We start from the raw sequence: 108,671 nt of genomic DNA on the forward strand, positions 1-108,671 counted from the left end.
ATCGGCTTGCCGACATTGGCGCTGGTGAAGTCGAACATGCGCTGGCCACCAACGTTGTTCAACTTGACGCTGACCGCCGGCAGGCCGTTCTGGTCGGTCGAGGCGGTGGCGGTGACCATCTGGTCACCCGAGGTGATGATGCGCTTGTTCAGCAGCACCGGCACCGGCTTGCCATCCGGACCCAGTTCGCGACGGTAGTAGACCCGTGCTTCTGGCGGCACGTTGCCGCTGGACACGGCGTCGTAGGCATTGCCATCGACCACCGCACGGTATTCCAGGGTCGCGGTGGCACCGATCATGCGCTTGGCTTCGGCGGTGTCCTGTACACCCGGCAACTGGACCACGATGCGGTCGCTACCCTGGCGCTGGATGATCGGTTCGGCCACGCCCAGCTGGTTGATGCGGTTGCGCAGGGTGGTGATGTTCTGCTCGATGGCATCGCCGGCGATCTGGTTGAGTTCGCTTTCCGGCAGGCCGATGGTCAGCTGCTTGCCTTCCAGGCTGTAGCTCAGGCCGGCACCGCCGACCAGCGCGGCACTGCCACTGGCATTGGACGCGCTCAGGTTCTTGGCCAGCAGATCCCGGGCCTTGCCGCCTTCGTCGGCCGAGGCCAGGGTCACCACGATGCTGTTGTCGGGCCGGCGTTCGACCGACTCGTAGCGCACGCGGTTGTCACGCAGGGTCACCCGGGTGTCTTCGACATAGGCGTCGACACGCTTGTCCAGCGCCGCCTTCTGGTCGACCTGTAGCACGAAATGCACGCCGCCCTGCAAATCCAGGCCACGCACCATCGGCCGCGCGCCGAGGTCACTGAGCCAGGAGGGCACGGTCGAAGCCAGGTTCAATGCCAGCGTGTAGTCCTCGCCCAGTACCGGACGCAGGGTGTCATTGGCCTTGGTCTGGTCTTCCAGGCTGGACAACCGCACCAGCAGGCTCTTGTCGTCCTGATCCAGTGACTTGGCGGTGACGCCAGCGCCTTTCAACGCCGTTTCCACCCGCTTGGTCAGGTTGGCGTCGATTTCGAAGCCACGGTTGGCGGTGATCTGCACCGAAGGATCCTGCGGGTAGATATTGGGCAGCGCGTAGAACGCACTGAACAACACGACCAACAGGATGAGCACGTATTTCCAGCGTGGGAATTCAAGCATACCGGCTACCCGCGCCAACCCGGACGGGCCAGCGCTCAGGAGAAAAAGAAAGAAATCAGGCGGACTTCAGGGTGCCCTTGGGCAGCACGTTGCCGACCGCGGCCTTCTGCACGCGGACCTGCACGCCATTGGCGATTTCGACGGTGACGAAGTTGTCACCCAGGCCGACCACGGTGCCAGCGATGCCGCCGGAGGTGATGACCTCGTCGCCCTTGGACAGCTTGTCCAGCATGGCCCGGTGTTCCTTCTGGCGCTTCATCTGCGGCCGGATCATCAGGAAGTACATCACCGCAATCAGGGCCACCGGCATCACCAGCATGCTCAGGCCACCGCCCGCGGGGGCCGCACCGACCAGCGGCATCTGCGCCGTGGCCACAACAATATCGAGCAGATTCATGTATTTATCCGTCCAAGTACGAAAATAGCCGGGAATTATGCCACGCAAGGGCCATCCCCGTCGCTGCAAGCGCTCCCCGCCCCGCCGGGTCTGCCGGCCGGTGGCGGATTAAAGACCGCGTGGCGCCGGTTTGGTTCCCGCGGATGGCGCCACCGGCATGCCCTGGCCCGGTAGCGCCGCGCCGCGCGCGGCATAGAAATGCTCGCGGAACGAGGCAAAGCCGCCTTGCTCGATGGCGCTACGCATGTCGGCCATCAGCTTCTGGTAGTACCACAGGTTGTGCAGCGTCCCCAGCATCGGTGCCAGCATTTCGTTGCAGCGGTCCAGGTGGCGCAGATACGCACGCGTGTAACCATGGCTGCAGGCATAGCAGCCGCAGCCGGGCTCAATCGGGTCCAGATCCTGCTCGTATCTGGCGTTGCGGATGCGTACGGTGCCGAATGAGGTGAAATAGTGGCCATTGCGGGCGTTGCGGGTCGGCATCACGCAGTCGAACATGTCGACCCCGCGCGCCACCGCCTCGACCAGATCCTCGGGCCGGCCCACGCCCATCAGGTAACGCGGCTGGTCGTCCGGCAGCAGTGGATGCACATGGTCGAGCATGCGATTGCGTTCGGCCTCCGGCTCACCCACTGCCAGTCCGCCAATGGCATAACCGTCAAAGCCGATCTCGCGCAGCCTGGCCGCCGAACGCTCACGCAGGCGCTCATGCACGCCGCCCTGGACGATGCCGAACAGCGCCGCGTCGTTGCCTTCGTGGGCGCGCTTGCTGCGTTCGGCCCAGCGCAGGCTGAGTTCCATCGACTTGCCAGCCACCTCCTCGGTCGCCGGATACGGCGTGCACTCATCGAAAATCATCACGATGTCCGAATCCAGGACCTTCTGGATATGCATGCTCTCTTCCGGCCCCAGGAACACCTTGCTGCCGTCCACCGGCGAGGCGAAGGTCACGCCCTGTTCGGTGATTTTGCGGCTGTGGGCCAGCGAGAACACCTGGAACCCACCGGAATCGGTGAGGATTGGCTTGTCCCAGCGCGCGAAGCGGTGCAGGCCCTGGTGTTTTTCGATCACCTCCAGACCCGGCCGCAGGTACAGGTGGAAGGTATTGCCGAGGATGATTTCCGCGCCCAGCGCTTCGATATGTTCCGGCAGGATGCCCTTGACCGAGCCATAGGTGCCGACCGGCATGAAGGCCGGCGTTTCGACCGTGCCACGCGGGAAGGTCAGACGGCCGCGGCGGGCGACGCCGTCATTGCCGAGCAGTTGGAAATTCATTCGTGACATGGTGGTTTTCAGCTTCGCCCGGAGGGCATGAAGTTCAGTGAACAGGTAGGGACGGCATCGCGAGCGACCCGCGGTGGTCAGTCCGTGTGGCTGCCTGCCGGGGTTGGTTCTGGATGTTGCGCCGGGAACAGCAGCATCGCATCGCCGTAGGAAAAGAACCGGTAGCGCTCACGCACCGCGTGGTCATAGGCATCGAAGATGCGCTGCTTGCCGGCAAACGCCGACACCAGCATCAGCAGCGTGCTTTCCGGTAGATGGAAATTGGTCAGCAACGCGTCGACACTGCGGATGCGATAGCCGGGAAAGATGAAGATGCGGGTTTCACCGGCGAACGGCTGCAACTCGCCCCCGGGCGAGGCATCGCTGCTGCGCCAGGCGCTTTCCAGCGCGCGGACCACGGTGGTGCCGACCGCCACCACCCGCCCGCCACGCGCACGGGTGGCGCGGACCTGTTCGACCAGGCTGGCGCCGACATTCAACCATTCGCTGTGCATGTGATGCTGGCGTACGTCATCCACCCGCACCGGCTGGAAAGTGCCGGCACCCACATGCAGGGTGACATGGCCGAACTCCACCCCTTTGCCGCGCAATGCCGCCAGCAACGCATCGTCGAAATGCAGCCCGGCGGTCGGTGCGGCGACCGCGCCCAGGTTGCGCGCGAACACCGTTTGATAGCGCTCATCGTCATCGACCCCGGCTTCGCGCTGGATGTACGGCGGCAACGGCAGTCGACCGGCTTTCAGCAGCCAGCTTTCCAGTGAATCCGGCACATCGAAGCGCAACTGGTAGAACTCACCCTCGCGCCCCAGCACCTCGGCGCTGCCACCGGCATCGAGCTGGATGCGGCCGCCGGGCCTGGGCGACTTGCTGGCACCGATCTGCGCCCGCGCATGGTTGTCCGGCAGCAGTCGCTCGATCAGGATTTCGACCCGCCCGCCCGTGTCCTTCTGCCCGAACAGCCGTGCCGGAATGACCCGGGTGTCGTTGAACACCAGCAGATCGCCGGGCCGCAACCAGTCCACCAGATCACGCACGTGCTGATCGACCAGCGCTGCATCCGCGGGCGGTACCACCAGCATGCGACTGGCCGAACGTTCGGCCAGGGGCGCCTGCGCGATCAGCGCCTCGGGCAGCTCGAAATGGAAATCGGATTTCTTCACGGTAAGGCGTGCTGACAGCAAAGTGCACATTGTACCCAGTGAGCTGCCCTGGCCCGCCGTCGATGGCCGCCGCCGACACCGGTAGTCAGGCCGGAGCCGCCTTGGTCGCCGCTGCTGGCCGCTCGCCACGATGCCGCATCGCAGCAGTCGCCGGCCCCTGCCGGGTGGGGGTTACCGCGCCAAAATCGGCGTGTTAGCATCGGGCAACGTATTGAAATCAATAGGAAACACCGCATGCGAGGAACATCGCACGCGGGCGCCGCAGGGCTCTCCCGCGCGTTTCCCCCAGGAGGAAGAACATGAGTGTGATCGACAAGCTGGCCCCGCTACGGGCGCACCCCGGCAAACGGCTGACCCACGGACTGGACGATGCCACGCTGGAGCGGTTGCTGCCCTCGCACCCGGATCTGGGCGCCGCGATCGAGGCCGCGGCGACCGCCCATGCGCAATTGCAGGACGAGTTCAGCGACCTGTTCGACCAGGATGAAGCCGATCAGATCCACTCGGTGCAGCGCGGCTTCGTCAACTTCTATGCCGACGACGCGATCAACCCCTATATCGCCCTGGTGGCGCGTGGCCCGTGGGTGGTCAGCATCAACGGCGCGGTGCTGTATGACGCCGGTGGCTACGGCATGCTCGGCTTCGGCCACACCCCGCAGGCGATCATCGATGCGATGGCCAGGCCGCAGGTGATGGCCAACATCATGACCCCCAGCCTGTCGCAGCTTCAGTTCGATCGCGCCCTGCGCCGTGAAATCGGCCATAGCCGCGGCGGTTGTCCGTTCTCACGGTTCCTGTGCCTCAATTCCGGTTCCGAAGCGGTCGGCCTGGCCGCACGCATCGCCGACGTCAACACCAAGCTGCAGACCGATGCCGGCGGCGCGCATGCCGGCTGCAGCGTCAAGCGGGTGGTGGTCAAGGGCAGTTTCCATGGCCGTACCGATCGACCGGCGCTGTATTCGGATTCCTCGCGCAAGACCTATCAGCAGCACCTGGCCAGCTATCGCGACGAGCATTCGGTGATCACGGTCGCACCGTATGACAGCGATGCACTCAAGCAGGTATTCGCCGACGCCAAAAGTAACCAATGGTTCATCGAGGCGGTGTTCCTCGAGCCGGTGATGGGCGAAGGCGACCCCGGTCGTTCGGTGCCGCCAGCGTTCTACCAGGTGGCCCGCGAACTGACCCGCGAGCACGGCAGCCTGCTGCTGGTGGATTCGATCCAGGCCGGCCTGCGCGCCCACGGCGTGCTGTCGATCGTCGATTATCCCGGCTTCGAGCAACAGCAAGCGCCGGACATGGAGACCTATTCCAAGGCGCTCAACGCCGCCCAGTTCCCGTTGTCGGTGCTGGCGGTCAACGACCGCGTCGCCGGCCTGTACCGCAAGGGCATCTACGGCAACACCATGACCAGCAATCCGCGTGGCCTGGACGTGGCCTGCGCGGTGCTGGCGCAACTGACCCCGGCAATCCGCCAGAACATCCGCCTGCGTGGCGAACAGGCCGTGCAGAAACTGGAAAAACTGAAGGACGAACTGGGTGGCCTGATCACCCAGGTGCAGGGCACCGGCCTGCTGTTCTCGTGCGAACTCGCCCCGCAGTTCAAGTGCTACGGCGCCGGCTCCACCGAAGAATGGCTGCGCCAGCATGGCCTTAACGTCATCCACGGTGGCGCCAACTCGCTGCGCTTCACTCCGCATTTCGCGATGAGCGAGGAAGAACTGGACCTGCTGGTCGCGCTGGTCGGCCAAGCGCTGCGCGAAGGTCCGCGCGCCGAACAGGCCGCTGCGGCCTGAGCCGACGAATGAAGTAGAGCGGAGCTCGCTCCGCTACTCTGCCGGCGGCCGCGATGGCCGCCGGTTGCGGCAAAAGCCGGCGGACAAGCCTGGTTCCACAACAGCCTGGAGTGACCTGCGCCGAGGTAACCGAGCTCGCCCCGCTGCCTCGGCACCCATTGCCCTGCTTTCATCCTGGCGCTGTCGCAAGCCTTTGTTTACGGCGTCGTCGTATTCGATCGCTCGAATCGTTGCATCGACTCACTGATCAGAGCGCGTGCGGCCTGGGCGTCGCCGAAGCCATCCAGCGTCACTGGATTGCGTCCGGCTGGCAGATCCTTGTAGACACGGAAGAACGCCTCGATGCGCTGGCGCTCGATAGCGGGCAGATCGGCCAGGTCGCGGATGCCGGCATAGGTCGGATCGACCTTGTCGGTCGGCACGCCGATGATTTTCTCGTCGTGCTCGCCGCCGTCGAGCATCCGCAGCACGCCTACGGGCCGGAACCGGATCAGCACGCCGGGATGCAGCGGCTCGCGGGTCAGCACCAGCGCATCCAACGGGTCGCCATCACCGGCCAGTGTCCGCGGCAGCGAGCCATAATTGGCCGGATAGGTCACCGGCATCGACTGGAATCTGTCGACGTAGACCAGTCCCTGTTCGTCGATCTCGTATTTGGTGATGCTGCCGGCGGGGATCTCCACCGCCAGCATGACCTCGGCCGGAGCGTCCTTCGGCTGCGCGACGAGGAAGGGATGGACGACCGACGGCGTCGCCGCCATTCCGGTGTGACTGGCCGCCGCGCATAGCAGCACCAGTCCAGCGACTGCCCGCCACCTCATTATCTCGTCACCGTACAAGCGGGCAATGACAGCGCCCTGGCGATCTCGCGCCAGTCGAAGGCGACCACACCCTGGTCGTCATGGACGGCATACAACGCGCCTTGCGGGAACCGCGACGATGGCTGGTTGTCCACCCAGATGCCGTCCGTGTTGGCCACGACATGCCCTGCCACCGCGCCGGCATATTCCAGCGTGTCGCGTGCGAACAGATGGAAGATCGAGCGCTGCTTGCCCTGTTCCGTCGCCACCCACCAGCCCTGGTCGCCACAGGTCTTCAGCATCACGCCTTCGGCCTGGGCCAGCAGCCTGCCCTGCCCCAGCGTCTTGCCGGTGAAATGGCCATCAATGCGGTAGATCTTGAGCTCGTTGGCGAAGGACTCGTCTTCTTCGGCGATCAGCAGGCGGTCATGACTGGGATCGCCCCAGATCGACTCGACGATCCGCAGCGCGCCCGCTTCGCCGGTATCGCCAAACTGGTCTTCCAGCGTGGCCTTGGCTTGGCCGCCATCGACGCGCAGGTGGTAGCGTTTGACGCGTTTGTCCAACTGCGCCAACGGCGGCAGGATGTCCTCGCCCATCGCGTCTTCCCCGGCCATGTAGGCGTCGGTGACATAGACGTCCCAGCCGTCGCCACGCGGGTTCACCCACAGTCCGTAGGGCTTGATCAATTCACCTGCACCGAAGCTGCCCAGTGACTTCATTTCCGGCAGCGCCAGCACCTGCACCCGGTGATTGTCGCGTTCCACCACCAACGCCATATCGCCGACCACGGCAATGCCGTTGGGCCGGTTGAACTGACCGGCACCGCGGCCAGGCCCGCCGACCGTGCGCAGGCTGGCGCCGGTCAGGCCGTCATAGACCATCAAGCGATCGCTTTTCTTGGCCGTGGCCAGCAACAGGACGCTGCCGTCGGCTGCATGCCAGGTCGCCGGCGAATCGACGTTGTCCGGCGGGGTCATCGGCGTCAGCAGGCTTTCCTGCACGGTGGGTATGTCGCGGGTATCCGCTGCCGCCACATGCGCGGCGCTGCCCCGCTCGTCGGCATCCGGGCGGTCACTGCCGGTGCTGTTCGATGCACAGGCTGACAGCAGTACGGTCATCACGATCGCGGCCAGCGCCAGTGGGTTGTTCTTCATCGTATGGTTTCCTTACAGCTTGATCTTGATGCCGAGCGCGTAGCTGCGCCCGTACAGTTCGTTCTGCAACGTGTTCGCCGACTCTCCCTGGTAAAGCTCCAGCGGTTCGTCCAACAGGTTGCTGCCCTGCAGGAACAGCGACCAGTTTTTGCTGAACTCGTAGCTCATGTAGAAGTCGAACTGGGTGTTGGGCGCCACGTAGATGTCGTAGCGGGCGTCATCACCAATCGTGTCCAGGTATTCGCTGCGGTACACCGCCGCCAGGCGTGCACTCAGGCGATTCTTCTCGTAGCCGATGCTGGCGCTGTAGATCTGATCGGAGGCCCGCGGCAGCTTGAAATCGTCCTGGTCGCGGCCGTCGATGCTGGCGTCGAACGACGTATCCAGCCAGGTTCCGCTGAAGCCGACCAGCAAGCCATCCCAGCCCGATGGCAGGAAGTCCAGCTGCTGCTGCCAGTTCAGTTCGAGGCCATAGACGTCGGCGTCGCCGCCATTGACCGGGCGCAACACCTCGTAGCCCGGGAAGTCCGGATTGTCCTGGCTCAGGGTATTGACGATGTAGCCGCCGATGCGCTTGCCGAACACGGCCAGCGAAAAGATGCCCGACTCGTTGATGTAGTGCTCGAGGGAAAAATCCAGGTTCTGCGACTGGTAGGGATCCAGTTCCGGATTGCCCGTCTCGATCTCCTCGTCGTCGCGGTTTATCTTCACCCGCGGCGAGATGTCACCGAACGATGGCCGGGCGATCGTCTCGGTATAGGCGCCGCGGTACACCCAGTCGTTGCCGGCGTCGTAACGCAGGTGCAGCCCCGGCAGCACGCTGGTGTAGTTGCTGGAGACTTCGCGGCGGCTGATCGACGCGATGGTCTCCTCGTCCTCGAGATCGACCTGGTTGCCGGTGGCGTGGAACTGGGTGTTTTCCATGCGCGCACCGGCGATCACCCGCAGCGCACCAAAGTCGGCGGTGGCCATCAGGTAGGCGGCCATGATGTCTTCGGTCGAGCTGTAGTCCTCGATCAAGGACACCTCGGTGTTTGCCGCCACGTCCTTTGGACGTTCGCCGTACTCGTCCAGGTGGCCACCGATGTAGTCGTTCATGGCGCCGGTATCGACGCCATCACCGATGTCACCATGACGGTAGTCCGGGGCCGCGGCACTCCACTCGCCAAGGCTGAAGCCTGGTCCCTGACGCAGCTCGCGTTCGTCCACGTTGACGTCACGATCTCGCCAACGTCCCTTCAGGCCGGCCTTCCAGCTGATCCGATCGCCGATGAAGTCCAGGTTGACCTCTGCGCTCTTTTCCTCGTCCACGACCTGCTTGGGTGACACCACGAAGCGGTCGAACTCGTAGTTGTCGTTGCGCAGCCAGCCGTCGCCGGCGGGATCCAGGATCTCGAAACGGGGGATGCCACGCCGGGTATCGACGGTGGCGGAAAGATCATCACTGCCGTCGTAGTCGAACCGGGACTCGATCTCGTCATTCACCCATTCGTGGGTCTTGGTATAGCCGAGGCGGTAATCGACGACGATGCCGTCGCGGCGATTCTCGCCGCCGGCGCTGATTGCCAGGGCGTCTTCGTCCTTGGTGCGATAGCGGACGCGGCGGCCGAAGTCGCCCGGATCGATGCCTTCCACCAGGTAGCTGTGCGCACCGGTCTGGGTGACGTCGCCCTCGCCCAGCGGGATGATCGCGCGCAGGCGCGTCTCCTCGTCGGTGAAGCGGCTGTACAGCGTGCGCAGGAAGTAGCTGTTGTCCGCATCCGGTCGCCAGTCCAGGTTTAGGTTGGCACCGGTACGCTCACGGTTGATGGTGTACTTGCGCTGCTGCACTTCGACCGGAAACAGTTCGTCGGCAACGTCGTCATGTTCGTCATACTCGACTTCGATGTTGTCGGACTGGTAGTCGCGGTTCTGGTAGTTGACGCCCAGCGCGATGCCGAAGGTGTCGTTGAAGATGTCGCTGTAGTTGAACGAACCCTTCGGACTGGTTTCACCGCTCAGGTCCTGATGGTCGGCTTCCAGCTTGGCGCGCAGGTCACGGCCCTTGCGATCGAACGCCGAGGCCGATTCGACCTGGATCGCGCCACCGATCGAGTCGCCGGGCATGTCGGGTGTCGGCGCCTTGACCACGGTCAGGCGCTCGGTCGACTCGGCCGGGATGACGTCCAGCGGCGCGGAACGGGTATCGGATTCCGGGGTGCCGATGCTGATCCCGTCGACGCTGACCGTGTTGAGTGCCGGGTCCAGGCCCCGCACCACCACGTAGCGACCTTCGCCCTGGTCACGCGTCACGCTGACGCCCGGCACCCGTTGGATGGCCTCGGCGGCATTCTGGTCGGGGAACTGGCCATAAGAGTCGGACGACACCCCATCCTGGATCGCACTGGCGTCGCGCTTGAAGTCGATCGCGCGCATCTGCGCATCGTATTGCGGACGGACCTGGATGCCATCCAGGGTCGTGGCGTCGGCGGCGGTGGTGGCGGCGTCAGGCTGGTTGGCTGCCTGGGCATCGGACAGGCCGATGCCACCCAGTGCCAGCGTAACCGCCAGGCACAAACGATGTTTGGTATGCACGAAGATCCCCGAATGAGTTTTTTCTGGTGCGGGCACCTTATGTCCGCTGCGTTGCCGCAAAATGACAGCGAAGCGACGCGAACATGACAACCTGCTTGCAAGGCGGTCGAAAGCCTTGGCCGCACGTGCCAGAATGCGGCGGAAACCACCGTGGTCATCGTGCCGACATGAAAACCATCGAAGTCCGTCATCCCCTGGTCAAACACAAGATCGGCCTGCTGCGCGACGCCAGCCTGAATACCCGCGACTTCCGTGAGCTGGTGACCGAGCTGGGTACATTGCTGGCCTACGAGGCTACTGCCGATCTGGATACCACCACCCAGACCATGGCCGGCTGGGCCGGCCCGGTCGAGGTCACCCGCATTGCCGGGGCCAAGATCACGCTGGTGCCGATCCTGCGCGCCGGGCTGGGCATGCTGCCGGGCGTGCTGGCGCTGTTGCCGACTGCCCGTGTCAGCGTGGTCGGCTTGCAGCGGGATGAGGAAACCCTGCAGCCCCTGCCCTATTTCGAAAAGCTGGCTGGTCGCCTGGACGAACGCGATGCGCTGATCCTGGATCCGATGCTGGCCACCGGCGGTACCCTGATCGCGACTGTCGACATGCTCAAGCGCGCAGGCTGCCGTCGCATCAGGGGCATCTTCCTGGTCTGCGCGCCGGAAGGCCTGGCTGCACTTGAAGCAGCCCATCCGGATGTCGAGGTTTATACCGCTGCAATTGACCAACAGCTCAACGAACGCGGTTACATCCTGCCCGGCCTCGGCGACGCCGGCGACCGGATTTTCGGCACCCGGGTCGGGGCATAGCACGAAGGACAAGACCCGGCTGCAGCTCCATGCTTCTGTAGAGCGCAGCTCGCTGCGCTGCTTCTGCACGGCAACGAAAATCTTCGCGCGTTGATTGGCCCAGCGGAGCAAGCTCCGCTCTACGAAATACAGGCGTTCGCTTTGCTCCCCGTAGAGCGCAGCTCGCTGCGCTGCTTCTGCATGGCAACGACAATCTTCGCGCGTTGATTGGCCCAGCGGAGCAAGCTCCGCTCTACGGAATGCAGGCGTTGGCTTTGCTCCCCGTAGAGCGCAGCTTGCTGCGCTGCTTCTGCATGGCAACGATAATCTTCGCGCGTTGGTTGGTTCAGCGGAGCATGCTCCGCTCTACGAAATGCGGGTATGGACTTTGCTCCCCGTAGAGCGCAGCTCGCTGCGCTGCTCTGCGCAAATCAAGATGCATATGGCGCGGTGTCGTTGGCTAGCGGAGCAAGCTCCGCTCTACGCCAGGTCCTGGCGGTTGGCGATCCATTTACAGGCCCAGAAGGGATATTGATCGACCGCTTCGACCAGGCCACGGCGGATTGGATTATCGATCAGATAGCGCGCTTGGATGCGTAGATCCTCATCACTGCGGAGGCGATGATCGTAATACCCCGGCTGCCACACCGTCCCTGTCGTTTTCATCACCGCATTGGTCGCAATCGCTGTCCGCGACTTGAAGGCTTGCACGCAGCCGCATAGCGAATCCGCTTTCAACTCGAACATCCAATGCAGGTGTTCCGGCATCACCACATAGGCCAGGGTTTCAAGTCGCTGTTCGACTTCGCACTGTCGCATGCCCGCGATGATGACTTGGGCATTGGCGGCGCGCTGGAACAAGGGCCGGCGAGCGGCGGTGATGGTGGTGACCGTGTAGATGTTGCCAGGGCTGGAGACTCTTCCGATTTTCAGGCGCGGGCTGCTCATGCTTCATGTTTACGCAGCCCGTCCGGTTAGATCATCAGCTCAACGGCTGTTGATGTGTAGGTTGAAGCCGGGTCAGGATTCGGAAGTTTCCGTTACTGGTTTACAGCGGATAGCGGAGCCGGGGTGCACGTGCAGCGCAGCAAGCTCCGCTCTACGGTTGTGGCCTGCTCCCGTAGAGCGCAGCTTGCTGCGCTGCTCTACGAAGCCAAGGTGCACATGACACGGAATGGCTGGCCAGCGGAGCAAGCTCCGCTCTACGGCTGTGGCCTGTTCCTGTAGAGCGCAGCTTGCTGCGCTGCGCCGCGCAACCAGGGTGCACATGACACGGAGCGGCTGGCGAGCGGAGCAAGCTCCGCTCTACGGTTGTGGCCTGCTCCCGTAGAGCGCAGCTTGCTGCGCTGCTCTGCGCACACCAATGTGCATATGGCGCGGTGTCGTTGGCCAGCGGAGCAAGCTCCGCTCTACGGCTGTGGTCTGTTCCTGTAGAGCGCAGCTTGCTGCGCTGCTCTGCGCACGCCAATGTGCATATGGCGCGGTGTCATTGGCCAGCGGAGCAAGCTCCGCTCTACGCGGAGGTTGATCAGGCGGCCAGGGGTCGGGCGTGCAGTTCGACAACGGTATGGGTGACGCCGAAGCGGCCTTTTTCGTCGCGGGTGACCTGCGCCAGTGCACAGCCGGGATCGTGGGTGAAGAACAGGTGCACGTTGCGCTGCAGTTTGTCTTCGAGGAAGCGGCGCTTTTCGTCAATCAGCAGTTCGGCGTTGCGGTCGTAGCCCATCGTGATCGGCACGTGTACCCACGAGCGGCCGGGGATCAGGTCGGCGCAGAACACCACCCCGCCATGCGGTTGGCCATCGACGCTTTCCGGGCCGACGATCTCGGCCAGCATCAGGCCCGGGGTGTGGCCATCGCTGTAGCTGAAATGGACGCTGTCGCCGAGTGCCTGCGAGGTCTGGCCGTCGATGATCTCCAAGCGTCCGCTTTGCTGCAGCAGGTCAGGCAGCTCCGGGATGAAACTGGCCCGGTCACGCGGATGCGGATTGAGCGCGCGTTGCCAATGGCTGGCGCCGACGATGTAGGTGGCATTGGGAAACAACAGGCGTGCCGGCTGGCCTTCCTGCCAGGCTGCCAGCAATCCACCGGCATGGTCGAAGTGCAGGTGGCTGAGCACCACCACGTCGATGTCCTCGTGCGAAAACCCGGCCTGCTGCAGCGAGTCCAGCAATACGTGCCGGGATTCCTGCACGCCGTAGCGTTCGCGCAGGCGCGGTTCGAAGAAGGCGCCGATGCCGGTTTCAAACAACACGGTCTTGCCATTCAACGGGCTGGCCAGCAGCGCCCGGCAGGACAGCTCGATGCGGTTGTGCTGATCCGGCGCCGCCCATTTTTCCCACATCGCGCGTGGCGCATTGCCGAACATCGCGCCGCCATCGAGCTTCTGCGAATTACCGATGATGGACCAGAGTTTCATGACTTCACCTGCGTTGTTCCGCTGCCTGTGGGCAGCGGCTGGATATTCAGTGCGTGGACAGTTCGACCTTGGCCTCGCCTACATCACTGCGCGGGTCGCTGCCGCCGTCCAGTGTGTTGTCGCGCTTGTTCCATTCCACGGTCTGCAGGTTGCCCCACTGGTGGCTGGAACCGCCGGCCGAAACCTTGTCTTCAGGCAGATCGACGGTGTGGCCCATCGCCCGCAACTGTTGTGCGACTTCGCTGCTGAAGGCGCCGGTTTCGGCCGAGACCACGTCCGGCATCCACTGGTGGTGGTAGCGCGGCAACGCCGCCACCTGCTTGGCATCCAGGCCCTGGTCGTAGCCCAGCATGCCGAGCAGGACCATGGTGATGATGCGGCTGCCGCCGGGGGTGCCGAGCACGGCCACCCGGTCATCGGATTCCATGAAGGTCGGCGTCATTGAACTGAGCATGCGCTTGCCCGGCGCCGGGGCATTGGCCTCGTAACCCATCACCCCGAATGCATTGGGAATGCCGGGCAGCAACGCGAAGTCATCCATCTCGTTGTTGAGCAGCACACCGGTGCCCGGTGGAATCAGGCCCGAGCCGAACAGCAGATTGACGGTCTGGGTCGCGGCGACGCGGTTGCCTTCGGCGTCAATGATCGAGAAGTGGGTGGTTTCCTCATCCTCCAGCGGGGTCGGGTCGCCCGACAGCAGGTCACTGGGGGTCGCCTTCTGCGGGTTGATGGTGGCGCGCAGGCCAGCTGCGTAGTCGGGGCTGGTCAGGGTCTTGACCGGGACATCGACGAAGTCGGGATCGCCCAGATAGAAGGTGCGGTCGCGATAGGCGCGACGCATCGCTTCGACCACCAGATGGGTGCGATGCGCTTCATCCAGTTTGCCCAGGTCCCAGGGATCCAGAATCTGCAGCATCTCGGCCAGCGCCACGCCACCGGATGACGGCGGCGGCGCGGTGGTTACCTGCCAGTCGTTGTACTTGAAACGCAGCGGTTCGCGTTCCTTGACCTGGTAGGCGGCCAGCTCGGCGGCGGTCCACTGGCCGCCTTCGGCCTTGACCCCGGCGATCAGCTTGCGCGCCACTTCGCCGCGATAGAAACCGTCATGGCCCTTGGCGGCCAGCAACTCCAGGGTGGCGGCCAGATCCGGCTGGCGGAACAATTCGCCTTCCTGCGGCGGATGGCCTGCGGCAAGAAACACCGCCCTGGTGCCGGGGTAGCGTTCCATGACATCGCTGCGGGCGGCATAGCCACGGGCAAACCGGCCATACACCGGGAAGCCTTCGCGGGCGATGCGGATCGCCGGCGCCAGCGTGGTCTTCAGTGGCAACTTGCCGTACTCACGGGCCAGATGGACCAGTGCTGCGGGCAGACCGGGGATGCCGGCGGCCCACGGACCATTGGTGGCGCGGTCGCGGTTCATGCCGCCCTTGCCGTCCTTGTACTTGTCCGCCGTGGCCGCGGCCGGTGCGGTTTCGCGCGCATCGACAAACACGTCCTTGCCCGTGCGCGCATCGTGCAGCAGGAAGAAACCACCGCCGCCAAGGCCGGAACTGATTGGCTCGACCACCGACAACACCGACGACACCGCGACCGCCGCATCAAAGGCATTGCCGCCGGCATGCAGGATTTCGAAGCCGGCTTCGGTGGCCAGCGAATGGGCACTGGCGATCGCCGCGCCGGGCGGATGGGCGCCACGGGTACTGGCCGTGGCCACGGGAGCATCCGGGCGCTCCGCGGCATGGGCAAAAGGGCTAGACAGCAGCGCGAAGGCGAGCAGCACAGATCCACGGAATTTCACGGTGACTCCTTGCAAGACGGCACGTAACAGGATGCAGGTTAACAGTGTCCGTGGCAGCGCGCCGTCGGTCGGCTTGGCGCCCGCCGCCGGGGCCCGGCATCAGCTGACGCGGCAGCGGCCGGAGCCGGCTCAGCCAGCCTGCAGGCGACGCAGTTTGGCCAGCAGGTCTTCGTTGCTTTCAGGATGGGCCGGGTCCGGGTCGATGCATTCGACCGGACACACCACCACGCATTGCGGCTCATCGAAATGACCGACGCACTCGGTGCAGCGGGCGGGGTCAATGATGTAAATCGTCTCGCCCATCGAGATGGCCTGGTTGGGACAGGCCGGCTCGCAGACGTCGCAGTTGACGCACAATTCGTTGATTTTCAGCGACATGGTTGCTTGACCTGCCCAGGCCGCGACGGGATGCGCATTGCACGCATCCCGTGGTGCAAGGCGGGCTTACTTGGCTTCGACGAAGACGTAATCGACACCTGCCGGGGCAACCGCGGCCTGCACGCGTTCATTGTCGGCAGCATCGCCGATGAACAGCAGGCGCACGCCCTTCATGCTGTTTTCCTGCACGCCGTCAAACGAGGCCACGACCAGGTCGGCCATGCGCGAGGAAGCCGACGAACCGAAGGCCAGCAGATTGCCGCCGACGATGCCACGGGCGATGGCGGTCTGCGCCTGTTCCAGCGAACGCTGGTACTTGGCTTCGAACTCCGGGTCCGATTCCGGCGGCAGGTAGTACAGGTACGGCGAATTGGTGATGGTCCCCATGTTGCGGGTGACCACTTCGGACAGGTACGTGCGCCATGCGGCGTCGTCGTCCTTGGCCGGTGCGACCAGTGCGGCCTGCGCCTGTTCGGATTGGTCCACTTTCACCTCTTCCTGCTTCTTGCAGGCGGCAAAAGGCAGCACCAGGCAGGCGACCAGCAGCAGGCGCTTGGCAATATTGTTCATGGGTAAATACCCCTCCAGATAAGTCAGTGTTGAAGATCGTGCCACAGCATACGCATCCAGCGCGAGGAACCCCGCGCTAGCCGCGCTTCCACTGCGCTCGCAACGCCGCATCGACCGCCGGTGTCACAAACGCGGAAACGTCGCCGCCCAGGCGGGCGATTTCGCGCACCAGCGACGAGGAAATGAAGCCATATTGTTCGGCCGGGGTCAGGAACAGGGTCTCGACCTCGGGAATCAGATGCCGGTTCATGCTGGCCAGCTGGAATTCGTATTCGAAGTCCGACACCGCACGCAGGCCACGCAGCAGCACGCCGGCGCCAACCTCGTTGGCAAAGGTGGCCAGCAGGCTGTCGAAGCCACGTACTTCCACATGCGGGTGCCGTGCCACCGCCTGACGGACCAGTTCGACCCGCAAATCGAGCGGCAATGCCGGTCCCTTGCCGGGACTTTCGGCGACGCCGATGACCACCCGCTCGAACAGCGGCGCGGCACGGTCAATCAGGTCGATGTGTCCATTGGTTATCGGGTCGAACGTGCCGGGATACAGCGCGGTCCGGGTTGCAGGCACAGCCATGGTGGTTCCACCAGAAAGCAGCAGGCTAAAGTGTAACAGCGCCGTGAAGCCGGTACAGGGCATAGCGCACCTCGCGGGTGCCCGCCTCGCAGTGCAGTTGCCAACCGGCCGGCACCACAGGTGCCAGCGACAGCGGCGACTCCAGGTAAACCCATGCGTCGTCAGCCAGATGGGCCGCGATACCGTCGATGGCCGGCTGCCAGAGTTGCGCCGCAAATGGCGGGTCCACGAACACGATATCGAAGCGCCGCGCCGGCGTCTGCCGCAGCCAGGCCAGCGCATCGGTGGCGGCCACCTGCACCTGGGCGCCGGCATCCAGCCGTTCGACCACTTGCCGCAGTGAGTGCGCCAACGCGGGGTCGCGTTCGACCAGGGTGGCATGGCTTGCGCCGCGCGATATCGCCTCCAGTCCCAGCGCGCCACTGCCGGCGAACAGATCCAGCACGTTGGCACCGGGCAGGCCCGGCCCCAGCCAGTTGAACAGGGTTTCGCGCACGCGGTCACTGCTCGGCCGCAGGCCAGGGCTGTCGGCGACCGTCAACTTGCTGCCGCGCCAACGGCCACCAATGATGCGCACCTGTCCGGGCGCGGGTTTGCGGGTGGGCTTCATCAGGGGTTGCCGGGTGCCGGTGATAACATGCGTCCTATTCTCCGCGATTGTTTGGGTCATGGTCAGCTGGTTCCGACGCAAGAAGCCTGACGCGCCCGCGAGCCCGCCCGAAAAGCAGCCCGCGCCGCCGCAGCAAACTCCCGATGCTCCCACCACCGAGGCCACTGCCTTCGCGCCTGGCGCGCCGCCAGTGGTTGATGCGCCACCACACGTCGCGCACGCCGAACCGGCGCCTGCCGCCCGGCCGCCTGAAGCGGCGCCGGTGCTGGCAGCTGACGCTGCAACTGACAAGTCGCCGGCAGTGGACGATGCCGTCCCCGGCCAGGCACCGCCAGCGGCGGCCGGCAAGCCCGGCTGGCGTGACCGCCTGCGCGGCAGCGTGTTCGCGCGCAGCTTTGGTGGCATGTTCGCCCGTCATCCCAAGCTGGATGACGATCTACTCGACGAAATAGAGACCGCCTTGCTGACCGCCGATGTCGGCGTGCCGGCCACCACCGCCCTGGTTGAAGCCCTGCGCAAGCGGATGAAGGCGCGTGAGTTTGCCGATGCCAACGCCCTGCTCAAGGCCCTGCGCGCGGATTTGATCGCATTGCTGCAACCGGTGGCGCAACCGCTGCGGATCGATCGCAGCGCCAGGCCATTCGTACTACTGACGGTAGGCGTCAATGGCGTCGGCAAGACCACCACCATCGGCAAGCTGGCGCGCCGCTTCAAGGACGATGGTCACAGCCTGATGCTGGCCGCCGGCGATACCTTCCGCGCCGCCGCCGTCGCCCAGCTGCAGGCCTGGGGCGAGCGCAACGGCGTGCCGGTGATTGCGCAGGGACAGGACGCCGACGCCGCATCGGTCGCGTTTGACGCCCTGCAGGCGGCCAAATCACGCGGCACCGAAGTGTTGATTGCCGACACCGCCGGTCGCCTGCATACCCAGACCGGCCTGATGAACGAGCTCGGCAAGATTCGCCGCGTGCTTGGCAAGCTGGACCCGTCGGCTCCGCATGAAGTGCTGATGGTCATCGATGGCACCACCGGCCAGAACGCGCTGTCGCAACTGCGCCAGTTCCATGCCGCGGTCGGCGTGACCGGACTGGTGGTGACCAAGCTCGACGGTACCGCCAAGGGCGGCGTGGTATTTGCGTTGGCGCGCGAGTTCGGTATTCCGATCCGCTATGCCGGCATCGGCGAGCGCGCCGAGGATTTGCGCGTGTTCGACGCCGAGGCCTTCGTCGACGCGCTGCTGCCCGAGGCACTGGGTGGCGGCTGAGCCTGCTGCCGGCGGCGACGTCGGCAATCAACCCACATCCGACCCGGCGGCGGTAAGCAATGACCGCTTCGCCACGCGCCTGCTGCAGTGGTTCGACCAGGCCGGCCGCCATGACCTGCCCTGGCAGCACCCGCGCAGCGCCTATCGGGTATGGCTGTCGGAGATCATGCTGCAGCAGACCCAGGTCAGTACGGTCATCCCGTATTTCGAACGATTCCTGGCGGCTTTCCCGAACTTGCCGGATCTGGCCGCGGCAACGCCGGATCAGGTGTCGGCGCAATGGGCCGGCCTCGGCTACTACGCCCGTGCCCGCAACCTGCATGCCACTGCACGCATCTGCGTGGAACAGCACGGTGGTGATCTGCCGCGCGACTTCGATGCATTGCTGGCCTTGCCCGGTATTGGCCGCAGCACCGCCGGCGCGATCCTGGCCCAGGCCTGGGGCGATCGCTTCGCGATTCTTGATGGCAACGTCAAGCGGGTACTGGCGCGCTACCACGGCATCAGCGGTTGGCCGGGCACGCCCGCGGTGGAAAAACAACTCTGGCAGCAGGCGCAGGCGCATCTTCCCGACAGCCGACTGGCCGACTACACCCAGGCGCAGATGGATTTCGGTGCCACCCTGTGTACCCGCGCCAGGCCAGCCTGCCTGGTCTGCGTGCTGCAGTCCGACTGCGTGGCTTTCGCCCAGGGGCGGGTTGACGAGCTGCCGACCAGCAAGCCCGGCAAGGCGCTGCCGGAACGTGAAGCGATCATGCTTTGGCTGGAAGACGAGCAGGGCCGGGTGCTGCTGCAGCGGCGCCCGCCGACCGGCATCTGGGCCGGTCTGTGGTCGCTGCCTGAGGCGAGCGACGAAGCCGCCGCACGCGACTGGTTCGACCGCCACATCAGCGGCGACTTCGCCAGCGCGCAGGCGCTGCCGGACGTGCCGCACGTGTTCAGCCACTACAAACTCCGGATCCAGCCGCGCCGGCTGAGCGGGCTGCGCCCGCGCGACCGCGTGGGCGAGGATAATGACCTGCAGTGGCTGGACCGCGAGCAACTGCGCGCGCTCGGCCTGCCCGCCCCCATCCGCAAATTGCTGGACCGCTGAACCATGCCAAGAACCGTTTTCTGCCAATACCAGCAGCACGATGCCGAAGGACTGGACTTCGTGCCTTATCCCGGCGAGCTGGGACAACGCATTTTCGCCAACATCGGCAAGTCCGCGTGGGCTGCATGGCTGGCCCACCAGACCATGCTGATCAACGAAAACCGATTGTCACCACGCGATCCCAGGCACCGCGCGTTCCTGGAAGCAGAGCTGGAAAAATTCCTGTTTGCCGGGGGCGCCGAAAAACCACAGGGCTACGTCCCCGAAGACGCCGCGCCGCGTTGATGCGGCGTCGTCCCGCTGTGGTTCCAGCGGACTTCCTACTCGGCGTCTTCGCTGGAGCGCTGCACGGTGCTGGCTTCGCGTAGTTCCTGCTGCGAGGCTTTCAGCGCCTTGCCGTCAACCGGCTGGATGGTGTCGATGCGGCACGGAATATGCGGCCCGGAAGTGCCGGCACCGATTGGCGTGACCTTGTCGAAGCCAGCGGACACTTGGCCATTCATGCTGCTGAGGACAATAGCCTGGGCGTAATCCAGATCCGGGCATGGCCCGCTCAGGGTCAGCAGATAGGTTTCATTGAGCTTGGGCGACACCGCCAGCGCGCCATCGCCCAATGGCGTCCAGCCAGTCAGATTGCCGAAGAAGTTGAAATCCTTGACCGGGGCCCCGGCCACGTCGCGGTACATCGCCAGGCGCTGCGCATCGGTCTGACGCGGACCGGTGGCGCAGCCAGCGACTACCAGCAGCGCACAGGCGGCAACAAACAAGTGTTTCATCGCATACCTCCAGGCAGGGTCCGGGCCGGACAGCACCGCCATGGTAGACCGGCCCCGGCGAGGTTGTGTGAGCGCCAGCCAAGCCGTCACCCGCCCCGGCCAGCCTTCGCCTTGGGCAATGCCAACGCTTGCCATGGGCGCTGGCAATCCGTATCATTCCGCTCCTCGCACCGGCACTGTTGTCGAAAGCGAAAACCATGGCCGGGTAGCTCAGTCGGTAGAGCAAGGGATTGAAAATCCCTGTGTCGGGGGTTCGATTCCCTCCCCGGCCACCATTGGTGGCAAGGCTTTCCACGGTAGTTGCGAAAGCCCATCTGCTGAAAACTCCCGGATCTGCTAAAAATCTCCGCGCCAGCCAGAGCTGGGCGTGATTGCTTGGTGTCCGCTCGGCAGACGCTGCGGTTCGCTTTTTCATCGGTCTGCCCTACCACGTTGCGAGCATATGCTGCATGACATAGCAGGCCAGATACATGCCGCGCTGTTGCAGTTTGCTGCGGGCCTTCGCAATGGCATCGACTGATCGTCGCAACGTCGTGCACATCGCCATGCGAAGACATCACCGCGGTCAGCGCCGCCGGACCGTCCACATACTGGCTCGACTCCGACCATTGGGCTAATGTTGGTCATTCGCGATTGCGTTGGGGAACGCCTGTGATCTGCTTCAAGCGATTTGGTCTGGTATTGCTTCTTGGGTTGCCGCTGGCGCCTGCGCATGCAGCTGGGCACGGACCGTTTCCCTGGCCGGATGGCAGGAAGGCGGCGGTCAGCCTGGCTTATGACGATGCGCTGGATTCGCAACTGGATATCGCCATCCCGGCGCTGGACCGGGTGGGTCTGAAGGGCAGTTTCTATCTGCAGCTGTCGCGTGATCCCGTGCGTGATCGGATGGCCGAATGGCGCCAGGCCGCGGCCAATGGCCATGAACTGGGCAACCACACCCTGTTCCATCAGTGCTCGGGATCGCTGAAGGGGCATGAGTGGGTCGAGCCGTCGCGGGATCTGGACCGCACCAGCGCCGCGCAGATGATCGATCAGGTGCGCCTGGCCAACGTCATGCTGACCGCCATCGATGGCAGGACACAGCGCACGCTGACGGTGCCCTGCGGTGATGTCATCGCCGATGGCGAAAACTATGTGGCCGCCCTGCACCCGGACTTCGTCGCGATCAAGCTCGGCCAGGGCGCGGTGACACCGGACATGTGGGCGCTGGATCCCTATGCGGTGACGGTGGAGGCGCCGGAAGGCGTGACTGGCCAGCAGTTGATCCAGCGCGTACAGCAGGCCATCGAAGCCGGCACCATGGTCAACTTCACCTTCCATGGGGTCGGCGGCGATTACCTCAGCGTGTCACGGCAGGCGCACGACGAACTGCTCGGCTACCTGGCCATGCATCAGGACCAGGTATGGGTGGACACGTTCATCAACATCATGCAATACGTCCGCGAGCAGCAGGCCGCCGCGCACTAGCACGGCCGGTTGTCCACAGCAGGTGTGGATGGTTCTGGCGCAAACATGTGGATAACTGGCGGCACGCTTTGTGCCGCAATGCTGTCAAGTAGTCTGGTCAAATTTTGACCAGCAACAGAACCCATTGGTGTTACTGGCTGGAATCACCGGGCCCTGGCTCGGTGCCGGCTTCAGCAGCAGGCACCCGCTGCCACACTTCGCGCTCGACCCGACGCCCCTGCTCCCAGCGTTCGTTGGTCCAGCGATCACCTTGCAACTGATAGCGGAACTCATAGCGCTGGCCTGCCGGCACGTCATAGGAGGTATAGCGCGGCGTCTCGATGTAGACCTTGTCGTGGTGGTGATACTGGCCCGCGCCGGCGCTCCAGAATTTACCGTTCGCCATGCTGGTGAAACTGAAATTCGCCTCATCCAGCACTTTCAGCGATTGCATGCCGACGTCGCGGTAGCGGATGGTCTGGCCATGTTCGTCGAGGTACTCGCCGTCGACCAGTTGCCAGGTGCCGGCAAACGGGCTTGCCGCCCGGCCGATGACAGGCGGCAGCAGCAGGCAGGCGGTCATCAGTGCGGTCACGAAGTGGCGCATGTATCAGTCCCGGGATGTTTGCTCAGCCCGGCATGCGCTGGCGGCATGCCGGTTGGATGCTGGACTATGCCATCGCAAGCGCGCCGGACTCAATCCTCGTCGGCGGCTTCGCGGCCCTGTTGACGGATGATGGCCAACTGGCGGGCGTCCTCAATCGCCTCGCGCACGCCGTCCAGATCAATGCTGCGCTGATCGTGCACGAACCTGCCAGTCAGCACCGTATCCGGCAGCAACGCGCCTGACTCGTACAGCGCCCACATCTCCTCTCCATACCAGGTATCCAGCAGCTCGGGCGCAAACCGGCCCAGGCTGGCAGTGATCGCATTGACGTCGCGCAGCAGCATCCTGCGGCTGGCGTTGTTGCCGGCGGCGCTGACCACCTGCGGAAAATCAATCAGCACCGGGCCGTCTTCGCCCAGCAGGATGTTGTAGGCGGACAGATCGCCGTGGATCAGGCCGACGCACAGCATCTTGACGATTTCGCCAATCAGGAAGCCATGGAACTGCCGCGCCTGCACGGCCGACAACTCGACCTCGCCCATCCGTGGCGCCGAATAGCCCTCGCCATCGACCACCAGCTCCATCACCAGCACACCGTGGAAAAAGCCATACGGTTCAGGAACCCGCACGCCGGCATCACGCAACTGATAAAGCGCGTCGACTTCGGCGTTCTTCCAGGCCACTTCCTGTTGCTTGCGGCCATAGCGGGTGGCCTTGGATGCCGCCCGCGTCTCGCGGCTGCCGCGCAACTTGCGGCCTTCCTGGTACACCGTGCGCTGCTGGAAACTGCGTTGCGCCAGATCCTTGTAGACCTTGGCGCAGCGCACATCGTCACCGCTGCTGACGACATAGACGGCCGCCTCCTTGCCACTCTTGAGTGGGCGCAGCACCTGGTCGATGACCCCGTCGTCGATGAGAACCTGCAATCCGTTGGGTACTTTCATGGTGTCCTGTCGTGGTGGGAACGCCGCTTGCGACACGGATCGCATGGTTCCAAGCGGTCATCTTTGCATTGAATCGGCAAAAACGCAGTCGCCACGTGCACGCGGGCCTCCATTCCCGCATCGCGTGGTGGCTGGCTGCGGGCGGTTTGCCGGGCCTGGTGGCAATCAACTCGTGATGGCGACCGGATCGCCCAGCACTGGCCATCGCACTCCATTGCCAGCATTGCGCGGACGCTTGCCGCAGTGCGCCTTGAATGCCGGCCGGCATGCGCTTAAATTCGAGGCTGACAGCGCTGTCAGAGTTGGCGACGCTGGATCCATATCCCTGGGGAGGGGTGCCGAATATGCGGGTCAGGATTGAGGACGTGGCCGCCGCCGCGGGCGTGTCCATGAAGACGGTGTCGCGGGTCTTGAACAACGAGCCGACCGTCAAGGAAGCCACCCGCCTGCGCGTGCAGGCGGTGGCCAAATCGCTGAACTATCGCCCTGACCCGTCGGCCCGGAGTCTGGCCGGCCGCAGGTCCTATCTGGTCGCACTGCTGTACGACAATCCGTCGGCCAACTACCTGATGGAAATCCTCACCGGCGTGGTCGAGGCCTGCGAGCAATACCACTACGGGATGGTGGTGCAGCCGGTGGCCTATACCCGCGCGGACTTCGTGCAGACGGTGGAATCACTGGTCGCCCTGTCGCGTCTGGATGGGCTGATCCTGACCCCGCCACTGACCGACAGCATCGCCCTGCTCGACCGTCTGGACGAGTTGCGGATCCCGTATGCCTGCGTATCTCCCAAAGTGCGCGAAGGCGGCATCGGCGTGACCCTGGACGAGCAGGAAGCCGCGCGCGAGATGATCAGCCTGCTGGCATCGATGGGCCACACCCGCATCGCCCACATCCGTGGCCACGCCGCGCACGGCGCCAGCGAATGGCGCCACGAGGGTTACTGCAATGGCCTGCGCCAGGCGGGCATCGACTACGACCCGTCGCTGGTGGTGCAAGGCGAATTTTCCTTCGACTCCGGCATGCAGGCGGCGCATGCGCTGCTGGATCTGGACGATCCGCCGACCGCGATCTTTGCCGCCAACGACGACATGGCCGCGGGGGTGATGAGCGTGGCCCATGGCCGCGGCCTGGACATTCCGGGTGATCTGTCGGTGTGCGGCTTCGACGATACGCCGGTATCGCGACAGATATTCCCGACCCTGACGACGGTGCACCAGCCGGCACGCGACATGGGCCGGCAGGCGACCGTGGAGTTGTTGAAAGCGATCCAGGACCCGGCCAGCGGGCAGATGACGCACATGCCCTACGCGCTGCAGATCCGCCATTCGACCGGTCCGGCACACCGCCAGCGGACATAAAAAAGGTTGCCGGGCTGGAGAGAAGCAACCCGGCAACCATCCCCTGTCAAACAGACCCGCACCGGCGCCTGGTGTCAGCGCCGGCGCCCCGGTTGGATGGCGCCAACCACGCCCGGCCCGTTATTGACTGGCCGGACAGGTGACCGCTTTGTCGACTTCATTGGATGCGCCCAGCGCCACCCGCGAAACCGACAACTGCACGGCACCGCTTGCCTGCAACTGCCAGATGTCGTCGACCCTGGCCACATCGACACCGTTGCCCGCAAAACAGCGCAGCGCGACACCAAGACGGCCCCACTTGCCGTTGGACATGTCGGCCAGTGCCTGGCTGATGTCGACCTTGCCGGCGCAGTCGTTGCCGCAACTCATGCCCAGGGTGACCTTCGCACCAGCAGGCAGTTGTTCAGGACGCAGGGTGGTCACCAGCATCACGTCACCGTTGGTCTCGCGGCTGATATCCAGTGGCTGTTCCGAATGCAGGACCATGCTGGCGGTGCCATTGCCCGACCAGGCCAGACGCCGCGCATCTTCCTGTTGCTGGTAGTCGACACCGCTGATGCGCAGGCTGTCATCGGCCGACGCGGTCGGGATCGCATTTATCTCGGCCTGCTTGCCGGCCGCATGCAACTGCGCGCTCAAACCGCTGGTCGCCATCCCGCGCTGCAGGTACACACCGGGCAACGCATGTTGTCCCGACACCCCGGACTGTTCCGGCAAGGCTGCCAGATCACCCTTGTCGGCATAGCTCAGGCCATAGCCGAAGGCGAACAACGGGTCATAGCCTGGCTGGCCGACGTTGTTGTCGTACTGGGTGGCCGTGCGCGGCCAGGAAAAGCTCAGCTTGCCCTTGAAATCATGTTGTACCTGCCCGTTGCGGTCGCGCAGCAGCACATCGGCCACGCCCGCCCCTTCCGAACCCGGCAACCATGCGGCGACAAACGCATCGGCGGCATTGATCTCGCGGTTCATCCACAACGGCCGTCCACTCAGGAACACCGCCACCACCGGGATGCCATCGGCCTTCAGCCGCTTGATCAGTTCCAGATCGCTGCCATTGCCCGGCTTGTACAGCAGGGTCGGGATGTCGCCCTGGAATTCGGCGTAGGGGTCTTCGCCAAACACCACCACCGCCGCATCGGGTTTCTGCTGGTAGCTGCCATCGACTGACAGGATGGCCTTGCCACCGGCGGCCCTGGCCTGCTGCTCGAAGCCTTCGAAAATACTGTCGGCATGGGGGAAGTCGGCACGGGTGGTGCCGGTGCCCTGCCAGTTGAGTGTCCAGCCACCGGCCTGCTTGCCGACATCATCGGCACCATCGCCCGCCACCAGCAGGGTCTTGCGCGGATCCAGCGGCAGGATCGCGTTGTTGTTCTTCAGCAGCACCAGCGATTCGCGTACCGCCTGGCGGGCGACCGCGCGATGTTCCGCTGAACCGAGCAGCTCATACTTGCCACCCAGCGGGCGCGAGGAAGGCTTGCCAGCCTCGAACAGGCCCAGCCGCATCTTCACCCGCAGGATCCGGGCTACTGCGTCATCCAGCCGCTTCATCGGAATCTCGCCCGACTTCACCGCCGCCAGCGCGCTGGTGTAATACGCCTTCCAGGTATCCGGCGCCATCAGCATGTCGATGCCGGCATTGAAGGCGGCCGGGCAACTGTCGTTGCTGCAGCCTTCGACCTGACCGTGCGCATTCCAGTCGCTGACCACGAAGCCGCCGAAATTCATCCGCCCTTTCAGCACATCGGTGAGCAGGTAGTGATCACCGGTCATCTTCTTGCCGTTGAAGCTGTTGAACGAAGCCATCACGCTCTGCGCGCCGGCAGCGATCGCCGGCGGATAACCGGCGTTGTGGATACGCGCCAGTTCGGCTTCGCTGATGCGGGTGTCGCCCTGGTCCTTGCCGCCGCTGGTGCCGCCATCGCCCAGGTAATGCTTGACCGACACCATCACATGGCTGCCGTCCAGGAACTGCGGCGTACCGACCTTGCCCTGCAGGCCCTCGACCATCGCCCCGGCAAAACTGGCGACCACGTCGGGTGATTCGGAGTAGCCCTCGTAGGCGCGGCCCCAGCGATCATCCTGCGGTACCGCCACGGTCGGTGCGAACGCCCACTCCATGCCGGTGACGCGGGTTTCGGCCGCGGTGATCTCGCCGATGCGATGCATCAGCTCGGGGTTGCGCGTCGCGCCCAGCGCGATGTTGTGCGGGAACAACGTCGCACCGACGATGTTGCTCTGGCCGTGGATGGCATCGATACCGAACAGCACCGGGATCACCGTATGTCCGTCGCTTCCATCCATCGATGCCTGGTAAAACGCATCGGCCAGCGCCAGCCACTCGGAGGGCTTGGCGTTGTAACGGCCACCGGGATCGGAATTGCCGCCCGCCAGGATGGAGCCAAGGTGGTACTTGCGTACGTCCTCCGGTGTCAGGCTGGCAATATCCCCCTGGACGATCTGGCCGACCTTTTCTTCCACCGTCATCCTGGCGAGCAGCTCACCGATGCGTTTTTCCATCGCCGGGTCCGCGGCCAGTGGCCAGTGGACCTCGGGCCACGCCGGATCCACCGCCCGGCCGGCGCGGGTGCCGTCGTTGCCGGGACTGGCAGCCAGCGCCGCGCCGACCATCAACGTGGACGAAGCCGATGCGAACAGCATGGCGAGCAGCAAGCTACGCGGGCGCAGGCGCGGGGTGGTCGTTTTCAAGCGTGTTCTCCCGTGACGATGGAAATGCGCGCCCGACCTCCCTCCCCGGAGCGGGCGCGGACATAACGTTTCCCAAAATGGCAGCGCTGTCAATAAATTGTGACCCTGGCGTCGGTTGCCGTCCCACCCTGATCAACGATGGCGCGCCCGCAGTCGTCCACCGGAAGATGGACAACGTGTGGCAAAGCCCGGCGCATGTGCAGTTTTGCCCGCGCTCAACCTCCTGCCGTGGCGCATCCGATGCGCCTTGCGCGGACCTCCGTCGCCGCTTCGTCATGTTGCGGCACACCATGGATTTCGACATCGTCATGCGCGCCATGACCCTGCCCATACGCCGTAGTATCCTGATCGCCTGTATCCAGCCGGAGGTGGGGAATGCGTCGAATCAAACGTGCAACGGGAATCGTGGGACTGGTCCTGCTGATGGCGTTGCTGGCCTCCTGCAGCAGTGGTCCGGCACGGCGCGTGTCCGAACCGGCGGTATTCATCCAGCAGTTGTCGGTGGATGCCAACGGCAGTTGGAAAGTCGATCTACGCCTGCAGAATTACAGCAGCATTCCGATGCGCTTTGACCAACTGCGTCTGGAACTGCAGTTGTCCGGCCAGGCGGCTGGCACCCTGCAGGCCAGTCCACAGCTGTCGGTGGGTCCGGAGTCGGCCGATGTGGTCAGCGTCGCGCTGCAGCCGACCTCGGCCGGCCGGATTGCGGTCGCCGACGCGCTCGCCAGCCGCCGCGCCATCGAGTACCAGCTCAGCGGCACCGCCAATGCGCTGCCTGAAGACGGCAAGTCGCGCGATTTCGACATCAGCAGCAACAACCTGCTCAATCCGGTTCCCGGCCTGGACGGCGTGCTGCGTTGAACCGCCGTCGCCGTCAACGCCGACCTGCTGGAAGAACCGTATCCCCCGCACTGAAGAGTTTTCGACATGAGTAGCTACAACGCCCCACTGAACGACATCCGTTTTGCGCTTTACGACGTGCTGGGGGCGGAGGCACTGTTCCAGCGCCTGGGTTATGCCGACGCCAGCCGTGACATCGTCGATGCGGTACTCGAAGAAGCCGCGCGCTTCACCGGCAGCGTGCTCGCACCACTGAACAGCGTCGGCGATGAAGTCGGCTGCAGTTTCGATGCCGCCAGTGGCGACGTCACCACCCCGCCCGGCTTCAGGCAGGCTTACCAGCAGTTCGTTGATGGCGGCTGGAGCGGGCTGACCTCGGCCGCGGATTTCGGTGGCCAGGGCCTGCCGCACGTGCTGGGCGTGCCGCTCAACGAGATGATCAACGCCGCCAACCTGGCCTGGGGCAATTTCCCGCTGCTTTCGCACGGTGCCGTGCATGCGCTGGAACACCATGGCCAGGACTGGCAGCGCGAAGTGTTCCTCAAGCCGCTGGTCGAAGGCCGCTGGACCGGCACCATGTGCCTGACCGAGCCGCATTGCGGCACGGACCTGGGCTTGCTGAAGACCCGCGCCACCGCCAATGCCGATGGTGAGAGTTATTCGATCAGCGGTACCAAGATCTTCATCACCGCCGGCGAACACGATTTCACCGACAACATCGTGCATCTGGTGCTGGCCAAGCTACCCGATGCGCCGCCGGGTGCGAAGGGTATTTCGCTGTTCGTGGTGCCCAAGTTCAAGGTCGCCGGCGACGGTACCGTCGGCGAGCGCAATGGCGTGCGCTGCGGGTCGATCGAACACAAGATGGGGATCAAGGCCTCGGCCACCTGCGTGATCAATTTCGATGACGCACAAGGCTATCTGGTCGGTGGTGCGCACAAAGGCCTGCAGGCGATGTTTACGATGATGAACACTGCGCGCCTGGGAGTTGGCCTGCAGGGCATCGGCCTGTCCGAACGCGCCTACCAGAACGCCTTGCGCTACGCGCGCGAGCGCCTGCAGTCACGCGCCCTGTCCGGGGCCAGATTTCCTGACAAGCCGGCCGACCCGATCATCGTCCACCCCGATGTCCGGCGCATGCTGCTGAGCATCAAGTCACTGGTCGAAGGCAGCCGCCTGCTGGCGCTGCATGCGGGCAGCCTGATCGATGTCGCCAAGCGCGCCGCCGACCCCAAGGAGCGTGAAGAGGCGGAAACGCTGGTCAGTTTCCTGACCCCGATTTCCAAGGCCTGCCAGACCGAATGGGGCATCGAGAACACCTATAACGCGGTGCAGTGCTTCGGTGGCCACGGCTACATCCGCGAACACGGCATCGAGCAGCTGGCACGTGACGCCCGCATCACCACCTTGTACGAAGGCACCACCGGCATCCAGGCATTGGATCTGATCGGTCGCAAGACCGCCGCCAGCCACGGCGCTGGACTCAAGCTGTTCCTGGCCCAGGTGCAGGCGTTCGTGAAGCAGCATCAAGACGATCAGGCGATGGCCGAGTTCATCGTGCCACTGGCCCGCAAAGCCGAGGAATGGGCGAGCCTGACCACTGACATCCTGCAACGTGCGCAGGACAACCCGGAAGAACTGGGCGCGGCCAGTTACGACTATCTGTTCTATTCCGGCTATGTGGTGCTGGCTTACTGGTGGGCCCGCAGCGTGGCCGCGGCCAATGCGTCGGCGCATGGTGCCGATTTCAGGCAATCGAAGCTGGAAACCGCGCGCTTCTATTACGCGCGGATCCTGCCGCGGACGCTGACCCACGCCGCGGCCATCCAGTCCGGTGCCGCGCCGCTGATGGCGATGGCCGACGCCCGCTTCGGCGAATAGCACAGTGGCACATTGACCTACCGTCGGCGGTCCTCGCAACCGGGCCGCCGACGGTGCTATCCAAATCGTCATCAATTGGGTATAACCTGTATCCCCAATGGAGGCAGACACAGCTCAGCTTCAACGGGTGGATACCGGTAACAGGCCGGCCGCGATGCCGTCGGCGTCGATCGCCCAGCTCAATCCACGTGGTGCGGTCCGGGTATTGTCTCTCGATGCGCATGGCCACGTACTCGACTGGATCAACTGGCAGGACGCGACCTGCCTGTATGCGCGTGATGCAGTGGCCTGGACGCTGGGCGATCCGTGCCTGCGCGTGCATGGCGGCACCTGCCGGATCAGCGGCGCGCAGAGTGTCATCGAACTGCATCCGATTGTTGCATCGCGTGGCCACGCCCGTGCCAGCGCGCTGTCACCCACGCCGAGCCTGAGCAACACCGCCCTGTTCGCCCGCGATGCCCAGCTATGCCTGTATTGCGGCCGTGAGTTCACCCGGCCGCACCTGACCCGCGATCACGTGCTGCCGTTGTCCAAGGGCGGCAAGGACATCTGGGAAAACGTGGTCACCGCCTGCTTCCACTGCAATTCGCGCAAGAGCAACCGCACCCCGCAACAGGCCAACATGCCGCTGCTGGCGGTGCCGTACCGGCCAAGCTGGGTCGAACACCTGATCCTGTCCAACCGCAACATCCTGGCCGACCAGATGGCGTTCCTCAAATCACACCTGCCCAAGCGCTCAAAACTGCTGGCCTGAGCCAGGCGCCGTGGCCGATGGCCTGGCGCCAGACAAAGCTGAACATCATTGCTTGCCCCACTTCACACAAGGGGGGGAAAATAGCGGGTCAGAAGAAGCCCAAGCCAATGATTGATCCCAGCCGTTATCCCCACCTCTCCCGGATCCAGACACCGGCCGACCTGCGCCAGTTTGGCGAAGATCAGTTGCCGGCCATCGCCGAGGAGCTGCGCGGCTACCTGATCGAATCCGTCGGTCGCAGTGGCGGCCATTTCGGCGCCGGGCTTGGCGTCATCGAGCTCACCGTGGCCCTGCATTACCTGTACGACACGCCGCGCGACCGGCTGGTCTGGGACGTCGGCCACCAGTGCTATCCGCACAAGATCCTGACCGGCCGGCGCGACCAGATCCACACGGTCAAGCAGGCCGACGGCGTGGCGCCGTTCCCCAAGCGCGAGGAAAGCGAATACGACACTTTTGGCGTCGGCCATTCGTCGACCTCGATCTCGGCCGCGCTGGGCATGGCCATCGCGCTGGCCCAGGCCGGCGACGAGCGCAAGGTGGTGGCAGTGATCGGCGATGGCGCGATGACCGCGGGCATGGCCTTCGAAGCGCTCAACCACGCCGGCGGCATGGAGCCGGAGCCGAACCTGCTGGTGGTGCTCAACGACAACCAGATGTCGATTTCGGAAAACGTCGGCGGGCTGACCAAACTGCTCGGCCGGATGAGCAGCAGCCGCACCCTCAATTCACTGCGTGAAGGTGGCAAGAAGCTGCTCGGTGACAAGCGCAAGCCGCCGGCGCGGTTCATGCGTCGCTGGGAAGAACACTGGAAAGGCATGTTCGTGCCGTCCACATTGTTCGAGCAGATGGGTTTCCACTACACCGGCCCGATCGATGGCAACGATGTGACCGCGCTGGTCAACGCGATGAAAGTGCTGAAGACCCTCAAGGGTCCGCAGCTGCTGCACATCATGACCACCAAGGGCAAAGGCTACGAGCTCGCCGAAGGCGATCAGATCGGCTATCACGCGGTCGGCCCGTTCGATCCGCAGAAGGGCCTGGTCAGCAAGACCGGCGCCAGGAAGCCGACCTATACCGATATCTTCAGCGACTGGTTGTGCGACATGGCCGCCGCAGATCCCAAGTTGCTCGGTATCACCCCGGCCATGCGCGAAGGCTCCGGGCTGGTCCGTTTCAGCAAGAAATATCCGGACCGTTACTTCGACGTCGCCATCGCCGAACAGCATGCGGTGACCTTGGCCGCCGGCATGGCCTGCGAAGGCAGCAAGCCGGTGGTGGCGATCTATTCGACCTTCCTGCAGCGTGGTTACGACCAACTGGTCCATGACGTGGCGATCCAGCAGCTGGACGTGCTGTTTGCGATCGACCGTGGCGGCGTGGTCGGCCCTGATGGTGCCACCCATGCCGGCAACCTCGACCTGAGCTACCTGCGTTGCGTGCCGCACATGGTGGTGATGGCACCGGCCGATGAAAACGAATGCCGGCAGATGCTCAGCACCGGTTTCAAGTACCAGGGCCCGGCGGCGGTGCGCTATCCGCGCGGCACCGGTCCGGGTGTCACCCCGGCCGCCGACCTGCAGACGCTGCCCATCGGCCAGGCACAGACCCGGCTGCAGGGTTCGCGCGTGGCCATTCTTGCGTTCGGCTCGACCGTGGCCGCAGCCGAGGATGTCGGCCGCGACCTGGGCCTGACCGTGGTCAACATGCGCTTCGTCAAACCGCTGGACCGCGCCTTGATCCTGCAGCTGGCGCAGAGCCACCAGGGGCTGGTGACGGTGGAGGACAACGTGGTGATGGGCGGTGCTGGCTCCGGCGTGGCCGAACTACTCAATCAGGCCGGGGTGCAGGCGCCGATCCTGCATCTGGGACTGCCGGATGAATTCCAGCGCCACGCCAGTCGCGAACAGTTGCTGGCCGAGGCCGGCATCGATGCGGCCGGCATCCGCGCCGCCATCCTCAAGCGCTGGCCGCAACTGGCGGCGGTACCGGGTCAGATCGCGGCCGGCTGAGCGGCAGCTTACGTGTAACGCGGAGCTTTGCCCGCAGCTGCCCGCGCAACGCCATCGCCAGGCCGGAGCGCTAACGCAACCGGTCTGGCCCGTACAGCGGCGCGCTTCACGCGGTAAGATGCGGGCATCGGCTGGCGAGCGGCGCATCCGGGGCGATGGCAAGGACACGGCCGGCGTCGAATCCGCCACATCGCAACAACACACGCACCGTGTCCACAACGCATGGAGGCATGCCCGATGGGGAGCTGGTTCATTTCGCTCGACTGGCTACAGGTCATGACCGTCGGCGTGATGTATTTCAGTGTGCTGTATTTCACTACCGCGCTTGTCAACACATGGCTGAGCCAGCGCCTGATGCCGGCAATCGGTTTCGGCAGGCGGCTGGATCCACGACCGCTGCGCCCGGGCCAGCTGCGACGCGAGATCGGCGAATCAATGATGTCGATCCTGATATTCGGTACCGGCCTGGTGGTGCCCTGGGGATTGCTCAGGCTGGGTTGGGCGCAATTGGCAACGGCGCCGTCAGTCGCGCAGATCATCATCGAAATCATCGTCCTGTTCTTCTGGAACGAGCTGCATTTCTATCTCAACCACCGCCTGCTGCACACCCGGCTGATGCGTCGATTCCATGTGGCGCATCACCGTTCGCACGTGGCCACGCCGTTTTCCACCTACGCGTTCCATCCGGTGGAAGCGGCCATGCTTGGCAGCGTGCCGCTGATTCCAATGCTGCTGCACGATTTCAGTTTCGCCGCACTCGCCAGCCTGCCGGTAATCAGCATCGTGCTGAACAGTCTTGGCCATGCCAATTACGAATACAGCCGCAGCGCGCCAGCGCGGGGACCGCTGGCCGCAAGCCGCCGCCATCATCTGCATCACGCCTGCTACCACGGCAACTACGGATTCCTGTTGCCGGTGTTCGACCAGCTGTTCGGCACCGGCCTGCCGCTGGATGCCGCCGATGATCGAATCGCAGCGCGCGGCGGGGACGGAGCGACATGAATCCGCTGCCGATGCTGCGCAACCAGCGCGACTGGCAGAGCCTGGCCTATCTGGTCGCGCAGCCGTCGCTGATGTACTGGCAATGGCGCCACGGCTGGCAGCCGCTGCTGTTCGGGCTGTCGCTGCTGCTGGCCATCGGCATCAGCATCATTCATCACAACCACGCCCATCTGCCGCTCTGGCGCGGTCGCCGCGCCAACCGCGCTACCGATCTGTGGATCACGTTGCTGCAAGGCCATCCGACCTGCGTGTTCCATCCGGCCCATAATCGCAACCACCATCGCCACCGGCACGGACCCAGCGATTGCAGCCGCACCTGGCGTTTCGGTGACCACAATCATCTGCTGGGCTGGTTGCTGCATCCGCTGCTGGCAGTGGTCGCCGTTTATCCGCTGGTCTGGCAGTGGCTGCGCAGCCTTCGTCGGCGTGCGCCGCGCGTGTGGCGTTGGTACCTGCTGCAGTACCTCGCATGGCTGGGCAGCTGGTGCCTGCTGCTCGCCATGGATCCAGGCAAGGCACTGCTGCTGGTCATCGTGCCGCAACTGTTTGGCCTGCACTGGCTGTTGGGCGCCAACTACCTGCAGCATGCCCATGCCGATGATCGAGGCCATCTCGCCTACGCACGCAATTTCGAAGGTGCTAGCAACCTGATCTGGTTCAACATCGGCCTGCATACCGCCCATCACGAGCATGCGCGGGCGCACTGGTCGCACCTGCCGGCGCTGCACGCGCGCTACCGCGCCGCCATCCCCGCGCGTTTGCTGGAGCCAGGCCTGTCGGGCTATATCACCCGGGTATTCCTGCTGGCGCCTTGGGTACCGCGCCTGCGTTCGCATTCGCTGCGCGGCCATCGCCCAGACCGAAACCTCTCTTCTCCCTACATGGATCGCAAGGACTGTTGATGCCTACCCGTTTTGAACGCTGCTGGATCCAGGCCACCGGGCGCTTCCTGCCCGGCGCCGCCATCGACAACGAGGCCATGGATGCCTACATCGCACCACTGAACCGCATTTCCGCCCGGATCAAGAAGCGCATCCTCGGCGAGAACGGCATCCGCAGCCGCCACTATGCGGTCGACGCCGACGGCAACACGCTGCATTCCTGCGCCGGCATGGCCGCTGCGGCGGTACACGACTGCCTGGCCCAGGCCGGCATCGGCCTGGACAAGGTCGGCATGCTGGCCTGCGGAACATCGGGCGGCGATGCGCTGATGCCCGGCTTCGCCAGCATGCTGCAGGGCGAACTGGCGGCGCCACCGATGCAGACGCTGTCCAGTCATGGCATCTGCGCCTCCGGGGTGGGTGCCTGGGAAGGCGCAGCAGCAGCCATCGAACTCGGTTCCCATGCCCATGCGCTGGTCGCGGCGGCTGAAATGCCATCGCGTCTGTTCAAGCGTTCGCGCTATGCCGCGCGCGACTACGACGCCGATTTCGATGCGCATTTCCTGCGCTGGATGCTGTCCGACGGTGCCGGCGCGCTGCTGCTGACGTCGGCGCCAGCGGCCAGCGCGGGTATACGCCTGCGCCTGCGCTTCATCCACCAGCGCTCGTTCTCCGGCGACTATCCGGTGTGCATGCAACTGGGCTTGTCGCCGGACCGTGCACGTTCGCACCTGGACTATGATTCGTGGCGACAGGCTGAAGCCGATGGCGCGTTGTTCCTGCGCCAGGACATCCGGCTGCTGCCACACCTGTTCGATGTCGGCATCCACGAGTACGCCAGCCTGGCCCACGCCGGCTGGATCGACAGCAGCCGTATCGATCACTTTCTTTGCCACTATTCATCGGAGCGGTTCGCGCCGGTGGTGGATGAGTTGATGCACAAGGCCGGGCTGGCGATTCCGCGCGAACGCTGGTACAGCAACCTGACCAGCCGCGGCAACACCGGCGCGGCGTCGATCTTCATCATGCTCGACGAGTTCCTGCGCAGCCATGATCTGCGGCCGGGTGAACAGATCCTGTGCTTCATTCCCGAATCCGGCCGCTTCACCGTGTCCTTCGCCCTGATTGAAGTGGAAGCCGCCGATGCGCCGATGCCGCTGCCGGTCCGTCAATCCGTTGCCAACGAGCAGACAGGTGATGCCGAAAGCATTGCCGCGCCGCACGACCCGGACAGCGCTCCAGCCGCGCTGAAGCATCTGCTCGGCGAGCTGGCGACGATCTGGCATGACTACCGCTCACGCGCATGGCGCACGCCGGTGATCCGCCGTATCCGCGAACGCCGCTTCAGCCGCGCCGATTACCTGCAATGGATGCAGCACTGGATCCCGCAGGTGCGCGAGGGCAGCCTGTGGATGCGCGAGGGGGCTGCCTCGGTACAGGCGCCGTACCTGGGCCTGGCCGAGCTGATCGAAACCCATGCCGGCGACGAGCAGGACGATTACCAGATCCTGTTCGACGACTATCGCAGGGCCGGCGGCGATATCGACGACATCGACCGGCTTCGGCGCAATCCCGGCGGCGAGGCCCTCACCGCCTACCTGCATGCGCTGGCCGCGACCATCAATCCGCTGGGCCTGCTCGGCGCCATCTACATCATCGAAGGCACCGGCCAACGGATCATCCCGGCGTTGCTGCCATTGTTGAAGTCCAGCCTGGATCTGCCGGCGGATGCGTTCCGCTTCCTCGAGTACCATGGCGAAAATGACCAGCATCATCTCCTGCGTTGGCTGCGCGCTGTCGAAATCGTGCTTGAACACGATGCAGACGGTCGCGGCGTGCAGGCCATCATCGACACCGCCCGGCGTACCGCCGAGCTTTATCTGATGCAGTTCGAACACGTGCCGACGCCATGAAGCCCACTCCTGATTTCATGGCCCATGGCCATGACCCGCGCGATCCCAATCCCTGGCTGGCGATGTATCTCGACCAGAGCACACCGCTGGACGAGGAGGTCAAGCGCGCCTGGCTCGCCGACTCCAGTTCGTGGTCGCGTCAGTTCGTATTGCCGTTCGTGCGTCCTTTCGCCCGCACCCTGATCGTGCTGTTCCAGATCATCAAGGTGCTGGCGCCACGCAAGCTGGCGTTCTCGCGGCTGTTGCACCGTCTGCTGGCCTGGGGCATGGAAAACTTCATCCGCCCGGAGGCCAACTGGCTGATCCTGCGCCACTTCCACCTGGGTTCGCAGGTGCTGGAGTTCATCGCCAGGAACTCACCCGTGCCAGTGGCGACCAATCCACTCCGGCCCACCGCCATTGCTGACGTGCGCGAGGACATGTTCCTGGTCCACGATCTCAATCTGTACAACTTCGTCATCCGCCTCAACCAGGCGCTGCGCGATAACGGCCAGCAGCTGCAGCATGTAGCGGAGCCGGATCTTTCGATGATCCAGCAACCGCCATTGGCGCTGGCCGACATGCCGCGGCGGCGGCGCAATTTCCTCGACCTGCAAAGTTCGATCGAGCTGTTCACGCCGATCTACCAGTTGCTGCTGACCGACAGCGACTTCTGGCGCGCCACCAACTCATTGCAGCTGGACGAAACCATCGGCCTGTACGCGGCCACCATTCTGGATGCGCGCTCGCACCTGATCCTGTTGAACAATCGCCATCCACTGGTACCGATGTCGACCTTGCGCGCCGGTTTCCGATTGACCCTGCATGGCTTGTCGACCGAAATGCTGCACGCGTTCCTCAGCGCCAAACGCGATCAACAGGCCACTGCCGCGGGCCGGGAACCCACCGACGCCGCGTAATGTCCCCGCCGATCGCGGTTGACGATCAGGGCTCGGTTATCTCGTATCCCCGGGCCCGGAAGGCAGCCAGGTAACCGTCGGTCGCCAGCAACTCACTGACCGGGAGGGTGGCGACGGTGGTATCGCTCTGTTGCAGCGCCTGCTCCGCCACCTCCAGCCACATGGCCTTGACCCGCGCCTCGACATCGGTCAAACCGCGCTTGCGCGCCGCCCTGGACTGACTGAAGGCGGCGACGCATACCGCCTGGGTACCCACCGCTGGACTGCGCTGCAGGGCTTCGATGTCACCGACTGCCCAGGCGTTGGCGCGTTCGACCATCGCCGGAATGTCGTGTTCGACCAGATCCAGGGTCTTGCGCATGCATTCGACGTCATCAAGGCTTTCGCCGCGGAATTCGGCAATCGCGGCTTTCGGATCGGCAATCCTGAGTTCCAGCGTGGCCGGGGTGTAATCCAGCTTGCGCTTTTTCATCGCGCGCTTGAACACCGGCCGGATCACCGGCTTGTCGCCAAGGCCCGATTGTTTGATGGCATCGAAGTACAGCTCGCTGGCGGCGACGATCGGCCGCTTCTTCTCGATGCCGCGATCACGGCCGATGTACTGCGCCTTCAATCGCGACCAGCGCGCATACAGATCCGCTGGCAGGATCTCCTGCAGGGTCACGTCACCGGGATTGCGGCCGGCCTTGAACGCCGACGGCGCCAGCATCAGCTTGCCGAAGAAGCCGAGGTCGGTGTCGACCGTGATCCCGGGCGAGCCGAGCACCTGATCGGCCTGCGCCAGCACCGCTTCGACCTGCTCCGATTTCCACTGCAGCCGGTTCGGCAACGGGCTGACCGTGCCGAGGATCCAAAGATGATGATCGCCCTTGCTCACCCGCCACATGCCCGGGCCGGGTTGCACGCCACTGACGGCGACGGCTGGCATGTCGATGACCGCATCCGGCGTCGTTGCCGCTGCGAAGGTTTCTTGCGCCGGCGCGGCGGCCGGCATCGGCGTGGTGGTCTGCGCCAACGCGGTGGCCAGCGGCAGGCAAAGTACCAGCAACCATCTTCCATGACCCATTTCCGCAGCCTCTCGTTGAACCGGCATGCCGCCGTGACGTTGGCGATTCGCCACCGTCACGCAGTCTCTGCAAGCCCGACTGAATCAGACGTTATGGCAGCGCCTGGCCCAGCTGACGCAGGCGCAGGGCGACATCATGGTCGCTGGCCAGCATCTCGAATCCTTCCCAGACAAAGCCCGGAGTGACGGTACAGCGCATCAGCGAATAGTCGCCCTGGCTGCGCGCGCTCTGCCAGACCCCGGCCATCACCGCCTGCGAAGCTGGATCGCCGGAAGGCGGATGCAGGCGATGGCAGGTGAGCGCGTCGGCACCAGCGTCGAACAGGCTCAGCTGCAACGCGTCACCTTGCAGCCATTGCCAGGTTTCGCTGGCATCGATCCGGTGCCAGCGGCTTTGCACGCCACCGGGCAGCAGATAATCGATGGCGGTCTCGGCCGGGCGGACGCGACCGTTGGCCTGCACCTGCCCGGTTGCGGTATGGATGCGACGGTAGAAACCGCCTTCCGGATGAGGCGCCAACTGCAGCGCCCGCACCAATGTCTGTACCTGGCTGTCCATGGCCGGTAACGGTAACCCATCGCGCGTTGTGGTGCCGCCATCGCCTCAGCCGATGGCGGAAACAACAAACCCGTGCGCTGGGCACGGGTTGTGGTGATCCTCGCAAATTGGTCGGGACGGCCGGATTTGAACCGACGACCCTCTGCCCCCCAGGCAGATGCGCTACCAGGCTGCGCTACGCCCCGAACGTGTTGCGATCCCGCATTGCTGCGGGGCGACAATTATAGCCGCTTAATTGGACTGATGCGGCAATCGGCAGCCAGCAGGACGGATTTTTGTTCGTCCCTGCGCCGGCTTCAGCGCCGCAACAGGTGCAGCACTTCCTCCAGCTCCATCCGCACCTGTTTGACGATCTGGTTGCTCAATGCCGATTCCTGCTTGGCGCCATCGCCTTCCAGGCGCAGCCGCGCACCGCCGATGGTGTAGCCCTGTTCGTACAGCAGGCCACGGATCTGCCGCACCATCAGCACATCGTGGCGCTGGTAATAGCGGCGGTTGCCACGGCGCTTGACCGGCTCCAGGCTGGGGAACTCGGTTTCCCAGTAGCGCAGGACATGCGGTTTGACATCACACAGCTCACTGACTTCACCGATGGTGAAGTAGCGTTTCGCCGGTATCGGCGGTAATTCCCTGTTACTGCCCGGATCCAGCATAGGCTTCCACTCGCTCCTTCAACTTCTGCCCTGGCCGGAACGTCACAACCGTCCGTGCCGAAATCGGAATTTCCTCGCCGGTCTTCGGGTTGCGCCCGGGCCGCTGGTTCTTGCGGCGCAGATCGAAGTTGCCGAAACCCGACAGCTTGACCTGGCGGCCCTGCTCCAGCGCCTGCCGCAGCACGTCGAAATAGGCGTCGACGAATTCCTTGGCCTCGCGCTTGTTCAGGCCGACGTCCTCGAACAGACGTTCCGCCATCTCCGCCTTGGTCAACGCCATGCCGCGTTCCCCCGTAATGCCCAAATGTCGCCAGTCTGCAACCGTTGCAACGCCATCATCCTCGGATCCTTGCGCCATGCTCCTGTTCGATGGAAGCGACCGCGGCGGTCACCACGTCTTCCACGTCACGGTCAGTCAGAGTGCGTGAGTTATCTTGCAAAATCAAGCCCATAGCCAGACTCTTTTGACCCGATTCGACCCCTTGGCCGACGTAGCGGTCAAACAAAAGCACTTCGCGCAGCAGCGGCCCGGCGGCGGCACGGGCAGTGGCGGCAATGGCCGCCCATGGCACGCTGTCGGCGACCACGAAGGCCAGGTCGCGACGTACCGACGGGAACCGCGACAGCTCGCCAGCGCGCGGCAGCGGCCGCTTCACCAGCGCGGCCAGGTCGACTTCGAACGCATAGGCATCGACATCCAGGTCCAGGGTCCGCTGCAGGCGTGGGTGCAACTGGCCGATCCAGCCGATGCTCTGGCCATCGCGAACAACGTCGGCGCAGCGGCCCGGATGCGCCTGCGGGTGCTGCGCGGGCTGGTATTGCAGGGTCGCGCCGCAGGCCGCGGCCAGGCTGTCCAGATCGCCACGCAGGTCATGGAAATCCGCCTTGCGCGCCGGTTCGCCCCATTGCAGGTTGCGCGCATCGCCGCAGATGACCGCGGCCAGGCGCTGGGTTTCCCGCGGTGCGGTGTTGCCATCGCCCGAATCGTCGCTGATGAATACATTGCCGAGCTCGAACAGGCGCACCCGGCCGGCTTGACGAGCAAGATTGCGTTGCAGGGTATCGACCAAGCCGGGCAGCAGCTGGGTGCGCATGACGCCCAGCTCGGCGCTCAGCGGATTGGCCAGCACCACTGCACGCTCGCCGGCCTGCCAGCGGTCGAGCAGATCCGCATCGACGAAGGCGAAGTTGACCGTTTCCAGATAGTCACGGGCGGCCAGCTGGCGCCTGACCGTGGCCTCATCCAGACGGGTTTCCGAAGGCACTGCCACCCGCGTCGGGCCACCCGGCAGGGTGGTCGGGATGCGATCGTAGCCGTGGATGCGGGCCAGCTCTTCAATCAGGTCTTCTTCGATGGCGATGTCGAAGCGGCGGCTGGGCGCGGTGACCTGCCAACCGTCGGCATCGGCGTGCACCTGCATGTCCAATGCGCGCAGGATGCGTTCGACATCGGCGTCGGCGATGTCCAGCCCCAGCACCCGGCCGATGCGCTGGCGGCGCAGGCGGATCGGTTGTGGTGCCGGCAGGTGTTGCGGCAGCACCGCCTCGACCACCGGGCCGGGCTGGCCACCGGCCAGTTCCAGCAGCAGGCGGGTCGCGATTTCGATGGCCTGGGCTGGCAACTGCGGATCGACGCCGCGCTCGAAACGGTGCGAGGCATCGGTATGCAGGCCCAGCTTGCGGCTCTTGCCGATGATCGCCGAGGGTGCGAAATGCGCCGCTTCCAGGAATACATTGCGGGTGGCGTCGGTGACCCGGGTATCGAACCCGCCCATCACCCCGGCCAGGGCGATGGCGCGACTTCCGTCAGCGCCAGCGGCGTCGGTGACGACCAGGAAGCTGTCATCCAGCGCCACCTCGCGACCATCCAGCAGCTTGATGGTTTCGCCCTGCCGGGAATGCCGCACGCCGACCGGTCCTTGCAGGGTGTCGAGGTCGAACGCGTGCATCGGCTGGCCCAGTTCCAGCATCACGTACTGGGTGATGTCGACCAGCAGCGACAGCGGACGCACGCCGCTGCGGCGCAGCCGTTCGGCCATCCACACCGGGGTCCTGGCGCTGGCATCGATGGCTTCGACCACGCGCCCGCAATAACGCGGCGCATCGGCACCGGCAGCCAGCTCCACCTCCAGCACGCGCTGGCTCTGCGCGGCAATCGGACTGGCATCGAATGGCAGCACTTCGCTGCCGCAGGCCGCGGCCACGTCGTAGGCAATGCCACGGATGCCGAAGCAGTCGGCGCGGTTGGGGGTCAGCTTTATTTCGATGCTGGCATCGGGCAGGCCCAGGTAATCGGCAATCGGGGTGCCAGGCACGGCGTCGGCCGGTAGTTCGAGCAGGCCGGAAGCATCGGCGTCGGTGCCCAGCTCCCTGGCCGAACAGAGCATGCCGTTGGACGGCACGCCACGCAGCTTGGCCGCCTTGATGTCGATGCCGGCGACATGCGCGCCGACCATTGCCAGCGGCGCCATCAGTCCGGCGCGGGCATTGGGCGCACCGCAGACAATCTGCAGCAGCTCGCCCTGGCCGGCATCGACCTGACAGATCTGCAGGCGGTCGGCCTCGGGATGCTTGCCACACTCGACAATCCGCGCCACCACCACGCCGTCCAAGCCGGCTCCCATCGCGGTGACTTCTTCCACTTCCAGGCCGATCGCGGTCAGGGTGGCGGTCAGCTCATCGCGGCTGGCGGCGGTGGGAACGTGGCTACGCAGCCAGTTTTCGGAAAATTTCATTGGGATACCCATAGGGCGGGCATTCGCCCGCCAGTGCCATGTATCAGTGTCTGCAGCTTGCCGGTGATGCGTCTGCGCTCAGGCAAACTGCCGCAGGAAACGCACATCGTTATCGAAGAACGCACGCAGGTCGTTGACGCCGTAACGCAGCATCGCGAACCGCTCCACGCCCAGGCCGAAGGCAAAGCCGGTGTAACGCTCCGGGTCGATGCCGCAGTTGCGCAGCACGTTGGGGTGGACCATGCCGCAACCCAGCACTTCCAGCCAACGGGTGCTGCCATCCGGTTGCTGCCAGGCGATATCGACCTCGGCACCGGGTTCGACGAACGGGAAGTAGCTGGGACGGAAGCGCATTTCGAAATCGCGCTCGAAGAACGCGCGCACGAACTCGGACAGGGTGCCCTTCAGATCGGCGAAGGTCGAATGCTCGTCGACCAGCAGGCCTTCGACCTGGTGGAACATCGGCGAGTGGGTCTGGTCGCTGTCGCTGCGGTAGACCTTGCCGGCGGCAATCATCCGCAGTGGCGGCCCGCTCTGGCTGGCCACGGCCTGGCCCATATAGCGCACCTGCACCCCGGAGGTATGCGTGCGCAGCAGGCGGCCGTCGCCAAAATAGAAGGTGTCGTGCATTGCCCGCGCCGGATGATGCGGCGGGAAGTTGAGCGCTTCGAAGTTGTGCCAGTCGTCTTCGATTTCCGGACCATCGGCAAGCTCGTAACCGAGCCGGCCGAAAATGTCGGCAATCCGCTCCAGGGTACGGCTGATCGGATGCACGCCACCGCGGGTGGCGTTGCGCCCCGGCAGGGTGACATCGATGGTTTCAACCCGCAGGCGTGCATCCAGCGCGGCGTCTTCGAGCACACTCCTGCGCGCGGCCAACGCCTGCGAAATCGCATCGCGCGCCTGGTTGATGGCCTCGCCCGCCGCCTTGCGCTGGTCGCCCGGCAAGCTGCCCAGTTGCTTGAGCTGGGCGGTGATGCTGCCGCTCTTGCCAAGCAGGCCGACACGCAGGCTTTCCAGCGCTTCGGGCGTGGCCGCCTTGGCCACGTCATCCAGGGCCTGCGTGGTTAGTGCTTCGATTCCACTCATGCGTTGTTGTTCTCTTGGGCTGCAGCTGCCGGCCAGTGGCCGCGGCGGCAGATTCTGCGGAAACAGGACAATACAAAAAACAATGGGGAAGGACTTGCGCCCTTCCCCACGTGTCTACCGATGAGCTGCCGGCAATCAAGCACCGGCAGCGCGTTTACGGTGGAGATGCGGCTTACGCCGCCAGTGCGCCCTTGGCCTTTTCTGCCAAGGCGGCAAAACCCACCGGATCATGCACGGCGATATCGGCCAGGACCTTGCGATCCAGGGTGATCTCGGCTTTCAGCAGGCCGTTCATGAAACGGCTGTAGCTCAGGCCGTTGATGCGGGCAGCCGCGTTGATGCGGGTGATCCACAGCGAACGGAAGTTGCGCTTCTTCTGCTTGCGGCCGATGTAGGCGTACTGGCCAGCCTTGATGACGGCCTGGTTGGCAACGCGGAAGACCTTGCGGCGGGCGTTGTAGTAGCCCTTGGCAAGCTTCAGGATTTTCTTGTGACGGCGGCGTGCGGTTACGCCACGTTTTACTCGTGCCATGGTTCAGTCCTCAGAGGTAAGGCAGCATGCGGTTCAAACGGCCGGAGTCCTCGGCGCGGATGATGTTCGTCGCGCGCAGGCCGCGCTTACGCTTGGTCGCTTTCTTGGTGAGGATGTGGCTACGGTTGGCGTGGCCAGCCTTGAATTTGCCGGAAGCGGTCTTCCGGAAACGCTTGGCCGCCGCCCGATGGGTCTTGATCTTGGGCATTGCGAAGTCCTTGGATATTGTTTTCTTACTGACTGGGCGGTGGCTTGTGTTGACGCGCCACTCTTTCCGTCCTGCCCAAATCGGCTAGTAAGTTGCTGATTTCAAAAGTAAAACTCAAGAAAGCACAACAGGTTCCATACGTCGTTGAACGACAGCCCGGTCAACCCGGGCCGCACATTATGCCTGCCCCGGCTTTCCCTTGCAAATCAGCCGCGTAGAGCGCAGCTTGCTGCGCCAGGGAAGCCATCGCGCTGAAGCATGCCGGTGTTGCGGCGCTGGCGCGCAGCCAGAGCAACGCAGGAAAGCAGCGCAGCAAGCTGCGCTCTACGGTGGGGGTGGGAACCAGACGTGACAAAGGCGGGTTGCCCCGCCTTGTCTGCCGGCCTGCCGCGATGAAAGCCGCGGCGGTGGTTCAGGTCTTCTTCTTCGGCGCGATCATCATGACCATCTGCCGGCCTTCCAGGCGCGGACGCGATTCGATGACGATCTCGTCGCCCAGCTCGGCCTCGATGCGCGCGGCCATCTCGCGACCCAGTTCCTGGTGGCTCATTTCGCGGCCACGGAAGCGGATGTTGACCTTGACCTTGTCGCCCTCTTCGAGGAAGCGGCGGATGTTGCGCATCTTGATCTGGTAGTCGCCTTCATCGGTGACCGGGCGGAACTTGAGTTCCTTGATCTCGACCTGCTTCTGCTTCTTTTTGGCCGCGTTGGCCTTTTTCTGCAGCTCGAACTTGTATTTGCCGAAGTCCATGACCCGGCAGACCGGTGGGTCGGCCTGCGGCTGGATCTCGACCAGATCCATGCCCGACTCCTCGGCCAGGGCCAAGGCTTCGTCACGCGAAAGAACGCCGACCATCTCGCCGTCGGCACCAATCACGCGCACGCGGGGTACGCGGATTTCGTTGTTCTTGCGGTTTTGCTTGTTGTCAGGGGTGCTGATGTTTCAGTCTCCAAAGAGAATCATGCCGCCCGGTAGCGGGCGGAACCTGCCTACGCAACCTGTTCGCTGCGCAGGCGTTCGGCGAAAGCGGCCACGGACATCGAGCCCAGGTCTTCGCCGGAACGGGTGCGCACGGCAATGGCGCCATTTTCCTTCTCGCGGTCTCCGACCACCAGCAGGTACGGCACTCGCTGCAGCGTGTGCTCGCGGATCTTATAGCCGATCTTCTCGTTCCGCAAATCGGAGCCGACCCGGAAGCCTTGTTTGGCAAGGGTTTTGCGGACCTCCTCGACATAATCGGCCTGGGCGTCGGTAATGTTCATGATCACCGCCTGGCGTGGCGCCAGCCAGGCCGGGAACGCACCAGCATGGTGCTCGATGAGGATGCCGATGAAACGCTCCATCGAGCCGACAATGGCCCGGTGCAGCATCACCGGGTGCCGGCGTTGGCTGTGTTCATCCACGTATTCGGCACCGAGCCGGCCCGGCATCATGAAGTCGACCTGCATGGTGCCCAGCTGCCAGGTGCGGCCGATGGCGTCCTTCAGGTGGTACTCGATCTTGGGGCCGTAGAAGGCGCCCTCGCCCGGCAGTTCCTGCCATTCCACCCCGCAGGTGGTCAGCGCAGCGCGCAGCGCGTCCTCGGCCTTGTCCCAGATAGCGTCCTCGCCGAGGCGCTTTTCCGGGCGCAGTGCGATCTTGATCTGGATGTCCTCGAAGCCGAACGCGGTATATACCGCCAGCGCCTGCTGGTGGAAGGCGGTGACTTCGGCCTCGATCTGCTCCTCGGTGCAGAACACATGGCCATCGTCCTGGGTGAACCCCCGTACCCGCAGGATGCCGTGCAGCGCGCCGGACGGCTCGTTGCGGTGGCAGCTGCCGAACTCGCCATAGCGGATCGGCAGGTCACGGTAGCTGTGCAGGCCCTGGTTGAAGACCTGGACGTGGCCGGGACAGTTCATCGGCTTGACCGCGTAGGTGCGCTTTTCCGACTCGGTGAAGAACATGTTCTCCTGGTAATTGTCCCAATGGCCGGACTTCTGCCACAGCGACACGTCCAGGATCTGCGGGCAACGGACCTCGCCGTAGCCACTGTCCTGGTAGACCTTGCGCATGTACTGCTCGACCACCTGCCACAGCGCCCAGCCCTTCGGGTGCCAGAAAACCAGGCCGGGGGCTTCTTCCTGCAGGTGGAACAGGTCCTGCTGCTTGCCGATGCGGCGATGGTCGCGCTTTTCGGCTTCCTCGATGCGCTGGATGTAGGCGTCCAGCTGCTTCTTGTCGGCCCAGGCGGTGCCGTAGATGCGCTGCAACTGCTCGTTCTTGGCGTCGCCGCGCCAGTAGGCACCGGAAATGCGGGTCAACTTGAAGGCTTTCAGGAACCGTGTGTTCGGCACGTGCGGACCACGGCACATGTCGACGTATTCCTGGTGGTAGTACAGGCCCATCTGGGTTTCGGCGGGCATGTCGTCGATCAGGCGCAGCTTGTAGTCTTCGCCACGTGACCTGAACACCTCGATGGCCTCGGCGCGCGGGGTCATCTTCTTGACCACGTCGTAATCCTGGGCGATCAGCTCCTGCATCCGCGCCTGGATGGCCTCAAGGTCCTCGGGAGTGAACGGGCGTTCGCTGAAGATGTCGTAGTAGAAGCCCTCGGCAATCACCGGGCCAATCACCATCTTCACTTCCGGGTACAGCTGCTTGACCGCGTGCCCGACCAGGTGCGCGCACGAGTGGCGGATGATTTCCACGCCCTCCTCGTCCTTGGCGGTGATGATGCGCAGGCTGGCGTCGTGGTCGATGACGTCGCTGGCATCGACCAGTCGGCCGTCGACGGCGCCGGCAATGGTGGCCTTGGCCAGGCCGGCGCCAATGGATTGCGCCACCTGCATGACCGAGACGGGGGATTCGAATTCGCGGCGGCTGCCGTCGGGAAGGGTAATCGTGACCATGGAATCAATACCGTAGAAAGCAAAAAAAAGAGCGCCAGGCGCTCTCGATTGGGACGAAGCGACTGGAAGAATCAGCAGGGGCAGCCGGTAGTGCTCATGTCACACGCTCGACGGGGCTTTCGCACCGTCACCTTGTTGTTCGCCGTGGAAACAAAGCCCGGCCGGCGCAGCCAGCGGGCACGGCTTATTTTAGGCCAATTGCCGGCAGTGCACTACCGTCCCGGCCCGCTGCCCCCGCTTTGCTGGCGGGCGGCGACCGGCGCGGTCCGCGAGCCGCCAATGCGGCGGCCGCGGACGCGGGCGGGTTCAATACGGCGAATTGACCACTACGTACTGGACGTTGCTGCCTGCATATTGCGGCTGGTACCAGGTCGAACCGCACTGCTGGTAGGCGATGTTGTTGACCATCACCGTCTGGCAGCCCGAAGACGGCACCGAGTTGACGATGGAACCGATCACCGCGGCCGTGGTCACCACCGCGGCGGTGGTGGCGATGGGGTGGTAGTGATCGTTCCAGTCGTTGTCCCAGCCATGATCAACGTCCACGTCGACATCGACATGACGGTTGGAATTGACGTTGACGTTGTGGTTGGTGTTGATGTTGCGATTGCTGTTGACGTTGCGGTTGTTGCTGACATTGCGGTTGCCGCCGCTGTTGCGGCTGACGTTGCCGCGATTGGGCGCGGCGGCGCGGTTGACACTGTGCGGTGCGCCACCGCGGGCACGCGGACCGGCCTCGGCATCGGCGATGAAAGTCTGCGGACAGCTCAACGCGGCCATGGCCGCCAGCACGGTCGACACAGTCAGGGCATGCAGGGTTTTCATTCGGCCACCTCCACTTCGGCAACGGTGACGACCTCGATTTCCTCGGCTCCTTCAGGCGGGCTGAAGGTGAAATCCGATGCCGCCACTTTGGCTTGCGTATCCCAGTGCAGGACCGCGGTATAGGCGGGCCTGGCAGGATCGTTGTTGGCGGTCATCACCAGTTTCCGTGGCAACGGCGCATCGCCGCGTGACAGCCAGACCTGCCAGTCGACGTCACCTTGTCGCACTGCGTACTGGTCCAGCACCGCATCACCCATCTTCGCCGGCCCGACGTAGATGGCCGAGCTCATCGGGGTGCGTCTGGCGATGTCGGTCCCCCACAGGAACAGATCCGCCAATGGCAGATCCCATTCGTGCTCCTGCGCCACCGCGACCATCCCCGACAGATCCGGCGGCGCCGGCAACGAGGCGTAATACTTCATCCGCGGCGCGTAGAGGGTGATGGTCTTGCCGTCGTAGAACAGCTCCCGGTCCTTGCGGTCGGTCTTGATATGCGCATACAACCCACCGGGGCGCTGCGCGCGATATTCGATACTGCCGCCGAACTGCAGCTTCTGCAGATCCTCGGTGACCATCTCGTCCCAGGTATCGGCCTTGACCGTGAAGCTTTTCAGCGAACGAAGGTATTTACCCATGTCGTCCAGCCGCGCGACCACGGTCGGATCGACCGCGGGCACCATACTGCCGTCGGAACCATCGGCAGCGGCCTGCGCGGACGCCGGTCGTGGCCCGGCGCAGAACAACGCCGCCAGCAAAGCCACCGATAGCGGAGTCAACAACTTCTGTTTCATAGCGTGCTCCAGAGTGTCGGGCATGCGCCCATCAAGAGGACGGCCAGGCAGACGCCCGGCCGCAAGCGCCGACCAATGGACGGCGGACGAACAGGAAAACAAGCGAGGCCGAGGGCGTGGGCAGGCAGGCGCGGGCAGTTGGCGGCAGGACCCGCGGCGATCCGGGATTGGCGATTGAAGGGTCCAAGTGCGCGTCCTTACATCAACAGGTGGGTCATGCAGAACCCAGGAACCTGGACGACAGACGCGTCCTGTTCCTGCCCTTCGCCGAGACCAACCAGCCTCCGGGTCTACCCGGCGAGTCACTGTTATGCACCAGAACGATGGATCAGATCAAATACCGGGCTTGCCGCGCGAAGCAGGCAGGGCCGGCGCCGGCATCCGCGCAAAAAAAAACCGCCGGCCATTGCCGACGGTTTTCAATCTGTTGCCTGATGACCCGGGTACCAGCCTGACATGCCGCGGGACATCGATAATCTGGTGGGCGGTACAGGGTTCGAACCTGTGACCCCTACCATGTCAAGCTAGGGTGACTGTAAGGAATACAACAACATAGCGATTCGCCGACCATCAACGGACAACTGAAAAACAAGGCTGGAATCAGCTGTGCGTGTCAGTTGCGTGTTAGTCCATGCCCGATGCTCAGTCGGGAGCGCGGTTGAGCGGCTTGCGGCGACCGGGGAAGTGAAGACGCAGCCCGCGCTGGCAGAACAACTGTCATGGATTCCTTCACGGCTGCCAATCAGCCGGCGCCGCTCTATCGTGTCGGGGCATTCCTACGCCCGAATCCCGGCAGGCCGCCGCGGGCCGCGATCCACCGCTCGACGAAGCGCTTGCCCTGGGCGTGGCTGGCCGCCCTACCCTCGTGCCGAACGCCCCAGCCTTGGACCCAGTGCCGCCCGTCCGCGTAGGCCACGCCCACGGTGCCGTAATGCCACCGCAGGTAGCTGTGGCCCTCATCTGAATCAATCCACTGGCACGGTGCCGGGAGCGGCATGCCGGCATGGTAGCGCCGGCTGGTGCAGGGGGTGAGATTGGATCAGCCACCAAGCGCTGCCAGCCTCGCCTCTAGCGCATCCTGGCGCGCCGATTGCCCGCGCAATACGAACCATGCCAGTTCGGACGGGCGCAGGCTGTACCGGTCGCCTGCCGGCCTGTACTCCTGCACAAGCTCACGGCCCGCTTCTCTCGTAACGCTTCCATCTTCGTCTCGCTCTTCCGACCATTCATGCCACTTCTCAGGAAGCTCTTCCCACTCGTCATAGCAGACAAACCCGTAGGCGAACGGGTCAAGGCCGTGTGATTCCATGACGGCAATCACCGACTGGACGCCGGGACTGACGTGCAGGCGCGCTGCATCACCCTTCTCGGCCACGGCTGACAGGAACTTGTAGACGCATGGCAGGCGCGATAGCTCTACAGCACAATCAATCTCCTTCTGAGTCATGTCCCGGAGTGGGGCTTTCTCGCGCTCGTCGGAGGTGTTGATTGCTCCGGTAGCCGCATAAACAACAGACCATCGCTGGCCCGGCTTGCCACATGACATTTGGTTGTCTGTGCTGGACGCGCAGGAAGACGGCTCAATGTCGAAATAGCGAAGCGGGGTTGAGGAGTTGGCCGATGCTCCCATCCGAAGTAGGTTGGTGCCGAACTGGAAATCGACGCGGCTCGTTCCGCCAGAAAATCCGACAAACCCAGGGGTTCCACCCGGAGAGGTGGCGATGAGGCTTGACCCGGCTGGAGCTGTGTTTGGCTCAACCCACGTAGTCATCGTGCCAGCGCCGAACGTCTTGTTGCCGGTCATTGTCTCGGCGCCAGCCAAGTGGACGACAGCGGAATCATCCGCCTTGCTGGATGGCGCGATGCCTGACCAGCTTTGCAGGTTGGCAGACAGGGTATAGGTCAACGTGCCGCTGCCGGTGACCGGGCCACCGCTTGGCGTCAGGCCAGTGGATGCGCCGAGATTGACACTGGTGACGGTGCCGGTGCCAGCCATCACCGCCGACCACGCACCATCCTTCCGGCCATAGGTAGTGCCGTCGCTGGGCGCATCGCTGATGTAGTCGGCGTCATTGGATAGATCCGACACGTTGTCGCCCGGCTGGAGAGCCGTGGGAACCAACGCCGCCTCTGCCGCCTTCAGGTGGACATAATTTCCCGGCTCGCCGCCTTGCAGGTTGCCCAGCTCATTGTGGTCGATGGTGGACGGGTCAATGGCTGTCAGCAGCAGGATATTGACATCGGTCCAGTCGGTCAGCGGGTTCGGCCCTGCATCAAGCAGGGCGACCGGAATGGATGATGCATCATCGCCGACCGGGGTTGATGTGCCGGTGACAAGGAACCTGCCCCATGCGTCATCGTCAACCTGCGACTGCCCGTAGAGAATCGAATTCTCGGTGAGCAGCTTCAGGATGCCGCGATGGTCTTGGCCAGTGCGGTCAACGCGGTTGAAGATGAACTCGGTTGCCAGTGCCGGCGCGGTTTCCGCGTTCGCCGAGAATTGGCCCCATGTCGGCGCGGCCACGCCCGGCGCCCACTGATAGGTGGCGAAGGTGCCGATTCCGCTGCCGGTCTGCAGGTTCCAGCCGCGCTCTCCATTGCCGTTGGTGCCGTAGTAATAGCCCGGGGGCGGCAACGCAACGTCGTTGTCGAGGATGATGGATACCATCCCGTCAGCCGGCGTGCCGAATACGCGCACGCTGTTGGGGCCGACGATGGTGAATGGCGGTATCTGGCTCTCTTCCAGCGCGGTCAGCCGGGCCTCAATCTCGGCCAGCTCGGCGCTATCGCCCTGGGCCCGGCGCACGAAAGAGAGCAGCTCGCGAAAGAAGTCGTACCACTCCTTCGTGGTCGCGCCGCGGCCATCAGCGATTGAGGATTGGACCCGCGGCAGAATGGGGTTGACCATCAGGCGACCTCGCGAGTGCCTTTGGCCTCGTAGGTAAACGGCACCGGGCTGGTGATGTTCCAGCCGGAGAAGTCGCTGTTCTCGTCGGTCGAGAATCGGACGGTAAAGCCGGTTGGAGACGATGCCGTGAGCGTCAGGCTCGGGACGGTGCCAAGCGCCGTCACGCCGTTGTGGGTCTGCGTGATGTTGATGTGCCACAAGGCGTCGAACGGCACCGGGAAGGTCACCGACACCTGCGTATTCTCCGAGCCACTGGCCGGCGCCGAGCCGGAGCCGCACTGCACGAAATATTTGGTTTCGTCATCGGTCACGCCGGCCAGGAACGTCTTGGCCGTGCCATCGACCACGATGTCGGGATCCACGGGCGGCTCGGGCTCGGGCAAGTCGGTCAGCACGTAGCCGGCGCCGTCGGTCACCGGCACCTGGCCGGTTGAGCCGGTGGCATCCGGCATCTGGCGCACGTCCTCCCACAGCAGGTTCACGCCGTCATTGGTCAGAAACTTGCCCGTCTCTCCGGACAGTGCCGGAATGGTCAGCGCGGTGTCGCCGCCGGGGATGACATCACGCGTCCAGATGGTCGCGCCCAATGCATCCTTCAGCACCACGGTGTAATTGCCATTGAGGAAGATATTGGTGTTGGCGCGGCCAGCGCTGTCCAGGACCACCGGGTTGCTATTCGGGATGGCCAGCCCATCGTCTGACCACGTCGTGCGCAGATCCGTGGTGCCAAGGTCGTAGAAGGTCAGCGAGCCGCCGGATACCGGCTCAATGCCGAGCAGGTCGGGGAATACGGGCGCGGGGTTGTAGAACCGATAGGCGGGCATGATGGCTCCAAAGAAAAAGCCCCGGATGGCCGGGGCTGTGTGTGGTAGATTTCGCGAATGAAGGGATTTCTGATTTCGCAGCTGATGTGGCCGCTGGGGTGCCTGGTGTTCCTGTCAGGCCCGTACCTGCTCACGCGCCTGATTTGGCGCTACATGCCCGACTGCTGGCTCAAGCGGCTGCTGTTCACCGCCTGGTATGAGACGCCGGCCGAACCCTGGTTCAGGGATAAAGCCGGTCGAACTCAGCAGCTGGAACCGACTGACCGCCGGTGATGTCGATTTCCAGCGGGCGGTCGTTCCCGTAGGAAGCCGCGCCGGGCAGCGCCATGCGGTTGGCAATCTTGGCTGCAGCCTTGGCGCTGATGCCGGGGTTCTTCCGCATCAACAGCTTCGCCAGCGCCGTGCTGTCCAGCGCACGCGACACTGGGGCTGCCACGGCTGCGCCGGCCGCATAGCCTGGCCAGTTGACCGGATTGAACACGCCACCTGCCAGCATGTTCTCGGCGGTTCCCGATGACGGTGGTGCCTTCATGCGCTGGCCAATCTTCGCCAGTTCGCCCAGTTCGCCGCGGGTGCCAGAGGCCATTGCCTCCTTTGCCCCCTTGCTGTTGGAGACCGCGCCCATCAGCGACGGCGGGCTGATGTCGCCGTCCGATGCTTTTGCCACCAGCGGCGCCAGCGTCTTGCGGTTGCCATACTCCTTCCGCAGCTGCGCCCAGGCGGCGGCATCTTCCGGGCTGATTGACTTGTCCATCGCACGGCGCACCGCGGTCTGTACGTTGCCGAGGAAATGCGAGGTTGGGCCGCCACTCTTGATGATTTGGCCCAGCTCCGAGTCGAACGCCTGGTATGCCCTGCCCGGTATGGTCACGCCATTGGGGCCGGTGACCGCCTGCGCGTACAGCCTGTCGATGGCGCTGTTGACATCGGCTGACACCTGCTGGCTGATGCTGGAGGAATCAGCGATGTTCTGCAGGCTCCGCACGAGTTGCTCGTCGACCTTCAGGTCGTTGCGACCGGTCAGATCATCGAACAGCCGAGACTGACGCGCCTTGGCCATACTGTAGACATTCGAGTCAACCCGGGCGGCATCCTCGCCAATGGTCGAGGCCAGCTGCTTGTTGAAGGAGGCCACCTGGTCAGCGTATCGCCCCTGCGCACCGGTAAACGGCATATTCCGCAGCATCGACTGCATGCGCTTGATGAAGGTCGAGTCCGACAGCTGCGCCGGCGTGAGGTCGATGCCCCTGGCGCGAGCGGCCTCGTAGACCGATCGGGCTTCCGGGCTGATGGAGGTGCCGGCCCGCGATGCCAGGGCGCCCAGGCCTTTGCCAAGACGCTCGCCCGCGGCACCAGCGCCAGCACCCAAGCCAACGTTGGTCAGCCGATTCTCACCCGTGGCCACCGGCTGCAGGCCGCCCATTACGGCGCCCTGGGCGGCATTGCCCAGCAGAGTGGTCGGCAGGAACGCCGCACGCGCTGCAGGCAAGCTGCGAAGTCCCGCCGCCGGCAGCAGCATTGTCGACAGGTAGCCGCCAACGTTGCCGGCCACGCCCGCCCCGGTGCCCATCAAGGGCTGCGACAGCCGGCGGTCCTCATCGATGGTGGCCTGCTGGTCAGCCAGCGAATTGCGCAGGTACTCGCCCGCGCTGCCGCCGTTCTCGCCGAAGATGACCGGGTTCGATTCCACCGCATAGCGCGCCGCGTCGGTGCCGGCTTGCTTGATGCCGCGACCGGTGTCGGCGAACGCCTTGCCCATGCCGGCCAGGAACTTGTCGACACCGGACATGCCATCGGTCGGGTTGCTCGGCGCGGGCGCCTCTACGGGGCGCTGCTGCGGCTGTTGCGGCGCGGGCAGGTCGGCCGGGGCCTGGTAATTCTGCTGCGCGTAGGCCAGCACCTGCTCCTGCGTGGCGTCATCTGGCGCGGTGACCTCGTAGCTGTTGCCGTCCGGCCCGGTGATTCGGTACTTCGCCATTATTCGACCCTCTGGATTGACCAGCCGCCGGGTGCGGCGCCCGCCGCCGGCTGGCTGCGGCCGAGCGACTCCGACAGATCCTTGATGAAGGCTCGCAGTTGCTGCAGGTTTCGCAGATTGACCGCGGGGTCATTGGCCAGACTTGGGTATTTGAGGTTGGCGATTTTCTGCTCCAGGTCGGACTGAGAGCCAACGCCGGGCACACGGGTCAGGGCCAGCATGTCGTTCTGGATGGACCCGATGGCGGCGTCCAACTCCTGCCCTTCCGGGGTGAAGCGCTTGTAATACTGGTCGATCGGGCCGGTGTCGCCAATCACGCCCTGATCCAGCTTCTGCAGCGCCATGTCGATGCGATTCAAGCCGCGCTCTACATTCAGGAGTTGTGGCGCTTTCGTGCGTGCCGCGGCGTTACGCTCGGCCTCCGACTTAGCCTGCTCCTGCCCCGCGGTTTGCGCGATCGCTGCATTCGCCTGAATTGCCTGAACCTGCGGCAGGTACTTCAGCTTCGCCGCCTCTTGCGCTGCCGTGGTCAGTGCCGCCTGCTCTTCGGGGGAGCGACCGGTTGCAAGGCCGGTCGCCGCCGCGCCGAAGTCAACCGATGACCCGCTCGGCGCTGCATTGAACGCCGCCGGATTATCGCGAATCTGTGCCTGCAATTCCGCAGGCAGCAAGGGATCAATCGCGATCGGCATGCCATCAGGGCCGGTGAAGGTTGGATTCCCAAGCGATGACGGGCGGCCCCCGCCAAGGTTTCCGGCTCCGCCCAACGGAGTCCATCCTGCGGAATCGCTGAACACCTCGACCATGCCGGTGCGGGGGTCGCGCCGTGCCGGCCGCTCCCGCCCATCGGCGCCACGAATCATCTCGAACGAGAATCCGCCGGTCGCTGCCCTACCCTCCTGCCCCAGCGCGATTCGTGCGGCCTGCTGATACTCGGGCGTTCCGGGTTTGAGGCCAGCAGCTTCGGCCGTCAACTGGAATTGCTGGAATCCTGCCGGGACGCCATTCGCAGTCTTCACCCCATCAGTCATGGCCAGAATCTGCTCGGCCACGGGCATGACCTGAGCAGCGTCGAACTCGTCCGGCACATCGCCACCCCATGATTGCGCCTTCAGCAACGGGAGCGCGCTGCGGTAGAGAGCGGCCTGCAGCTGCGGATTGTTGCTGGACTGCTTGAGCGACTTGGCGAGTCCGCGAAGCTGGCCGCGCAGGCGGTCGCCCTGCCCCTGGTATGCGCTGGCCGCCTTGGGATCCAGCGCGAAGGCGCGGTTGCTGGCGTTTACGTCACCGCCGATGGCCAGCGGGGCAAGGCCCTGCAATTCTGCATTACGGGCTGCCTGTTCGCGCTCCTGGCGCTGGCGGGTGCCGAAGGCATAACCCTCCTGCATCGCTTCGGCGAAGTTGTTTGCCATGTCGGTTCCTCAGTAGCTGTAGGGGATTTGTTCGCGGACGACCGGGCCGATGCTGCCTTGTCCGCCCCATCCGTTGTTTCCGAAGTACTGGCCGGCAGCCGTGCCGACGCCATTCAATGCATTTCCCCATGCGTTGGCCTTGTCGCCATACGCTGAGGCGCGGGCGTTGCCAATGCCGACAAGCTGGTTTCCAACCTGTCCGGCCGTGTTCTGGCCGAGGCTGTTCAACTGGCTATTTGCCTGACCGCCGATGCCGGCAAGCCGGAACAGGTTGTTCTGGAAGTTCCCGAACGCCTGCGACCCCAAGTTGGATGCAAAGCGCATCCGGTCCGCATCCGCGCCGCCGGAGTAGAGGCCGCCACGAGCGGCAGCGCCACGGTCAAGCGCTTGGATCCCTTCGTCTCGGGCTACCAGGTAGTCGGGCGTCTGGTAGAACTGGCTGAAATCGGCCACACCAGTGCCGGGCGTACTCGCGCCGCCCACTCCACCAGGGGAGCCGCCCGCAATCGAGTACGTCACTGGCGTAGTGCCGCCCTGATCGCCCTTGCTGAACAACCCGAGGGCGTCATAGCTGGTGCCGCCGAATTGACCAGCAAGGTTGGCGGGATCGGTAATCTTGTCGAAGAAGCTGCGCTTCTTCTTGGCCGTGGGTTCGCCCCCGCTCATCGTGATGCCGCTCGCGCCGGTCGTTTCGCCTTGATACGTTGGCAGGCCATACATGCCGGCCAGCATGTTCAGAGCGCCAACGCCAGTCTGTTGGTACGGAAGCGTGTCGGCACGAGACTGGTTGTACATCGCCAACTGTGCGTTGATGGCGTTCTGGCCGCCCGCGGCGCTGGCGTTGGCCGCGCTGTCTGCCGCGTCTGATTGCATTTTGCCGCCGATAAGTGAACCGGCTGCACCGATGATGGCGCCTGCTGCTGGCATGTTCAGTTCTCCAATATGGAATAGTCGTCGTGCATCACCGCCCAGCGGTAAGCCGCACGAACCCCTTTGTCTTTCTGGCCCAGAAGAGCGCATTGACCGCGCACCCATTGCGGGCTTTCCTGCATGTGCATCCAGTCGTCAAGATTCAGCGAGTAGTGCCTGATGTCGTGCGCCACACCACGTCGAATGAAAGCCGCCGGCCTGATGCGGTCCTTCCGGAACCCGACCTTCTCGGTCAACCGCCAGGCCGGAATGTTGTCCTCGGGCACCTTGGTCACGATTCGCGTGCAGTCGGTGCCACAGAACAGGTAATGCGCCGCGGCCTTGGCGCAAGCCAGCGCATCGCGTGTTCCAGGCAAGAACAGCGTGTGGACCTCGTACACTCCGTCGCCGAGGCGGTGGAAGAAGAATCCGCCAGTGGCGAACTCAATTCCGATGCCGTCATCAAAGATGGCCGACAGCGGCAGTGGCCCATCCTGGCCATCTTGCGAGATCCACGGCTTCACTTTCGGATGGTCGATAACGCCTTGCAGGAATTCCGGGCCTTCAGCAACCCTCATCCTGGAGTTACCTGTATATTCACCACCCCACCCAACAAATCCCGCTTGATGGGGCTGGACACGCGGATGCGGTAGATGCGATTGCGGAAGCGGCCCAAGCGCCAGAATCGAACGCGCTTGCCGTATTCGCCCAGCTCGCCGAGCGAACGTTCGCGCCAGTTCGACCAGTTGCGGCCGCCGTCATCTGAGTAGGAGATTTGGACTTTGCGGTCACTCATTTGACACCGTCAATCCGTACACTCGCCCGGTCAGTGATGATGTTATTTCGGTCCAGTCGATACCGTCGTCAGATACGTAGACATGACCCCCGACAGTCGGCCCCGCGCTCTGATATGAGCAAAGCGTATAACTTGCGCCGGTCCATTCCATTGCCGTTACCTCGCCGTCAGCCGTAAATGTCTGAGTCCATGACCCGCCATTGTTGGTGGAGACCAGTACTTCGCCAGTAGCGCCGCCCACTACCCATACTTCATTGCCGCCAGGGAACCCGGCAGCGACGGCGGACCCGCGCAGAGATGCCCCAACCTTGACGATTGAGTTCGATACGGCCACGCCATCAACCGTAACGGCGCAATAAATATCTTGGCCTGAGATTCTTGAGCCAACAAGAATTGCTCGATTTCCACTTGATGCGATAGCGCCGCCGCTGGTGAGATATACCCCGTGAGCGCCGCCAGCGACCAAATCCGTAGCCATTTCATCATCGGAGTAACTGAACCCACTGGATGCCGTTGTTCCTGCCGTAATTAGCCTCTCGCCAACATAGGTCAGGTATTGAACCCGGACGATTTCTGATTTAAGCGAGAAGGTTGACCCGTTGTCAGTACTCCTGTTTGCTCCATTGGAGCTTCCCCGGCCAATCAGAACAACGTCACTGCCAGCCTTCCTTGCTGCGCCTCTGGCGCCCCCTGAGCCGCCAAGCGCCCCAGTAGAGGTAAGCCAGTCCGCGCCTGAATTGTCCGAATATCTGGCAGTCGTTGCGTTGTAAGCAATCACTCTTCCTGCATCTGCTGCAATTATCCCAGACGCAGCCAGTTCTGGATTCAGTAGCGGCCTATTCCAGTCGTCCGAATCAATTACCCGGATGACTCGATAATCCGAGCCTCCAATTCCGCCTAGTGCATACGAAATGAGGGAGACGTTAAACGTGTCGTTCAACTCGTCTCGCAACCCAGCAGTATCCAAAACGCGGAGAACCAATGTGATCTGGCCTGGCTCTATTGGCGTTCCGCTAATAGTGGCGGTAACTTCATCCCATTCAAGTCCAAACAGCGAAAGGTCGCTAGACCCCTCAACAAGAATCGTTTTCAGGATTGGGTAAGTCCCGGGCGTTGTGGTGTAGCTGTACAAATATGCGTCGCCAGCGGCCCCGCCCGGTGCGTGGCCAACTATGGAGGGCGGCTCTGGCTGTACAGGAAATACTCCATCCGCTTCATCACTGGCCAATCCACCAGTGTCGAAAACCAGCTCCATGTAAGGCGCCACGATGGCGTTCTGATTTGCGTGAAATACACCCGTGACACGCTCGGAGACCAACGGTTCGACTTCTTCGAAATGCCAGTCCCAATCCAGAACAAAGAGCTTCCCGGAGTAGGCGTCGCCGGCAATCCACTGACCGTTCCAGTAGGTCAGCGTGTTGATGCGCCAGCGGCCGGCAAGCTCGGTCGGGCCGGTGTAGGTGGATCGCCGATGCCAGATGCCCTGGGCCACGTCATAGCCCCAGGTCTTGCCGCTTGGGAAGGTCAAGTAGTAGACCTTGTGGCCTTCGTCCTCCCACACCATCGCGAAGGCATCGGCCCAGCTTTCCTCGGCGATGGCGCGTTCGATGGCCCGGGTCGACACCGGAACAGCGCGGTAGCCGTCCATGCGGTACACGACGCCATCGTTGCCCAGCCACATCGGCGCATTGTCCAGCATGGCAATTGTGAACCGGCCAGCGCAGCCGCGCTCGACGACGATGCGCTTGGACTGGAATGTCCCAGTGGCAGCGCCGGTGTTGGCGAAGAACTCCGTGGTGGTCTGGTTGAACACGACCACTTCGAACTGGCTGACGATGAGGCCGACAATCTTGTCGGGGGATGCCTCGGACTCGTAGCGATCCAGCGAGTTGTAATCGAAGGCGTTGGCCAGGTTCGAATGGAACCAGAACCGGCCGAACGGCTCGACCTGCGCCAGATAGGAATCGATGTAGGCCACCGAGCCAGCGCCCGGGTAGGCCTCATCGGTGATTTTGGCCAGTACCGTCGAGCTGGTGTTGTAGACGTAGCCGGCTGAGCCATTGGCAATGAGAAGCTCATTGCCCAGGCCACGCTGGTTGTAGGCCATCGACACCCGGCCAACGCCAGGAATGGCGCCGCGGGGGATGCCGACACCGGTGTTGCTGACCTGGTAGAGCTGGTTGCCGGAGACGACGAACAGCTTGCCTTCGACGTTGATTGAGCCGCGAATCGGGCCATCGCCGATGATTTGATAGGGCTTCAGCCCGGGCGGCGTGCGAAGCCGGTTCACTGTCCGAGTGCCGGGCACCTCGGACATTACCGGCAGGTAATTCACCGTGTCCTGCGAGGACCACGGCAGGCTGTCGTCGGTGTAGAAGCCGCCAATCAGGTCGACAGGGGTGTACTTCATCATTGGAAGAATCCATCCCGCCATGAGCCAAAGCGAGATCCGACACCTGCCGGCAAGTCGGGGAATTCGGTGCGGGCAAACGTGTTGGCGGTAATCTGTGCGCTCAGGGTGGCCAGGCCGTCATTGGCCTGCTGCACGATGTCGGCAGACAGCTCGGTGCCGTAGCGCGGGCGCAGGCGCAGGGCCAGGTTGTAGGCGATGGCCTCTTCGGCCTCGGGGGGTGCGGGCAGCTCTTCGCCCGGGCCGCTGACATCCTGCCAGCCCAGCGTCATGCCCTGAACCTCCCAGGCGCGGCACATCAGGTTCAGTGCGCGAATGGCGGTGGCTTCGTCCTCGGCTTCAGGCGCCTCGTTGGGATCAACGACACCGAGAATCTGCAGGGCGTCGCGCACGATGTCGGCGACGGCGGTCATTTAAGCGCCCTTCTTGGTCGGCGCGGGCTTCTTCGTAGTCAGCTTGTTGCCTTCGCCGGCACGCACGAAACCGTCCTTGCCGGCCTCTTTCTCGGCATCGGCATCGGCCACGATTTTGTAAGCGGCCGCGGTGTCGCCGCCCAGATAGAGCATGCGGGGGTAATCGTTCATCGGAATCTCCAAAGACGGCCCCCGAAGGGGCCGCCGTTGCCTGGGTGGGTGTTGCGGGCGGGGTTACTCGGTGATGCGCGTCGCGTGGTCCGGACGCACAGCCGCTTCGCCGTACAGCACATCGACGCGGGTGTGTTCCTGGTCGGCCAAGCCGTCACCGAAGGTCATCACGCGCACGCTGATGCCGTTGATGGTCGCGGTGTAGCCTTCGCACGACGCCAGCACCGGCAGCGGAGCAAACGCCGCGGCGAACGCGTTCTTGTGGAACGCCAGGCCCTGGACTGCCGAGTCGCTGGCATCGCCAAACACGGTGATGGCCGCGCCCGCAGCCGGGCCTGCCGAGACGGTGCCCACGACGGTCGAGGTGGTCGGGATGATGGCCGGGTAGATGGACACGTTGCCCGCGCCGCCCACGTAGTCAGCCGTGACCACGAAGTAGCGCGGCTTGCCGTTGTTGACGCCGGTCACCGGATTGACGGCATTGACGCCGGCAATGGTGAAGACGGTGCCCTTGGGCAGTACACCGGTGCCGGTATTGACCGCCAGTACCGAACCCGTCTGGCCCGCCCCATTGACCAAGTAGCCCGCGCCGCCGCCGTTGACCTGCAATGGAAGCGACTGCTGCTCATAGAACGTGAAGCCGGCGAACTGGCCCACCGCGTTCTCGTCGAACTCCTTGCGGATTTCGCTGTTGGTATGGAACAGGGTGGCGTTGGCTTCGGCCAGTGCGATGTTGGCATCGCTGGAGAAGTGCACGCTGCGCTGATCCGACGGGGCCAGGAACCGGTTGAGCATCGCCGATGCTTCGCGGTACGGGGTACGGGTGGCCGGCACGGTGCCCCAGGTGCCAACGGTATTGGCCGTCTGGTTCTTCATGCGGGTCAGCAGGTCGGCGTTGACCTCGGACGACAGCGCGCTCATCGCCGGACGCAGGAAGCGTTCCCGGAAATCGGTGAGGTCCAGCTTCTTTTCCTTGGCGGTGAAGGTCAGCGGGACATGCTTCTGGGTGTCCAGGGTCAGCGGGACTTCGGTTTCGTTCAGTGCGGGCGCGGACGAGCCGCCGGCAAAGGTCGAGCCGTCGAACACGACCGGGGTCGGCGGCACCTTGATGCGGACCGTCTCGCCCTTCTTGTAGCCCTGGACTTCCTGGCCGAACTCGATGCTGCGGTTGGTGTTGATGTTTTTGACGACGACGTTTTCTTCGACCAGCATCTTGGCCGCCTCGCGGGCGATCATCTGGTGAGTGAGTGCCTGTGGCATTTTCGTTTCCTCTGTGTGGCCTTACCGCTTCCGCTGGCGCTCTCGTTCGCGCTTGAACCACTCGTCGTCGGTCAACTTCTCCGGCGGGGTTTCCGTCGGAGCGCGACCAGAGACGGTCGGTGCGGGGGCGGGTGCCCGGGTGATGGGTTTGGGAGTTGCCACCGGTGCCGGGGGCGGGCTCTGCACTTGAGGAGGCGCGGCAGTCAGGCGCGACGCGAGACGGGCGACGGCATCGGCCATGAGTTCAGGCCGAATGGAGGCGACCGCCCACAGGTCGTCGTCGTTGGTTCCGAGGTGGTAGGCAATCTGCGGCCCGTTTTCGTGGGCGATGATTGCTTCTTGCAGTTGCGGCGGCAGGTAGCGCGGGTCAATCGAACCGACGACCTCGTAGAAATCCGGGGTCTGCTCGGCGAAATCCTCGACACGGGTGTTGTACGAGGATTGGAGTTCCTGCTGCCGCTGGGTGGCTTGGGTCTGTTTTTGCTGCTCTTCCCGCGCACTCAGCTCCTGCTTCACGACCCACTGGGCGTGCGCGCGGCTGAAGGCTGGGATGTCGAAATCGAACTGATCCAGCGTCGGCTCGCCATCTGCCGGCGGGGTGCTGCGCTGGGGTGTGGTGGTGGCCGGCCGCGGCTGGCTGGATTCGGAAACCTGTCGCCGCAGCTCTGCGTTTTCGCGGTTCAGACGGTCGATGTATTCCCTGGTGCGGTTCTTCTTGCGATCGGAGCGCGCCTGCTCGTCGGCAGCTTTCTTGTCGGCCTCTTCCTTGGCCTTGGCCGCTTCGTCGCCTCCTTCGCCATCTGTGGCCGGCGGTTCCTGCTGGGCGGCCTCGGCATCGCTGCGCGGGGCTGGCTTGGGTGCGGTCTGTTCTTCGGCAACGGCTTCGCCGCCGCTCACCTGTTCGGTGTCGGTTTCAGTGCTCATTACGTCCTCTCGGGTTTCGGCCAGGCCGGGCCGATGCGGTCGGGTTACTTCCCGTGGTCTTTCCGTTCTTGCGCTGCCGCGGCGCGTGCAGCTGCGTCGCTCAGGTGTCCGTGGTAGAGCGCTGCCGCTCCTCCCTGCGCGCACTGCTGGTCCAGCTCCTGTCGCCTTTGGTCATGGAACCGCTGCATTTCTCGCAGCTGTTCGGCCAAGGTCATGTTGGCGAGCGAAATCAAAACTGCGGCCCCTCACCAGGCATAAAAAAACCGCCCGGAGGCGGTTGGCTGGGTGCCGGCGAAAATTGCGGTGGAGGCTGCAGCATTGCAGCCAACTGACCGGACTGGGCCATGTTCTGCAGCTGCTGGGCCACGGCCTCGGCGACGGTTTTCTGGATGTCGGCCTGCGCCTGCGGAATGACCACCTGCGCCTTGGCAGCGGCCTCCTGTGCGCGGGCCTCGCTGTAGGCGGCATCGGCCTCGGCCTTGCGGGATTCGGCCTGCATCCGTGGATCTGGCTGCTGCGGCTCGGGCGGCTGCTCGCCTTCCTTCGGCTGCATGACACCCTGCGCGACCAGCAGCTTGCGGAACGCGGAATCCACTTCGTCAGCGCCGGGAAGGTCGGTGTTCTTGACCACGGTGTAGGCCATCAATGCGGCGATCGGCGGCGGCAGCCCGTTCCCCATCTGACCCAGCATCGCGGAGAAGGAATCGACCGCTTCCATGCGCTGGGTCGCGTAGCTCGGGCCAACGGTGATGACCACGTCGTACTTGCCCTTCTGGATGTCGTTGACCGTGTGCATCTGGCCATCCGGCCCCGGCACTTCCTGGTACAGCGTTTTCCACTTCTCGCCGCCGTCCTCGCCCAGCACGCGCACGACGCGCTGGGTGTCATAGACCCGCGGAATCATGTCGACCAGGATTTCGTAGGTGTAGCGGATTGAGTAGGTCAGGTTGTCCATGTAGTTGAACGTTGCCGTCGCGCCCTGCTGCTTGCGCGCATTGATGGCCTTGCCGCTGGTTTCGTTCGAACGAGCGCCCAGGCTGGCGTCATGCTGGCCGGTGGCGGCCTTCATGTCGTCGTTGTCCATGCCCGCCAACTGGATCAGCGCCGCCGGCACCTCGGCCTGCTGGGCGCGCTTCGGCATTTCCTCAGCGTCGTCACGCACTGGCAGATAGGGGAAATCCTCCGAGTTGGCCTTCTTCCAGAAGTTCTCCAGCCCCTTGATCCATTTCATCTTGACGATGAATGGCGCCTTCGGCGCCTTGGCCACGGCCTCGGTCATGGCGGTGCGGTGGACGTTGTGCAGGCGCTGCTGGTCCTTGGACGGGCGAACCATGCCCTGCCAGTAGTCCTGGCCCTCGATGTTCTGGATGTTGCCCCACACCGGAACCAGCGGAATGTACTTGCTGGGGAACTCAGCCGGCTCTGTCAGGAACTCGTGGCCATTGGTGATGACCGACATCACCTTGTGCGAGTCGACGACACGACGGCGCAGGATTGTGGTGCCGGTGGCGGCCAGGAACTCTTCCGCCTCAGCCTCGGTCAGCCCGGATTCTTCCGCCAGCTCATCGGCGAACACGACCCGGCCATCGGACAGCGCCCACAGGTCGCGCTTCACCGGCTGCTTGTACCAGTATTCGGAAATACGGACCTGTCCAGCGTCGCGCCAGTCCTCGCAGCCCTGATCATCATCGAAGCCTTCCCAGTCGGCGTCGCCATACATGCGCTTGGCTTCGGATTCGGGAACCAGGTCATCCACGAAGGCGAACAGGCCGTCGCGGCGGTCAATCTGCATGGCGGCCGGGTCGAAGCGGACCGAGGCGAAATTTCGAATCGGGTCAATTCGAATGTCCAACTCGAAATCATCGTCGTTGGCGTAGTCGGTGCAGATGCGCCAGACGCCCAAGCCGCCCTGTACCGCGGACTCGAATGCGATGTCATACGCCTGCTCGGCGTTGCTCACCGACTCGATGTTGCGGCAGATGCCCTGCATGATTTCGGCCAGGCCGCGATCGGACTCCTCGGCGCCGCGAACCTTGCCCTGCGGCCGGGTCTGGCGCATTTCGTTGACGACTTGGCGCACGTGGCTGTTGAGCTTCGGGAACTCGTAGCAAGGGCGATCACCGCGGCGATTCTTCAGTGCGCTATCCCATTGGCAACCGGGAACGGTGACGAACTTGGTGTCCTCGATAGCCTTGCCGTACAGCTCCGAGCTGCACTCGACGGCGCGTTGGCGACGCTGGCGCATCTCGCTAATTTTGTCAGCGTCTTTGGTCTTTGCCATCAGTAGTCCACCGCGTAATCTTCAAGGCCCGAGACTCGGGTTGTGCTTTCCACCGGGACTGGCTCGGAGAAGGTGAGCGCCACCGCATCCCATTCATCAGGACTTTTCACGCCCCGGCGCCGCATGTCCTCTTTCTTTTCCAGCAGCACCCGCGAATTGCTGTCGTAGCGATAGGACGGCCCGCAGGCATCGCCTTGCAGCACGTCCGTATCAGGGATGTCTGCGCCGCCGGCCTGCTGCAGCCAATCTCGGGAAGCCATCCAGATTTCAGCGCGGCGGTTGGCGGGGCCGCCGCCGATTTCCCGGCCCTGTTCGTCGAACTTCGGCGGCTCAACCGGTGCCGCGCCGAAATTCACCGCCCGCACTACGTCGCCGTAGCCCATCTCTACCAGCCGGTCGTAGATGCCGATGCCCAGGCCGCCAACGTCGATGAACATCCTGGCCGGCTTCTCGGTATCCAGCACCTGCTTCAGCCAGCCAACCCCCTCCATCGTGGTCAGCTTGTACCGGCGCTCGGTGTTGATGACCTTGCGGCCACGACGGCGAGCGATAGCGAATCCGTCATCACCGAAGCGGGACGGATCGGCACCAATGACCAGCGGCCCGGACGGCTCGCGCACGTTCTTGCGCGCCTCCATCACGTCAGCCGGCTTGATGAAGCTGTCATGCCCGCTCATCTGGAAAGCCTCAGCCGCGGTGGCCGGGTATTCCTGCTTGAACAGCACCGGGTCTTTCAGCTCGGTGATTTTGTTGCGGCGCCAGGCCATCTGCTCGGCGTCCAAGCCGTAGAGCGTGGCGTACTCCTGCTCTTCGGTCGTGAGCGTGAAGCCGTGGTCAGCAGCCTTGCGATATTCCTCCTGCCAGTACCAGGGCACGAAGATGGCGATGAAGTCGCCCTCCCCACGCTCGGCGTCGCTCCACTTCTGGTGGAACAGGTTGCCGATGCCGTTGGCGGTCGATTCCAGGATGACCTCGGTCCCTGGCTGATCGGGCACGGCCTGCAGCACGCCAGCGGCATGCGTTTCGGCGTGCGGCCAGAAGGCCACCTCGGAGCCGTGGAACAGCTGGATGGTCGATGACCGCCCAACACCCTTGGTGCCTGCGGTGCCAACCTTGTATCCGCTGTCCAGCGCCGAGAAGAACAACTCCTTCGCGTTGGCCGCGCCGGTTACTGGCCGATGCTCAACCGGGCACAACTCGTGGTAGCGATTGACCATCTCGAACAGGTTCTGCGTCGCCGCATCCTCATGGGTGAGGATGAACGTCCGAATCCCGTTCGCCATCGCCGTGCGGTGGTAGTACCTCGCACCGACGTAGGTTGAGCAGCCCTGCTGGCGCCCCTTCAGGATGAGCGCCCGGACACGGCCGGTCTTGGCCAGCTGCTCTTCCAGGCGCTCATGGATGAACTGCTGGGCGCGGTTGAACTCGAAATCGATGACCCGGCCCGACTTGGCCCGGATTTTCAGGCATCGGACGGCGAACAGGTCAAGGTCGACGGCCATTCGTTGCCGCTCCTCCCTGCGCGCACGCTCTTCCAGAAGCGCCAGCAACTCGCGCTTTTCGTGTGACGACATCGGCATGTTCACGCGGTGGCGGTCAGCTCTGTCGGCCCAGCAGCCAGCGAGTTCTCATCGCCGAAATACGGACCCTCCAGCACCTCAACCACGAACAGCTGGTTGTAGATTTCGCCGTTGTCCAGCGTCACCTGCGCCTTGATGTAGGCCCAGCCGCGGTAGACGCCCTGAACCATCACCTGCGCCGATCGGCCGTAGATGCTGGCGCTGGACATGGCCACGCTGCAGGCCGATTCCATCTTCCACTGCGCCGTGACGATGGTGCGCCCTGGCGGAATCGCTCCGTTGAAGTTGGCGACCAGGCAGCGCTTCTCGGTCGGATACAGGCGTGTGCTGTGGACCCGCTCCCGGGTGTGGGCCGAAACGTAGGCCCGAGAGACGCGGCCAATTTCCTCGCATGCAGGCATCAGCCTTTCTCCTTCGCCAGCAATTCCTTGATGCGGGAATCGAGCTGGTCATCCGGCACAGACACCAGCGGCGCGTCAGGATCACCAGCAAGCACTTTGCGTGCGCCATAGCGGAGCGGGGACCACTTCTCCAGCAGCTGCATGCGGGTATGAACCTTCAGCTTGGAGCGCTGCACGTTCTCGGAGTCGAACTGCGCGCCGTCCTTGCCTTCGCGGTAATCGCCGCTGCTGTCATCGGCAATGACCAGACAATGATCAGCGATGGCGTCATAACCTTCGTCCAGCGCCACGGCCATGCGGTGGTCGAAATCCGGGTACTTGGCCCGCCAGTCGCGCACGTTGCCGCGGTAGAAGTCGAACTCGCGAGCGCAATCGGAAATCGTCTTGCCTTCGGAAACGCGGCGGACAATCTTGTCGGCCAGCTCTGGCGTGTACTTGGATTCCTGACCGAAATGGCCGGGCTTGGAGCCGCGGCGTGCCATTACTCGGCTGCTCCAATGGCGCGGTCAGCCCTCACCACGGCTTGCAGTCCTCGCACCTGGGCGTCGCACTGGTCTGCGGCTCGAACAATTCGGCCCGCACTTTCTGCCCGGTCTCGGGCGCCACCATCAGCGCTGGCGGCGCTGGCGGCAGCTGCGGAAAGATTGGCGGTGGCTGCCTGGGCTTCCCACAGCTTCCGAAGCCGGACATTGCCAGCGCGCAGATCAGCAACAAGCTGGCTCGACTGAGTTTCGATTTCATCGCGTTCACTCTCGTAGGTGGCGGCAATGCCGGCCAAGCGCTCGCTGGCGGCTCGCTCGACTTCCAGTGCGGTCTTGGCCTGGCTCAGCGCCTGCTCGGCGGCCACGGCTCGGGCTTCGGCGCTATCGGCTCGGGAATGACCATCAGCGGCAGATGCATGAAAGATAAGGGCCGCCATGACCGCCGCGACCGCCAGCACGGCGCACAGGATGCAGGCGTACTTCCATGCGTTGGCGCGGAGTTCGGAGAGAATCATTCGGCGGCTCCGATGGCGCACTGTTGGCGCGCTTCGATTCGTTCAAGCCTATGCGTCAGTCTCTTAGAGAATCTGCCGGGGATTGCGCCATGGTTCCTGCTTACCGGCCTGCGCCCCCAATACTCAAAGCCACCCGGCTTCTTGCCTCGGCGAGACCTGCTCATCGACCCAGTCCCGCTGCCAGCTGCAACACCCAAGCCAGCCAATCCGCGCCGGTGATGTAGCCCAGCAAGACCAGCGCCAGCGCGCCGCCCGAGAGCAGCAGGATCAGATTTCGGGTGCGTGCGGTCATGGCTGATTCCTTCATTCGATGCACTGGGCATATTCGGCCTGCCGGCGCCGCACCAGGCCCTTTACCTGGCGGCCACCGGCATAGGACCAGCGCAACAGCTGTCGGCACCATTGCGACGGCGGATAGCCTGCGTTGAGCTGGCGAACCAGCGTTGAATTGCAGGCCGCATGCACCCCGACGTTGTAGGCCCACGAAATCAGCGCCGCCCACTGGTTCAGCGCCAGCGGCTGGCCGATGCAGATTTGTAGGCCGGTGTAGGTGTTGGTTACTTCCCGGGCCAGCAGCGAGTCGCACTCGGCGCGGGTGTAGGTCTTGCCCTGCACGACCGCATCGCCAGTGATGCCCTCGCATACCGTCCAGACGCCAACCACGTCCTGATACGGCGTGTAGCGGGTGCCCTCCCAGGGCGCGATGATGGCCACCGCCGCGGCCAAGACGGCTGCTGCCGACAGGCCAATGACGGGCTTTGTCGACTTCACCGCTTTGACTTCCATTCCTTGTGCCACTTCCAGAGCAGGTAGCCGGTCTGGGTGACGATGTAAATCAGCGTGGCGGCGGCGACCATGAAGGTCATGTCCAGCGCCCCTCCGATGGTGGCGCCAACAACAGCAATCGGCGGCGTACTCTTGGCAACGGCCGTTCCGATGGCGTTGAAGGCTTCGTCTTTCACTACGGTGTTTCCCCTGTATTCGTCACGCATGGCGACTGGTTGCGGTAGATGCCCCTCATGTCGTCATGAATGGCGGATAGGCGCCCGGCGACCGCTGGTAGGCGGTGCATCGACAGCGGGAGAGGCGCTGCGGCCGGGCATAGACGGTTACTGGATGGTCGACAGGCGGGCTTTCTTTGGCCCTTTGTCCTCGACGTTCACCCACTGGCGCAGCGCGCCATCGAAATAGAACAGGCAGCCGCCACGCAGCATCAGCGCCAGGACGCCTTCGCATTCAGCCTCCGGGTGCAGCGTGTCCGGGTCTCCCACCCAGACCATGTCCTCGCTGATGACGACCGGATCAGCGATTTGCAGCTCAATGCCGCCATCCTCGTTGTCAGGTTCCTCGCTCATCTGACCTCCAGCATCGCCGGGCTGACGGCGTGCCTTGCGACCTCGCCATGTTCGTCATGCAGAACGATGCACTTCATGTTCCGTGCCGCACGCCAGCCGCCGGCAGTGGCATAGGCATCCTTGGCCGCTAGGGTGCCGAAGGTTTCGACGCTGACGCCCGGGTATTCCTTGACGCTCTGGTGGTGGACATGGCCCAGCCACCAGTAGCGGTGTTCAGTGGCGCCCCAGTCGATGGGGCGATCCGCGGCCATCACGCCGGGCAGCTTGTCCGGCTTGCAGGTGTTGCCGTGATGACAGCCAACCAGCGTCTTGCCGTGCCTGAAATAGGTGAACGGCGCCGGGCTCTGCTCGATGCTCACCCGCGGCTCGCTCTCGTACACATGCGCCAGCGCGGCCGACAGCCACAGCGCGCCGGTGTCATCGTGGTTGCCGATGACGTTGATGACGTGCACCTGCCGATGCTTGGCCAGCGCCGAGGTGATGCATTGGCGGATGACCTTGATGCCCACGCCAATCATCTTGGCGTAGCGGCCATCGCTGTCCAGGACATGGCCAGAACGGCTGGTGACCGGCTCGATTGAGTCGTAGTGAAACCAGTCACCCAGGTTGACGATGACTGCCTTGTCGGTCTTGGGTGCGGCCTCGACCAGCGCCGCCATCGCCCCGCACTGGATGCGCTCGGCAATGGCCAGATCCCACTCTTCGCCCGTTTCCAGCGGCCATGACAGCATGCCGATGTGGGCGTCGCCGATCGGGTAGCAGGCCATCAGCCGTTTGTCCCACACCTTGCCGGCCGTCTGCATCGGCGCGACCCGCGGCAAATCCTCGGCCATCGCTGCGCAGGCGACCTTCAGCGCCTCTCGCATAGCCTCCGCGTCCTGAGTCGTCTTGACCCACTGCGCGGCGATGCTGCCGTCGTCCCGGTACAGCGTCGATGTTCCCTTGACCTGGAACCCTGGCGCCGCGGCGCGTGTCATGTCGTGCGCTGGCGCAACGCCTTGGCGGGCCTCACGCACGGCGCGGGCAGCATCAACCGCTGCTTGCCGCTCCGGTGTGTTGTAGGACCGGTGACAGTCCTTGCACATCAGCCGGTTGGTGGCGCGCTTGACTGACCTATCGCTGCTGCAGTGAGGACAGGCCATCAGTCGCCGGTATCCGTTCGCGGCAGGTTGCCGGCCGGCGGCGGCGGCGGCTGGAATGCCCGCTCGTTGACGTGAACCAGCAGATCCACCGCCTTGGCGGCGGCGGCCAAGCTGTTGAACTCTCGGCTGACGAGCCAGCCGGCCGGCGTTCGCTCGACGTTGGCGTGACCCATGCAACCCCCTGACATGCAAATGCCCAGCCGTTTCGGGCCGGGCATCTTCGATGGTGCGAACAGTGACAGGTTATCTGCGGGGGTTTCAACCCCGCACTGATTCATCCCTCAGCGCATCGGACAATTGCCGCGCCGCCTGCTGCTCGGCATCGCGGAAGGCATCGAGCAGCCACTGGTAGATGCCGGCCCAGCTGTCGCGGTAGCTGCGCTCGTTGATGCCCAGTGCATGCGCCCGCCGGCGCCCGCTGACCTTGGCCAAGCCAGTGCGGTCACACAACAGGCAGGTCACCTTCAGCTCACCGGCCATGACGTGCCCGCGGCCCTCGCAACGCTCGCAGCGATGCGGGTGGGCAATCTCGTCGATGACCGCCGATACCAGCGTGGGCAGGCTCTCGACCGTGGTCCGTGGCCATGTGCCGGCCCTGACTTGTTCCAGGCGTGCCTCACACGAAGCCAGCTCGCGTGATTGCTCGGCGGTAGCGCCGCGGCCAGACCATGCGATAGCGGCCTTGACCAGTTGCAGGTCCAGCGAGGCATGAGACAGCGCTCGCGACTGGCGTTGCAGCTCCGGCACCACCAGCGCCATGACTTCGTTTCGCATCGACTTGCGGCTGCGTGCGGCGCCATCAGACCACCAGCATGCCTCCAGCAGCGAGCGGCCCAGCCCGGGAGATACGAACGCAAGCGCGCCCGCGATGTCCTGGTTCGTCAGCTGCGGCTGACCGCCGCGGCCGATGTCGAACTTGACCGTGGTCGGATTCAACCGGGCCAGCAGTTCACGCGCATTGCTCATGGAGTTCCCCTTGTGGTGGATTTGTGTTCGTTTCTGCTACAGAAAGCCGGCGCCGCTTGATTTCCTTCCGCGCCCGATCAGCAGCCCGCTGCAACCTGGCCGCCTCACGCTGCCCCTCATCAGCCAGCGACTGCATGACCGCCGCGTGCTGCTCCAACTCCGGAACGCTCAGCCGGGATAGATCGTTGTTGGCCATCAGGCAGCGTCCCGGAAGTCACGCGGGTTGAATCCCTGCCCGAGCAGCACCGCGTCGCACCACTGCGCCGGAGCTGATTTCAGGCTGTATTCGTCGGGGTGGTCACCTATGTGCAGCGCTTGCGTGATGGCGTCGGCGGCTTGTGAGCGCGTCATGCTCAGGCTGGACCCGCCCAGCATGATGAAGCCGGCCGCGCCTTCACCGCGGTCAATGGCTGGCATCATTCGCCAGCCCAGCATCGTCCCGCTAATCAGGTGCCGGAAATCATCCTTGGAAAGTCGCTGTCCGTGCCACTTGATTTGGCTAGAAAGATCTCCGCAAACGGCGTTCAACATCCTGCGTTGAGCGTCGGTCATCCGGCCTTCGCCCCGGAGATCCCAGTCCGATCGACCGATCTTCTCGGTCATTTCGCGTAACCCCCGCGCAGACGCCTAGCCGCAGACAAATAAGCCTCCGACGCCTGCTCTTCTGTGTCGAATGATCCAAGCCGGATTGGTTTCCCGTCATGAAATATCTGCGAAATCCATCTATTGCTCCGATGTTCCTTGGTCACGCCTTTAAACCGGGAATGCTTTCGCCGTTTAGGTATTCCATGTGTGTTCCAGCGATTCTGCTGAACTGTCGCCTCACGCAGGTTGTCAATCCGGTTGTCATCGCGATTGCCATTGATGTGGTCGATTTCTTCTGCCGGCCAATCTCCGCTCGATAGCAACCATGCCAGTCGATGGGCGAAATACGTCTGGCCAAGAATCTTGATCCTGATGTAGCCGTTTGAGTGCGCCGATCCGGCCCTTTCGCCAACGCGCTTGGTCCTGCCTCTCCCATTTGTCGCCCATACGAAGAATCCTGTCTCAGGGTCGTAGAGCACATGCTTTCGCAGCTCATCCGCATTGAGCATCCGCCGCTGCTTGTCGCTCATGCGCTCGGTGCCTTCCAACTTCCAGTCGGATGGGGATAGATCGGCCATCAGAACACCTCCCTTTCCCAGCCGCCGCCGTGCTTCTTCGCCCGCACCTTGAACGCCATGAAGCGGAACGGGTACTGGTCCGCGGCGACCTTGATTTTGACGCGGGCATCGTCGGTCCAGAAGCCTTTGACCTCGTGCAGCTCCACCACACCATCGGATGCCATCACGGCGAAATCGGCCGTGTAGAACGTGTTGTCGGCCAGCCTCAGCTTGATGCCTTCGAAGCGGTACCACAGGACTTCGCCAGCAGCCTTCAACAGCTCAAGATGCGCTGCATACGCGATCTCGGTCTTGTTCATCTGCCCGGACTTCAGGCGGCCCAGGGCGAAGTGCGCGCGCGATGTGGTGGTCACGAGGCACCCCACTGACTCGCCATCGCATCCGCAATCCCCTGATAGGTGGCTGACCTTTCCCTTGCGCGGTTTGGGCCGGGCGCCATCTTGTGGATACGCGCCTCGCGCCCTTCGACGATGTTTGTTGGAGCCAGTAGCGGCAGGTTCTTCAGCCACAAACAGGTGGCCTTAGTCTCGCCGTGCCCGAACTGCCACGGCTGGATGATTTGGTCCGGCTTTCGGAAAAGGCTAGACATGATCCCGATAGGCTGCTCTGCCGCCATCTTGTCCACGTACCGCTCCCCGTGCCGCCACAACTCCATGAAGAAACTGATGCCGGCCTGCTGCCTGCCGTCCATACGCTTTGCGGCAAAGTGCTTCGCGCCACTCACGCAAATGTCAGTGCATGGCGCATGGAAAATCATCAAGTCCCAGCAGGCGTGCAGTACGTCGCGAACGTCACCCTGGTAGTGCGGACCATGTGAGCGAGTAGGAAGCAGGTCGCAGCTCATGGCGTCATGCCCCCCCCTGATGAAAGCATCGCGGACAGCGCCGGATTCTTCGCAAGCAATCAAGACCCTCACCGCTTAACCCTCCTACCCGCCATCCTCCACTGAACCCGCGCATAGTCGGCGCAGACCTGGCGGCAGTTGACGGTGCAGCGCTCACACTTCTCAGGCATCGATTCCACGGCGGTTTTCCATTCAGCGGCAGGGAGTTTTTGCAGGCGCTTGGCGAAGTCGCTTAGGCAGTGGGTGGTTGGCATCAGTTCGCCCTCCGCGCCAGACTGATGGCCCGCATCGCCGTTGACGTGGCCACACCGAATCGCTGGCACACGTCGCTGACCAGTAGCCGGGTACGCAGCCCCAGAAGTTCACGCGGCAGGCTCTGCGCGATGCGCGCCGCCTCCGGGTGGTGGCGGGTCCAGACGTGGAGCGGCGGGTGGTAGTGAATCACCGGCTCCCCCTGTGGCTTTCCCAATCGAACGCCAATACCGACCCGCACTCGCGGTAGCGGTCCATGACGCGCTGACCAAGGAACGATTCCAGTTCCTCCATCGCCAAGTTCGAAATCAGGATGGTGGGACGCAGCTCCTGGTAGCGGGCGTTCAGAACCTCGAACATCAGCATCTTTTCGTGTTCGCTTCCAATCTGCACGCCGACCTCATCGAGAATCAGCAGGTCGGGCGAAACTAGGTCATCAATGGCGCCCTGCTCCGTCTGCTGGCTGTCCTTGGCGTAGGTCGATTTGATGCGCCGCAACATCGCCGAGACAGTGCCGAACGCAGCGACCGCAAGGTATTCGCGCATCACATGGCTGGCAATGGCGCAGGCCAAGTGCGTCTTTCCGGTGCCGGGCAACCCGGTCAGCACCAGCGATGAGCCGACAGCGGCCTTTTCGGGCCACTTGCTGGCGAACGCCCTGCAGACGCTGTGGGCGATTTTCTGGCCGTTCCCGGTCGCCTTGTAGCCATCAAAGTCGCGTTCCGCAAACCTCGCCGGGATGCCGGCCGAGCGGAACAGTGAATCGACGCGGCGCTGCCGTTCGCGTGAAATCTCCGCCGCCTTGCGGGCATCCTCGGCAGCATGCTTGGCGTCTTTGCAGGCTTGGCAGCTGCTGGTCACGACCGTGGTGCTGCCCAGGATGTGGTACTCGGTGACGGTGGCGCGATACGGCCCGTGTTCGGGGCAGATGGCGTCAACCGTCTGCGATTGCGGCTCGTGCAGCGTCTCGGAGGTCGGGGGGGAGCTGGTCGATTGGGGTGCTTGCATAGGTTTTTCCTTGGAAGTTTTCGGCGGCTGATGGTTTCCCGGATTGCGGCCCGGCTCGCTCGTGGGGTTTGAGCCAGGCCGCCTCCAAGCCCTGCGAACCACGGAAGCACCAAATCCTGAGGAAGGCGTCCAAGGTCATGCCGGCCTTCTCGGATTCGCGGATGGCGTGGGTCAGCACGGTTTCGGTAACGGGGGCTTTTTTGGCTTTCCGCAAATCCAGCCAGTCGAACCACGTTTGCTCGTCCACGCCATCGGGGCGAGTGAGCGCGTCAGCGCGTTTCTTATTGACGGTTGCTTTACTGACGGTTCTTGACGGTTCTTTACGGTTAGACCGCACCTGCTGCGGGGGTGACTGCCGCATCTGCGGGGGTGACTGCCGCATCTGCGGGGGTTCGATTGCCGCATCTGCGGGGGTGTCAGAAATGCGGGGGTGCCGCATCTGCGGGGGTACTGCCAGATTTGCGGGGGTTACGACGTACCGGGTATGTCGCCCATTGGAGCGGTCAGAAACCAGTGCGCCGACTTTTTCAAGCTCCTGAATAGCGCGGTGAACAGCCCGCTCACTGAAGCAGGTGCGCTCGCAAATCGTCGGGATGGATGGCCAGCATTCTCCGTGGTCATTGGCGTTGTCAGCCAGAGAAATCAACACCGCTTTCTGTGTGGGCGGCAGCTGCAAGGGCCAGCATTTGGACATGACAAGGGTCGACACGGCCTATTCCTTGACCTCATCGAAAGGCCGGCGCAGATGCTCGCCACTCTTGATGGCTGCACGCGCCAGACGCACGGTTTCCGGATCCGGCCAGGTCTTTTCGTTGACGTCGAAGATGCCCGGGTCGTTCTCGGGCGATGGCGGCGACGGGATGGTGACGGGCTTCATGCAATCCCCCTTGCGGCGCGTATGGCGGCAATCCAGCGCAGCGCCGTCGCCCTGCTCATGCCGAACAAATCCATAAGCTCGTCGCGCGTGGGAAGCCGGCTGGGGAATCTCTGCGCCAGCATGCACGCCACGTACATCGTCCCATTCCCTGAGCTGGGTGCAGGCGTGTGGAGTTGATCTCGGTAAGTGGTCATGCGTGCGTCCTCGCCATGCGTGCCTGCAGCGCTTCCAGCGCCTTCACTGACGCGATGAACTCGCGCTGCAGCTGGGCGGCTTCATCCTCGGGATTGATGGGCTGCGGCTCGGCGTAACCAGCGGCCTGGGCCTCGTATGCCGCCAGCACATGCACGCCGGCTTGACGTGCGGCCTTGCGGATGTAGGCCAGTTCGCTCAGCGAGAGCTTCTCGCGCTTGTCCGGGTTGCAGCAGTCCGCCAGCCAGCGGCCGGCAGCTTCCACGGTCATATCCGGCTTCATGTCGTGACCGATGCGCTTGAAGCCGCCCATCGCCTCAACGGCATGTCTGACGGCGTCGTGGTAGTCGTCAACGAACAAGGGAATCTGGTTGCTCATGATGGGTTTCCGATGGTGTCCGCGAGCGTCGGAAAGCGTCGGACAGGCTGATTGGGTTACAAAAATGGCCCGCCCCGAAGGAACGAGCCGACGTGTTATTGATGGATGGACGCGCTGCCGCGAATGAAGCCCTTCCCAGCACTGCGTACGGAGATTCCTCCCCCGCTGTACGATGGGTTCACTACCACACCACCGACAGCGAGGAAGGAAATGGACAACGAAACCAAGGGGCGTTTGCTGGCCCTCGAAGCATTGGTCAAGGAACTGGTCATTGCTCTTCCCTTCGACCAGGCGACCGGCATACTGGGCAACGTCCTGCCGCCGCTTCAGCGTCAACCACAGGAGCTTGGGGGGCATGCAACCGAGCTGATCCGCCAGATTTCTCTACAAGTTCACGAGAAGCAACGACGCGCTCAATCCGGCTGACCTGGGACTTGAGATCGCCGACATCCTTGCTGGTGTCGGCGATCTCGCGGCTTACCCAGAACTTCCATTCTCGAACCAGCTGGTCCATCTCAGGCACCAGCCAGCGACGCATCAATCTACGCAGCATGATCGACCTCCGCGGCAAGGTTTCCGCCCCCGTGGCAGACTGGAGCTGCGAACAAGCAACCCGCCACGGAGACGGAAGTGGAATTGACGACACTGTTGTTCGGAACGGAGGACGGGCAGCTCATGGTTGGCCCTGCAGTGCTGATAGAAGGCCAGCTTTGGCTTGTCGCTTCATGGCGCGAACAGACAGAATCAGAATTTTGGCGGCCAGAAGTAGCCATTCCAGTGCCGATGGAGGCTGTTCAACACTGCCCGGATTGCGCGGACTACGAATATCTTCTGAGCGGCTCAATACCCAAACTCGCGTTTCAGGGCCACACCGCACAATGGCAAGGCCTGCTGTTCGTGCCAGAGGTCCGGCCTGCATGGAAGGTGGCTGTTCCGAGCCTGAATTGACGGCGCTACGCAGCATCTTTGGAGACCTCGGGCGCAGGTGTGCGAATGAAGTCGGCTGCGAAGTCCGCCGCAGACAAGGTCACGCCCCGCCTGGTGGCGAGCTCATTGATCGCGCGATACTGACGGCGGTTCGGGAATCTCTCGCCCCGTTCGTAGTAGCGAATCGAATGGGTGGTGCAGCCAATGGCCTCGGCAATTTCAGCCGTGGTCATGCCGGTGTCGCGGATGAGGTTGATGGCTTTCATGCGCGAACCGTAACACCATGTCACGGTATACGCAACACCCCGTTACGGTACGTACTTTGATGGGCCGTAACGCATCGTTACCATTGGCGTCTCATGTAATGCGAGTGGAATCCCCCAAGATGCACTGGTACGAACGGGTAGCTGCCTCCCTCCGCGACAGATCTGTCAGTAACGCGGAGGTGGGCCGGAGAATGACCCCTCAGGTCACCGGCCAAGCCATCACCCTGAAACTGCAGGGGAAGCGCCCAGTCACCGTTGATGAACTGAAAGTCTTTGCCGCCTGCGCAGGACTGACTGTGGCCGAAGCACTGGGGGATGATGTGATCGTTGAGCTTCAAGATGAGAAAGACCTTGTCGAGCTGTACCGCCTACTATCAGACGAGCAGAAGCGCGCATTCATGGAAATGCTGAAGGCCACTACGGGAGGCCCGCGATGAAGCGCATCGCCGTAGGCCTATTAGCAGCCACCATTTGCAGCTGCAGCAACGACATAGAAGCCCAGTTCGGACGGGTGGAAAGGTTCGCCGAATCTGCCCAGAACGGAACGTCGCGCGACGTGTTCCTCGTGCGGTCTGGCATTGCCGGGAATGAGCGGGTTGGCTTCATCTATGCAATGGCCGACGATATGGCTGTTTGCCTGGAAATTGCCGCAGATATGTCCGCCAAATACCCTCGGGCTCCTTACAGCTGCGAATACGCGAACTAAACCGGGTCCAGAACCAAGCAAATCAGCGGATCCCGCGACTGTTCCATAAGCGCAACGCTGTGTTACGATTATAGGCGTAACAACCTGTTGCGCATGCCGTAACTGTCCGTTACGATCCTCCCATCGCCCCAACGCACCCCGGATCGCCGGGCTGGGGCCAGGGAGAACGGGATGAGCCAGAAACGCACCTACCTCTGCCCGGACTGTGACGGGTACGGCGAGACAGTTCACAACGACACGAACCCGTATGGCTACGGCCCGGACCCGCAGTGTGATGTAGAGGTCGAGTGCCGCAACTGCGACGGCAGCGGCGTCATCGTCAGCGAGTATGACGACACCCTGCAGCCGTGGAATGGCACCAGCGGTCGCATGGGATCACGCCCTGCGTCTCGCCCCGACCCGCTCATCACGATGGCCCGCTGGCGCGGAAAGCTGCGCGGCCATCCGACCTCGCCGTCCGCCAACCTCTACTACGGCTATGCCCGTCAGATTGCGGTGAGCCCTGTTGCTTTACCCGACATGCGCCCGGTGGCGATGGGGCGTGCGGCATGACCACCCCAACACCCCTAATGCAGCGCCTGGACGCCGATTTCGCCGAAATGTTCGGCTATGGCCGAGATGCCGCGCCGCTGTTCGGCACTGACGTAATCCCCAGCAACCGGGACATTGAGCGGACCTTGAATAGCCGGATGGAGGTTGGTCATGAGTAAGTCTGGCCTAAAGGCGTCGTTTTCTCGTTGTCCGGAGACCTGCCCGGAGGTTGACAGGATCATGTCTGAGGCGGTCGAGGAAATTAAGCGCCGAGGGACCGAGCGTCTACGCGAGGCGCTAACCGATGCGTGCGAGGAATTGGAAGAAATGGAATCTCGCCTCAATGAGGCTAACGACAAAATCAGCAAGCTTGAGGATGAAGTTAGCGATTTAAAGGGCGCCATCAGGGAGATTGAAAATGGTCAGTGACCCCCATGAATGGAAGTGCCAGGACCGGCTTTGGTTCTGGCGCTATGAGCTTCACCGGGCACGCCGCTGGTTCCGCCGAAACGGCTATCGGCTTGCCTGCATCGCAGTCGCGGCGCTGGTGGTCTACGCCGTCAGTCTGCGCGCCGCCGAAATCCATGCCGGCATCGGGACCGGCGCAATCAGCTCAGTGAGGGGATAGCCATGCAACTCACGCACCTGTCTTTCCAACACGTTCCGCGCCATCGCTCGCCACTTGCGCCCACCAACGAACAGCGCGTGCGCAGCTGGCGAAACCTTCTCCCCGTGGTGCATGCCAATTCGCACCGGTGGGATTTTCAGAAGTCAACCACTAACCGTCCAGGAGGACGCCATGAAATTCGACGTTAAGAACCGCTGGTCTGGTGAGGTGCAATATTCGTGCGAGTTGACCGCCGAAATCGCGGGCAAGTCTTACGGGCTGCAACTCGGTTTTGCGGTGAAGTCCGCTCATGCGAGCGGTGCCGACCTGCGCGGTGCCGACCTGAGCGGTGCCGACCTGCGCGGTGCCGACCTGCGCGGTGCCGACCTGCGCGGTGCCGACCTGCGCGATGCCGACCTGAGCGATGCCGACCTGAGCGGTGCCGTCCTGCGCGGTGCCGACCTGCGGGTCTGCCCGATCACCATTCCCAACATTCACCAAGCGGTCTACGCGGCAGCGTCCCAGCCGGCGGCGCTCGAAATGGGATCTTGGCATGCCTGTGACACCACGCATTGCCGGGCCGGGTGGGTTGTGCATTTGGCTGGCGATGGTGGCAGAGCGCTCGAATGGGCGCTCGGAACGCCGGCAGCGGCAGCCGTCATCTACATGGCCAGCGACCCGCAGTTGGAGCGGATTCCCGACTTTTACTGTGACAACAAAGCCGCGCTTGAGGATATGCGCCGACTGGCTGAAATCGAAGAAACCAAAGCGCCGCGCAGTGCGGCAAAGGATTCGCACAAGTGAGCAACCTCGCCACCATCCCGCCGCAGGGATCGCCCGCACAACCACGCCAGCAGATGGACTTCAGCCCGCAGACCTTCGACCAGGCGCTGACCTTCTGCGACTACCTGGCCGACAGCGACCTGGTGCCGAAAGACTTCAAGGGCAAGCCGGCGAACTGCCTGATTGCCATGCAGTGGGGCGCCGAGCTTGGCTTGAAGCCGCTTCAGGCTGTGCAGAATATCGCCATCATCAACGGTCGCCCCGCGTTGTGGGGTGACGCGGTCATCGCGCTGGTGCGCAGCTCGCCGCTTTGCGAGTACATCACCGAGAGCGATGACGGCAAGGCCGCAACGTGCCGGGTCAAGCGCCGCGGCGAACCTGAAGAAGTCCGCATCTTCAGCATGGATGACGCCAAGGCTGCCGGCCTGGCTGGCAAGCAAGGGCCGTGGACGCAGTACCCCAAGCGCATGCGGCAGATGCGCGCTCGCGCCTTCGCGCTGCGTGACGTGTTCCCGGACGTGCTGAAGGGCATGCCAATCGCAGAAGAAATCATGGACATTCAGCCGGCGGGCGAGCAACGCGCCGTGGCCGCCGTGGTTTCTCAGCCTGCCGCGTACCCCGCCGAGGACTTCGCCCGGAACCTGCCGAGCTGGCGCGGCGTGATCGAGTCCGGTCGCAAGACCGCTGACCAGATCGTCGCGATGGTCAGCAGCAAGGGCCAGCTGAGCGCCGAACAGATCGACGCCATCCGCGCGCCGTTCGAGCCCGCGCCGGCCGAGTCCAGCGAGAACCCCGACTTCCCCCTTTCCAGCGATAACCAGGAGCCGCAGGCATGAAGGAGCTGTCGGTTGACCGGTTGAAGGCGGTTCTCCGCTATGAGCCCGAGACCGGCCTTTTCTTCTGGGTGAACCCTCCCAAGAACCACCCTCGGCTCAATGAATACGTTGCCGGAGGGATATCCACTGGCTACGTAATGATCAAAGTCGATGGTCAGAAGTACAAGGCGCATCGCCTTGCCTGGCTCTACATGCACGGCGCCTGGCCCGAGATGGACATCGATCATGCGAACGGCTCTCCGCTCGACAACCGGATCGCAAATCTGCGTCTCGCAACGAATCCGCAGAACCAGGCAAACCGTCGCCGCGACCACGGCAAAGACACGCCAAAGGGCGTTCGGAGGCTGCCAAGAGGCAGCTACCAGGCGCGCATCACGATAGACCACAAGCAGATCTGTCTCGGCACGTTCGATACCGAAGACCAAGCACAGGCGGCATATCTGGCCGCCTCTCAAGACCACTACAAAGACTTCGCGAGGGCAGCATGATTACCGTAGAACTCATTCAAGGCAGCGAGTTGTGGCATGCCCACCGCGCCCAGCATTTCAACGCCAGCGACGCGCCGGCCATGATGGGTTGCTCGCCGTACAAGACCCGCGCCCAGTTGTTGCGCGAAGTCGCCACCGGCAACGTGCAGGAAGTCGATGCCGCCACGCAACGCCGGTTTGATGACGGCCACCGGTATGAGGCATTGGCGCGGCCGATTGCCGAGCAAATCATCGGCGAGGACTTGTACCCCTGCGTGGGCGTGGCCGATCACCTTCCCTACTCGGCCAGCTTCGATGGACTGACGCTGCTGGAGGACATCGCGTTCGAACACAAGTCGCTCAACGACGACCTGCGCCTGTCGATGGCTGATGGCTGCACTGGCGCCGACCTGCCCAAGCACTACCGCGTCCAGATGGAGCATCAACTGCTGGTGTCCGGCGCGGAGCGCGTGCTGTTCATGGCGTCGAAGTGGAGCGGTGATGAACTGGTCGAAGAGCGCCATTGCTGGTACGTCAGCGACGACGCCTTGCGTGCCGAGCTTCTGGCTGGCTGGCTGCAATTCTCCGATGACCTCGCCGCCTACGAGCCGGAGCCAGCCGCCGCGCCCACCCCTGCCGGCCGCGCCCCAGACCAGCTGCCGGCACTGCACATCGAAGTCACCGGGATGGTGACGGCTTCGAACCTGCGCGAGTGGAGGGACGCCGCCATCGCGGTATTCCAGGGCATCAACTCCGACCTGCAGACCGACCAGGATTTTGCCGACGCCGAGAAAACCGTGAAGTGGTGCGGTGACATCGAGGACCAGCTCAAAGCCGCCAAGCAGCACGCCCTGAGCCAGACGGCCAGCATTGATGAGTTGTTCCGCACCATCGACGCCATCAGCGCAGAAGCGCGCACGAAGCGCCTGGAGCTGGACAAGCTGGTCAAGTCCCGCAAGGACGAGCGGCGCACCGAGATTGGCAACGCGGGGCGCCGGGCGGTGCTGGAACACGTCCGCGTCATCAACGAGAGCCTGGGCGAGCATGCCATCACCGCGCCGGCCACGCTGGTGGCTGACTTGGGCGCAGCCATGAAGGGCAAGAAGTCCTTTGCCAGCATGCAGGACGCCATCGACACAGTTGTGGCCAACGCGAAAATCGAATCCAGCCAGACGGCCGATCGCGTCCGCGCCAACATGGCCCTGCTGGAGAGGGAAGGTAGCGAGTTCGCCAGCCTGTTCCCTGACCGCGTGGCGCTGTGCGCGAACAAGGCGCCCGACGACCTGCGCAACCTCATCAGCACCCGCGTGGCTGACCACCAGGCGAAGCTGGAAGCCGAACGCGAACGTATCCGGAAGGAAGAGGCCGACAAGTTGGCGAAGGAACAGGCCGCGCCAGTCACGCCGGAGCCGGTCGCCGTCAAGCAACCGGACCCGCCGGCCATTCCGCGTCGCTCTGAATCCGTGCCAGCGTCCGTGAAGGTCAAGTTGGGCGACATCAACGCCCGCATCGCACCGCTGAGCATCAGCGCTGATGGCCTCGCGCAACTGGGCTTCGATCCGGTAGCGACCGAGCGCGGCGCGAAGTTGTACCGGGAATCGGACATGCCGGCGATGTTGCGCGCAATGACCAGCCTGCTGTCGCGGGCCATCCCGAAAGCCGCCTAACTCTCCCCCGCCAAGGACGGCACCCGCACTGGCCGGGCCTCATAAGCCAGCAACCATTCACTGAAATCGAAATAGCAGGTGGCCGCATGAAGGAATTCAACCAAACGCTGTTCGGGTCCACACAGGGCGACTACTTCGGCTCGCGCATGTTCCAGGCGCGGACGCACGCAGGCATCGAACGCAAGGACGCCGCCGAGAGTATCGGCATCTCCGTCGGTCAGCTTGGCCGTATCGAGCGGGGGGGGGTAAGGATGGTCAGCGACCCAACCACCATTGTTCGCGCCGCCCGCCTTTATGGGGTGTCGGACGTGTGGCTGTACGGCGGAAGCGCGGCAAGCTCCAAGCATGTCCCGGATTGGTATCAGGTCAGGGCGCGCAAATCGCAGCGGGTGGCGGCATGAACCAACCGCAGCTGCCGATGCCCGACCCGCACATGGCGCAAGTCTGGCGAATCGCTGCAGAGACGGCGCGCATCGATACCGCATTCACCCGCCGCGAGCGCGAGGAGCGGGCGGCCTATTACGAGCGACAGGCTCAACAATTCGAGGGGACGAAATGACCGAAATCACACCTGCCGGCTGGGGCTGGCATCCGAAGGCACCGATAGGCGAAGTTACTGCCGATGACCTGCCGGACGTGGACTATCACGCGCTGCCCAAGCATGGCCGTAACGGCAGGGGCGCGGCGTTGGTCACTGCGCTGTCAGCCCTTCCTTTCGTGCGCCGAATCCAACCACGCCACCTCACGCAGCGCTACGGCATAGCGCAGTCGCAGGCGTCGGATTATCTGGCACGCGCTAAGTTCGGCGATGACCGGCGCGGAGGTGAGCGTCATGCGTGATTCCAGGAGAACTCCGCCATACGGACGAGGCCAGCGGTCGTTCGTGACCCTGCGCGAAATCAATGGAGAAACGAAATGACCACCCCCAAGAATGAGAGTTTGCCGGAGTTGGTTGCGCGGTGGCGTGCCAGAGCCGATGCGATCAGCGTGTCCGGGACGTGGAGCGGCGACTCCGTTGCTGGTTTCATCCGTTATTGTGCTGACGATCTGCAAGCCGCCCTCGCCCGCGAAGCGAGCCGGGAGGGTGTGGGTAGCGATAGCGTCCTCATCCGCGTCTATCGCCCTGAAGGATACGATGACGTACACCCCGAAATCCTGCTGGACGACCTGAAAATTCATCCTGACTTCCGCCCGGAGATTGTCATCCAGCCAGAGCCTGTTGTGAGCGGGGGTGTTGAGCAGCAGGTCAGCACCGTCGCGAAGCTAATCGCCGACCATGTCGGCCACGGCATGCGCGAGAAGTGCGAGGCGGTCGCCATGCAGGTTATCGCCGCCATGAGCGAAGCCAAGCCGCAGGCGGGAGGGTATGTTCAGGATGTATGCAAGTGGTCGCAGCAGGATGAGGGCTACGAAGTTTTCAGCACGTCGTGCGGGCGCGAGTTTGAATTGAACGATGGTGCAGATGGAGGCGTGAGTATTCCGTTTTGTCCATTCTGCGCACGCCGGATTGAAGGTAGCGCGTGGACGCGGGGTGATGAAATCGCCGCAGCCGCCAAGACTTCCGGAGATGCGGAATGAACGGTCGGATCCATCCGCTACACAGCTCGGTGGCGCGAGAGAGGCTGCACCGCATTCATGGCATGGATCGCATGATCATGACCGAGGAGCAGCGCGAGGTGATTGAAGATCTGTCACTGTCCATCTTCACCGACATGGTGAACACAGGGCAGACGTTTCAGGCCGCGCTATCCGCGATCTACCTGTCGGGGCTACAGCACGCCGCCAAGGCTTCCGGGGAGGGTGAGTGATGCTGACTGCCAGGCGTTCGAGTAGGTCATGGACTAGCGACCAGATCGAATCGCTGAAGATCAACTTCGCGGATTGGCCGACGTATTTGGTTGCATTCGTCTGCGGCCACAGCTACAGCGCCACTGCTGCAAAGGCTGCCCAACTTGGGTTGAAGAAATCGGCTGAATTCCTGCAAGGCCCGTCGTCGGGTCGACTTGACGGAAAGCGAGGTTCCGCGTGTCGCTTCCAGAAAGGTCACGGTACATGGAATAAGGGCACCAAGGGTGTCACCGGCACCCATCCAAATTGCCGGAGAACGCAGTTCCGCAAAGGTGATCGCCGAGGTGCGGCCAGTCGCAACTATGTACCCATAGGCACTACGCGCATTACCAGGGACGGAATGCTAGAGCGGAAAATCACGGATGACCCGGAAATTTACCCCGCGAGGCGATGGGTGGCTGTGTCTCGTTTAGTGTGGGAGGCGCAGTATGGCGTTATCCCATCGGGGCACGCAGTGGTGTTCAAAAAAGGTATGGCGACGACAGATGAGGCGTGCATCACCACTGACGCGCTGGAATTAGTGTCACGAGCAGAGCTCATGCGTCGCAACAGCTACCACACTCGCTACCCGAAAGAAGTTGGCCGCCTGATTCAACTGAAGGGCGCGTTAAATAGAAAGATTAATGCCAGGAGCAAAAAAGCATGAAGAACAAGATGAGTGACGTTCGCGACCATCTGGTATCCATGCTGGAACAGTTAGGCGATCCAGACGTGAAGCCAGAGGTCATTGAGCGCGCAAAGGCAACCGCGTTGGTCGCCGGAACGTACATCAGTGCTGTCAAAACTGAGCTTGATGCATATCGATTACATGACGAGATCGGCAAGATCCCAGGTTCCGTTGAAGCGCCTACGACGTTTCGGGCAATCGAAGGTGGTAAGCGCCAGGGGGCGGCATGACCCACGACAAATTCAGCGAAGCTGAAGCAGCCCGACGGCTCGGCATCAGCAAAGCCACGCTCGCCCGTCAACGACTGGCTGGCATGGTTTCACCCATTCGAATCGGGCCGCGGGTCATCCGATACACGCAGCCCATTCTTGACGAGTACGAGCAACGATGCAGGAACGACCAGGACAAATCGGCGATTACTGGCTCAGCCAGCGCCCAGGATCAAAGCAGTGGTGCCGGACGTGGTTCGACCGCACCACCCGACAGACAAAGCGCGCATCGCTTGGCACAAGCGATTTTCAAGAAGGCAAGCTGAAGCTGTGGGAGTGGTTTGCACGGTATGGGCGCATCGACCAGCAGCAGCCCCAGGACGCGCCGCTGGCGATGGTGCTGGTGCGCTACTGGGAGCGCCACGCCCGTACGCTGCCATCGGCTGAGTTTGCCAAGATTGCCCTGCGTTACTGGACCGAGTTCTGGGGCGAAGCCACGGTGTCGGAAGTGACCGCGGCGCGCCAGCGTGAATTCGTCGCCTCGCTGCAGGGCAAGTCGCCGGGCTACATCAAGCGCATCTTGACCGTGGGCAAGGCGGCACTGAACCACGCCTACAAGGAAGGCGAGATCGCCAGCGTTCCCTACATCCTCCCCGGCGAAGATGGCCAGGCCCGCGACCGCGTGCTGACCGTGGCCGAGTCTGCGGCGCTGTGGTTGTCCACGACCCAGCCACATGAGCGGATGATGCTGGCCCTGCTCTACGGCACGCTGGCGCGTCCGGAGGCGGCACTGGACATCGAGCGGTCATTCGTCGATACGGACCGGTGGCTGCTCACACAGAACCCGCCTGGGCGAAAGCAGACGCGCAAGTATCGGCCGGTGGTGCCGGTGGCTCACTTCCTGCGCGCTCCGCTCCTGGCCGCCCCGGATGGGCCGCTGGTGCAATGGCGCGGCCAGGCCATCAGCAGCTTCAAGACAGCATGGCGCGGACTGCGGCGGCGGGCCGAGTTGGGGGACGAAGTGGTATCTAAGACCATCCGCCACACGATGGCTACCGAGCTGCGGGCAGCAGGTGTTCCGGAGGCAGAGATTCAAGGGTTCCTCGGTCACCGGGCCTATGGTGGCCGGACTGAGGTCTACGCGAAATATAGGCCGGACTTTTTAGGCCAGGCCGTTGGCGTCATCGACGGGTACATGTCCCGCGTGCGTGCTAGTTGCGTGCTAGTTTTGTTGATACTTGCCAGTCAACCAACCGTAACAGATTGATTAGACTGGTGGGCGGTACAGGGTTCGAACCTGTGACCCCTACCATGTCAAGGTAGTGCTCTACCGCTGAGCTAACCGCCCGAAAGGTGTTGCATAAACCGCTTAGCGGGGCGCGAATTCTAGCCCAGCCCGCGACCACTTGCCAACTTGTTTCTGTCGGCGGCGGTGAACAGGGCATTCATCAGGCCCCGGACGCGCCAGTGGTCAGGCCAGACTGGCGTCGCGCAGGCGGTGGATCTGGTCGCGCAGGCGGGCGGCTTCCTCGAACTCCAGATCCCTTGCGTGCTGCTGCATCTGCGCTTCCAGCGCCTTGATGCGGTTGGCCAGCTGCGCCGGGTCCAGCGCCTGATAGTCGGCGGCAGGCTCGGCCACCTTGCGGCCCCTGCCCCGCCCGGACTTGCCCTCGTTGCCGACATCGCTGCGCGCGCCTTCGAGGATGTCGACGATCGGCCGTGCCACCGATTTGGGGGTGATGCCATGTTCGGCGTTGTATTCGACCTGCTTGGCCCGGCGGCGATCGGTTTCATCAATCGCCGCCTGCATCGAGCGGGTCATCTTGTCGGCGTACAGGATGGCCTTGCCGCGCAGGTTGCGGGCGGCTCGGCCGATGGTCTGGATCAGCGAACCGGTCGAGCGCAGGAAGCCTTCCTTGTCGGCATCCAGGATCGCGACCAGTGACACTTCCGGCATGTCCAGGCCTTCGCGCAGCAGGTTGATGCCAACCAGCACGTCGAATTTGCCCAGGCGCAGGTCGCGGATGATCTCCACCCGCTCGACCGTGTCCACGTCCGAGTGCAGATAGCGCACCTTGATCCCGTGTTCGCCCAAGTATTCGGTGAGATTCTCGGCCATCCGCTTGGTCAGCGTGGTGACCAGAACGCGGTCGCCAGCGGCCACCCGCAGATTGATCTCCGACATCAGGTCATCGACCTGGGTGGCGACCGGGCGGATTTCCACTTCCGGGTCGATCAGTCCGGTCGGACGCACCACCAGTTCGGTGACCTGGCCTTCGGTCTCGCGCAGTTCGTACGGGCCGGGAGTGGCCGAGACATAGATGCTGCGCGGCGAACGCGCCTCCCATTCCTCGAACTTCAGCGGCCGGTTGTCCAGCGCCGACGGCAGCCGGAAACCAAACTCGACCAGGGTTTCCTTGCGCGAGCGGTCGCCCTTGTACATGGCGCCGATCTGCGGAATAGACACATGCGACTCGTCGCAGACCAGCAACGCGTCCGGCGGCAGGTAGTCGAACAGGGTCGGCGGCGGCTCACCCGGGGCCTTGCCGGTCAGATGCCGCGAATAGTTTTCGATGCCCGAGCAGAAGCCGACTTCGGCCATCATTTCCAGGTCGTACTGGGTGCGCTGGGCCAGCCGCTGCGCTTCCACCAGCTTGTTCTGCGAATAAAGCTGTTCCAGCCGTTCCTTGAGCTCGACCTTGATGGTGTCGACCGCGCTCAGCACGCGCTCGCGCGAGGTCGCGTAGTGGGTCTTGGGATAGACCGTGTAGCGTGGAATCCTGCGCAGGGTCTCACCGGTCAGCGGGTCGAACAAGGCCAGCTGTTCGATTTCACCATCGAACAGCTCAATCCGCAGCGCCTCCATGTCGCTTTCAGCCGGATGCACGTCGATCACTTCGCCACGCACGCGAAAGGTGCCGCGGCTGAGCTCGAATTCGTTGCGGGTGTACTGCAACTGGGTCAGGTGGCGGATAAGTTCGCGCTGGTCGATGTGCTCGCCACGCGACAGGATCAGACGCAGCGAAAGATAGTCTTCCGGCGCACCCAGGCCGTAGATTGCCGACACCGTGCCAACCACCAGCGCGTCCCGGCGCGACAGCAGCGCCTTGGTTGCCGACAGCCGCATCTGCTCGATGTGCTCGTTGATCGAGCTGTCCTTCTCGATGAAGGTATCCGACGACGGCACGTAGGCTTCGGGCTGGTAATAGTCGTAATAGCTGACGAAGTATTCGACCGCGTTGTGCGGGAAAAACGCCTTGAATTCGCCATACAGCTGCGCCGCCAGGGTCTTGTTCGGCGCCATCACCAGGGTCGGTCGCTGCACCGCCTGGACCACGTTGGCGATGGTGTAGGTCTTGCCCGAACCTGTTACCCCGAGCAGGGTCTGCTTGGCCACGCCGGCCTCGAAATTCTCGACCAGCCTTTCGATCGCCTGCGGCTGGTCACCGGCTGGCGAATAAGGGGAGACAAGCTGAAAGCGTTCGGTCATGGAGGCGTCCCAAAGGCGACTGATGAGTATACCGGCGCACGCGCGGTGGCCTGTGCACGGCAATTTCCTACACGGGATGCGGGCGACTGCCGATAGCGCAAGCCCGGCACGCACGTGAAGCTGAACAGAACGTTTAGACGCAGGTGAACCGATGTCCAGTTCAGTCCTAACCACCCGCCGCCCCACGCTCCTCCAGGACAGCTACCGCGGACTCAGTCTGGTCGAGGTGCTGGTGACGATGGCGGTACTGGCAATTCTGGTCTCCATTGGCATCCCGTCCTACCAGGCGCTGATCCAGCGGCAACGGGTGGACGCCACCATGCATCTGCTGACCTCGCACATGGCCAGCGCCCGCCTCAGCGCCGTCAACTACCGCATGATCACCGTGGTCTGCCCGTCCGACGGCCACAGCCGCATCTGCCGCACCGATGGTGACTGGAGCCAGGGTTGGATGATGTTCCGCGACAACGACGGTAACCACCAACCTGACCTGCCGCACGACATCCTGCGGGTGGAAGTACCGCCACTGCACCCCTCGCTGCGGCTGGTCTCCTCGCGTGGCCGCAAACAGCTGCGCTATCTGGCCGATGGCCGCGCCAGCGGCAGCAACCTGTCGGTACGCCTGTGCCAGGGCCCGCGGCTGATGGCGGCAGTGATGGTCAACAATTCCGGCCGCATCCGCAGCACCCGCGGCGAACCCGGCACCGGCTGCGCGAAAGCCAGCGCCAGCCCATAGAAAAAAAGCCGTCACGGTGGCTTGCCGGATTCCACAGGGCCCACTACAATGGCGACCCCGCCCGAATAGCTCAGCCGGTTAGAGCACTTGACTGTTAATCAGGGGGTCGTTGGTTCGAGTCCAACTTCGGGCGCCAAGTTCAGAACAAGAAAAAGCCATCCTGCGGGATGGCTTTTTTGTTGGCTGGCTGTCAATCGATACTTCCCACACTGCGCCTGGCTTTGCGAACCTTGGCAGGTCTGTGATCCGCAAACCGGATTCAATCCCTACCGGCAAGCCAGCAGAGCTTTCACCAGCATTCGCTTGCGTCAGCGGCGCTGCCACTTTTGCCACGGGCGCCGGCCTGGTTCAGCGACAGGGTGCCGCATTTCGTGTCCTTGGTTGCCTGGGCCCCGGTTGGGGCGATCTGCAAGGTGAATGCCTTGGCCGTAGGTGCGGCGGTGAACGTCGGTGCCGAATAATGTGCGGCCACATCCGCATCGCATGCCGGCGGATTGCCCGCACCGACGTACGTCATGCTGGTCGAATAGTAACGCTCGACGAACTGGGCTGCCTGTTGCAGGCACACCGCTGCCGCCGCACGGCGTGAGCGCACGATTTGATCCTGGTAACTGGCGTAGGCAATCGTCGACAGAATGGCGACGATCGCCACCACGATCATCAGCTCAAGCAGGGTAAAGCCGGACTGGCTGTGCTTTGTGGCTTTCATTGATTAGTTCCTTATGACTTCGCGCCAGGACACCCGGCCTACGTTGCGTACTTCGTCTTTGCCTACGCAGCCGGTGGTGCCGGCCGAACCCGAGGCACAGATCTGTCCATTACCTCCGCCACCGCCACTGAACAGCGCGCCCTGGGTCACCATGCCCACCCCCAGATCCACCGAACCAATCGGCGTGCCGTCAGTGTTCCCGGGTGGCGTCAGGGTATCGTTCTGATCGAACTTGCCATCGCCATCAACGTCGAAATAGGGCTTGGCGGTGCTGGTACCGGTGAATGCGTCGACAGCGTTGATATAACCACGGCCATCGGATTCGCAGGCGGTCGCGGTGGGAATGATGCTGCTGACTTCCAGCACCGAGCCGTCGATCTGTGGTGGCGTGACGATACGTTCGCCCTGCGCCGTACCCGGTGGGGTCGGCGGATCCAGGAGATTGATGTACCAGCCCTTGGCGTTGGTCGGCAATGGCGCGTTCTGCTCGAAGCTGCGGACCAGCTTGCCATCCTGGGTACCGGCGATGACCACGCTGCGGGCAGTCAGATCGGTCTTGGCTACCGTGGCACCACTGTCGATGAAGCCATACAGGCTCTGCACGGAACGGTTGCTGACATCGCCGGTGGTCATGAAGCGGCCAGTGCCGAAGAATACCCAGGTCTTGTAGGTGGACGGATGCAGCGACACCGTCGGTCCGCCGGTGATTGGCTGGCGGGTGGTGCCGTCCGGGCCCACGGCCACGAACAGTGGAGCGCCGGAGTTGGCGACCCCCCAATTGGCGGAAGTGGCCGAGGAAATATCGAATTTCCACATGTTGCCCAGCATGTCACCACCGTAAATCGAATCGATGGTGCCATTGCCATCGCGGTCCCAGCCGACCGCGCCGGTCAGGCCATTGGAATTGGGATCGTCGGTGACGGATGACCCCACGCCCGTGTCGATTTCACGGATCAGCGCGCCGGTAAGCAGGTTGTACACCAGCAAAACCGCATGGCCGGTGGTGCTGTTGATGCCATTGGGCACGATCAGCGCGGTGGTACCGCCATTCAACTTGGCAATCAACGGGCGGCCCTGGACCAGGCCCATATTGTTGTTGGGAGTTTCCAGTGCTTCCCAACGCAGCACGTTGCTGGCCGATACGCTGCCAGGCGTGGTCACATTGAGCGCGAACAAGCCCTTGCCGCCCTTGCCCAAGGCGCCGACCAGGATGTTGATTCCGGCGGTCTGGTTGCGGGTGGACACCACGATGGGGCCGTCGACGAAGAACTGATGCGCGTAATCGGGACGGCTCAGCGTGCTGAGACGGCCGAGGTCGATGCCGCGTGGCACATAGGCAAACAATTCCGCGCCATTGTCGGCATTGATCGCATGCAACATGCCATCGTTGGCGCCCACGTACAGGGTGTTGGTGTCGCGGACATAGAACGGTGACGAGGTGACGATATCGCCCAGCACGCTACTGCGATTACGCAGCACGCCACCGTTACGGACTTCCAGCGAGCCATCGCCGGCAATGTAAGCGGCATTGTTGGCGCCAGTGACTTTGAACTGATCGTTGGTGCCGTTGCGATCCAGCGCGGTGACCTGGGCGGAGGTCGGGAACACCGCGCCGGTGCCGCTGTTGGACGTCAGCACCTTGCGATTGGTCGCCGGGATACCCGCCGATGCGCGCCAGGCCGCGGTGGTCTCGAAGTTGTTGCTGTTGTTCTGCTTGTTGTAAGCCAGCACATCGCCCGACCAGACCCCGGAAATGTAATTGGCCTGGAACAGTTTGGCGCCGGTATCCAGTGACGCGGAGTTGGCGGCCACGTTGGAGAACGAGCCGGTGCGTTCGGTGATGGCGGCCAGCGCGGCTTTCAGGCCATTGGTGAAGGCCATCGGGTCGCTGGCGGCGACGAAGGTGCCGTGGCCGTTGACCGAAGCGTGCAGCAGGTCGTCGATGGTGGTGTTCTGGTCGCCGGTCGGCTGTGGCCAGCCAGCGACGCCATTGACCGAGGCATTGCCGTTGGCCAGCACGCCTTGCACCGACTTCTGATCAGCGGTGCCGCTGAGACCGATCGCCAGCCCGAAGGTCACCATGTGCTGCCAGAACGCTGGATCGGCGGAGGTGGTCGGCACGATGTTGCTGAGGTCGGTGCGCAGATCCCGCTTCCAGTAATGCATCGCGATGTCGGCCAACGTGGCATCGACGTTGCCGTTGTTACCACCCAGGCTGATGCTGCCTACATTGTCGCTGTACGGAGCAGCAGCGGTATAGGTATATGCCGGGTTCTTGGGACCGGTTATCTGGCTGCCATTGCTGCCGTCGGCATTGCCGATACCGCTGGAGTAATTGCTGCTGTTGTTGTAGTAGCCATCGGTGGTCAGGATGGCGAAGTTCTGCCGGCATTCCAGCTGGGCCGCGCCGGTGCCGCCGTAGGGTCCAGTGGCGCTGTTGCTGCTGTAATACTCGCCAGCGCTCTGCAGCGCGCCGTGCAGCGGCGTGCCGTCGCGTCCATAAGATGAGAACAAGCGGCTGTACCACTGGCTGCGGTTATCGATCCAGTTGCCGGCCACGGTGCTGTCGATGAAGCGACCTTCGTTGTAGCTGACCGGGATCGGCACGTTGTAGGTCGGCATGTTGCCCGGCCCATTGACGTTGCGCCGCCAGATGGTGCGGAAGCCAACGCGCACATCGGCACCCAGCTCGCTGAACGCGGCGCTGGAACCTGCCTTGGCCGCTTTCATGCGCGAACGGTGGTAGGAAAACCAGGTGGCGTAGTTCTTCAGTTCGTTGGCGACCGTGCGGCCGGTCGGGGTGGCATTGGTGCAGTTGATCCAGTCGTTGCTGCCGTTACCGGAACCGCAGCGGTTGTTCGTCGTGTACGACCCAGCCAGCGACACGCCACTGTAGCTGCTGCGACTCCCTCCGCTGGATGCATACAAACCCACATACCAGGTGCCACTGGCGGGATTATTGATCGTGACGGACTCGTTGTTGTTGCCGCTCGTGGAAGCAGCGTCATAGTTGGAGGTGCTGGGCGCGCTGCCCCGACGGATGTAGAGGTCCGCACCATTCCTGGTTTCACTGCCCCCGCTGCTCTGGAAAGTCAGGGTAGCTACCCCGGAAGGAAGATTGAAGTTGTATACGTCCCAGCTCCCATTGCTGCCTGACAGATTATTCTTCGGAAATCCGCTGACATTGGTGGTCGTGGTTACCACCCCACCGTACTCACTGCGCTCTACATACGACCCGTCGATGATCTGGTAACGATAATAATTGCGTCCATCCTGCAGATAGCTGCCACTCGTGTTGGTCAGGTTCTTGGGCACATAGAATGTCTGCGTGCCGCCACATATCAGCTGATCGCCGCTGTCGCCGTCCGACCCATTGCCGTTGTAGTCATAACGCGCGCAACTGGACGAATTGGCCAGATCAATGGTGGTACCGGAGGCATAGTTGAAGCTGCCGTAGACCGCATTGTAGGAAGTGCCCCCTGTCATCAGGTTGCCGTTGGCCAGCGTCCACGGTTGATAGGTAAGGTTCGGGTTGTAGTAGACGGTGTTGCGCGTGTAGGCCTGGGTTTCGATACGGATGTTGGTGGTATCCGGTACGTTGTCCGGCATGTAATCGAACGCCATCGAGCCCGAGTCATCGAGGATGAACAGCACGTTCGGTGGCACCCGGCTGGCGGTGGTCAGCGGCTCGTTGGGCAGGGTGATGCCGGCGCTGGCTGGCAGGCCCAGCAAGGTGGCGCTGAAGGCCAGTGCGATGGCGCCCAGGCGGCTGCGCAGAGTGCTCTCGCGCAGTGCGCGGTGGCTGACGGAACGGTTCATGATGGAGCTCCGGTTCACGGGGCGATGTAATTGGTTTGCATGAGCACTGCCGCGCGACCATCTGCCGCATTCGCGGCTTGACTACGCGCGGTGATCCGATAACGCGGACGCATGCACAGCGGCGAGCGGTTGGTTTCATCGACCCGGTCGCAACCGGGCCATGACGGCGCATCGCCCATGTATTCGATAAAGAATGAGGCCGGTGTCGCAACGTCACCGATATCGGTGGCAGCCGGCTGCCAGCCATTGAAGCCGGCATCCAGCCAGCGATCGGTGGCGGCTGCATCCGGCAGCGAACAGATGCCGTTGTTGCAGCCAGCAGCCGGCACGGCTGCGCGGGTGGCGGGATCCTGGGCCAACGCCTCGCCTTCGCGCAGCGCCGCTTCGGCAGCCTGGAAGCTCATGCCGCGGTCATACAGATTGGCGCTCATGCGCTCTTCCAGCAGGGTACCGCGCATCACCGCCAGTCCCAGCAGCGTCATCACCAGCAACAGGATCATCACCACCACCAGCGAAACACCCCGCTGCCGGCGAATGGAAACGAGGTTTATCGGCCAGCGTTTCATAGATTTCGATTCCTCAAGCTGATGACATAGGTGACCACGCGCGAGATGGGCGCACCGTCTGTGCCGACGTTTTCCGGCGACACCATGTTGAGGTTGAAGCGGGCGGACACGACATTTGCCCAGTTGCCGCCCACGCTGCCGCTGTCGACATAGTCAGTGGTGCCGCTCAACAGATAGTCGATGGTCATGTCGGAGACGCCCTGCGCCACTTCCTGGGTGACGGCGGTATTGCCGGTCGCAAGCGTCTGGTACAACGATGGTATGCCAGCGGGATTGTTGGCAATGAACCAGCGCGATGCATGCAGTTTGACCAGCACCGAGTTGGGCGCGGCGAACTCGAACACCGGTCGTCCGGCACAGGGCTCGCCCTCGCCCAGCAGACCGAGATTGCCGGAGCAATTGCCTGGGGTGCCGCCGGCGCCATGCGAGATGGTCGCTCCGGTCACTGCGCTGGCCTGGAACAGGGCCGCCTGGCGTGAATTGCAGGCCAGCACCAGGTCACCGGCCACGACGCCATGGGCGGCGGTGTTGACCGTGAACTGATTGCCCGCGGTGTTGTGGCCGCTGATGGTGACCACGTCATTGTCACCGGATACCAGTTCGATGGCGTCGGTGCCGGCCAGTCGTTGCGCACTGCCCGTACCGAAGCCCGCGCCATTCTCGGGGAATGGATCATTGCCAGAAAAACCGCGGACGGTCTGGCCCCAGTTGGAGAAGTTGGTCCACCACCGGGTGGTCGGCGTATTGATGACGTTGGCCAGAGGCAGGTTGTTGACGCACGGATTGCCGGCTGCTTCGCGTGCGTCCCGGGCCAGCAGTTCGAACGCGGTGCGGGTGTTTTCCTGCAGCACGCCCAGGTTGTCGGTTGCCCGGTAGGCCTGCTTGTTGGAAATGAAGATGCCAATCGCGGCGCCCACCACCAGCAGGCCCAGCACGATCGCGATCATCAGTTCGACCAGGCTCAGACCCTGCGCGCCCCGCCGTGAACATGGATTGGTTGGTTTCATATCAGCGTCGTCACCGAAATGCTCTCTGTATTGATGCCCTGCCCTTCCAGGCCCGTGGCGCGGCTGTCATCCCACTGCACGGTAATCGTGCAGGCCGAGTTTGCCGGGCAGCTGATGGCGCCGCAGGCGCCCGCCCCTAGGGTGAGGTTGTCCTGCATATCGCTGATCCAGCGCTGCTGGTCCTTGTTGACCAGGCTGGCGCCTGCCGGTGGCGCGCAGGTCAGGGCCATGTCGTAGCCGCCATTGACGGCCTCTTCCCGATTGGCGCGCATGGCCTCCAGTATCGAGTAGGCCTGGATGACCGCCTGACTGCGTTCCATCGAGCTCTGGTTGTTGCGCAATGCGGTGGTCTGCATGGCGGCGATGCCGAGCAGACCGATGCCCATGATCAGCACCGCGATCATCACTTCCAGCAGACTGGCGCCACGTTGTGCGCGTGGAGCATGGCAGCTTCTATTCAACTTGTGTGCTTGCATCGTGGTGTCCTTGCAACGTCACGGGCATTGGCCCGAGCCATTGGCCTTGGTACTGGAAAAGCGGCTGCCGGCGGCGATCGACAGACGACGCTGGTTTTCCGCCGGGTAGGTGGTCGGCATGCAGACGGTCAGCGCGTTGTCGTCGCTGACCAGCAGGCCATTGGCTTCGCGCAGCAAGCCGTCGGCGCGGAAGGTGAACGCGGCACGGGTGCTGGAAACGCCGACCGGAGCCTTGGCGCCGACGCTGCGCAGGATTTCACCGGCACTGTCGACCGTCAGCCAGTTGTTCCAGGCGCCGGCAGCCGCGGCGCAGGTGGCGCCATCGGTGGTCCTGCAGACGGTGATCCGCTGGTTGCGGCGCACGGCCTCGGTACGGGCCAGCTGGAACGAGGTCACCAGTTCGTTGACGTTGGCGGTCAGGCGGTTGTTGTTGATCAGCGAGGTAAAGCTGGGCACGGCCAGCGTCACCAGCACGGCCAGTACCGAGAGGGTGACCATCAACTCGATCAGCGTGAAGCCCGCCAGCGCGCGCCATGCACCGGCAGGCGCAGGAGCCGAAGACGAACCATTGAATTTGCGTTGCATACGCCGCTTCCCCAAGATAGCGTCTGGTTACCCTAGTCCCGCCCGGGTACCGGCGCCAGACCTTAGCCGATGCGCGGCGGGCTGGACAGGGCCAACGGTAGAGACCCTGCGCCATGTCCACATCCGGGCGTGATGACATTCACCCATTCTGTGGCCCGCCATGTCCGACAGCCGTTTGCCAGTCCATCCCATCGACGCCCTGTGGCAGGCGCCGGTGCTGATATGGACATTGCTCGCAGGCGAAGGCCTGGCCGTGATCCTGAGCCTGGCACCGGGTGTGTCAAGCGACCGCTGGGTCTATTTCGGCCTGGCATCACTGGTGATCCAATGGGTGCTGCTGCTCAGCCTGGGGGTGCTGTATCTGGCCCGCCGCTGGTTGTTCAACCTGCAGCCGCAGTTCATCGCCTACCTTGCCCTGTTGGCGATGCTGGCCGCGACGTGGGCGATATTCTGGCTCAGCTGGCGGTTGACGCCAGGCATGTGGAGCGGCGCTGATACCGACTGGCGGACGCCGCTGCTGCGCTTCACCGGCATCGCCGTTACCGTCGGCCTGCTGGCGCTGGCCGCATTCCAGAATCATTGGCAGGCCCGGCAGCTGGCAGTGCGCGCCAGTCAGTCCGAGCTTGAATCACTGCAAGCGCGGATCCGCCCCCACTTCCTGTTCAATACACTCAATACCGCCGCTTCGCTGGTACACCAGCAGCCCGGCCGCGCGGAAACGCTGCTGCTGGATCTGTCCGATCTGTTCCGCGCCGCGCTGCGGCATTCGACCCTGGTCAGCCTGCGCGAAGAGCTGTCGCTGGCGCAGCGCTATCTGCAGATCGAAGTGTTGCGCCTGGGTCCGCGACTTCGACTTGAGTGGGACGTTGCGGCCATGTTTCGCGACATCCGGATACCGTCATTGAGCCTGCAACCTCTGGTGGAAAATGCGATCCGGCACGGCATCGAGCCGCTTCCCGACGGCGGAACGCTGTCAGTCAAGCTGGTCCAGAACGATAACGCGATCGTCATCGAAGTAAGCAACAGCATCGATGCCCGGCACAAGAGCATCGACACCACCGGTCATCAGATTGGCCTCAGTGGCGTGCGTGCGCGGTTGCGGGCGATGCTCGGTGACAGTGCCCGGCTGGAAACCCGGATCGAATCAGAGCGCTATGTCGCCACTTTGTATTTCCAGTGGGACGCTTAGACCCGTATCCGTCTTCCCCTCTTCTCCTGTAGCGCGGAGCCTGCTCCGCTGCATATTCCATCAATCGACCAATTACCGGCGTCGCATGGCAAGCAGCGGAGCAAGCTCCGCTCTACGGGATGGGGGTTGATCGTCGCTCAGGTCACCACCCGGTAACACGGTTTGTATTCGCCGGCGATTTTCATACGGCGCTGTTCGACGAAGGCGCGCAGCAGGGCGTCCAGCGCCTGCATCATGTCGTGGTCGCCGTGGATTTCGAACGGGCCGAACTGTTCGATGCGGCGCATGCCCTCTTCCTTGACGTTGCCGGCGACGATGCCGGAAAACGCGCGGCGCAGGTCGGCGGCCAGTGCATGGGCGGCGCGTCCGTGGTGCAGGTCCAGCGCGGCCATCGCTTCGTGGCTGGGGATGAAGGGCTGCTGGTATTCGCCCGGGATGTCGATCGACCAGTTGAAATAGAACGAGTCCTTCTGGGCGATGCGGTATTCGCGGACCTGGCGGACACCGGCGGTCATCTGCCGTGCCACTTCGACCGGGTCGCCGATGATGATCTGGTAGCGCGAGGCGGCCTGTTCGCCCAGCGTGAGGCGGATGAACTTATCGATCTGTTCGAAGTACGGAGCGGCGATGGTCGGGCCGGTCAGGATCAGCGGGAACGGCAGGTGCGCGTTCTGCTCGTGCAGCAGGATCCCGAGCAGGTACAGGATTTCCTCGGCGGTGCCGACGCCGCCGGGGAACACGATGATGCCGTGGCCCATGCGTACGAACGCCTCCAGGCGCTTCTCGATGTCCGGCATGATCACCAGGTGGTTGACGATCGGGTTCGGTGATTCGGCGGCGATGATGCCGGGCTCGGTGATACCGATATAGCGCGTGTTGCGCTTGCGCTGCTTGGCATGGGCGATGGTGGCGCCCTTCATCGGGCCTTTCATCGCGCCGGGGCCGCAGCCGGTGCAGATGTCGAGTCCGCGCAGGCCCAGCTCGTAGCCGACCTGCTTGGTGTACAGATACTCGTCACGCGAGATCGAATGGCCGCCCCAGCACACGACCAGATTGGGATCCTGCGGCTTCAGCACGCGGGCGTTTCGCAGCAGGCCAAACACTGCGTTGGTGATGCCTTCGGAAGACTCCAGGTCGGCCGCGTACTGCGGGCCCAGTTCAATCGCGGTGTAGGCCAGATCGCGCACCACCGCGAACAGCAGCTCGGCGATACCGCGGATGATCACGCCATCCACAAACGCCATCGCTGGTGCATTGACCAGTTCCAGACGCACGCCGCGGTCCTGCTGCAGCACCTGGATGTCGAAGTCCGGGTACAGGTCGCGTGCCGCGCGCGGGTCGTCCGAAGCGCTGCCGCTGGTCAGCACCGCCAGCGCGCAACGGCGCAGCAATTCATGCATGCCGCCGCTGGAGGCATCACGCAGGCGCGCCACTTCGGCGCGCGACAACACATCCAGGCCCCCTTTCGGATAGATGCTCGCATCCTGCACCGGCAAGGATCGTTCGGCCGCTTCACTCATATCTGTTTCCTGTCTTCGATGTGTTGTCCCAGGCGATGACTTTAGCGCTTTCGGCCGGGTTTGCGCATTCCCACAAAAAAAACGGCCGGGTTTCCCCGGCCGTCTGTTGTTGCGGTTGCGCTGGCAATCAGAACTGGTAGCGGAAGCCCAGCTGCATCGACCATTGCGAGACACCGACATTGAAGCCGTCGGCGTCGGAGTTGGCCGGCACGGCCGCTTCCGGCGAGGTGAAGTTGTAGATGTACTTGCCGCTGGCCGGGTCGATGCCGGCATAGCGCAGCACGCCTTCATCAGCATAGAAGCCGTAGTCGTAGATGTGGCCCCAATCCTTGTTGATCAGGTTGCCGATGTTCTGGATGTCCAGCCAGATTTCCGACTTGTGGCCTTCCATGAAGCCTGGCAGCTGCTGGGTGATGCGCACGTCGAAGGTATTGACCCAGTCAGCACGACCGGAGTTCTGCGGGGCGTACTGGCCCTTGTACTTCTGCAGGTTCTCTTCGTTGCTCAACCAGTCGAAGAACGCCTGCTCCATCGCCGCGCCACCGGAGAACTGCACGTCACCCGGACCCGACGGCACATACAACAGGTCATTGGTACGGCTGTCGCCGTTCATGTCGTTGCTGTAGACGTAGCTGTACGGACGACCGCTGCGACCTTCGTAGACCAGGCCAACCTGGGTCTGGTAATCGCCGAAGAAGGCATGCTTCCAGGTCACCGAACCGCTGAAGCGGTCCTTGATCTCGTAACGTGCGGTGCTCAGCGTGTCGGCATTGGCATTGAACACATAGTTGTAGTTCCAGCCCGAGGTCGCGGTGGAGCTGGTCAGGCCACTGACTTCCTTGGCGTCGGTGTAGGTGTAGGCCAGCGACCATGCCCAGTCGCTCTCGACCGACCACGGCCGGGTCAGGCTGACAGTGAACTGGCTGGAACGGCCCTTGTCGGTGGTATCCAGCAGCAGTACGTCACCAAAACGCGGGTCGCGGTTGGCGCGTGCGCTACCACTGCCAGTAGCAATGTTGCCCCAGAACAGGTCACGGCCGTCCTGGCCGGTACCGGTCGGCTCACCCAGGTCCAGGCGCTGGTAGAACAACGCGGTATTGACCTTGGTCAGCAGCAATTCGGCCGAAGCGACGATGCCGTACCACGGCAGCTCCTGGTCGAATGCCAGGTTGGCTTTCCACACCGACGGCTGTTCAAAATCATTGCTGACGAAATTGACGTTCTGGCGCGGCGTCGAAGGCGAGGAGCCGTCGGCGTAGACTTCGACCTGAGTGTAGTTGAGGCCAGTGGTGTTGTAGGCATTGCTCAGCCACACCTGCGGCGACTCGCCCTGGAACAGGCCGATGCCACCACGCAGCTGGCTGGGCAGCTCGCTGTCGAAGGTGTAGTTGAAGCCAAAACGCGGCTGCCACAGGAAATCACCACCGCCGACGTCGCTGTTGTCGTAGCCATAGAACTCGGATGCTTCGGCGTTGTAGACCGGATCCTTGTTGGTGTCGTACTTGTCCGCACGCAGGCCCAGGGTCAGGGTCAGGTTGGCATTGACGTACCACTGATCCTGCACGAACAGACCGGTGGTCTTGTAGGTGTAATCCGCTGCCATGTTGCTGACGTCCCCGCCCAGCGGATTGCGGTACTGGGTATAGCTGGGCGTGTCGCTGGCGAAGTCGGCGATGCTGTTGTAGGTGAGGAAGCCATCCACGTACGGCGCGTAGATGTTGTAGATGTCATTGGTGCTGTAGTCGATACCGAACTTCAGCTCGTGGTCGCCAAAGGTGAAGATGCCGGCGCCGTAGTAATTCCAGGTTTCGTTGTACAGCTCGTTGTACTGGCTGTTGGTTTCGGTACCCATGTACAGGTACGGGGTCTGGCCAACGTTCTGGCTGTTGGGCTCGCCGAATGCCAGCTGGATGGCCGGGGTACCCTTGGCCGGCGGCGTGCGTACCGCCGAGTAGTCGCGGTAGGAAACCTTGAACTCGGTCGAGAAATTATCGGTCCAGTCACTGAACAGCTGGCCGACATAGCTTTCGACCGACTTGTCGTGCTGGTACCAGTACGAGCTCAGCGAAGCTTCGGTGGAACGACCGTAGCCGTTGATGCGCAGCTTGCTCTGGTCCAGCTTGCTGTAACGCAGGCTGGCACGGTGGGCGTCGCTGATGTTCCAGTCCAGCTTCAGCGCGTACTCTTCCAGATCGGTGTCACCATTGCTGTCGGTGCCGCCGGCCGGGACGCCATAACGATCTTCGAAAATCGTCTGGGCCTGGGAAATCTGGTCGGCGGTCACCGAACCATTGCCAATCGCGCTGCCGGCGACGTCGGCACCCGGTGCTTCCTGGGTGAACTTTTCGTAGTTGGCGAAGAAGAACAGCTTGTCCTTGACGATCGGGCCACCGAAGGTCGCGCCGTAGGTCTGTTCCTTGGTGAAGCCGTTGAAGGTGTCGCCACCCGGATCGTCACCGACCCAGTCGCCATCACGGTAATAGCCGTAGACCGAACCGTGGAAATCGTTGGTACCGGACTTGGTCACCGCATTGACGGTGGCGCCGGTGGCGGCGGCGATGCTGACGTCGTAGTTGGACAGGTTGACGTCAATGGCTTCGATGGCTTCCATCGACACCGGCTGGCGGCGGGTCGGCATGTTGTTGCCTTCCAGGCCGAAGGTGTCGCTGGCCGACACGCCGTCGATGCTGATCGAGTTGTAGCGCGGATTCAGGCCGCCGGCCGAGATCGAGCCGGACGCGCGATCGACGAAGGTCACGCGCGGATCCAGGCGCATGTAATCCTGGATGTTGCCGCCCTGCGAAGGCAGCGAGTTGATGGTGTTCTGGTCAATCGAGACGCCCGAACCCATCTTGTTGGCGCTGAAGATTTCCGAGCCACCGCTGTAGCCGACCGCCTGGACCGCGCCAAGGGTGGTCATGTCGCCGGTGAGCGAGGCATTGACCGTGTTGACGGTATTCAGATCCAGGTACACGTTGTCCTGGGTGCGGGTGCCCGCGCCTGACTTGTTGACGGTGACTTCGTACGGACCACCCACACGCAGGCCGCGGGCGTTGTAACGGCCGCTGGCATCGGTGGTGACCCGGCTGACCGTGCCGGACTCGACATGGGTGATGGTGACTTCCGCGCCGGCGACCGGCTGGCCATCGGCACCGGTGACCACACCGCCGACGCCGGCCGACGTGCTCTGGGCAAAGACGGGAGCGGCGGCCAGGGCGGCGACCAGGCCAAGCGCGAGCTTGGACATGCGAAGACAACGGTGTTGGTTCATGAGTGAAAGCCTCAGGACAAGTTGGCGAAAGCGAAACTGGGCATCAACCGGACACGGCGAGGAGCAGGCAAGGCCTGTGAGAGTCAAATAACGGCATCCCTGACCCACGCGCACGACCGCGATAAGGTTAATAAGAGGTTAACACGATAGGACCAATTTGTGACGGTACCGTGACAAACATTCTGCAGTGCAGCACGGATTTACCGACGGCCGGCGCCGTCGCAGCCATCGGGGGTCAGATGTTGGGTGGGCTCAACTTGAGGTAGGTGCCGATGCCGTCCAGCAGCATCTGCACCGAGATGGCCACCAGCAGCATGCCCATCAGTCGCTCCAGCGCGATCAGGACGCTGCGGCCCAGCCACTTGTACAGCACCGTGGCCGAGACCAGGATCAGAGCGCTGGCGGCCCAGGCCACGAACAGAGCCAGGCTCCAGTCCATCAGCCGGTCCGGCTCCTGGCTGCCCATCAGCATCACCGCCGCCATGCCCGAAGGCCCGGCCACCAAAGGGATGGCCAGCGGCACGATGAACGGCTCGCCGCCGGGCAGATCGCCCATCAGCCCTTCCGGACGCGGGAAAATCATCCGGATGCCAATCAGGAACAGCACGATGCCGCCGGCGATGGCGACCGACTCCTGGCGCAGGTGCATCAGTTCCAGCGCATATTTGCCACCCCACAGGAAGCCCATCAGCACCGCCAGCGCAATCAGCAGCTCGCGCACGACCACGAAGCGCTGGCGCTTGGGCGGCAGTGGCTTGAGCACGCTGAGGAACACCGGGATGTTGCCCAGCGGGTCGAGAATCAGGAACAGCAACAGGGCGGCGGAAAGAATGGTCATGCGCGCAGGCTCCAGATTCGGCCGTCGTGGGCGGCGCCGTCGGTTGACAGCAATGTGACACAGGCGTTGCCGTAACGGGCGGCATCAGCGGTCTGCGGGTCGTGATCATCGGCGTAGGCCCTGGCCCGCAGCGGGGTGCGCATCGGGCCCGGTTGCAGCGCGCGCACATGCACGCCGCTGTTGGCCAGTTCCGCGGCCAGCATCTGTACCAGCGCGCTACGGCCATGCTGGGCGACGCCATAGCCGCCCCAGTAGGCCTGCCCTACCCGCTGCAGGTCTTCCAGCACGAACGCGAGCACGCCATGGCTCGACTGCCGGAGTAGCGGCAGGCAAGCCTGGCTGAGCCACCACGGCGCGGTCAGGTTGACGTGCAATGCACGCGCGAATGCGGCCGGGTCGGTGTGTTCCAGCGGGGTCAGGCCCTTGAACTCGGCCGCGCAATGCAGCACGCCGTCCAGCCTGCCCAGCTCTGCCTCGATGCGTTGCGCCATCTCCGCGTAGTCGTCGGCGCTGGCGCCCTCCAGATCCAGCGGATACAGCAACGGCTCGGCACCGGCCTGGGCGACCGTGTCATACAGCCGGTTCAACTTCGGCAGCTTGCGTCCGGCCAGCACCAGGGTGGCACCGGCCCTGGCGCAGGCCAGCGCGGCTTCGCTGCCGAGCCCGCCATGGGCGCCACTGATCAGCACGACCTTGTCGGCCAGCGGGCGCGGCTGCGCCATCGGCAAATCAATCAGGCTCACTGGGCGATGGCTTCCGAGACGATGCGTTCAAGCTCACCGGACTCGAACAGTTCGAGGGTGATGTCACAACCGCCAATCAGTTCGCCATGGATGAACAGTTGCGGGAACGTCGGCCAGTTGGAAAAACGCGGCAGGTTGGCGCGGATTTCCGGCTCCTCCAGCACGTTGATGGTGTACAGCTGCTCGGCGCCGGCGGACTTCAGCGCCTGGATCGCCTTGCTGGAAAAACCGCACATCGGGTACTCGGGCGTGCCCTTCATGAAAAGGATGATCGGATGGTTCTCGACCTCCGCCTGGATGCGGGCCATGACTGGCATGCTGTTTTTCTCCTGCGTTGACGGTTTGCAAACCGCCGTCGGTTACACTTTCGGTTCATCCCGCCGACGTTCGCCGGCAGGGAACGTATTGTAAGCCCTATGCGTCACAGTACCGACGCTTTCCATTCCGCCTAGCGTAAGGATCCAAGCCATGGCCATTGAACTGCCCCCCCTTCCGTACGACCGTACCGCCCTGGAACCGCACATCTCCGGCGAGACCATCGATTTCCACTACGGCAAGCATCACAAGGCCTACGTGGACAATCTGAACAAGATGATCGAAGGCACCGAATATGCCGACATGCCGCTGGAAGAGATCATCCGCAAATCGCAGGGTGGCGTGTTCAACAATGCCGCCCAGGTCTGGAACCACACCTTCTACTGGAACTGCCTCAAGCCCAGCGGCGGCGGCGAGCCGACCGGCAAGCTGGCCGAGCTGATCAACCAGGCGTTTGGCGATTTCGCCAAGTTCAAGGAAGAGTTCAGCAAGAACGCAGTGACCACTTTCGGTTCCGGCTGGGGCTGGCTGGTGCAGCGCGCCGATGGTTCGGTGGCCCTGGCCAGCACCTCCAACGCGGTCAACCCGCTGGTCGGTGACGATACTCCGCTGCTGACCGTGGACGTGTGGGAACACGCGTACTACATCGACTACCGCAATGCGCGTCCGAAGTACGTCGAATCATTCTGGGCGCTGGTCAACTGGGACTTCGTCGCCAGCAACCTGCGCTGAGTCCAGCAAACAGCAGAACAAACGGCCGGATCATCCGGCCGTTTTTTTTTGCAGCGTTGGCCAGGCTCAGCCGCCGAGTCGGGCGATGACCGGGGCCACCTGCGCCTGCCGGTCGAGCTGTGCGCCGACCTTGCGCAGCCCTTCGGCCAGCGTGGCCGGAGCGTCGGCACGCAGGGTGGCATGGCCAACCTTGCGGCCTTCACGGCCCTGCTTGCCATAGTCGTGCCAGTGACCGCCGGGCTGGCCCAACACCGCCGTTGCCTCCGGCATGTGGCCAATCCAGTTCAACATGCAGGCGTGGCCGATCATGCCGGTATCGCCCAACGGCAATCCCAGTACCGCCCGCAGGTGGTTTTCGAACTGCGAGGTCTCCGCCCCTTCAATGGTCCAGTGCCCCGAGTTGTGCACGCGTGGTGCCATCTCGTTGGCCAGCAGCTCGCCGTCGCGGCAGAACAGCTCCAGCGCGAACACCCCGACGTAGCCGGTCTTCTCGGCCAGCAGGCGGGCATATTCGATTGCGGCCTGCTCGACCGCTGGTGATGCCGTGGCCGGCGCCAGACTGGCCGACAGCACCCCGTCGACATGCCAGTTCTCGGTCAACGGCCAGGTCCGGAACTCACCGTCGCGGGCGCGTATCGCGACCACCGACAGTTCACGTTCGAACGGCACGAACGCTTCCAGTATCAGGCCGACAGTCTGCGCCTGCGGCCCCAGCGCCTGCCACGCCGCATCGACATCGGCCGCGCTCTTGATCCGGAACTGGCCCTTGCCGTCGTACCCCAGGCGCCGGGTCTTGAGAATGGCGGGAATACCGACTTCCTGCAGCGCCGCGTCCAGTTCCTCCCGCGAAGACAGCGCGGCGAAGGCCGGCACCGGAATGCCCAGCTCGCGGAACAAGGTTTTTTCAGCCAGGCGGTCCTGGGCAATCGCCAGCGCCCGCGGATTGGGGAACACCGGTACCCGTGCGGCCAGCCACTCGGCGCTTTCGGCCGGCACGTTTTCGAAGTCGAACGTGGCGACATCGACGCGCCCGGCGAAATCGGCCAGCGCAGCTTCGTCCCGATAGTCACCCACCAGCAACGGCGCGAACTGGCCGGCGCAGGCGTCGGCGACGGTATCCATGGTCAGGAAGCGCAGCCCCAGCGGCGCACCGGACAATGAAAGCATGCGGGCCAGTTGCCCGCCTCCGAGAATGCCTACCGTGGTCATTGGCGCGGATCGTCGCTGGCCATGACGTCGTCGGTCTGCTTGGCCCGGAAGCCAGCCAGGGCGGCGCCGATGGCCGGATATTCCACGGCCAGAAGTGCCGCGCTGAACAAGGCGGCATTGGCGGCACCGGCATTGCCGATGGCGAACGTGGCGACCGGGATGCCGGCCGGCATCTGCACGATCGACAGCAGCGAATCCATCCCGTTCAGTGCCTTCGACTGCACCGGCACCCCGAGCACCGGCACCGCGGTCTTGGCCGCCAGCATGCCAGGCAGGTGGGCAGCGCCACCGGCACCGGCGATGATCGCCCGCAGACCGCGCGCCGCAGCCTGGTCGGCATAGGAAAACAGCACATCGGGAGTGCGGTGGGCCGACACCACTTTGACTTCGTAGGGCACGCCCAGCGCATCGAGCTTCTGCGCGGCGTGTTGCATGGTCTCCCAGTCAGAGCGGGAACCCATCACGATGCCCACCACGGGGCTGGATGAATTGGCGGTCATGGCCGTCCTCGGTCGCAAAGACGTATTCTACCCTTCTGCCAGAACGACGTTGGAACCATGGATCGCAAACTGCTGGATATCCTCTGCTGCCCCACCACCCGCCAGCCGCTGTCACTGCTGGATGCGCGCGGCATCGATTCGCTCAACCAGGCCATTGCCGGCGGCGGCGTGCGGCGCGCCGACGAAACCGCGCAGACCACGCCACTGCGCCAGGCGCTGGTGACCCAGGACCGCAAGCGCGTGTACCGGGTCGAGGACGGGATCCCGGTGTTGCTGGCCGAGGAAGCCATCGCGACCGCGCAAATCGCTGATTTCCCGGCCAAATGAGCCGCCCGGACGTGCAGGCCGCGCCCGCGGTCGACCCGGAACTGGTGCTGGCCGATGTGCGCCGCGCCCTGGCCGAGGATGTCGGCAGCGGCGACGTCACCGCCGCATTGCTGCCGGACACTGCAGACGTCGCCTATCTGTTGTGCAAACAGGACGCGGTAATCGCCGGACGGCCGTGGTTCGACGCCTGCCATCGGCTGCTGGACCCGTCGGTGCGGATCGACTGGCGGGTCGAGGAAGGTCAGCGGGTGGCCGCCGGTACCGTACTGGCGACCCTGCAGGGGCATTCACGGTCCCTGGTCACCGCCGAGCGCACCGCGCTCAATTTCATCCAGACCCTGTCGGCGACGGCGACCACCACCGCTGCCTACGTCGAGGCCGTGCACGGCACCGCCGCGCGCATCCTCGATACCCGCAAGACCCTGCCCGGCCTGCGCATCGCGCAGAAGTACGCGGTCCGCTGCGGCGGTGGCCACAACCACCGCATCGGCCTGTACGACGCGG

119 protein-coding genes and 4 tRNA genes (2 of these 123 only partly in view) are annotated in these 108,671 nt (G+C 63.6%); 42 read left to right on the plus strand and 81 right to left on the minus strand.

The features are described from left to right. From secD to queA, 4 genes are all read right to left on the minus strand, one after another. Nucleotides 1–1,148: the 5' portion of a protein translocase subunit SecD gene (gene secD, locus ABB29_RS11705; protein ID WP_057659190.1), read on the minus strand. 754 nt of this gene lie to the left of the window's left edge; the window shows 1,148 of its 1,902 coding nt (coding positions 1–1,148); it begins with the start codon at nt 1,146–1,148; its stop codon lies off the left edge, out of view. Nucleotides 1,149–1,203: 55 nt separating this feature from the next. Then, the gene (gene yajC, locus ABB29_RS11710) at nt 1,204–1,545 is read right to left on the minus strand and encodes a preprotein translocase subunit YajC (RefSeq protein ID WP_057659192.1); all 342 of its coding nucleotides are present in this window, start codon (nt 1,543–1,545) and stop codon (nt 1,204–1,206) included. A gap of 108 nt (nt 1,546–1,653) precedes the next feature. Continuing rightward, the gene (gene tgt / locus ABB29_RS11715) at nt 1,654–2,829 is read right to left on the minus strand and encodes a tRNA guanosine(34) transglycosylase Tgt (protein ID WP_057659194.1); all 1,176 of its coding nucleotides are present in this window, start codon (nt 2,827–2,829) and stop codon (nt 1,654–1,656) included. A gap of 77 nt (nt 2,830–2,906) precedes the next feature. Beyond that, a complete protein-coding gene (gene queA / locus ABB29_RS11720) occupies nt 2,907–3,989 on the minus strand; it encodes a tRNA preQ1(34) S-adenosylmethionine ribosyltransferase-isomerase QueA (RefSeq protein ID WP_057659197.1) in 1,083 nt (360 codons plus the stop codon). A 299-nt stretch (nt 3,990–4,288) separates the two neighbouring features. Between queA and ABB29_RS11725 the strand changes: the two genes are divergently transcribed. Then, nucleotides 4,289–5,785, plus strand: coding sequence for an aminotransferase class III-fold pyridoxal phosphate-dependent enzyme (locus ABB29_RS11725; protein ID WP_057659199.1), 1,497 nt, complete (start codon nt 4,289–4,291; stop codon nt 5,783–5,785). Nucleotides 5,786–5,982: 197 nt separating this feature from the next. Here the strand turns inward: ABB29_RS11725 and ABB29_RS11730 are convergent, their stop codons facing one another. From ABB29_RS11730 to ABB29_RS11740, 3 genes are read right to left on the minus strand one after another with little or no spacing between them, the layout of a single operon-like run. Beyond that, nucleotides 5,983–6,606, minus strand: a complete 624-nt coding sequence (locus ABB29_RS11730) for an inorganic diphosphatase (protein WP_057659201.1) — start codon at nt 6,604–6,606, stop codon at nt 5,983–5,985. Further along, nucleotides 6,606–7,742: an NHL repeat-containing protein gene (locus ABB29_RS11735; protein WP_057659203.1), complete on the minus strand. Its 1,137-nt coding sequence runs from the start codon at nt 7,740–7,742 to the stop codon at nt 6,606–6,608. The genes ABB29_RS11730 and ABB29_RS11735 overlap by 1 nt, the downstream gene beginning before the upstream one ends. A 12-nt stretch (nt 7,743–7,754) precedes the next feature. Next, nucleotides 7,755–10,316: a TonB-dependent receptor gene (locus ABB29_RS11740; RefSeq protein ID WP_083487837.1), complete on the minus strand. Its 2,562-nt coding sequence runs from the start codon at nt 10,314–10,316 to the stop codon at nt 7,755–7,757. Between the two features lie 167 nt (nt 10,317–10,483). On the opposite strand from ABB29_RS11740, the gene upp reads away from it, so the two are divergent. Continuing rightward, nucleotides 10,484–11,119 carry a uracil phosphoribosyltransferase gene (upp, locus tag ABB29_RS11745; protein ID WP_057659204.1) on the plus strand — a complete coding sequence of 212 codons (636 nt, stop codon included), beginning with the start codon at nt 10,484–10,486 and terminating at the stop codon, nt 11,117–11,119. A gap of 459 nt (nt 11,120–11,578) precedes the next feature. Here the strand turns inward: upp and ABB29_RS11750 are convergent, their stop codons facing one another. The 7 genes from ABB29_RS11750 to rsmD all read right to left on the minus strand — a co-directional run bounded on the left by ABB29_RS11750 (nt 11,579) and on the right by rsmD (nt 17,450). After that, nucleotides 11,579–12,046 carry an REP-associated tyrosine transposase gene (locus tag ABB29_RS11750; protein ID WP_057659205.1) on the minus strand — a complete coding sequence of 156 codons (468 nt, stop codon included), beginning with the start codon at nt 12,044–12,046 and terminating at the stop codon, nt 11,579–11,581. A gap of 580 nt (nt 12,047–12,626) precedes the next feature. Continuing rightward, the gene (locus ABB29_RS11755) at nt 12,627–13,517 is read right to left on the minus strand and encodes an MBL fold metallo-hydrolase (protein WP_057659206.1); all 891 of its coding nucleotides are present in this window, start codon (nt 13,515–13,517) and stop codon (nt 12,627–12,629) included. Between the two features lie 46 nt (nt 13,518–13,563). Then, on the minus strand, nt 13,564–15,333 hold the full coding sequence (gene ggt / locus ABB29_RS11760; RefSeq protein ID WP_057659207.1) for a gamma-glutamyltransferase: 1,770 nt from the start codon (nt 15,331–15,333) through the stop codon (nt 13,564–13,566). A gap of 114 nt (nt 15,334–15,447) precedes the next feature. After that, entirely contained in the window at nt 15,448–15,696 is a 249-nt protein-coding gene (locus tag ABB29_RS11765; protein ID WP_057659209.1) for a YfhL family 4Fe-4S dicluster ferredoxin, read from the minus strand. Between the two features lie 66 nt (nt 15,697–15,762). Beyond that, nucleotides 15,763–16,266: a hypothetical protein gene (locus ABB29_RS11770; protein WP_057659211.1), complete on the minus strand. Its 504-nt coding sequence runs from the start codon at nt 16,264–16,266 to the stop codon at nt 15,763–15,765. A gap of 76 nt (nt 16,267–16,342) precedes the next feature. Beyond that, nucleotides 16,343–16,840 carry a pantetheine-phosphate adenylyltransferase gene (coaD, locus tag ABB29_RS11775; RefSeq protein ID WP_057659213.1) on the minus strand — a complete coding sequence of 166 codons (498 nt, stop codon included), beginning with the start codon at nt 16,838–16,840 and terminating at the stop codon, nt 16,343–16,345. A 25-nt stretch (nt 16,841–16,865) separates the two neighbouring features. After that, a complete protein-coding gene (gene rsmD, locus ABB29_RS11780; RefSeq protein WP_057659214.1) occupies nt 16,866–17,450 on the minus strand; it encodes a 16S rRNA (guanine(966)-N(2))-methyltransferase RsmD in 585 nt (194 codons plus the stop codon). On the opposite strand from rsmD, the gene ftsY reads away from it, so the two are divergent. Genes ftsY through ABB29_RS11795 form a run of 3 tightly spaced genes read left to right on the plus strand, consistent with a single transcriptional unit; the run spans nt 17,410 to nt 20,092 of the window. Further along, entirely contained in the window at nt 17,410–18,714 is a 1,305-nt protein-coding gene (ftsY, locus tag ABB29_RS11785) for a signal recognition particle-docking protein FtsY (RefSeq protein ID WP_425414758.1), read from the plus strand. The genes rsmD and ftsY overlap by 41 nt on opposite strands. Beyond that, nucleotides 18,704–19,807, plus strand: a complete 1,104-nt coding sequence (gene mutY / locus ABB29_RS11790; protein WP_425414759.1) for an A/G-specific adenine glycosylase — start codon at nt 18,704–18,706, stop codon at nt 19,805–19,807. Before ftsY ends, mutY begins: the two co-directional genes overlap by 11 nt. 3 nt (nt 19,808–19,810) lie before the next feature. Beyond that, nucleotides 19,811–20,092 (plus strand): oxidative damage protection protein, encoded by a 282-nt coding sequence (locus ABB29_RS11795; protein ID WP_057659216.1) that lies wholly within the window; start codon nt 19,811–19,813, stop codon nt 20,090–20,092. 35 nt (nt 20,093–20,127) lie between these two features. Here ABB29_RS11795 and ABB29_RS11800 read toward each other — a convergent pair whose 3' ends face one another. Next, complete coding sequence (locus ABB29_RS11800; protein ID WP_057659219.1) at nt 20,128–20,583, minus strand: DUF6491 family protein; 456 nt, start codon at nt 20,581–20,583, stop codon at nt 20,128–20,130. 199 nt (nt 20,584–20,782) lie between these two features. On the opposite strand from ABB29_RS11800, the gene ABB29_RS11805 reads away from it, so the two are divergent. Both ABB29_RS11805 and ABB29_RS11810 read left to right on the plus strand, forming a co-directional pair. After that, nucleotides 20,783–20,858 (plus strand) — tRNA-Phe (locus tag ABB29_RS11805). Between the two features lie 376 nt (nt 20,859–21,234). Then, nucleotides 21,235–22,050 (plus strand): polysaccharide deacetylase family protein, encoded by an 816-nt coding sequence (locus tag ABB29_RS11810; RefSeq protein WP_157062612.1) that lies wholly within the window; start codon nt 21,235–21,237, stop codon nt 22,048–22,050. Between the two features lie 130 nt (nt 22,051–22,180). Here the strand turns inward: ABB29_RS11810 and ABB29_RS11815 are convergent, their stop codons facing one another. Both ABB29_RS11815 and ABB29_RS11820 read right to left on the minus strand, forming a co-directional pair. Further along, complete coding sequence (locus tag ABB29_RS11815) at nt 22,181–22,636, minus strand: early set domain-containing protein (protein ID WP_057659220.1); 456 nt, start codon at nt 22,634–22,636, stop codon at nt 22,181–22,183. A gap of 89 nt (nt 22,637–22,725) precedes the next feature. After that, the gene (locus ABB29_RS11820; RefSeq protein WP_057659508.1) at nt 22,726–23,580 is read right to left on the minus strand and encodes a PA4780 family RIO1-like protein kinase; all 855 of its coding nucleotides are present in this window, start codon (nt 23,578–23,580) and stop codon (nt 22,726–22,728) included. A gap of 344 nt (nt 23,581–23,924) precedes the next feature. Between ABB29_RS11820 and ABB29_RS11825 the strand changes: the two genes are divergently transcribed. Beyond that, nucleotides 23,925–24,941: a LacI family DNA-binding transcriptional regulator gene (locus tag ABB29_RS11825; protein WP_057659223.1), complete on the plus strand. Its 1,017-nt coding sequence runs from the start codon at nt 23,925–23,927 to the stop codon at nt 24,939–24,941. 120 nt (nt 24,942–25,061) lie between these two features. On the opposite strand, the gene ABB29_RS11830 is transcribed toward ABB29_RS11825, so the two are convergent. Continuing rightward, entirely contained in the window at nt 25,062–27,599 is a 2,538-nt protein-coding gene (locus tag ABB29_RS11830; protein WP_083487859.1) for a glycoside hydrolase family 3 protein, read from the minus strand. A gap of 432 nt (nt 27,600–28,031) precedes the next feature. Here ABB29_RS11830 and ABB29_RS11835 point away from each other — a divergent pair, with 432 nt between their 5' ends. The 8 genes from ABB29_RS11835 (at nt 28,032) to ABB29_RS11870 (ending at nt 37,829) form a co-directional block, all read left to right on the plus strand. Further along, nucleotides 28,032–28,508 carry an LEA/WHy family protein gene (locus ABB29_RS11835; protein ID WP_057659512.1) on the plus strand — a complete coding sequence of 159 codons (477 nt, stop codon included), beginning with the start codon at nt 28,032–28,034 and terminating at the stop codon, nt 28,506–28,508. A 66-nt stretch (nt 28,509–28,574) separates the two neighbouring features. Further along, complete coding sequence (locus tag ABB29_RS11840; RefSeq protein WP_057659224.1) at nt 28,575–30,368, plus strand: acyl-CoA dehydrogenase C-terminal domain-containing protein; 1,794 nt, start codon at nt 28,575–28,577, stop codon at nt 30,366–30,368. Between the two features lie 154 nt (nt 30,369–30,522). After that, entirely contained in the window at nt 30,523–31,122 is a 600-nt protein-coding gene (locus ABB29_RS11845) for an HNH endonuclease (protein WP_245622625.1), read from the plus strand. A 107-nt stretch (nt 31,123–31,229) separates the two neighbouring features. Beyond that, a complete protein-coding gene (gene dxs, locus ABB29_RS11850) occupies nt 31,230–33,134 on the plus strand; it encodes a 1-deoxy-D-xylulose-5-phosphate synthase (protein WP_057659228.1) in 1,905 nt (634 codons plus the stop codon). 237 nt (nt 33,135–33,371) lie between these two features. Then, a complete protein-coding gene (locus ABB29_RS11855; protein ID WP_057659230.1) occupies nt 33,372–34,136 on the plus strand; it encodes a sterol desaturase family protein in 765 nt (254 codons plus the stop codon). Next, complete coding sequence (locus ABB29_RS11860) at nt 34,133–35,038, plus strand: fatty acid desaturase (protein WP_057659232.1); 906 nt, start codon at nt 34,133–34,135, stop codon at nt 35,036–35,038. The genes ABB29_RS11855 and ABB29_RS11860 overlap by 4 nt, the downstream gene beginning before the upstream one ends. Next, nucleotides 35,038–36,930, plus strand: coding sequence for a StlD/DarB family beta-ketosynthase (locus ABB29_RS11865; protein ID WP_057659235.1), 1,893 nt, complete (start codon nt 35,038–35,040; stop codon nt 36,928–36,930). Before ABB29_RS11860 ends, ABB29_RS11865 begins: the two co-directional genes overlap by 1 nt. Next, nucleotides 36,927–37,829, plus strand: a complete 903-nt coding sequence (locus ABB29_RS11870; RefSeq protein WP_057659237.1) for a DUF6999 family protein — start codon at nt 36,927–36,929, stop codon at nt 37,827–37,829. The genes ABB29_RS11865 and ABB29_RS11870 overlap by 4 nt, the downstream gene beginning before the upstream one ends. A gap of 25 nt (nt 37,830–37,854) precedes the next feature. Here the strand turns inward: ABB29_RS11870 and ABB29_RS11875 are convergent, their stop codons facing one another. The 15 genes from ABB29_RS11875 to ABB29_RS11950 form a co-directional block, all read right to left on the minus strand. After that, nucleotides 37,855–38,922 carry a TraB/GumN family protein gene (locus tag ABB29_RS11875; protein ID WP_057659514.1) on the minus strand — a complete coding sequence of 356 codons (1,068 nt, stop codon included), beginning with the start codon at nt 38,920–38,922 and terminating at the stop codon, nt 37,855–37,857. 64 nt (nt 38,923–38,986) lie between these two features. After that, nucleotides 38,987–39,454 (minus strand): cupin domain-containing protein, encoded by a 468-nt coding sequence (locus ABB29_RS11880; protein WP_057659239.1) that lies wholly within the window; start codon nt 39,452–39,454, stop codon nt 38,987–38,989. A gap of 108 nt (nt 39,455–39,562) precedes the next feature. Further along, nucleotides 39,563–39,639: transfer RNA gene (locus ABB29_RS11885), tRNA-Pro, on the minus strand. Between the two features lie 111 nt (nt 39,640–39,750). Beyond that, nucleotides 39,751–40,107, minus strand: a complete 357-nt coding sequence (locus ABB29_RS11890) for a MerR family transcriptional regulator (RefSeq protein WP_057659241.1) — start codon at nt 40,105–40,107, stop codon at nt 39,751–39,753. After that, complete coding sequence (locus ABB29_RS11895; RefSeq protein ID WP_057659243.1) at nt 40,088–40,387, minus strand: integration host factor subunit alpha; 300 nt, start codon at nt 40,385–40,387, stop codon at nt 40,088–40,090. Before ABB29_RS11895 ends, ABB29_RS11890 begins: the two co-directional genes overlap by 20 nt. A 55-nt stretch (nt 40,388–40,442) precedes the next feature. Continuing rightward, on the minus strand, nt 40,443–42,842 hold the full coding sequence (gene pheT, locus ABB29_RS11900; RefSeq protein WP_057659245.1) for a phenylalanine--tRNA ligase subunit beta: 2,400 nt from the start codon (nt 42,840–42,842) through the stop codon (nt 40,443–40,445). A gap of 78 nt (nt 42,843–42,920) precedes the next feature. Next, nucleotides 42,921–43,931, minus strand: a complete 1,011-nt coding sequence (pheS, locus tag ABB29_RS11905) for a phenylalanine--tRNA ligase subunit alpha (protein WP_057659247.1) — start codon at nt 43,929–43,931, stop codon at nt 42,921–42,923. 172 nt (nt 43,932–44,103) lie between these two features. Next, nucleotides 44,104–44,463, minus strand: a complete 360-nt coding sequence (gene rplT, locus ABB29_RS11910) for a 50S ribosomal protein L20 (protein ID WP_057659249.1) — start codon at nt 44,461–44,463, stop codon at nt 44,104–44,106. Nucleotides 44,464–44,473: 10 nt separating this feature from the next. Then, complete coding sequence (rpmI, locus tag ABB29_RS11915; protein ID WP_014160066.1) at nt 44,474–44,671, minus strand: 50S ribosomal protein L35; 198 nt, start codon at nt 44,669–44,671, stop codon at nt 44,474–44,476. A gap of 412 nt (nt 44,672–45,083) precedes the next feature. After that, a complete protein-coding gene (gene infC / locus ABB29_RS11920) occupies nt 45,084–45,611 on the minus strand; it encodes a translation initiation factor IF-3 (RefSeq protein WP_083487841.1) in 528 nt (175 codons plus the stop codon). A 50-nt stretch (nt 45,612–45,661) separates the two neighbouring features. Further along, nucleotides 45,662–47,563, minus strand: coding sequence for a threonine--tRNA ligase (thrS, locus tag ABB29_RS11925; protein WP_057659251.1), 1,902 nt, complete (start codon nt 47,561–47,563; stop codon nt 45,662–45,664). Between the two features lie 306 nt (nt 47,564–47,869). Next, nucleotides 47,870–48,388 carry a hypothetical protein gene (locus ABB29_RS11930; RefSeq protein WP_057659253.1) on the minus strand — a complete coding sequence of 173 codons (519 nt, stop codon included), beginning with the start codon at nt 48,386–48,388 and terminating at the stop codon, nt 47,870–47,872. Beyond that, nucleotides 48,385–49,179 carry a DUF2092 domain-containing protein gene (locus ABB29_RS11935; RefSeq protein ID WP_057659255.1) on the minus strand — a complete coding sequence of 265 codons (795 nt, stop codon included), beginning with the start codon at nt 49,177–49,179 and terminating at the stop codon, nt 48,385–48,387. The genes ABB29_RS11930 and ABB29_RS11935 overlap by 4 nt, the downstream gene beginning before the upstream one ends. 1,039 nt (nt 49,180–50,218) lie before the next feature. Continuing rightward, a complete protein-coding gene (locus tag ABB29_RS11945) occupies nt 50,219–52,087 on the minus strand; it encodes a tail fiber domain-containing protein (protein ID WP_057659258.1) in 1,869 nt (622 codons plus the stop codon). Then, nucleotides 52,087–52,911 carry a hypothetical protein gene (locus tag ABB29_RS11950; protein ID WP_057659260.1) on the minus strand — a complete coding sequence of 275 codons (825 nt, stop codon included), beginning with the start codon at nt 52,909–52,911 and terminating at the stop codon, nt 52,087–52,089. The genes ABB29_RS11945 and ABB29_RS11950 overlap by 1 nt, the downstream gene beginning before the upstream one ends. Before the next feature lie 57 nt (nt 52,912–52,968). On the opposite strand from ABB29_RS11950, the gene ABB29_RS16380 reads away from it, so the two are divergent. Further along, nucleotides 52,969–53,184, plus strand: a complete 216-nt coding sequence (locus tag ABB29_RS16380; protein WP_157062613.1) for a hypothetical protein — start codon at nt 52,969–52,971, stop codon at nt 53,182–53,184. Here the strand turns inward: ABB29_RS16380 and ABB29_RS11955 are convergent. The 31 genes from ABB29_RS11955 to ABB29_RS12100 all read right to left on the minus strand — a co-directional run bounded on the left by ABB29_RS11955 (nt 53,132) and on the right by ABB29_RS12100 (nt 76,621). Further along, nucleotides 53,132–54,670, minus strand: a complete 1,539-nt coding sequence (locus ABB29_RS11955; protein WP_157062614.1) for a hypothetical protein — start codon at nt 54,668–54,670, stop codon at nt 53,132–53,134. The two genes, ABB29_RS16380 and ABB29_RS11955, sit on opposite strands and share 53 nt — an antisense overlap. Before the next feature lie 218 nt (nt 54,671–54,888). Next, on the minus strand, nt 54,889–56,301 hold the full coding sequence (locus tag ABB29_RS11960) for a hypothetical protein (RefSeq protein ID WP_057659264.1): 1,413 nt from the start codon (nt 56,299–56,301) through the stop codon (nt 54,889–54,891). A 9-nt stretch (nt 56,302–56,310) separates the two neighbouring features. Then, nucleotides 56,311–57,228, minus strand: a complete 918-nt coding sequence (locus tag ABB29_RS11965; RefSeq protein ID WP_057659266.1) for a hypothetical protein — start codon at nt 57,226–57,228, stop codon at nt 56,311–56,313. Nucleotides 57,229–57,230: 2 nt separating this feature from the next. Further along, nucleotides 57,231–57,788 (minus strand): GNAT family N-acetyltransferase, encoded by a 558-nt coding sequence (locus ABB29_RS11970; protein ID WP_057659268.1) that lies wholly within the window; start codon nt 57,786–57,788, stop codon nt 57,231–57,233. Continuing rightward, nucleotides 57,785–58,006: a hypothetical protein gene (locus ABB29_RS11975; protein WP_057659270.1), complete on the minus strand. Its 222-nt coding sequence runs from the start codon at nt 58,004–58,006 to the stop codon at nt 57,785–57,787. Before ABB29_RS11975 ends, ABB29_RS11970 begins: the two co-directional genes overlap by 4 nt. Further along, entirely contained in the window at nt 57,999–60,416 is a 2,418-nt protein-coding gene (locus ABB29_RS11980; RefSeq protein ID WP_170185871.1) for a packaged DNA stabilization protein, read from the minus strand. The genes ABB29_RS11975 and ABB29_RS11980 overlap by 8 nt, the downstream gene beginning before the upstream one ends. Further along, nucleotides 60,416–60,829, minus strand: a complete 414-nt coding sequence (locus ABB29_RS11985; RefSeq protein WP_057659273.1) for a packaged DNA stabilization gp4 family protein — start codon at nt 60,827–60,829, stop codon at nt 60,416–60,418. Before ABB29_RS11985 ends, ABB29_RS11980 begins: the two co-directional genes overlap by 1 nt. Then, a complete protein-coding gene (locus ABB29_RS16385; RefSeq protein ID WP_157062616.1) occupies nt 60,830–61,000 on the minus strand; it encodes a hypothetical protein in 171 nt (56 codons plus the stop codon). A 63-nt stretch (nt 61,001–61,063) separates the two neighbouring features. Then, nucleotides 61,064–62,260, minus strand: a complete 1,197-nt coding sequence (locus ABB29_RS11990; RefSeq protein WP_057659276.1) for a P22 phage major capsid protein family protein — start codon at nt 62,258–62,260, stop codon at nt 61,064–61,066. A gap of 21 nt (nt 62,261–62,281) precedes the next feature. Continuing rightward, nucleotides 62,282–63,184: a hypothetical protein gene (locus tag ABB29_RS11995; protein ID WP_057659278.1), complete on the minus strand. Its 903-nt coding sequence runs from the start codon at nt 63,182–63,184 to the stop codon at nt 62,282–62,284. A gap of 229 nt (nt 63,185–63,413) precedes the next feature. Further along, nucleotides 63,414–65,465: a portal protein gene (locus ABB29_RS12005; RefSeq protein ID WP_057659281.1), complete on the minus strand. Its 2,052-nt coding sequence runs from the start codon at nt 65,463–65,465 to the stop codon at nt 63,414–63,416. After that, nucleotides 65,465–67,039, minus strand: coding sequence for a terminase large subunit (locus ABB29_RS12010; RefSeq protein WP_211260732.1), 1,575 nt, complete (start codon nt 67,037–67,039; stop codon nt 65,465–65,467). The genes ABB29_RS12005 and ABB29_RS12010 overlap by 1 nt, the downstream gene beginning before the upstream one ends. An 8-nt stretch (nt 67,040–67,047) precedes the next feature. After that, nucleotides 67,048–67,446: a hypothetical protein gene (locus ABB29_RS12015; RefSeq protein WP_057659286.1), complete on the minus strand. Its 399-nt coding sequence runs from the start codon at nt 67,444–67,446 to the stop codon at nt 67,048–67,050. After that, nucleotides 67,446–67,928 (minus strand): helix-turn-helix domain-containing protein, encoded by a 483-nt coding sequence (locus ABB29_RS12020; protein WP_057659287.1) that lies wholly within the window; start codon nt 67,926–67,928, stop codon nt 67,446–67,448. The genes ABB29_RS12015 and ABB29_RS12020 overlap by 1 nt, the downstream gene beginning before the upstream one ends. Continuing rightward, nucleotides 67,928–68,443 (minus strand): lysis system spanin subunit, encoded by a 516-nt coding sequence (locus ABB29_RS12025; protein WP_057659289.1) that lies wholly within the window; start codon nt 68,441–68,443, stop codon nt 67,928–67,930. The genes ABB29_RS12020 and ABB29_RS12025 overlap by 1 nt, the downstream gene beginning before the upstream one ends. Nucleotides 68,444–68,603: 160 nt before the next feature. Then, nucleotides 68,604–68,735, minus strand: a complete 132-nt coding sequence (locus ABB29_RS16755) for a hypothetical protein (protein WP_281177433.1) — start codon at nt 68,733–68,735, stop codon at nt 68,604–68,606. An 11-nt stretch (nt 68,736–68,746) separates the two neighbouring features. Beyond that, on the minus strand, nt 68,747–69,214 hold the full coding sequence (locus ABB29_RS12030; protein ID WP_245622611.1) for a lysozyme: 468 nt from the start codon (nt 69,212–69,214) through the stop codon (nt 68,747–68,749). After that, entirely contained in the window at nt 69,211–69,435 is a 225-nt protein-coding gene (locus tag ABB29_RS12035; protein ID WP_057659294.1) for a hypothetical protein, read from the minus strand. The genes ABB29_RS12030 and ABB29_RS12035 overlap by 4 nt, the downstream gene beginning before the upstream one ends. A 117-nt stretch (nt 69,436–69,552) precedes the next feature. After that, complete coding sequence (locus ABB29_RS12040) at nt 69,553–69,798, minus strand: hypothetical protein (RefSeq protein ID WP_057659296.1); 246 nt, start codon at nt 69,796–69,798, stop codon at nt 69,553–69,555. Next, complete coding sequence (locus ABB29_RS12045) at nt 69,795–70,775, minus strand: hypothetical protein (RefSeq protein ID WP_057659297.1); 981 nt, start codon at nt 70,773–70,775, stop codon at nt 69,795–69,797. The genes ABB29_RS12040 and ABB29_RS12045 overlap by 4 nt, the downstream gene beginning before the upstream one ends. A gap of 164 nt (nt 70,776–70,939) precedes the next feature. Beyond that, nucleotides 70,940–71,113, minus strand: a complete 174-nt coding sequence (locus ABB29_RS16390) for a hypothetical protein (protein ID WP_157062617.1) — start codon at nt 71,111–71,113, stop codon at nt 70,940–70,942. An 85-nt stretch (nt 71,114–71,198) separates the two neighbouring features. After that, entirely contained in the window at nt 71,199–71,906 is a 708-nt protein-coding gene (locus ABB29_RS12050; protein WP_057659299.1) for a hypothetical protein, read from the minus strand. Continuing rightward, the gene (locus tag ABB29_RS12055) at nt 71,890–72,102 is read right to left on the minus strand and encodes a hypothetical protein (protein ID WP_057659301.1); all 213 of its coding nucleotides are present in this window, start codon (nt 72,100–72,102) and stop codon (nt 71,890–71,892) included. Before ABB29_RS12055 ends, ABB29_RS12050 begins: the two co-directional genes overlap by 17 nt. Further along, on the minus strand, nt 72,102–72,509 hold the full coding sequence (locus tag ABB29_RS12060) for a recombination protein NinB (protein WP_057659303.1): 408 nt from the start codon (nt 72,507–72,509) through the stop codon (nt 72,102–72,104). Before ABB29_RS12060 ends, ABB29_RS12055 begins: the two co-directional genes overlap by 1 nt. After that, nucleotides 72,506–73,069, minus strand: a complete 564-nt coding sequence (locus ABB29_RS12065) for an HNH endonuclease (RefSeq protein WP_057659305.1) — start codon at nt 73,067–73,069, stop codon at nt 72,506–72,508. Before ABB29_RS12065 ends, ABB29_RS12060 begins: the two co-directional genes overlap by 4 nt. Continuing rightward, complete coding sequence (locus tag ABB29_RS12070; RefSeq protein ID WP_342667064.1) at nt 73,069–73,422, minus strand: DUF1064 domain-containing protein; 354 nt, start codon at nt 73,420–73,422, stop codon at nt 73,069–73,071. Before ABB29_RS12070 ends, ABB29_RS12065 begins: the two co-directional genes overlap by 1 nt. Next, a complete protein-coding gene (locus tag ABB29_RS12075) occupies nt 73,419–73,913 on the minus strand; it encodes a hypothetical protein (RefSeq protein WP_211260733.1) in 495 nt (164 codons plus the stop codon). Before ABB29_RS12075 ends, ABB29_RS12070 begins: the two co-directional genes overlap by 4 nt. Nucleotides 73,914–74,354: 441 nt before the next feature. Then, the gene (locus ABB29_RS12090) at nt 74,355–75,173 is read right to left on the minus strand and encodes an ATP-binding protein (RefSeq protein WP_057659314.1); all 819 of its coding nucleotides are present in this window, start codon (nt 75,171–75,173) and stop codon (nt 74,355–74,357) included. Next, on the minus strand, nt 75,100–75,882 hold the full coding sequence (locus ABB29_RS16165; RefSeq protein ID WP_157062618.1) for a helix-turn-helix domain-containing protein: 783 nt from the start codon (nt 75,880–75,882) through the stop codon (nt 75,100–75,102). The genes ABB29_RS12090 and ABB29_RS16165 overlap by 74 nt, the downstream gene beginning before the upstream one ends. A 3-nt stretch (nt 75,883–75,885) precedes the next feature. Further along, nucleotides 75,886–76,050 carry a hypothetical protein gene (locus ABB29_RS16395; RefSeq protein ID WP_157062619.1) on the minus strand — a complete coding sequence of 55 codons (165 nt, stop codon included), beginning with the start codon at nt 76,048–76,050 and terminating at the stop codon, nt 75,886–75,888. Nucleotides 76,051–76,240: 190 nt separating this feature from the next. After that, the gene (locus tag ABB29_RS12100) at nt 76,241–76,621 is read right to left on the minus strand and encodes a hypothetical protein (protein ID WP_157062620.1); all 381 of its coding nucleotides are present in this window, start codon (nt 76,619–76,621) and stop codon (nt 76,241–76,243) included. A 210-nt stretch (nt 76,622–76,831) separates the two neighbouring features. Between ABB29_RS12100 and ABB29_RS16400 the strand changes: the two genes are divergently transcribed. Continuing rightward, nucleotides 76,832–77,047: a hypothetical protein gene (locus ABB29_RS16400; protein ID WP_157062621.1), complete on the plus strand. Its 216-nt coding sequence runs from the start codon at nt 76,832–76,834 to the stop codon at nt 77,045–77,047. Nucleotides 77,048–77,257: 210 nt separating this feature from the next. Beyond that, complete coding sequence (locus tag ABB29_RS16405) at nt 77,258–77,569, plus strand: hypothetical protein (protein ID WP_157062622.1); 312 nt, start codon at nt 77,258–77,260, stop codon at nt 77,567–77,569. A 5-nt stretch (nt 77,570–77,574) separates the two neighbouring features. Here ABB29_RS16405 and ABB29_RS12105 read toward each other — a convergent pair whose 3' ends face one another. Further along, entirely contained in the window at nt 77,575–77,814 is a 240-nt protein-coding gene (locus ABB29_RS12105) for a MerR family transcriptional regulator (RefSeq protein ID WP_057659319.1), read from the minus strand. Between the two features lie 191 nt (nt 77,815–78,005). Between ABB29_RS12105 and ABB29_RS12110 the strand changes: the two genes are divergently transcribed. From ABB29_RS12110 to ABB29_RS12120, 3 genes are all read left to right on the plus strand, one after another. Then, the gene (locus tag ABB29_RS12110) at nt 78,006–78,251 is read left to right on the plus strand and encodes a hypothetical protein (protein WP_157062623.1); all 246 of its coding nucleotides are present in this window, start codon (nt 78,006–78,008) and stop codon (nt 78,249–78,251) included. Continuing rightward, nucleotides 78,248–78,520: a hypothetical protein gene (locus ABB29_RS12115; RefSeq protein ID WP_057659323.1), complete on the plus strand. Its 273-nt coding sequence runs from the start codon at nt 78,248–78,250 to the stop codon at nt 78,518–78,520. The genes ABB29_RS12110 and ABB29_RS12115 overlap by 4 nt, the downstream gene beginning before the upstream one ends. A gap of 171 nt (nt 78,521–78,691) precedes the next feature. Next, on the plus strand, nt 78,692–79,072 hold the full coding sequence (locus ABB29_RS12120) for a hypothetical protein (protein ID WP_057659325.1): 381 nt from the start codon (nt 78,692–78,694) through the stop codon (nt 79,070–79,072). 14 nt (nt 79,073–79,086) lie between these two features. Here the strand turns inward: ABB29_RS12120 and ABB29_RS16410 are convergent, their stop codons facing one another. Further along, on the minus strand, nt 79,087–79,224 hold the full coding sequence (locus ABB29_RS16410; protein ID WP_157062624.1) for a hypothetical protein: 138 nt from the start codon (nt 79,222–79,224) through the stop codon (nt 79,087–79,089). On the opposite strand from ABB29_RS16410, the gene ABB29_RS12125 reads away from it, so the two are divergent. The 14 genes from ABB29_RS12125 (at nt 79,223) to ABB29_RS16575 (ending at nt 87,402) form a co-directional block, all read left to right on the plus strand. After that, a complete protein-coding gene (locus ABB29_RS12125) occupies nt 79,223–79,480 on the plus strand; it encodes a hypothetical protein (RefSeq protein ID WP_057659327.1) in 258 nt (85 codons plus the stop codon). The two genes, ABB29_RS16410 and ABB29_RS12125, sit on opposite strands and share 2 nt — an antisense overlap. Then, complete coding sequence (locus ABB29_RS12130) at nt 79,470–79,679, plus strand: hypothetical protein (RefSeq protein ID WP_057659328.1); 210 nt, start codon at nt 79,470–79,472, stop codon at nt 79,677–79,679. Before ABB29_RS12125 ends, ABB29_RS12130 begins: the two co-directional genes overlap by 11 nt. Nucleotides 79,680–79,850: 171 nt before the next feature. Continuing rightward, nucleotides 79,851–80,462, plus strand: a complete 612-nt coding sequence (locus tag ABB29_RS12135) for a pentapeptide repeat-containing protein (protein ID WP_083487844.1) — start codon at nt 79,851–79,853, stop codon at nt 80,460–80,462. Continuing rightward, complete coding sequence (locus tag ABB29_RS12140) at nt 80,459–81,277, plus strand: recombinase RecT (protein WP_211260734.1); 819 nt, start codon at nt 80,459–80,461, stop codon at nt 81,275–81,277. The genes ABB29_RS12135 and ABB29_RS12140 overlap by 4 nt, the downstream gene beginning before the upstream one ends. Next, nucleotides 81,274–81,765, plus strand: coding sequence for an HNH endonuclease (locus tag ABB29_RS12145; RefSeq protein ID WP_057659332.1), 492 nt, complete (start codon nt 81,274–81,276; stop codon nt 81,763–81,765). Before ABB29_RS12140 ends, ABB29_RS12145 begins: the two co-directional genes overlap by 4 nt. Beyond that, complete coding sequence (locus tag ABB29_RS12150) at nt 81,762–83,411, plus strand: lambda-exonuclease family protein (protein ID WP_057659334.1); 1,650 nt, start codon at nt 81,762–81,764, stop codon at nt 83,409–83,411. Before ABB29_RS12145 ends, ABB29_RS12150 begins: the two co-directional genes overlap by 4 nt. A gap of 86 nt (nt 83,412–83,497) precedes the next feature. Further along, nucleotides 83,498–83,812 (plus strand): helix-turn-helix domain-containing protein, encoded by a 315-nt coding sequence (locus ABB29_RS12155; protein ID WP_057659336.1) that lies wholly within the window; start codon nt 83,498–83,500, stop codon nt 83,810–83,812. Then, nucleotides 83,809–83,970, plus strand: coding sequence for a hypothetical protein (locus ABB29_RS16415; protein WP_157062625.1), 162 nt, complete (start codon nt 83,809–83,811; stop codon nt 83,968–83,970). The genes ABB29_RS12155 and ABB29_RS16415 overlap by 4 nt, the downstream gene beginning before the upstream one ends. After that, nucleotides 83,967–84,251, plus strand: a complete 285-nt coding sequence (locus tag ABB29_RS12160) for a hypothetical protein (protein ID WP_057659338.1) — start codon at nt 83,967–83,969, stop codon at nt 84,249–84,251. The genes ABB29_RS16415 and ABB29_RS12160 overlap by 4 nt, the downstream gene beginning before the upstream one ends. A 75-nt stretch (nt 84,252–84,326) precedes the next feature. Continuing rightward, complete coding sequence (locus tag ABB29_RS12165; RefSeq protein ID WP_057659339.1) at nt 84,327–84,989, plus strand: hypothetical protein; 663 nt, start codon at nt 84,327–84,329, stop codon at nt 84,987–84,989. Further along, the gene (locus ABB29_RS12170) at nt 84,986–85,219 is read left to right on the plus strand and encodes a hypothetical protein (protein ID WP_057659341.1); all 234 of its coding nucleotides are present in this window, start codon (nt 84,986–84,988) and stop codon (nt 85,217–85,219) included. The genes ABB29_RS12165 and ABB29_RS12170 overlap by 4 nt, the downstream gene beginning before the upstream one ends. Beyond that, nucleotides 85,219–85,905 carry an HNH endonuclease family protein gene (locus tag ABB29_RS12175; protein WP_057659343.1) on the plus strand — a complete coding sequence of 229 codons (687 nt, stop codon included), beginning with the start codon at nt 85,219–85,221 and terminating at the stop codon, nt 85,903–85,905. Before ABB29_RS12170 ends, ABB29_RS12175 begins: the two co-directional genes overlap by 1 nt. Beyond that, on the plus strand, nt 85,902–86,156 hold the full coding sequence (locus ABB29_RS12180) for a hypothetical protein (RefSeq protein ID WP_057659346.1): 255 nt from the start codon (nt 85,902–85,904) through the stop codon (nt 86,154–86,156). The genes ABB29_RS12175 and ABB29_RS12180 overlap by 4 nt, the downstream gene beginning before the upstream one ends. 157 nt (nt 86,157–86,313) lie before the next feature. Then, nucleotides 86,314–87,402, plus strand: a complete 1,089-nt coding sequence (locus ABB29_RS16575; protein ID WP_211260735.1) for a tyrosine-type recombinase/integrase — start codon at nt 86,314–86,316, stop codon at nt 87,400–87,402. Nucleotides 87,403–87,408: 6 nt separating this feature from the next. On the opposite strand, the gene ABB29_RS12190 is transcribed toward ABB29_RS16575, so the two are convergent. Both ABB29_RS12190 and uvrB read right to left on the minus strand, forming a co-directional pair. Further along, nucleotides 87,409–87,483 (minus strand) — tRNA-Val (locus ABB29_RS12190). 123 nt (nt 87,484–87,606) lie between these two features. Beyond that, on the minus strand, nt 87,607–89,625 hold the full coding sequence (gene uvrB / locus ABB29_RS12195; RefSeq protein ID WP_057659347.1) for an excinuclease ABC subunit UvrB: 2,019 nt from the start codon (nt 89,623–89,625) through the stop codon (nt 87,607–87,609). 151 nt (nt 89,626–89,776) lie between these two features. Here uvrB and ABB29_RS12200 point away from each other — a divergent pair, with 151 nt between their 5' ends. Next, a complete protein-coding gene (locus ABB29_RS12200) occupies nt 89,777–90,361 on the plus strand; it encodes a GspH/FimT family pseudopilin (RefSeq protein WP_083487846.1) in 585 nt (194 codons plus the stop codon). Between the two features lie 59 nt (nt 90,362–90,420). Continuing rightward, nucleotides 90,421–90,497: transfer RNA gene (locus ABB29_RS12205), tRNA-Asn, on the plus strand. A gap of 153 nt (nt 90,498–90,650) precedes the next feature. Here the strand turns inward: ABB29_RS12205 and ABB29_RS12210 are convergent. The 6 genes from ABB29_RS12210 to ABB29_RS12235 are packed head-to-tail and all read right to left on the minus strand — an operon-like array spanning nt 90,651 to nt 97,523. Further along, nucleotides 90,651–91,070, minus strand: coding sequence for a type IV pilin protein (locus ABB29_RS12210; RefSeq protein ID WP_057659352.1), 420 nt, complete (start codon nt 91,068–91,070; stop codon nt 90,651–90,653). Between the two features lie 3 nt (nt 91,071–91,073). Next, nucleotides 91,074–94,889, minus strand: coding sequence for a PilC/PilY family type IV pilus protein (locus ABB29_RS16175; protein ID WP_083487848.1), 3,816 nt, complete (start codon nt 94,887–94,889; stop codon nt 91,074–91,076). 14 nt (nt 94,890–94,903) lie between these two features. Then, entirely contained in the window at nt 94,904–95,455 is a 552-nt protein-coding gene (locus tag ABB29_RS12220) for a pilus assembly PilX family protein (protein WP_057659355.1), read from the minus strand. Then, the gene (locus ABB29_RS12225) at nt 95,452–96,462 is read right to left on the minus strand and encodes a PilW family protein (RefSeq protein WP_057659356.1); all 1,011 of its coding nucleotides are present in this window, start codon (nt 96,460–96,462) and stop codon (nt 95,452–95,454) included. Before ABB29_RS12225 ends, ABB29_RS12220 begins: the two co-directional genes overlap by 4 nt. Beyond that, nucleotides 96,459–96,938, minus strand: a complete 480-nt coding sequence (pilV, locus tag ABB29_RS12230) for a type IV pilus modification protein PilV (RefSeq protein ID WP_057659359.1) — start codon at nt 96,936–96,938, stop codon at nt 96,459–96,461. Before pilV ends, ABB29_RS12225 begins: the two co-directional genes overlap by 4 nt. An 18-nt stretch (nt 96,939–96,956) precedes the next feature. Beyond that, nucleotides 96,957–97,523 (minus strand): GspH/FimT family pseudopilin, encoded by a 567-nt coding sequence (locus tag ABB29_RS12235; protein WP_083487849.1) that lies wholly within the window; start codon nt 97,521–97,523, stop codon nt 96,957–96,959. Between the two features lie 160 nt (nt 97,524–97,683). On the opposite strand from ABB29_RS12235, the gene ABB29_RS12240 reads away from it, so the two are divergent. Beyond that, the gene (locus ABB29_RS12240; RefSeq protein WP_057659361.1) at nt 97,684–98,712 is read left to right on the plus strand and encodes a sensor histidine kinase; all 1,029 of its coding nucleotides are present in this window, start codon (nt 97,684–97,686) and stop codon (nt 98,710–98,712) included. A gap of 137 nt (nt 98,713–98,849) precedes the next feature. On the opposite strand, the gene ppnN is transcribed toward ABB29_RS12240, so the two are convergent. The 5 genes from ppnN to grxD all read right to left on the minus strand — a co-directional run bounded on the left by ppnN (nt 98,850) and on the right by grxD (nt 105,401). Next, the gene (ppnN, locus tag ABB29_RS12245; RefSeq protein WP_057659363.1) at nt 98,850–100,232 is read right to left on the minus strand and encodes a nucleotide 5'-monophosphate nucleosidase PpnN; all 1,383 of its coding nucleotides are present in this window, start codon (nt 100,230–100,232) and stop codon (nt 98,850–98,852) included. 127 nt (nt 100,233–100,359) lie between these two features. Next, nucleotides 100,360–103,479 (minus strand): TonB-dependent receptor, encoded by a 3,120-nt coding sequence (locus ABB29_RS12250; protein ID WP_057659365.1) that lies wholly within the window; start codon nt 103,477–103,479, stop codon nt 100,360–100,362. A gap of 259 nt (nt 103,480–103,738) precedes the next feature. Next, nucleotides 103,739–104,341, minus strand: coding sequence for a YhgN family NAAT transporter (locus ABB29_RS12255; protein ID WP_057659367.1), 603 nt, complete (start codon nt 104,339–104,341; stop codon nt 103,739–103,741). Then, a complete protein-coding gene (locus tag ABB29_RS12260; protein WP_057659528.1) occupies nt 104,338–105,063 on the minus strand; it encodes an SDR family NAD(P)-dependent oxidoreductase in 726 nt (241 codons plus the stop codon). Before ABB29_RS12260 ends, ABB29_RS12255 begins: the two co-directional genes overlap by 4 nt. 17 nt (nt 105,064–105,080) lie before the next feature. Next, nucleotides 105,081–105,401 (minus strand): Grx4 family monothiol glutaredoxin, encoded by a 321-nt coding sequence (gene grxD / locus ABB29_RS12265; protein WP_057659369.1) that lies wholly within the window; start codon nt 105,399–105,401, stop codon nt 105,081–105,083. A gap of 151 nt (nt 105,402–105,552) precedes the next feature. Between grxD and ABB29_RS12270 the strand changes: the two genes are divergently transcribed. Beyond that, a complete protein-coding gene (locus ABB29_RS12270) occupies nt 105,553–106,131 on the plus strand; it encodes a superoxide dismutase (RefSeq protein WP_057659371.1) in 579 nt (192 codons plus the stop codon). Nucleotides 106,132–106,197: 66 nt separating this feature from the next. Here the strand turns inward: ABB29_RS12270 and ABB29_RS12275 are convergent, their stop codons facing one another. Continuing rightward, on the minus strand, nt 106,198–107,340 hold the full coding sequence (locus tag ABB29_RS12275) for a 5-(carboxyamino)imidazole ribonucleotide synthase (protein WP_057659373.1): 1,143 nt from the start codon (nt 107,338–107,340) through the stop codon (nt 106,198–106,200). After that, nucleotides 107,337–107,840: a 5-(carboxyamino)imidazole ribonucleotide mutase gene (gene purE, locus ABB29_RS12280; protein ID WP_057659375.1), complete on the minus strand. Its 504-nt coding sequence runs from the start codon at nt 107,838–107,840 to the stop codon at nt 107,337–107,339. The genes ABB29_RS12275 and purE overlap by 4 nt, the downstream gene beginning before the upstream one ends. Before the next feature lie 57 nt (nt 107,841–107,897). Here purE and ABB29_RS12285 point away from each other — a divergent pair, with 57 nt between their 5' ends. Continuing rightward, nucleotides 107,898–108,167: a Trm112 family protein gene (locus ABB29_RS12285; RefSeq protein ID WP_057659377.1), complete on the plus strand. Its 270-nt coding sequence runs from the start codon at nt 107,898–107,900 to the stop codon at nt 108,165–108,167. Continuing rightward, a protein-coding gene (nadC, locus tag ABB29_RS12290; protein ID WP_057659379.1) for a carboxylating nicotinate-nucleotide diphosphorylase crosses the window boundary here: on the plus strand, nt 108,164–108,671 show its 5' portion. It continues 392 nt past the right edge of the window; only the first 508 of its 900 coding nucleotides appear in the window; the start codon lies at nt 108,164–108,166; the stop codon falls past the right edge of the window. Before ABB29_RS12285 ends, nadC begins: the two co-directional genes overlap by 4 nt.

Source organism: Pseudoxanthomonas dokdonensis (assembly GCF_001431405.1).
In the GTDB taxonomy this organism is placed as follows: domain Bacteria; phylum Pseudomonadota; class Gammaproteobacteria; order Xanthomonadales; family Xanthomonadaceae; genus Pseudoxanthomonas_A; species Pseudoxanthomonas_A dokdonensis.

What these genes read in the sequence shown, in the direction of transcription:
- yajC (WP_057659192.1), bottom strand. Translation starts at nt 1,545, where the DNA reads ATGAATCTGCTCGATATTGTTGTGGCCACGGCGCAGATGCCGCTGGTC.
- tgt (WP_057659194.1), bottom strand. Translation starts at nt 2,829, where the DNA reads ATGTCACGAATGAATTTCCAACTGCTCGGCAATGACGGCGTCGCCCGC.
- ABB29_RS11725 (WP_057659199.1), top strand. Translation starts at nt 4,289, where the DNA reads ATGAGTGTGATCGACAAGCTGGCCCCGCTACGGGCGCACCCCGGCAAA.
- ABB29_RS11730 (WP_057659201.1), bottom strand. Translation starts at nt 6,606, where the DNA reads ATGAGGTGGCGGGCAGTCGCTGGACTGGTGCTGCTATGCGCGGCGGCC.
- ABB29_RS11735 (WP_057659203.1), bottom strand. Translation starts at nt 7,742, where the DNA reads ATGAAGAACAACCCACTGGCGCTGGCCGCGATCGTGATGACCGTACTG.
- upp (WP_057659204.1), top strand. Translation starts at nt 10,484, where the DNA reads ATGAAAACCATCGAAGTCCGTCATCCCCTGGTCAAACACAAGATCGGC.
- ABB29_RS11750 (WP_057659205.1), bottom strand. Translation starts at nt 12,046, where the DNA reads ATGAGCAGCCCGCGCCTGAAAATCGGAAGAGTCTCCAGCCCTGGCAAC.
- ABB29_RS11755 (WP_057659206.1), bottom strand. Translation starts at nt 13,517, where the DNA reads ATGAAACTCTGGTCCATCATCGGTAATTCGCAGAAGCTCGATGGCGGC.
- ABB29_RS11765 (WP_057659209.1), bottom strand. Translation starts at nt 15,696, where the DNA reads ATGTCGCTGAAAATCAACGAATTGTGCGTCAACTGCGACGTCTGCGAG.
- ABB29_RS11770 (WP_057659211.1), bottom strand. Translation starts at nt 16,266, where the DNA reads ATGAACAATATTGCCAAGCGCCTGCTGCTGGTCGCCTGCCTGGTGCTG.
- coaD (WP_057659213.1), bottom strand. Translation starts at nt 16,840, where the DNA reads ATGGCTGTGCCTGCAACCCGGACCGCGCTGTATCCCGGCACGTTCGAC.
- ftsY (WP_425414758.1), top strand. Translation starts at nt 17,410, where the DNA reads ATGCGCACCTGTCCGGGCGCGGGTTTGCGGGTGGGCTTCATCAGGGGT.
- rsmD (WP_057659214.1), bottom strand. Translation starts at nt 17,450, where the DNA reads ATGAAGCCCACCCGCAAACCCGCGCCCGGACAGGTGCGCATCATTGGT.
- ABB29_RS11795 (WP_057659216.1), top strand. Translation starts at nt 19,811, where the DNA reads ATGCCAAGAACCGTTTTCTGCCAATACCAGCAGCACGATGCCGAAGGA.
- ABB29_RS11800 (WP_057659219.1), bottom strand. Translation starts at nt 20,583, where the DNA reads ATGAAACACTTGTTTGTTGCCGCCTGTGCGCTGCTGGTAGTCGCTGGC.
- ABB29_RS11815 (WP_057659220.1), bottom strand. Translation starts at nt 22,636, where the DNA reads ATGCGCCACTTCGTGACCGCACTGATGACCGCCTGCCTGCTGCTGCCG.
- ABB29_RS11820 (WP_057659508.1), bottom strand. Translation starts at nt 23,580, where the DNA reads ATGAAAGTACCCAACGGATTGCAGGTTCTCATCGACGACGGGGTCATC.
- ABB29_RS11825 (WP_057659223.1), top strand. Translation starts at nt 23,925, where the DNA reads ATGCGGGTCAGGATTGAGGACGTGGCCGCCGCCGCGGGCGTGTCCATG.
- ABB29_RS11830 (WP_083487859.1), bottom strand. Translation starts at nt 27,599, where the DNA reads ATGCTGTTCGCATCGGCTTCGTCCACGTTGATGGTCGGCGCGGCGCTG.
- ABB29_RS11840 (WP_057659224.1), top strand. Translation starts at nt 28,575, where the DNA reads ATGAGTAGCTACAACGCCCCACTGAACGACATCCGTTTTGCGCTTTAC.
- ABB29_RS11845 (WP_245622625.1), top strand. Translation starts at nt 30,523, where the DNA reads ATGCCGTCGGCGTCGATCGCCCAGCTCAATCCACGTGGTGCGGTCCGG.
- dxs (WP_057659228.1), top strand. Translation starts at nt 31,230, where the DNA reads ATGATTGATCCCAGCCGTTATCCCCACCTCTCCCGGATCCAGACACCG.
- ABB29_RS11855 (WP_057659230.1), top strand. Translation starts at nt 33,372, where the DNA reads ATGGGGAGCTGGTTCATTTCGCTCGACTGGCTACAGGTCATGACCGTC.
- ABB29_RS11860 (WP_057659232.1), top strand. Translation starts at nt 34,133, where the DNA reads ATGAATCCGCTGCCGATGCTGCGCAACCAGCGCGACTGGCAGAGCCTG.
- ABB29_RS11865 (WP_057659235.1), top strand. Translation starts at nt 35,038, where the DNA reads ATGCCTACCCGTTTTGAACGCTGCTGGATCCAGGCCACCGGGCGCTTC.
- ABB29_RS11870 (WP_057659237.1), top strand. Translation starts at nt 36,927, where the DNA reads ATGAAGCCCACTCCTGATTTCATGGCCCATGGCCATGACCCGCGCGAT.
- ABB29_RS11875 (WP_057659514.1), bottom strand. Translation starts at nt 38,922, where the DNA reads ATGCCGGTTCAACGAGAGGCTGCGGAAATGGGTCATGGAAGATGGTTG.
- ABB29_RS11880 (WP_057659239.1), bottom strand. Translation starts at nt 39,454, where the DNA reads ATGGACAGCCAGGTACAGACATTGGTGCGGGCGCTGCAGTTGGCGCCT.
- ABB29_RS11890 (WP_057659241.1), bottom strand. Translation starts at nt 40,107, where the DNA reads ATGCTGGATCCGGGCAGTAACAGGGAATTACCGCCGATACCGGCGAAA.
- ABB29_RS11895 (WP_057659243.1), bottom strand. Translation starts at nt 40,387, where the DNA reads ATGGCGTTGACCAAGGCGGAGATGGCGGAACGTCTGTTCGAGGACGTC.
- pheT (WP_057659245.1), bottom strand. Translation starts at nt 42,842, where the DNA reads ATGAAATTTTCCGAAAACTGGCTGCGTAGCCACGTTCCCACCGCCGCC.
- pheS (WP_057659247.1), bottom strand. Translation starts at nt 43,931, where the DNA reads ATGAGTGGAATCGAAGCACTAACCACGCAGGCCCTGGATGACGTGGCC.
- rplT (WP_057659249.1), bottom strand. Translation starts at nt 44,463, where the DNA reads ATGGCACGAGTAAAACGTGGCGTAACCGCACGCCGCCGTCACAAGAAA.
- rpmI (WP_014160066.1), bottom strand. Translation starts at nt 44,671, where the DNA reads ATGCCCAAGATCAAGACCCATCGGGCGGCGGCCAAGCGTTTCCGGAAG.
- thrS (WP_057659251.1), bottom strand. Translation starts at nt 47,563, where the DNA reads ATGGTCACGATTACCCTTCCCGACGGCAGCCGCCGCGAATTCGAATCC.
- ABB29_RS11930 (WP_057659253.1), bottom strand. Translation starts at nt 48,388, where the DNA reads ATGAAAACCCTGCATGCCCTGACTGTGTCGACCGTGCTGGCGGCCATG.
- ABB29_RS11935 (WP_057659255.1), bottom strand. Translation starts at nt 49,179, where the DNA reads ATGAAACAGAAGTTGTTGACTCCGCTATCGGTGGCTTTGCTGGCGGCG.
- ABB29_RS11945 (WP_057659258.1), bottom strand. Translation starts at nt 52,087, where the DNA reads ATGGTCAACCCCATTCTGCCGCGGGTCCAATCCTCAATCGCTGATGGC.
- ABB29_RS11950 (WP_057659260.1), bottom strand. Translation starts at nt 52,911, where the DNA reads ATGCCCGCCTATCGGTTCTACAACCCCGCGCCCGTATTCCCCGACCTG.
- ABB29_RS16380 (WP_157062613.1), top strand. Translation starts at nt 52,969, where the DNA reads ATGAAGGGATTTCTGATTTCGCAGCTGATGTGGCCGCTGGGGTGCCTG.
- ABB29_RS11955 (WP_157062614.1), bottom strand. Translation starts at nt 54,670, where the DNA reads ATGGGCAAGGCGTTCGCCGACACCGGTCGCGGCATCAAGCAAGCCGGC.
- ABB29_RS11960 (WP_057659264.1), bottom strand. Translation starts at nt 56,301, where the DNA reads ATGGCAAACAACTTCGCCGAAGCGATGCAGGAGGGTTATGCCTTCGGC.
- ABB29_RS11965 (WP_057659266.1), bottom strand. Translation starts at nt 57,228, where the DNA reads ATGCCAGCAGCAGGCGCCATCATCGGTGCAGCCGGTTCACTTATCGGC.
- ABB29_RS11970 (WP_057659268.1), bottom strand. Translation starts at nt 57,788, where the DNA reads ATGAGGGTTGCTGAAGGCCCGGAATTCCTGCAAGGCGTTATCGACCAT.
- ABB29_RS11975 (WP_057659270.1), bottom strand. Translation starts at nt 58,006, where the DNA reads ATGAGTGACCGCAAAGTCCAAATCTCCTACTCAGATGACGGCGGCCGC.
- ABB29_RS11980 (WP_170185871.1), bottom strand. Translation starts at nt 60,416, where the DNA reads ATGAAGTACACCCCTGTCGACCTGATTGGCGGCTTCTACACCGACGAC.
- ABB29_RS11985 (WP_057659273.1), bottom strand. Translation starts at nt 60,829, where the DNA reads ATGACCGCCGTCGCCGACATCGTGCGCGACGCCCTGCAGATTCTCGGT.
- ABB29_RS16385 (WP_157062616.1), bottom strand. Translation starts at nt 61,000, where the DNA reads ATGAACGATTACCCCCGCATGCTCTATCTGGGCGGCGACACCGCGGCC.
- ABB29_RS11990 (WP_057659276.1), bottom strand. Translation starts at nt 62,260, where the DNA reads ATGCCACAGGCACTCACTCACCAGATGATCGCCCGCGAGGCGGCCAAG.
- ABB29_RS11995 (WP_057659278.1), bottom strand. Translation starts at nt 63,184, where the DNA reads ATGAGCACTGAAACCGACACCGAACAGGTGAGCGGCGGCGAAGCCGTT.
- ABB29_RS12005 (WP_057659281.1), bottom strand. Translation starts at nt 65,465, where the DNA reads ATGGCAAAGACCAAAGACGCTGACAAAATTAGCGAGATGCGCCAGCGT.
- ABB29_RS12010 (WP_211260732.1), bottom strand. Translation starts at nt 67,039, where the DNA reads ATGTCGTCACACGAAAAGCGCGAGTTGCTGGCGCTTCTGGAAGAGCGT.
- ABB29_RS12015 (WP_057659286.1), bottom strand. Translation starts at nt 67,446, where the DNA reads ATGCCTGCATGCGAGGAAATTGGCCGCGTCTCTCGGGCCTACGTTTCG.
- ABB29_RS12020 (WP_057659287.1), bottom strand. Translation starts at nt 67,928, where the DNA reads ATGGCACGCCGCGGCTCCAAGCCCGGCCATTTCGGTCAGGAATCCAAG.
- ABB29_RS12025 (WP_057659289.1), bottom strand. Translation starts at nt 68,443, where the DNA reads ATGATTCTCTCCGAACTCCGCGCCAACGCATGGAAGTACGCCTGCATC.
- ABB29_RS16755 (WP_281177433.1), bottom strand. Translation starts at nt 68,735, where the DNA reads ATGACCGCACGCACCCGAAATCTGATCCTGCTGCTCTCGGGCGGCGCG.
- ABB29_RS12035 (WP_057659294.1), bottom strand. Translation starts at nt 69,435, where the DNA reads ATGCGTGACGAATACAGGGGAAACACCGTAGTGAAAGACGAAGCCTTC.
- ABB29_RS12040 (WP_057659296.1), bottom strand. Translation starts at nt 69,798, where the DNA reads ATGAGCGAGGAACCTGACAACGAGGATGGCGGCATTGAGCTGCAAATC.
- ABB29_RS12045 (WP_057659297.1), bottom strand. Translation starts at nt 70,775, where the DNA reads ATGACACGCGCCGCGGCGCCAGGGTTCCAGGTCAAGGGAACATCGACG.
- ABB29_RS16390 (WP_157062617.1), bottom strand. Translation starts at nt 71,113, where the DNA reads ATGGGTCACGCCAACGTCGAGCGAACGCCGGCCGGCTGGCTCGTCAGC.
- ABB29_RS12050 (WP_057659299.1), bottom strand. Translation starts at nt 71,906, where the DNA reads ATGAGCAATGCGCGTGAACTGCTGGCCCGGTTGAATCCGACCACGGTC.
- ABB29_RS12055 (WP_057659301.1), bottom strand. Translation starts at nt 72,102, where the DNA reads ATGGCCAACAACGATCTATCCCGGCTGAGCGTTCCGGAGTTGGAGCAG.
- ABB29_RS12060 (WP_057659303.1), bottom strand. Translation starts at nt 72,509, where the DNA reads ATGACCGAGAAGATCGGTCGATCGGACTGGGATCTCCGGGGCGAAGGC.
- ABB29_RS12065 (WP_057659305.1), bottom strand. Translation starts at nt 73,069, where the DNA reads ATGGCCGATCTATCCCCATCCGACTGGAAGTTGGAAGGCACCGAGCGC.
- ABB29_RS12075 (WP_211260733.1), bottom strand. Translation starts at nt 73,913, where the DNA reads ATGAGCTGCGACCTGCTTCCTACTCGCTCACATGGTCCGCACTACCAG.
- ABB29_RS12090 (WP_057659314.1), bottom strand. Translation starts at nt 75,173, where the DNA reads ATGCAAGCACCCCAATCGACCAGCTCCCCCCCGACCTCCGAGACGCTG.
- ABB29_RS16395 (WP_157062619.1), bottom strand. Translation starts at nt 76,050, where the DNA reads ATGAAGCCCGTCACCATCCCGTCGCCGCCATCGCCCGAGAACGACCCG.
- ABB29_RS12100 (WP_157062620.1), bottom strand. Translation starts at nt 76,621, where the DNA reads ATGAGCAACCAGATTCCCTTGTTCGTTGACGACTACCACGACGCCGTC.
- ABB29_RS16400 (WP_157062621.1), top strand. Translation starts at nt 76,832, where the DNA reads ATGGACAACGAAACCAAGGGGCGTTTGCTGGCCCTCGAAGCATTGGTC.
- ABB29_RS12105 (WP_057659319.1), bottom strand. Translation starts at nt 77,814, where the DNA reads ATGAAAGCCATCAACCTCATCCGCGACACCGGCATGACCACGGCTGAA.
- ABB29_RS12110 (WP_157062623.1), top strand. Translation starts at nt 78,006, where the DNA reads ATGACCCCTCAGGTCACCGGCCAAGCCATCACCCTGAAACTGCAGGGG.
- ABB29_RS12115 (WP_057659323.1), top strand. Translation starts at nt 78,248, where the DNA reads ATGAAGCGCATCGCCGTAGGCCTATTAGCAGCCACCATTTGCAGCTGC.
- ABB29_RS12120 (WP_057659325.1), top strand. Translation starts at nt 78,692, where the DNA reads ATGAGCCAGAAACGCACCTACCTCTGCCCGGACTGTGACGGGTACGGC.
- ABB29_RS12125 (WP_057659327.1), top strand. Translation starts at nt 79,223, where the DNA reads ATGAGTAAGTCTGGCCTAAAGGCGTCGTTTTCTCGTTGTCCGGAGACC.
- ABB29_RS16410 (WP_157062624.1), bottom strand. Translation starts at nt 79,224, where the DNA reads ATGACCAACCTCCATCCGGCTATTCAAGGTCCGCTCAATGTCCCGGTT.
- ABB29_RS12130 (WP_057659328.1), top strand. Translation starts at nt 79,470, where the DNA reads ATGGTCAGTGACCCCCATGAATGGAAGTGCCAGGACCGGCTTTGGTTC.
- ABB29_RS12135 (WP_083487844.1), top strand. Translation starts at nt 79,851, where the DNA reads ATGAAATTCGACGTTAAGAACCGCTGGTCTGGTGAGGTGCAATATTCG.
- ABB29_RS12145 (WP_057659332.1), top strand. Translation starts at nt 81,274, where the DNA reads ATGAAGGAGCTGTCGGTTGACCGGTTGAAGGCGGTTCTCCGCTATGAG.
- ABB29_RS12150 (WP_057659334.1), top strand. Translation starts at nt 81,762, where the DNA reads ATGATTACCGTAGAACTCATTCAAGGCAGCGAGTTGTGGCATGCCCAC.
- ABB29_RS12155 (WP_057659336.1), top strand. Translation starts at nt 83,498, where the DNA reads ATGAAGGAATTCAACCAAACGCTGTTCGGGTCCACACAGGGCGACTAC.
- ABB29_RS16415 (WP_157062625.1), top strand. Translation starts at nt 83,809, where the DNA reads ATGAACCAACCGCAGCTGCCGATGCCCGACCCGCACATGGCGCAAGTC.
- ABB29_RS12160 (WP_057659338.1), top strand. Translation starts at nt 83,967, where the DNA reads ATGACCGAAATCACACCTGCCGGCTGGGGCTGGCATCCGAAGGCACCG.
- ABB29_RS12165 (WP_057659339.1), top strand. Translation starts at nt 84,327, where the DNA reads ATGACCACCCCCAAGAATGAGAGTTTGCCGGAGTTGGTTGCGCGGTGG.
- ABB29_RS12170 (WP_057659341.1), top strand. Translation starts at nt 84,986, where the DNA reads ATGAACGGTCGGATCCATCCGCTACACAGCTCGGTGGCGCGAGAGAGG.
- ABB29_RS12175 (WP_057659343.1), top strand. Translation starts at nt 85,219, where the DNA reads ATGCTGACTGCCAGGCGTTCGAGTAGGTCATGGACTAGCGACCAGATC.
- ABB29_RS12180 (WP_057659346.1), top strand. Translation starts at nt 85,902, where the DNA reads ATGAAGAACAAGATGAGTGACGTTCGCGACCATCTGGTATCCATGCTG.
- ABB29_RS16575 (WP_211260735.1), top strand. Translation starts at nt 86,314, where the DNA reads ATGCAGGAACGACCAGGACAAATCGGCGATTACTGGCTCAGCCAGCGC.
- uvrB (WP_057659347.1), bottom strand. Translation starts at nt 89,625, where the DNA reads ATGACCGAACGCTTTCAGCTTGTCTCCCCTTATTCGCCAGCCGGTGAC.
- ABB29_RS12200 (WP_083487846.1), top strand. Translation starts at nt 89,777, where the DNA reads ATGTCCAGTTCAGTCCTAACCACCCGCCGCCCCACGCTCCTCCAGGAC.
- ABB29_RS12210 (WP_057659352.1), bottom strand. Translation starts at nt 91,070, where the DNA reads ATGAAAGCCACAAAGCACAGCCAGTCCGGCTTTACCCTGCTTGAGCTG.
- ABB29_RS16175 (WP_083487848.1), bottom strand. Translation starts at nt 94,889, where the DNA reads ATGAACCGTTCCGTCAGCCACCGCGCACTGCGCGAGAGCACTCTGCGC.
- ABB29_RS12220 (WP_057659355.1), bottom strand. Translation starts at nt 95,455, where the DNA reads ATGAAACGCTGGCCGATAAACCTCGTTTCCATTCGCCGGCAGCGGGGT.
- ABB29_RS12225 (WP_057659356.1), bottom strand. Translation starts at nt 96,462, where the DNA reads ATGAAACCAACCAATCCATGTTCACGGCGGGGCGCGCAGGGTCTGAGC.
- pilV (WP_057659359.1), bottom strand. Translation starts at nt 96,938, where the DNA reads ATGCAAGCACACAAGTTGAATAGAAGCTGCCATGCTCCACGCGCACAA.
- ABB29_RS12235 (WP_083487849.1), bottom strand. Translation starts at nt 97,523, where the DNA reads ATGCAACGCAAATTCAATGGTTCGTCTTCGGCTCCTGCGCCTGCCGGT.
- ABB29_RS12240 (WP_057659361.1), top strand. Translation starts at nt 97,684, where the DNA reads ATGTCCGACAGCCGTTTGCCAGTCCATCCCATCGACGCCCTGTGGCAG.
- ppnN (WP_057659363.1), bottom strand. Translation starts at nt 100,232, where the DNA reads ATGAGTGAAGCGGCCGAACGATCCTTGCCGGTGCAGGATGCGAGCATC.
- ABB29_RS12250 (WP_057659365.1), bottom strand. Translation starts at nt 103,479, where the DNA reads ATGTCCAAGCTCGCGCTTGGCCTGGTCGCCGCCCTGGCCGCCGCTCCC.
- ABB29_RS12255 (WP_057659367.1), bottom strand. Translation starts at nt 104,341, where the DNA reads ATGACCATTCTTTCCGCCGCCCTGTTGCTGTTCCTGATTCTCGACCCG.
- ABB29_RS12260 (WP_057659528.1), bottom strand. Translation starts at nt 105,063, where the DNA reads ATGGCGCAGCCGCGCCCGCTGGCCGACAAGGTCGTGCTGATCAGTGGC.
- grxD (WP_057659369.1), bottom strand. Translation starts at nt 105,401, where the DNA reads ATGCCAGTCATGGCCCGCATCCAGGCGGAGGTCGAGAACCATCCGATC.
- ABB29_RS12270 (WP_057659371.1), top strand. Translation starts at nt 105,553, where the DNA reads ATGGCCATTGAACTGCCCCCCCTTCCGTACGACCGTACCGCCCTGGAA.
- ABB29_RS12275 (WP_057659373.1), bottom strand. Translation starts at nt 107,340, where the DNA reads ATGACCACGGTAGGCATTCTCGGAGGCGGGCAACTGGCCCGCATGCTT.
- purE (WP_057659375.1), bottom strand. Translation starts at nt 107,840, where the DNA reads ATGACCGCCAATTCATCCAGCCCCGTGGTGGGCATCGTGATGGGTTCC.
- ABB29_RS12285 (WP_057659377.1), top strand. Translation starts at nt 107,898, where the DNA reads ATGGATCGCAAACTGCTGGATATCCTCTGCTGCCCCACCACCCGCCAG.